This is a genomic window from Rhizobium sp. 01L419 (assembly GCF_056400025.1).
The window spans coordinates 1-112,906 of the sequence record NZ_JBFTSM010000019.1 but is presented as its reverse complement, the minus strand read 5'-3'; the positions used below and the strand labels follow the sequence as shown (position 1 = coordinate 112,906).

Genomic DNA, 112,906 nt, shown 5'->3' with positions numbered 1-112,906 from the left:
AGAATTCTCGTTCTTTATCAGTAATTTACCTGCGAATATGAGCCATGCAATTATGGCATTGCTGTGGTCATTTTTCTTCCCTATGGTACGCGCCACCTGAGAACCGATAAACCCATAGGGAGGGTTGAATGGCGTTGCGCAAAACCGCGACCGTTTCCAGCCGCAAAAACAGTGCGAAATCCGCAGGCAAGATATCGAACGGCGGTCCTATCGCCGATTTCGATCGGGACGAGGAGCTCAAGGCATATCGCGAGATGCTGCTTATCCGTCGTTTCGAGGAAAAGGCGGGCCAGCTTTACGGCATGGGCTTCATTGGTGGTTTCTGTCACCTTTACATCGGCCAGGAAGCTGTCGTCGTCGGCATGCAGATGGCCCAGAAGGAAGGTGATCAGGTTATCACCGCCTATCGCGACCACGGCCATATGCTGGCTACCGGCATGGAAGCGCGCGGCGTCATGGCTGAACTGACCGGGCGTCGCAACGGCTATTCCCACGGGAAGGGCGGCTCCATGCATATGTTCTCCAAGGAGAAGCATTTCTACGGCGGCCATGGCATCGTCGGTGCCCAGGTTTCGCTTGGAACAGGCCTTGCCTTTGCAAACCGCTACCGTGGCAATGACAGCGTATCCATCGCCTATTTCGGTGATGGCGCGGCCAACCAGGGCCAGGTTTACGAGAGCTTCAACATGGCTGCTCTCTGGAAGCTGCCGATCATCTATATCGTCGAAAACAACCGTTACGCCATGGGCACCTCGACGGCGCGCGCTACCGCGCAGTCGAACTATTCGCTGCGCGGTTCCGGCTTCGGCATCCCTGGCATCCAGGTCGACGGCATGGATGTTCGTGCCGTCAAGGCTGCTGCCGATGAGGCGCTCGAACATTGCCGCTCCGGCAAGGGGCCGATCATCCTGGAAATGCTGACATATCGCTATCGCGGCCACTCCATGTCGGACCCGGCGAAGTACCGCACCAAGGAAGAAGTGCAGAAGATGCGCTCCGAGCAGGACCCGATCGAGCAGGTCCGTCTGCGTGTCATGGAAAAGGGCTGGGCGACTGAAGACGATCTGAAAGCGATCGACAAGGAAGTCCGCGACATCGTCGCCGATAGTGCCGATTTCGCCCAGGCTGATCCGGAGCCGGATGCGTCCGAGCTCTACACCGACATTCTGCTCTAATCGGGGAGGGAACCCATGCCTATAGATATTCTCATGCCCGCCCTCTCTCCGACGATGGAAGAAGGCACGCTGTCCAAGTGGCTCAAGAACGAAGGTGACAAGGTCACTTCCGGTGACGTAATTGCCGAAATCGAAACCGACAAGGCGACGATGGAAGTAGAAGCCGTCGACGAAGGCGTCATCGGCAAGCTGCTGGTTCCGGCCGGCACCGAAAACGTCAAGGTAAACGCCAAGATCGCCATCCTTCTGCAGGACGGCGAATCGGCCGACGCGATTTCCGCTGCTCCCGCCGCCGTTCAGCAGGCTCCGGCCGCTGCTCCGCAGGTTGCACAGGAAGAGAAGCCGACGAACAGTGCTTCTGCTGCCGCTCCCGTCCCAGCCGAGCCCAAGGCTTTCGTGCCGAACGACCCGGAAATCCCGGCTGGCACCGAAATGGTGTCGATGACGGTGCGCGAAGCGCTCCGCGACGCCATGGCCGAAGAAATGCGCGCCGATGAAAACGTCTTCGTCATGGGCGAAGAAGTTGCCGAATACCAGGGCGCCTACAAGGTCACTCAGGGTCTTCTGCAGGAATTCGGCGCACGCCGCGTCATCGACACACCGATTACCGAACACGGCTTTGCCGGTGTCGGCGTCGGTGCCGCCATGTCAGGCCTGAAGCCTATCGTCGAGTTCATGACCTTCAACTTCGCCATGCAGGCGATCGACCAGATCATCAACTCCGCTGCCAAGACGCTTTATATGTCCGGCGGACAGATGGGCGCTCCGATCGTCTTCCGTGGCCCGAACGGCGCCGCCGCCCGCGTCGGCGCCCAGCACAGCCAGGATTATGCGGCCTGGTACAGCGCGATCCCGGGCCTCAAGGTCGTCATGCCTTACACTGCATCCGACGCCAAGGGTCTGCTGAAGGCCGCTATCCGCGATCCGAACCCGGTCGTCTTCCTCGAAAACGAAATTCTCTACGGCCAGCACTTCGAAGTGCCGAAGCTCGATAATTTCGTTCTGCCGATCGGCAAGGCTCGCATCCATCGTCCGGGCAAGGATGTAACCGTCGTCTCCTTCGGTATCGGCATGACCTATGCCACGAAGGCTGTCGCGGAACTTGAAAAGATCGGCATCGACGTCGAACTGATTGACCTGCGCACGCTTCGTCCGATGGATCTTCCGACGGTCATCGAATCCGTCAAGAAGACCGGCCGTCTGGTCACCGTCGAAGAGGGCTATCCGCAGAACTCCGTCGGCACGGAAATCGCCACCCGCGTCATGCAGCAGGCCTTCGATTACCTCGATGCGCCGATCCTGACGATTGCCGGCAAGGACGTTCCGATGCCTTACGCCGCCAACCTCGAGAAGCTCGCGCTTCCGAATGTCGGCGAAGTGGTCGATGCGGTGAAAGCCGTTTGCTACAAATAAGGGGAGGGCCTTTCGATGCCGATCAATATCACGATGCCCGCCCTCTCTCCGACCATGGAAGAAGGCAATCTTGCCAAGTGGCTGGTCAAGGAAGGCGATAAGGTCAAGTCCGGCGATGTGATCGCCGAGATCGAAACCGACAAGGCGACGATGGAAGTCGAAGCCGTCGACGAAGGCACGGTTGCCAAGATCGTCGTTGCGGCCGGTACCGAAGGCGTGAAGGTCAATGCCCTGATCGCCGTTCTGGCCGGCGAGGGCGAGGATGTCGCCGCTGCCGCAAGCGGCGCTGGCTCCGCCGCCCCGGCTCCGAAGACCGAAGCTGCCCCGGCACAAGCTGAGGCGCCGAAGGCTGCTCCCGCGCCCGCACAGGCGGCTCCCGCCTCGGCACCGGCTGCGGTCTCCTCTGGCGGCGCGCGTGCGTTCTCTTCGCCGCTTGCTCGTCGTCTGGCCAAGGAAGCCGGTATCGATATTTCCGCCGTTGCCGGCACTGGTCCGCATGGCCGCGTCGTCAAGAGCGATATCGAAGCTGCCGCTGCCGGCGGTGCTGCCAAGGCCGCTCCGGCCGCTGCTGCCCCGCAGGCTGCTGCACCGGCTCCGGCCGCTGCCGCCCCGAAGGGGGCTTCGGACGAGGCCGTGCTCAAGCTCTTCGAGCAGGGTTCCTACGAGCTTGTGCCGCATGACGGCATGCGCAAGACGATCGCCCGTCGCCTCGTCGAATCCAAGCAGACCGTTCCGCACTTCTACGTTTCGGTCGATTGCGAACTCGATGCGCTGATGGCGCTGCGTGCCCAGTTGAACGACGCCGCACCCCGCAAGGACAGCGCTCCGGCTTACAAGCTGTCGGTCAACGACATGGTCATCAAGGCCCTGGCTCTGGCGCTTCGCGATGTTCCGGATGCCAACGTCTCCTGGACCGAGAGTGCCATGGTCAAGCACAAACATGCCGATGTCGGCGTGGCTGTCTCGATCCCCGGCGGCCTGATCACGCCGATCGTCCGCAAGGCCGAGGAGAAGACGCTGTCGACCATCTCCAACGAGATGCGTGATCTCGGTAAGCGTGCGAAGGACCGCAAGCTGAAGCCCGAGGAATATCAGGGCGGCACGACCTCGGTTTCGAACATGGGCATGATGGGCGTGAAGAATTTCGCAGCCGTCATCAACCCACCGCATGCGACGATCCTCGCAGTCGGCGCGGGCGAGCAGCGTGTCATCGTCAAAAACGGTGAGATGGCGATTGCAACGGTCATGACCGTGACGCTCTCGACCGACCATCGCTGCGTCGATGGCGCTCTCGGCGCCGCGCTGCTGCAGGCTTTCAAGGGCTACATCGAAAATCCGATGGGCATGCTGGTCTGAGCAGACGCGGGAGGCGGACATGACGAAGACTGTTCTTTGCTATGGTGACTCGCTGACCTGGGGCTATGACGCCGACACGATCGGCCGTCATGCCTATGAGAACCGCTGGCCGAGCGTGCTTCAGGCAACGCTCGGAAGCGGAGCTCGCGTCATTGCGGAAGGCCTGAACGGCCGCACTACCGCCTTCGACGACCATCTTGCCGATTGCGATCGCAACGGCGCACGCATTCTGCCGACCGTCCTGCAGACACATGCGCCGCTCGATCTTGTCATCCTGCTGCTCGGCACCAACGACATGAAGCCGGTGGTTGCCGGCTCGGCCTTTGCAGCATGCCAGGGCATTGGTCGTCTGGTGCGGCTGATCCGCAGTCATGCCTGGCCCTTTGAATTCGACGGGCCAGAGATCCTGATCGTGGCGCCGCCGGCGATCTGCGCGACGGGTAATGTGCCCTTCGCCGCCTCGTTCCCTGGAGGCATCGAGGAATCGGCGAAGCTTCCGACGCTTTTCCGCGACCTTGCCGATGAACTCGGCTGCGGCTTCTTCGACGGCAATTCCGTCGCCAGGACCACGCCGATCGACGGCATTCACCTCGATGCGGAGAATACCCGCGCGCTCGGTCGAGGTCTGGAGTCTATCGTGCGGATGATGCTGGGTCTCTGACGATGGCCGCCTTTCTCGCCCTCCGGGAAGCCTCCCGCCGGGATGCTTCGGAGCTGGCGATCCTGGCGGATATCGCCTCGCATGGCTTCGCCTCCTGGCTCTGGTTTGCCGATGTCGCCAGCGGCATGAGCGATACGCCGCTGGAGCGGGGCCGGTTGAAGATGAGCGACGAGGCGCTCGGCGGCTGGAAGAACGCCGTCATCGGCGAGGCCTATGACGAGATCGCCGGAATGGCGATCGGCTATGAAGTGGATGAAGGCATACGCGATCTCGAAGCACGACATCCGGCCATAGAGCCGATGCTGGCGATGCAGAGATCGGTGATCGGACACTGGTTCATTGGCAGTCTCGCGGTCTATCGCCATATGCGCGGTATCGGCATCGGCAAGAGGCTGCTGGAAGATCAGCTCGCAAGGGCAGCTGGGCTACCGGCCAGCCTGATCACAGCTGATAATAACGAAGCGGCTCTGTCGCTTTACGGAAGAAATGGGTTTTCCGAAGCGGCGCGCATGAATGCCGTGCCGCTCTTCGACAACAGCAAGAAGCACGCATGGGTTCTCATGACCCGAGCGGGAGCGTAACAAAGGCAGGAAAGCAATGGCTCAATCCTACGACGTCATCGTCATCGGTTCCGGTCCCGGCGGTTATATCGCCGCCATCCGCGCCGCGCAGCTCGGCCTCAAGGTCGCTTGCGTCGAGCGCGAGCATCTCGCCGGCATCTGCTCCAATTGGGGCTGCATTCCGACCAAGGCGCTGCTGCGCTCGGCTGACGTCCTGCATACCGCCCAGCACGGCAAGGATTACGGCCTGGTGCTGGAAGGCACGATCAAGCCAGATATCAAGGCGATCGTCACCCGCTCGCGCGGCATCGCACACCGCATGAACAACGGCGTCGGCTTCCTGTTCAAGAAGAACAAGGTCGATGTCATCTGGGGTGAGGCAAAGATCACCAAGCCCGGCGAAATTCTCGTTTCCAAGACGACGAAGAAGCCGATGGAGCCGATGGGTCCGGTGCCGAAGAACGCGCTGGGCGAGGGCACCTACACCGCCAAACACATTATTGTCGCGACCGGTGCCCGTCCACGTGCGCTGCCGGGCATCGAGCCGGATGGCAAGCTCATCTGGACCTATTTCGAAGCGATGAAGGCTGACGAACTTCCGAAGTCTCTGCTCGTCATGGGCTCGGGCGCAATCGGCATCGAATTCGCAAGCTTCTACCGCACCATGGGCGTCGACGTCACCGTTGTCGAAATCATGAGCCAGGTCATGCCGGTCGAGGATGCGGAAATCTCTGCGCTCGCCAAGAAGCAGTTCGAGCGTCAGGGTATGAAGATCCACCTCGAGGCCAAGGTCGCCAAGGTGGAGAAGGGTGCCAACTCGATCACCGCCACCATCGAAAAGAAGGACGGCACGACCGAGACGATCACCGCGGACCGCATGATTTCGGCCGTCGGCGTGCAGGCCAATGTCGAAGGCATCGGCCTTGAGGCTGTCGGCGTCAAGATCGACCGCGGCTTCATCGTCATCGACGGCTACGGCAAGACCAACGTGCCTGGCATCTACGCAATCGGTGACGTCGCTGGTGCGCCGCTTCTGGCCCACAAGGCGGAGCATGAAGGCGTCGTCTGCGTCGAGAAGATTGCCGGCCTTCCGAACGTTCATCCGATGGACAGGCTGAAAATCCCTGGCTGCACCTATTGCAACCCGCAGGTCGCCTCCGTCGGTCTCACCGAAGCCAGGGCCAAGGAGCAGGGCCGCGATATCCGCGTCGGTCGCTTCCCCTTCAGCGCCAACGGCAAGGCCGTCGCACTCGGCGAAGACCAGGGCCTCGTCAAGACGATTTTCGACAAGAAGACCGGTGAACTGCTCGGTGCCCATATGGTTGGCGCCGAAGTCACCGAACTCATCCAGGGCTTCGTCGTCGCCATGAACCTGGAGACGACGGAAGAAGAACTGATGCATACGATCTTCCCGCATCCGACCATTTCGGAGACGATGAAGGAAAGCGTGCTCGATGCTTACGGCCGCGTTTTGAACGCTTGATAATTTCCTCGTGCGCCCTCTATCCCGGCGTGGCGTAACGCTATCGCCCGAGATGGAAAATCCATTCCCTCCCGGGGTGGAAAAAACGAAAGGAAATCATCATGTCTATGAGCACGCAGTCGCTTCTCATCTTTCTGCTGATCGGTCTGGTCGCGGGCTTCCTTGCGAGCCTGGTCGTCGGCGGGGGTGGGTTGATACGGTGCCTCCTGAGCGGCATCATCGGCGCGTTCGTGGGCGGGTTTCTGTTCAATGCTCTGGGGATTTCGCTGGGCATTGAAAATGCATTGGTGGTTCAGATCATCCACGCCACTGTCGGCGCCATCGTTGTGGTGCTGATCGCAAGGGCGATAGCGTAGGGCATTAAGAAATATGGAAGGCATCGGCTGGATTTCGGCAATCATCGTCGGCGGACTTGCGGGCTGGCTCGCAGGAAAGCTGATGGAAGCGCGCTACGGCATTTTGCTGAACATCGTGCTCGGCATTGTCGGCTCGGTCGTCGCCACCGCCATCCTGGCGCAGTTCCATATCGAGGTAGCCGGCGGAAGGTTCGGCTACTTCGTGACGGGCTTCATCGGCGCCTGCCTGCTGATATTCTTCGCGCGGCTGGTTCGAAGATAGGGCGCGAAGACAAGGCGCATCACCGGCGAGATCGAAAGATTTGAATTACGGCGTGATGCGCAATATGACAATCCGGGCCGCATGGAGCGGCGGAAAGTTGAACTGACATGGTCACCATTCTCGACACGATCAATCCTGACGTAAAGCGTGTGCGGCATCCGGAAAAGGCGCATCGCCCGGATACGGAAGTCCTGCGCAAGCCGGAATGGATCCGCGTGAAGGCGCCGACCTCGAAAGGTTACGCCGAAACCCGCTCGATCGTGAAGGAAAACAAGCTCGTCACCGTCTGCGAAGAAGCGGGCTGCCCGAATATCGGCGAATGCTGGGACAAGAAGCACGCCACCTTCATGATCATGGGCGAGATCTGTACGCGCGCCTGCGCCTTCTGCAACGTCGCGACCGGCAAGCCGAACGCACTCGACATGGCGGAGCCGGAAAACGTCGCCAAAGCCGTCAAGCAGATGGGCCTGAGCCACGTCGTCATCACCTCTGTCGATCGTGACGATCTGGAAGACGGCGGCGCCGAGCATTTCGAAAAGGTGATCTGGGCAATCCGCGCCGCTTCACCGCTGACGACGATCGAGATCCTGACACCCGACTTCCTGAAGAAGCCCGGTGCCCTGGAGCGCGTCGTCGCCGCCAAGCCAGACGTCTTCAACCACAACATGGAAACGGTGCCCGGCAACTACCTGACAGTCCGGCCCGGCGCCCGCTACTTCCACTCCATCCGCCTGCTGCAGCGCGTGAAGGAACTCGATCCGACGATGTTCACCAAGTCAGGCATCATGGTCGGGCTCGGTGAGGAGCGCAATGAAGTGCTCCAGCTCATGGACGACCTGCGCACTGCTGATGTCGACTTCCTGACGATCGGCCAGTATCTGCAGCCGACCCGCAAGCATCATGCGGTCATGAGCTTCGTCACGCCGGAGGAATTCAAGTCCTATGAGACCGTCGCCTATACCAAGGGCTTCCTGATGGTTGCCTCCAGCCCCCTGACCCGCTCTTCGCACCATGCTGGCGATGACTTCGCCCGGCTGAGGGCTGCCCGCGAGAAGAAGCTGCTGGTGGCAGTGGAGTAAGAGCCTACCCCTTGTTTTTGATGGGACCGCGGCGCTTTTCGCCGCGGTTTTTCTTTGTGCGATTGACTGTCATCACCAGTTCACGCGAAGCAGTTAGCAAGCACGCCGTTCTTCGCGGTCGAGCCTGCGTGCGAAGGCGATCCTGTCTAAAGCGAGTTTGCCATGCATCAAGTGACGACGTCGCCTGAACCCATTCGTGCGGTCTCTATTGCCGAGGCTACAGCCATCATTCCCCGTGCCGAACGCATCCTGATTTTTGGTTGCTCCGGCACTGGTAAGTCGACACTTGCCCAGGCGCTCGCAAGCCGTTTAAGGCTGACTTACGTGTCCATGGACCGCGACATCTTCTGGCTGCCCGGTTGGAAGTTGCGACCACGCGAAGAATCCGTTCAACGGATCCGCGACGCCGTGGCAGGTGAACGCTGGATCATGGACGGCAACAGCCCGAGCACATTGCCAATCCGACTGGCGCGCGCCGATATGGCTCTGGCGGCGGCCGCCGCGCAGCGTTGCCGTGCGCGGCGTGCTCGGTCGTTGGTGGAAATATCGCGGCCAGACCCGACCGGAAATGGCGCCAGGCTGCCCTGAGCAGATCGATCTGCAATTCCTGCAATACATCTGGACGTTCGAAAAGCGAGAGGCGCCGCAATTCGAGGCGATGCTGGCAAGCCACGGCCGTGGCATCCCGGTTCTGACGCTCGAGTCCTTCAGGGAGAGCGACGAACTGCTTTCCCTGCTGCCTGCTTAAACGGGTAAGAAGGTACTCGCAATGGAACGGCAAACCGACGATGCAATCCACTATGTGGACGATGCCTTTGGCGCCGGGCATATCCGCAATGCAAGGCGCATCATGGTCATCGGCTGTTCGGGTGGCGGCAAGTCGACGCTTGCACAGAAGCTGGCGCACAGTTTCGACCTGACTTATTTCTCGATCGACCGCGATATTCTCTGGCTGCCGGGTTGGGTGGAGCGCAGCAGGGAGGAGCAGCGTGAGCGGATCGTCGAAAGGATTGCCGGCGAGCGCTGGATCATGGATGGCACCAATCCCTCCACGTTCGATATCCGCCTGCCGCGCACCGATATCGTCATCTGGGTCCGGATGCCGCGCCTGCTGTGCGTCTGGGGAGTCGTGACCCGCTGGCTGAAGCACATCGGCCGCACACGCCCGGAAATGGCACCCGGCTGCATCGAGAAGGTCGATTGGCAGTTTCTGGAATTCATCTGGACTTTCGAGAAGAAGTTCTCGCCGCGCGTGACATCAGCGATTGCTGCCCACGGACCGCATGTGCCCGTTTTGCAGGTGAAATCCCGCCGCCAAATGCGGGCGCTTCTTGATCTTCTCGGTGTGCCGGCTTAACTGCGCTTCATGCCGCAATTCGAAACGCATCGCCCTGTGCCGCACACGCCCGACCAAATGTTCGACCTCGTCGCAGATGTCGAGCGCTATCCGCAATTCCTGCCGCTCTGCGAAGCCCTCTCGGTGAAGAACCGCAAGGAGCGTGACGGCAAGGAGCTGCTGATCGCCGACATGACGGTCGGCTACAAGGCGATCCGCGAAACGTTCACGACCCAGGTCCTGCTCAACAGGCCCGAGCGCGTCATCGACGTCAAATATATCGACGGTCCATTCCGCTACCTCGACAACCGCTGGCGGTTCGTCGAGGCCGATGGAGGCGGCTGTACGGTCGATTTCTTCATCGACTATGAGTTCAAGAGCCGCATTCTCGGCGCGCTCATGGGGTCAATGTTCGACAGGGCCTTCCGCATGTTCACGGACGCCTTCGAAAAACGGGCGGCGACGATCTACAGCTGACCAGGAAAGGCTTTAACTCAGCGATCGAAGAAATGGTCGAAAATCTGCGTCGCGGGATAGGCGTAGGAGCCACGGTCGGTGAAGCTGTAGCGATAGAGGCAGCCTCTGAGCGCCGCATTGTAAATCAGACTGGTGGTATCAGGCGATCCGCGATAGCCCAGCGCTTCCGGCTGGCAGCGGCGGAGCGCATGGTCGTATTTGCGCAGCAGAACGGGGTCGGAATCCACCCGCACGCCACCATAAACCTGATAGTTGGATGGTGCTTCAGCCGCCGAAACGCAGGCGAGGCTCAAGACGACACCGATGCATGCCAAGTATCTCATTTGACCGTTCCTTCAAAATCGGCTCTTGCCTACACGCGGCAGAAACCGAAATTCCTGCCTTTTGTTCCTTCACTCAATATCACGCAATTTCAATAACCATTTGAAGTGCAGTCCGGATTGTTGCCAGGCGGATTTCCGTGCGGCCAATGTCGCCGTAAAGCATCTTACGATGGACGAGCTTACCCGAACGTGATTTCGCCGCAAGATGTACCAACCCGACAGGCTTTTCCGGCGATCCGCCGCCGGGGCCGGCAATGCCTGTCACGGCTACCGCCAGCTCGGCGCGCGAGCGGAAGAGGGCGCCATGCACCATCTGCAGCGCCGTCTCCTCAGAAACCGCGCCGAAGTCGCTGAGCGTTTTGTCCTGCACACCGAGCATCTGCATCTTGGCAATGTTGGTATAGGTCACGAAACCACGGTCGATGACGGCCGACGATCCGGAGATTTCCGTGAGCGCACCGGCAATCAGGCCGCCGGTGCAGGATTCCGCCGTCGAGACCATCAGGCCGGCATGCGTGAAATCGCGGATGATGCTTTCCGCCATCGCAGTGATGTCAGCAGGAAACAGGCTCATCGCTTTCTGCCTCCATAGACGACGGTCGCGGTTGCGATCGCCGCGATACCTTCGCGGCGGCCGACGAAACCGATCGTCTCATTGGTGGTGGCTTTCACCGAGCAGCGCTCGATGTCGATGCCGAGGAATTCGGAGAGATTGGCGCGCATGACCTCGCGATGCGGCCCGACCTTCGGCGCTTCGGCAATCAGTGAGACATCCGCATTGGTAATGGTGCCGCCGTGATCGCGCACGATCTTTGCTGCATGTTCGATGAAGATGCGGGAGGCCGCACCCTTCCATTGCGGATCGGACGGCGGGAAATGATCGCCGATATCGCCGGCACCGCAAGTGGCCAGCAGCGCATCCGTCAGCGCATGCAACGCGACGTCGGCATCCGAATGGCCCTTGAGCTTCTGGTCATGCGGAATGAAAACGCCGCAGAGCGTCACGCCATCGCCGGGCTCGAGTTGATGCACGTCATAGCCGTTACCGGTGCGCACATCGGGAACACGCTCACCCGACAGCTTGTCGTCGGCCATGGCTATATCGCTCCGGACTGTCAGCTTGACGTTGGTAGGTGCGCCTTCGATGACGGTCACGGGGATATCGAGCCACTCGGCGATCGACGCATCGTCGGTGAAATCCGTCCTGCCGCTGGCGGCGGCCCTCTCATGCGCGTCGAGGATGGTGGCAAAGTCGAAGGATTGCGGCGTCTGAGCCGCATAGAGCTGGTCGCGCGGGATGGTCTTGACCACGATCCCATCGCTTCCTGCCTGCTTCAGCGTGTCGGCGACCGGCGTTGCCGGAAGGACTGCGGGCGCGCCCGCCGAAAGCGTATCGGCGATCCGGTCGAGAAGCTGGTGATCGAAGAAGGGGCGCACCGCATCATGGATCAGCACATGGCTGACGCCCTTGTCCTTGAGGTGCCGCAGGCCGGCCAGCACGGATTGCTGCCTTGTGGAACCGCCATGAACCGTCTCGATCGGCGTTGCGGAGATGATGTGCCGGAACGCTCTTGCAAAGAGTGCTTCGTCATCGGGGTGGATGACGACGACGATGTGCGTCGCTGATTCCCATGTCATAAAGTTTTCAAGCGTATGAACGATAACCGGCTTGCCGCCGACCATCCGGTACTGCTTGGGGCCTTCCTCTGACGATCCGGCGCGTTCGCCGCGGCCCGCCGCAACGACGACAATTCCAGCCGATATCGGTTGCTTAGTATGCATTTGCAGCATAAATCCCTGAAATACGCGGAATGGATGTCAGTTGCTCTATCGTCTTGCTCGGACCTTTTCCAGCATTTGCCCAAAAAATATCAATTCGGTCTCGACCCTCTTGGCAAGCCGCATAACTATGGCTAAAAATAATGCAGTTACATGGTGTGCCTGAAAGATAATCATTTGATTTCCAAGGATCTCGCAGCGCCTTTCCGAATCGGACCCGTGTCCGTGCGGAACCGCGTTGTGCTTGCGCCCATGTCGGGTGTCACGGACATGCCATTCCGCGAGCTGGCCTGGCGTTATGGCGCGGGCCTCGTCGTCACCGAAATGGTGGCAAGCCGGGAACTGGTGAACGATACCGCCGAATCCTGGTCGCGCCTGCGGGCTGCCGGCTTTCGTCCGCACGTGGTTCAGCTCGCCGGCCGCGAGGCACACTGGATGGCTGAAGCTGCCAAGATCGCGGCCGATCACGGCGCCGATATCATCGACATCAACATGGGCTGCCCGGCCAAGAAGGTCATTGGCGGCTATTCCGGTTCGGCGCTGATGCGTGATCCCGATCACGCGCTCGAGCTCATCGAGGCGACAGTCAAGGCAGTCGATATCCCCGTGACGCTGAAGATGCGCCTCGGCTGGGACGAGAACTCCATCAACGCCCCTCACATCGCCAGGCGCGCCGAAGAGGCGGGCATCCAGCTCATCACCATCCACGGCCGTACCCGCATGCAGTTCTATGAGGGCAGGGCGGATTGGGATGCGATCCGGCCCGTACGCGATGTCATTTCCGTGCCGTTGATTGCCAATGGTGATGTCGAGACGTCTGAAGATGCGCAGGAGATTCTGCGCCGCTCCGGCGCCGATGCCGTCATGATCGGCCGAGGCTCCCAGGGCAGGCCTTGGCACGCCGGCGTTCTTGCCGGCGCTTCGGAACCATCGCGCGAGGAGATCGCCGCAATTGCCGTCGAGCACTATCGCATGATGCTGGAATTCTATGGCGAGGCCGTTGCCGTCAGGCATGCCCGCAAACATCTCGGCTGGTATCTGCAGCGCTTTGTGCCGGATCTGTCCAGCGAACAAAAGGCTGCGATCATGACATCGCGCGATCCTGACGATGTCATCGCCCGCTTCGGCGATGCGATGGCCGCAGATGCATTTGAACGGCGGGAGGCGGCATGAGCACAGACGTCACACCTTCATCCGAGAATGCGGTCAATGCTGTCGCCATGGCAGTGCTGAACGCGATCCAGAATCCGGTCGTCATGGTGGATGAGGGCGGCTTCATGGTCTTTGCGAACTGGGAGGCCGAGGCCTTCTTCGGCGCCAGTGCTGCTCATCTTTCCCGCTATCGCATCTCGACTTTCATTCCCTTCGGCAGCCCGCTTCTGGCGCTCATCGATCAGGTGCGCGAACGCAAGGCGCCGGTCAACGAATACCGGGTGGACCTGAGCTCGCCCCGCCTCGGTCAGGACAAGCTGGTCGATCTCTATGTGGCCCCTGTCGTGACCGAGCCGGGTTCGGTGGTCATCGTCTTCCAGGAACGGTCGATGGCAGACAAGATCGACAGGCAGCTGACGCATCGTGCTGCTGCGCGTTCGGTCACGGGTCTCGCCTCCATGCTCGCGCATGAGATCAAGAACCCGCTCTCCGGCATTCGTGGCGCCGCCCAGCTTCTCGAACAGTCCGTCATCGATGACGACCGCGCGCTGACCCGACTGATCTGCGACGAGACGGACCGTATCGTCTCGCTTGTCGATCGCATGGAAGTGTTTTCCGACGAACGGCCGGTCGACCGCGTGCCCGTCAACATCCATTCCGTCCTCGACCATGTGAAGGCCGTTGCCAAGGCAGGCTTTGCTCGCAATATCCGCGTGACCGAGAACTACGACCCCTCGCTGCCGGCCGTTTACGCCAATCGCGATCAGCTCGTTCAGATCTTCCTCAATCTCGTGAAGAATGCCGCCGAGGCCGTCGGCGATCGCCAGGATGGCGAGATCATCCTGACGACGGCCTATCGTCCCGGCATCCGGCTGTCTGTCGCCGGCACGCGCGAGAAAATCTCGCTGCCGCTGGAATTCTGCGTCATCGACAATGGTCCCGGCGTGCCGACGGACCTGCTGCCGCATCTTTTCGACCCCTTCATCACCACCAAGACGAATGGCAGCGGTCTCGGCCTTGCCCTTGTCGCCAAGATCATCGGCGATCATGGCGGCATCATCGAATGCGACAGTCAGAACAACCGCACGATTTTTCGCGTCCTCATGCCGGCCTCCAAGGATGCCTCGCTTGATGATGCCGGTATTGCAAGCTCGACAGGACCCAATAGATGACAGCTACGATCCTCGTTGCAGATGACGATGCGGCCATCCGCACGGTGCTCAATCAGGCCTTGAGCCGCGCCGGTTATGATGTGCGCATTACCTCCAATGCCGCAACGCTGTGGCGCTGGGTGTCGGCCGGCGAGGGCGATCTCGTCGTGACCGACGTGGTCATGCCTGATGAAAACGCCTTCGATCTTCTGCCCCGCATCAAGAAGGCGCGGCCGGACCTTCCGGTTCTCGTCATGAGCGCGCAGAACACCTTTATGACGGCGATCAAGGCATCGGAAAAAGGCGCCTATGACTATCTGCCGAAGCCTTTCGACCTAACCGAACTGATCGGCATTATCAGCCGGGCGCTCGCCGAACCGAAGAGAAAACCCGCCAAGCTCGACGACGACACACAGGATGGCATGCCGCTCGTCGGCCGTTCGGCGGCGATGCAGGAAATCTACCGCGTTCTCGCTCGTCTCATGCTGACGGACCTGACGCTGATGATCACCGGCGAATCCGGCACCGGCAAGGAATTGGTCGCCCGCGCGCTGCATGACTACGGCAAGCGCCGCAACGGCCCTTTCGTCGCCATCAACATGGCGGCCATCCCGCGCGATCTTATCGAATCCGAGCTTTTCGGCCACGAGAAGGGCGCCTTCACCGGCGCGCAGACCCGCTCTACCGGCCGTTTCGAACAGGCGGAAGGCGGCACGCTGTTCCTCGATGAAATCGGCGACATGCCGATGGATGCTCAGACACGCCTTCTGCGCGTGCTGCAGCAGGGCGAATATACGACTGTCGGTGGCCGCACGCCGATCCGCACCGATGTGCGCATCGTCGCGGCGACCAACAAGGATCTGAAGCAGGCGATCAACCAGGGCCTCTTCCGTGAGGATCTCTATTATCGCCTCAACGTCGTGCCGCTCCGCCTGCCGCCGCTGCGCGACCGCGCGGAAGATATCCCCGACCTCGTCCGCCATTTCGTCCAGCAGGCTGAAAAGGAGGGTCTCGGCTCCAAGCGTTTCGATCAGGAGGCGCTGGAACTGATGAAGGCCTATGCCTGGCCGGGCAACGTGCGCGAGCTGGAAAACCTCATCCGCCGCCTGATGGCGCTTTATCCACAGGATGTCATCACCCGCGAAATCATCGATGCCGAGCTTCGCTCCGATGTTCCAGACAGCCCGATCGAGAAGGGGCCGATCCGCAGCGGCACGATGACGATCGCCCAGGCGGTCGAAGAAAACATGCGCACGTATTTCGCGAGCTTCGGCGAGAACCTGCCGCCGCCCGGCCTGTATGACCGCGTACTGACGGAAATGGAATATCCGTTAATACTTGCGGCATTGACGGCTACACGTGGCAACCAGATCAAGGCTGCCGATTTGCTGGGTCTGAACCGTAATACGCTGCGCAAAAAGATCCGCGAACTCGGCGTTTCCGTCTACAGAAGCTCGCGTACGGCTTGACCTTCGACCTTGACATTGTGGCAAAGTGCGTTGCATTTTCGCCACAATGCGTTGCTTAAAGGTCACGCATAGGGTTTGGACATTCGCCCACGATCGAGTCGTTTGAACGCCGGTTTTTCGCAAACCGGCGGCTTTCGGTTTCTATCGAATGCGGCAATCGAAGAGAGGCTGGATGAACGAGGAAGGGGTGTCGGCGGAAACGGCGAACGAGGCGGTGACAATGGTGACCGACCGTCGTGCCCTGTTTGCCGTGCCCGGCCTGGTGCTTGCCGGCGGCGCGCTTGTCTGCGCGACCGTAACGCTCTTCGTGCTGCTCGGCGTGACGCCGATCGCCCCGACCTCGCACGTCGTCATCGGCTCCGTCGTCATCAATTCTTTCTTCGTGCTCGGGCTTATCGCGCTAATCGGCCGCGAGTTTGCGCGGCTTTTCAAGGCCCGTACACGCGGCCGCGCCGCCGCACGCCTGCATATCCGTATCGTCGTGCTCTTCTCGATCGTCGCAATCACGCCGGCGATCCTTGTTGCGATCTTTGCCAGTATCACGCTGAACGCAGGCCTCGACCGCTGGTTTGCACTCCGAACCCAGGCGATCGTCAGTTCGTCCCGCAACATCGGCCAGGCCTACATGCTGGAAAACGCCAGCTATCTGCAGGGCCAGACGGTTTCGATGGCAAATGATCTCGAGCGTAACCGCGCACTCTACAGCCTGGACAAGACTGGCTTCGGCGAGTTGATGACCCGTCAGGCAAGGGGCCGCGGTCTTCTCGGCGCCTTCCTTGTCGAGCGTGACGGCTCGGTGATCGTCCAGGCCGATATCACCACAGAAAAGCCGCTGCCCGCCATCCCGCAGGATGCACTGGAGAAGGCGGCCGCCGGCCAGCCGACGCTCATTCCGCCTGGCGTAACGAACCTTGTTGGCGCGATCATCCGGCTTGAGACGATACCCGGAACCTTCCTCTATACGGTGCGCGCGGTCGACCCCAAGGTCATGAATGCCATGCGCATGATGGAGGAGAACGCCACCGAATACCGATCCATGGAGGCTGGCCGCGTTTCGCTGCAGATCGCCTTTGCGGTTCTCTATATCGGTTTTGCGCTGATCGTGCTGCTTGCGGCGATCTGGACCGCAATTGCCGTGGCCGATCGTATCGTGCGACCGATTCGCCTGCTGATTACCGCTGCCGACAGCGTCGCATCCGGCAATATGGATATCGTCGTACCCGTTCATGCGGTCGATGGCGACGTCGCCAGTCTTTCGCGCACCTTCAACAAGATGATCTCGGAAATCCGCACGCAGCGCGACGAGATCCTTGAGGCGAAGGACGAGGTAGATGACCGCCGCCGCTTCATCGAGGCCGTTCTGTCGGGTGTCACCGCGGCTGTCATCGGTGTCGAGCAGGACCGGCGCGTCACCATCGTCAACAGTTCGGCCGAAACGCTGATGGCACTGCACGCTGACGAGATGCTTGGAAGGCAGCTGTCGGAAGTCGCGCCTGAAGTGGATCAGGTGCTGACGGAGGCGGCCTCACGCCACCGTGGCGATTTCCGCAAGCAAATCGCGCTGGTGCGTAGCGGCACGGTGCGCACGCTGAGCGTCCAGGTGACCCGCGAGGAAGTGCGCGATTTGAGCGAATCCTATGTCATCACGCTGGATGACATCACCGATCTCGTCATTGCTCAGCGCTCCACCGCCTGGGGCGATGTCGCCCGCCGAATCGCTCACGAGATCAAGAATCCGCTGACGCCGATCCAACTGTCGGCCGAGCGTATCCAGCGTCGCTACGGCAAGCAGATCGACGAGAATGATCGCGCCGTCTTCGACCAGTGCACGGATACGATCATCCGCCAGGTAGGCGATATCGGTCGCATGGTCGACGAGTTCTCCGCATTTGCCCGCATGCCGAAGCCGACGAAGGAGCCGAGCGATCTGCGCTCCATCCTCCACGACGCGATTTTCCTGCGGGAGATGGGCAACAACCATATCGCCTTCCTGCAGGACCTCGGCGAGGAGCGGCTGGAGGGCATGTTCGACAGCCGCATGCTGGGGCAGGCCTTCGGCAATCTCATCAAGAACGCCGTGGAAGCGATCGAGGCCGTGCCGAGCGAGGAGCGTGAAGAGCGCAAGATACTCGTGCGCACCTCCCTGGACGAGGCGCGCGACCGCTTTACGGTCGATATCATCGACAATGGCCGCGGCCTGCCGGTCGAGAACCGCCACAGCATTCTGGAACCCTATATGACGATGCGCGAGAAGGGCACCGGCCTCGGCCTCGCCATCGTCAAGAAGATCATCGAGGAACATGGCGGGCAGCTCGAACTGCATGATGCGCCCGCAGATTTCGACCAGGGAAGAGGAGCCATGATCCGCGTGCATTTGCCACGCCGGGATGTGGCCACAGCCTTGGCAGCCAATGACAAGGAAAGCGTTTATGGCCTCTGATATTCTCGTCGTCGACGATGAGCATGACATTCGTGAGATCGTCGCCGGTATCCTGTCGGACGAGGGCCACGAAACCCGCATGGCCCATGACAGCGATAGCGCGCTCGCAGCGATTTCAGATCGCGTGCCGCGTCTCGTCTTCCTCGATATCTGGATGCAGGGCAGCAAGCTCGACGGCCTCTCGCTGCTGGACGAGATCAGGACGCGCCATCCCGAGCTTCCGGTGGTAATGATCTCCGGCCACGGCAATATCGAGACGGCTGTCTCTGCCATCAAGCGCGGGGCCTTCGACTTCATCGAAAAGCCGTTCAAGGCCGACCGCCTGATTCTGATTGCCGAGCGCGCGCTGGAAAATTCCAAGTTGAAGCGCGAGAACATCGAGCTGAAGCGCCGCGCCGGCGATGCGCTTGAGTTGATCGGCACGTCGGTCGCCGTTTCGCAGCTGCGCCAGACGATCGAAAAGGTCTCGCCCACCAACAGCCGCATCATGATCCTCGGCGCATCCGGTTCCGGCAAGGAGCTGGTGGCACGGATGATCCATAAGAAGTCGGCCCGCGCCAACGGTCCCTTCGTCGCCATCAACGCCGCCAACATCACGCCGGACCGCATGGAAGTGGCGCTGTTCGGCACAGAGGGCGCACCGGGGCAGGCGCGCAAGATCGGCGCGCTGGAAGAGGCCCATCGCGGCATCCTCTATCTCGACGAAGTTGGCGAAATGCCGCGCGAGACGCAGAACAAGATCCTGCGCGTGCTGGTCGACCAGCAGTTCGAGCGTGTCGGCGGCTCCAAGCGCGTGAAGGTCGATGTGCGTATCATCTCCTCGACCGCCTACAATCTGGAAAGCCGCATTGCCGAAGGCTGGTTCCGCGAGGATCTCTATCATCGCCTTGCCGTGGTGCCGGTGCGCGTCCCGCAGCTTGCCGAGCGCCGTGAGGACATTCCGTTCCTTGTCGACCAGCTCATGCGCCAGATTTCCGAACAGGCAGGCATCCGGCCGCGCCGCATCGGCGATGACGCCATGGCCGTGCTGCAGGCCCACGACTGGCCGGGCAATATCCGCCAGCTCCGCAACAATATCGAGCGGCTGATGATTCTTGCCCGTACCGACGGTCCGGATGCGCCGATCACGGCGGATATGCTGCCGACCGATCTCGGCGACATGCTGCCGAAGGTTTCGGCCAAGAACGATTATCACATCATGACGCTGCCGCTGCGCGAAGCCCGCGAGATGTTCGAGAAGGATTACCTGATCGCCCAGATCAACCGCTTCGGCGGCAACATCTCCCGCACGGCCGAATTCGTGGGCATGGAGCGCTCGGCGCTGCACCGCAAGCTGAAGTCGCTCGGCGTCTGACTTTTTTCCGGCGCGGCTCATGTGGCGCAGGCTCCTACCTTTTGCCCCCCAAGCAGGTTTTCAATGCCAAGAATCGCCTATGTGAATGGACGCTACGTGCCGCATTCCGACGCCGCGGTGCATATAGAGGACAGAGGCTATCAGTTCGCTGATGGCGTCTATGAAGTCTGCGAAGTCCGTCACGGCCTGATTGTCGACCTTACCCGGCATCTGAACCGGCTCGACCGTTCGCTGGGGGAACTGCGCATCGCCTGGCCGATGAGCCGTGCGGCGTTGACCCAGGTGATTCGCGAGACGCTGCGCCGCAACCATGTCCACAACGGCCTTTTCTACTTGCAGGTAACGCGCGGCGTTGCCCGCCGCGACCATGTCTTTCCCGCCGAAGGGACGCCGCCATCCATCGTCATCACTGCCAAGAGCACGGATCTGTCTGTTATCGCGAAAAAGAATACGACCGGCATCAAGGCGATTACCATTCCCGACAACCGATGGGACCGGGTCGACATCAAGACGGTCGGACTGCTGTCGAACGCTCTCGCGCGCCAGCAAGCGAAGGAAGCCGGCGCTCAGGAAGCAATCTATATCGACGCGGACGGCATGGTGAAAGAGGGGGCCGCGACCAACGTCTGGATCGTCGATGCCGACGGTACACTGGTAACGCGACCTGCCGAACATGGCATCCTGCGCGGCATCACCCGCACGACTCTGATCGACGTCGCAGCCAAATTGGGGGTTGATATCGTCGAGCGGAAATTCTCCGTTTCGGAGATGATGGCCGCCCGTGAGGTTTTCATCACCGCGGCTACAAGCATTTGTTTTCCAGTGGTTTCCATTGACGGACAGGCGATTGCGAATGGTCATCCGGGAAGCCTCTCGCAGAATATTCGGGAAGCCTTTTTCGACGTTGCGGAAAAGATTACGATTTGATACCAAGATTTGCTGGGCAGGTGGAATGAGGGTGCCACCTGCCTTGCTGGTGAGGTTGATTGATATTCTACCGGCTTGATCAGGCCGGCAATAAAGAAAGAAGCGGCGCGATGGCGGAACGTTCTCAGAATCTGCAGGACTTATTTCTCAATACTGTACGCAAGCAAAAGATTTCCCTGACAATCTTTCTGATTAACGGCGTGAAACTCACGGGTGTTGTCACCTCTTTTGACAATTTCTGTGTTCTTCTTCGCCGTGACGGCCATTCGCAGCTCGTGTATAAACACGCGATCTCGACCATCATGCCTGGTCAGCCAATGCAGATGTTCGAGAGCGAAGAAGCAGCGTCCTAACCAAGGCCAGCCGTCATTTCGACACGCGATACAAAGAACGATTCCATCATCCCTGAGGCAGCCAAGCACAGGGATGACATGCGCGCGACCGTCGTCGTGCCGGTGCTGAAGTCGCGTTCGCGCGGCGGTCAGACTGAGTCGGCTTCGACCCGCACCCCCGAAAGTCGGCTTGATGAGGCGACCGGTCTGGCCCAGGCGATTGATCTTGATGTCGTGAACGCCTCCGTTGTCTCGGTCAACGATCCGCGCCCGGCAACGCTGCTCGGCACGGGCAAGATCGAGGAAATCAAGAACAAGCTCGATGAGAGCGATTCCGGCCTCGTCATCGTCGACCATCCGCTGACCCCTGTGCAGCAGCGCAATCTCGAAAAGGAATGGAACGCCAAGGTCATCGACCGGACGGGCCTGATCCTGGAAATCTTCGGCCGCCGCGCCTCTACCAAGGAAGGCACGCTGCAGGTCGATCTCGCGCACTTGAACTACCAGAAGGGCAGGCTGGTTCGAAGCTGGACCCACCTTGAGCGTCAGCGCGGCGGCGGCGGCTTCATGGGTGGTCCGGGTGAAACCCAGATCGAAGCCGACCGGCGCATGCTGCAGGACCGTATCATCAAGCTCGAGCGCGAACTGGAGCAGGTGGTGCGTACCCGCCAGCTGCATCGCGCCAAGCGCCGAAAGGTGCCGCATCCGATCGTGGCGCTCGTCGGTTACACCAACGCCGGCAAATCGACACTGTTCAATCGCATCACCGGGGCAGGGGTTCTGGCCGAAGATATGCTCTTCGCGACGCTCGACCCGACGTTGCGCCGGATGAAGCTGCCGCATGGCCGCACCGTCATCCTCTCCGATACCGTCGGCTTCATCTCCGACCTGCCGACCCATCTGGTCGCGGCCTTCCGCGCGACGCTGGAAGAGGTGCTGGAAGCCGACCTCGTTTTGCATGTCCGCGACATGTCTGACGTGGACAATCAGGCCCAGAGCGCCGACGTGCTACGCATCCTCAACGATCTCGGTATCGACGAGGCAGAGGGCGAGCGTCGCATTCTCGAAGTCTGGAACAAGATCGACCGGCTCGAGCCCGAAGCCCATGACGCGATGGTGCAGAAGTCCTCTGGCATGAAGAACGTCATCGCTGTTTCCGCCATCAGCGGTGAGGGCGTGGACAGGCTGATGGATGAAATCAGCCGTCGTTTATCCGGCGTCATGACGGAAACGACTGTCACGCTGCCGGTCGACAAGCTGGCGCTGCTGCCCTGGCTTTACGACCATGCCATCGTCGATAGCCGCGAAGACAATGACGATGGCTCGGTGACACTGGAACTGCGTCTGTCTGAGACGGAAGCCGCCGAGCTTGAGCGCCGCGTCGGGCATGGCCCCAAGCCTGCAAAGGAAGACTGGGACCGGTAACGCACCGATTGTTCAGTGCTTCACTCCGCCCCAGCCACCACAGCCCGTTCGATCGCCTTGGCTGCCTGCCAGATCTCTTCCATGCGCTCCAGGCTGGCTGCCTCCAGCGTCTCGCCTTCTGCATCAAGAACATGTTCGATGTGATTGAATCGACGCCGGAACTTCGTATTCGTGCCGCGCAGCGCCTGTTCCGGATCGGCCTTCACATGCCGGCCGATATTGACGACGGCGAAGATCAAGTCGCCAAGTTCGTCGCTGACCTTTGATTTGTCACCCTCGCGCAACGCAACGCGCAGTTCGTCGACCTCTTCCGCGATCTTGTCGAGGATCGGCTCGGGTGCTGACCAGTCGAAACCGACCTTGGCCGCTCGTTCCTGAAGTTTCAGCGCTTCCGTCAGTGCGGGAAAGCTCCGTTGCACTGAACCCAGGAAACCGGCCTTGAAGTCCTCGGTCATGCCGTGCCGTGCGCGACGCTCGGCACGTTCGCGTTTTTCGGCCTGCTTGATGTCGTCCCACTGCCTCTTCACGGCGTCAGGCGTATCCGCGTCCGAGCGGGCAAAGACATGCGGGTGGCGACGGATCATCTTGCGGGTAATGGCTTCCACCACATCGCCGAAGGAAAACTCGCCTTCTTCTTCGGCCATGCGCGCATGAAAGACCACCTGCAGCAGCAGGTCGCCGAGTTCGTCGCAGAGATCGTCCATATCCTTGCGCTCGATCGCATCGGCAACCTCATAGGCCTCCTCGATCGTATAGGGCTTGATGCTCTCGAAATTCTGCTCGATGTCCCACGGGCAGCCCGTTTCGGGATCGCGAAGTGCCGCCATGATCTCGATCAGGCGCGAAATATCTTTCGAAGGTTCCATGGTCTCTCAGCTCAGCGGAATGTCGTTGGCGCTCTTGGTGGCCTGATAGGTGTCGGAGAGGGCGGCGTAGCGCGATCTGATCCGCGCTGTCTGCGCCCTGAGTTCAGCCTTCAGCGGAGCATCCTCGGTCTCGACGAGATCGGCGATTGAGAAGCTCTTCCAGAAGGCATTCTGCCGTCTGTAGCCGCCAGGCTCGAGCCCGAAGACTTCCTTCAGAATCTTCAGATCGTGCGGGATGGCAAAGCTGTCGCGCGAATCTTCGTGGCTGAAAAAATAATAGAAATTGTCGAAACCTGCCCAGGTGATCGCCGACATGCACATGGTGCAGGGTTCGTGCGTGGAGAGAAAGATCAGGTCTTTCGTCGCCGGCTTGTCGTTGAGCTCGTAAAAGCGTTTCAGCGTGTGCACTTCGCCGTGCCAGAGCGGGTTTTCGAGCTCGTTATTGGTTTCGGCAACGATAAGCGACAGATCGGATTTACGCAGGATCGCCGCGCCAAACACCTTGTTGCCGGAGGCGACGCCGAGCTCCGTCATCGGCAGGACATTGTCCTCCATGACCTGCAGAAGGCGGGAGGCGATTGTCTTTTCCGGCATGAAAATCTCCTGTTTCAGCTATCTTATCGCCCCGCGGAATGAAGCGGAATGCATAAGTCCAGCACTCGGGACTTTGCCACAGGCTTTATCGCTTCATCCGTTGGCATCGGGCAAAAAGCTGCAATAACGGCTCAAGATATGTGCTTTTTGCGCCGCACGGGTCAGTTTTCTCAAATCATTGATCAACCGGGTAAAAGAATACGCGACTGGCCGGCCTTTGGAATTCTGTTTCTTCAATCGGCTGTCCGAAGAATGCATATTCTGGCAACTTCGAAGTGGATTGAGAATGCCTCCCAGGACTGAACAGCTTTCGGTATTTCCCGCCTTCTTTCGCGTGGAAGGTCGGACTGCGACCGTTTTTGGCAATGGCGATGAAGCGTTCGCCAAGGTCCGCCTGCTCTTGAACACGCAGGCACGCATTATCGCGCATGCCGATCGCCCGGAAGCCGATTACCACGCTTTTCTGATTGCCAACCGCATCGAGACTGTCCGCGAAGCTTTTGCGCCCGAACAGGTCGAGGGTGCCGTACTGGTGTTTGCTGCAACCGGTGACGCGGAACGGGATCGCCGTATCGTTGACGCAGCCCGTGCCGCGAAGATCCCGGCCAATGCCGTCGACCAGCCCGACTATTGCGATTTCTACACGCCCGCTCTCGTCAATCGTGCGCCTGTTGCCGTTGCGATCGGTACCGAAGGGGCAGGGCCGGTGCTGGCGCAGATGATCCGCGCCCAGATCGATCAGCTCCTGTCGCCCTCGCTCGGCCGACTCGCCGCTCTGGCGACCAGCTATCGCAAGGCCGTCGAACACGTCGTTCCGCGTGGCGTTTCCCGCCGCATCTTCTGGCGCCGTTTCTTCTCCGGCCCGGTTGCCGATGCTGTCGCTAACGGTAACCTGCCACAGGCGCGCCGCGCCGCCAATGGCCTGTTGCGCTCGCTGGATCGCGTTGAAGGCCGCGTCTGGCTGGTCGGCGCCGGTCCCGGTGCCGAAGATCTCCTGACCTTGCGCGCCCAACGCGTGATGATGGAAGCCGATGTCATCGTCTATGACGCGCTCGTGCCGCAGGTAATCGTCGATATGGGCCGCCGCGATGCCGAGCGTCTCTCGGTCGGCAAGCGCAAGGGCTGCCATTCGAAGTCTCAGGAAGAGATCAACGACCTCTTGGTAGATCTCGGCCGCCAGGGAAAACGCGTCGTGCGCCTGAAGAGCGGCGATCCGCTGGTCTATGGCCGGGCAGGGGAAGAGATGGCAGCGCTGCGCGCCGCAGGCATCTCCTATGAGATCGTGCCCGGCATCACCTCCGCCTTTGCCGCGGCTGCCGATTTCGAGTTGCCGCTGACGCTGCGCGGTGTTGCCTCGTCGCTGGTCTTCACGACCGGACATGATCTGACGGGTGACGTTCTGCCAGACTGGGCGAGCCTTGCGGTCTCGGGTGCCACGATCGCCGTCTATATGGGCCGCACGGTCGCAGCCTCCGTCGCAGACCGCCTGATGCAGGCCGGTATTCCCTCGGAAACCACGGTCGCCGTGATCGAGAATGCCAGCAGGGCTGACCGCCGACTTTTGCATGGAATCCTACGCGATCTTCCTGATCTGCAGCATCGTGATGAGTTGACCGGGCCGGTTATGGTCATTATCGGCGATGCGGTCGCAGGCGCCAATTTCGAACTGTCCGAACCGCTGGTGCGCGAGCGTATCAGGTTCGGTGAACTTGTAAGGAGCTGACATGGTAGACAAGGTTCTGACCGCCAACCGCCTGACCGACGGCATTGCCGTCTGGCTGAACGCCAATGGCGAATGGGTGACCTCGTTGCAGGAGGCCCTCGTCGCCCGCCATGCCGAAGCCGTCGCCGCACTCGAGGAGATCGGCAAGAAATCCTATGCCGACAACAAGGTCGTTGACGTTGCTGTCGTCGACGTTCAGGAAACCAACGGTCAGCTCTGGCCGTTGCGCCTGCGCGAGCGCATCCGCGCTCAGGGCCCGACCATGGAATATGCGCCTGGCTACAAGCCGGCCGATCCCGAATTCATTGCAGTCTGAGGAAGACGATGTACCGTTACGACGAATTTGACCACGCCTTTGTCGCCGAGCGCGTCGAGCAGTTTCGCGACCAGGTCCAGCGCCGCCTTTCCGGCGAACTGGCCGAGGACGCATTCAAGCCGCTGCGCCTGATGAACGGCGTCTACCTGCAGCTTCACGCCTATATGCTGCGCATCGCCATTCCCTACGGCACGCTGAGCTCGCGCCAGGTACGCATGCTCGCCCATATCGCCCGTACCTATGACCGCGGCTACGGCCACTTCACCACACGCCAGAACCTGCAGTTCAACTGGCCGAAACTGTCAGATATTCCCGATGCGCTTGCCGACCTTGCGAGCGTTGAGATGCACGCGTTGCAGACCTCGGGCAACTGCATCCGAAACGTAACTGCCGATCACTTCGCCGGCGCCGCCGCCGACGAGGTTGCCGATCCACGCCCCTACGCCGAAATTCTGCGTCAATGGTCGTCGGTCCATCCGGAATTCTCCTTCCTGCCGCGCAAGTTCAAGATTGCCGTCACCGGTGCCGAGCGCGACCGCGCCGCAATCCAGGTCCACGATATCGGTCTGCATCTGAAAAAGAACGACAAGGGCGAGATCGGCTTTGCCGTCTATGTTGGTGGTGGTCAGGGCCGCACGCCGATGATCGCCAAGCTGATCCGAGATTTCCTGCCCGAGGAAGACCTGCTTTCTTACACCACCGCCATCGTGCGCGTGTACAATCTGCATGGCCGCCGTGATAACAAGTACAAGGCGCGTATCAAGATCCTCGTGCACGAGACCGGCGCCGAAGAGCTTGCCCGCCAGGTCGAGGCTGAATTTGCACAGCTGAAGGATTCCGAGCTGAAGCTGCCGGAACAGGACGTACAGGCGATTGCCGCCTACTTCGCGCCGCCAGCCCTGCCGGAACGTGCCGAGGGCTGGGAAAACCTCGCCCGCTGGAAGAAGGCAGATCCGGATTTTGCGCGCTGGGTCCAGCAGAACGTCCAGCCGCACAAGAACCCCGATTACGGCATGGTGACGATCTCGCTGAAGCCGATCGGCGGCATTCCGGGCGACGCCTCTGATTCCCAGATGGATGCCATCGCCGATATCGCCGAGGAATACGCCTTCGACGAAATCCGCGTCAGCCATGAACAGAACCTTATCCTGCCGCATGTCGCGCTTGCCGATCTCGAGGCCGTCTATCGCGGTCTCGTCGCGATCAATCTGGCCGAAGCCAATGCCGGCCTGATTACCGATATCATCGCCTGTCCGGGGCTGGACTATTGCGCGCTCGCCAATGCGCGCTCCATTCCGCTCGCCCAGGAAATCTCCCGCCGTTTCGGCGATGCGGCGCGTCAGGCTGAGATCGGCGAGCTGAAGATCAAGATCTCCGGCTGCATCAATGCCTGTGGCCATCACCATGTCGGCCATATCGGTCTTCTGGGTGTGGAAAAGAAGGGTGCAGAACTCTACCAGATCACGCTTGGCGGCTCCGGCGACGAACACACCTCGATTGGTGAAATCATCGGCCGCGGCTTCGAGCCGGATAAGGTGACGGATGCGATCGAGACGATCGTCGAGACCTATCTGCGCCTGCGCCTTGATGCGTCCGAAATCTTCCTCGCAGCCTATCGTCGCGTTGGTCCGCAGCCTTTCAAGGAAGCGCTCTACGGCTCGGCGGCGGAAGCGGCATAAGGAGAGGGTGATGACGAAGATTTGGAGAGAGACCGGTTTTGTCGAAAACGATCCCTGGGTGATCGAGACCGACGAGGTGAAGGCATCTGGCGATCAGAAGCCGCTTTTGACACTCGATGAACTGATCGCTAGAGCCGACGAAAGCAATGATGTCGGCTTCGGCGTGCTGATCAAGCCGGCGGACGATGTCCTGAAGCTGGAGCCATATCTCTATCGTCTGGAGATCGTGGCTGTGGCATTCCCGGCCTTCAACGATGGCCGTGCCTTCAGCCATGCTTCGCTGCTGCGCCAGCGTCTCGGCTTTACCAACGAACTGCGTGCAGTCGGCGACGTGCTGATCGACCAAGTGCCGCTGATGCTGCGCGTCGGCATCGACAGTTTCGCCGTCACCAACGAGACGGCGATCCGCCGCCTGTCGGAAAAGCGCTTGCCGTCCATTCCGCATCATTATCAGCCGGCGGTGCGTGACGCCGAAGCCGGCAAGGGCTATAGTTGGCGCCGTCAGGCAAAGCCGGCCGCTTGAGGCTGCTGGTTCTGCCGTCTTTTTGATGACGGAACGATAGCATGAGCAAATTCGAAGTGGCGGTGATCGGCGGCGGTCTCGCTGGCATGATCGCCGCAGTCGCCATGGCGCGCGGCGGTCGCAACGTGGCGCTGGTCGCCCCTCCATCCCCCAAGGAAGATCGCCGCACCACGGCCCTGATGGACCAGTCGATTCGCTTTCTGGATCGGCTGACACTTTGGGAAAAACTGCGCCCGGCAGCCGCACCGCTCACCAGCATGCGCATCATCGACGGCACCAACCGTCTGCTGCGTGCGCCGACCACGACCTTCCGCTCCGCCGAAGTCGGGCTGGGTGCCTTTGGCTACAATTTCCCGAACAAGGCGCTGATGAATGTGCTCGAGGCTGCCGTCGCCGCCGAAGGCAACATCACCCGTTTCACCGCCATGGCTGAAACGATCGGGATCATGCCGGAGGCCGTGTCGATCACGCTCGCCGGCGGCGAAGAGATCAGTGCCGATTTTGCTATCGGTGCCGACGGCCGCAAATCCAAGCTGCGGGAGACTGCCGGTATCGACGTGCGCACTTGGTCCTATCCGCAATCGGCCATGGTGCTGAATTTCGCGCACACGCTGCCGCACCAGAATATCTCCACAGAGTTCCACACGGAGCATGGCCCATTCACGCAGGTGCCGCTGCCGGGCAATCGCTCCAGCCTCGTCTGGGTGCAGAATCCTTCCGATGCAGCAGCCCGCATCGAGCTTTCGCTCACTGAGCTCGGCAATGTCGTGGAAGAGCGTATGCAGTCCCTGCTTGGCGAGGTCAGTGTGGAGGAGGGCGTCCAGATCTGGCCGCTGTCTGGCATGATGGCGCATCGCTTCGGCAAGGGCCGCATCGCGCTGATCGGCGAGGCCGCCCACGTCTTCCCGCCGATTGGTGCACAGGGCCTCAATCTCAGCCTCCGCGATATCATGGCGCTGACCGATCTTCTGTGCTCGCGGGCGGAATTACCTGTTGCCGCCGATGCCGGCACCAGCTTCGACCGCAAGCGCCGCGCCGATATCATGACGCGCACCGCAAGTGTCGATCTGCTGAACCGCTCGCTGTTGTCCGATTTTCTTCCCGTTCAGATGCTGCGCGCCGCAGGCCTGCATGTCTTGTCGGCGATTCCGCCGTTACGCAACATCGTCATGCGCGAAGGCATCGAGCCGGGCCGCGGCTTCCGCGATATTCCGGACGCGATCAAGGAACGCTTAAAGCGGAAGAAAGCCTGATCTATCGTAGCCAGCAGAGAGCGGGACCGTCGTATCTGGCCCCGTTCACACGGGGCTCGTGTTCGAACCCCGCGTGCGCGGAACGCGGAGATCGTTGCTGCCGGATTTGCCTATAGCCGTTAAACTGAAGTTCGGCCGCCGGATGTGGCATTGCTGGCGGAGGAGAGGAAATCATCCTCCGCGCTTGGAATCTTTCCATTGGGCGTGAGATCGTCGACGGCTTTGGGCAGGTCGTTGGCAAGACGGCCCAGGATTTCTTCACGGGACAACCCTGTTTTCGCCGCGAGCTCATTCAGCACATCCGGGCCCAAAGCCTCCTCTAGCTGGCCGCCATCGATGTTGGCGTTGGGGCCAGGCTTGACCCATGACTCGGCCTYGTCGCCGTGCCCGTTTTGCTGAAAAGTTTTGAGCAGATCGCCCAAGCCGCCACTGAGGATTCCGCCCGTCGTAAGGCCGCCCAAAAGATCGCCGAAACCACCCGAACCGCCGAACACGCCTCCGGCATTGCCAGCCTGCTCGCCTCCTGCACCAGTGCGCTGCGGATTCTGAATTCCTCGCAGCAGTTCGCCAATCTTGTCTCGGTTCTGATATCCCGCGATTGCAAGCACACCAAGAAGCGCCTTCAACGGTCCGCTCATCATGTCGGTTCTCCTCGTAGGGTCGTGGACACAGCAACCCTCAACTTTCGGAAAGCCTAATTGTTCCGCCGGGATCAGCCCTTACCGGGCGGCATCCGTTTTTTTACGGGAAATGGATCGAGAGCCCACCGCTTCAAAACGTTGGCCGTAATTATTGAGCATCCATCAAGCTTGAGATTGGCTCCAGGCGAACGATGACTAGCGGACGCTTCCGGTAACCGATTCGTTGTCCGGCGCGACGGCCAGATTATAGGCCGAAAAGCCGGCCTGTAGGACGACAACCCACATCGCCATGGAAACGCCAACTGCAAAAATAAGATTCTTCAAGCGGCGAGACATCGACAACTCCAATCCGTGTTGTCGAGTTAGTCGCATAGATCCCTTCAACCGTTCGGCAAGGAAATCTGTAAAGATTTAACCGTCTTGACGATTCCGATCGAACAAGCTCGAGGCATCGCAAGTGATGCTGCAGCGGGCGAAGCTTTCGTTTAGCCGATCTGCATCAGGACTGGAAAGGTCTGCTGGAACCAGATCGCGACATTGCTGACCCATCCAAGCAGGAAGGCGAGACCGGTCAGCACGAGGAAGACGCCCATGATCTTCTCGACCGTGCCGAGGTGGCGGCGGAAGCGCGACAGGAAGCGCATAAACGCACCGGAGAACCCGGCGGCTATCCAGAAGGGAACAGCAAGCCCCAGAGAGTAGACGGCAAGCAGGCCTGCGCCGGAGCCAACAGTTTCACGCGATGCGGCAACGCCGAGGATCGCCCCGAGCACCGGCCCGATGCAGGGCGTCCAGCCGAACGCGAAAGCCAGTCCCATGATATAGGCGCCCGTCAGCGTTGCCGGTTTTCCATTGCCCTGGAAACGGGCTTCCCGTGCCAGCAGGCCGATCCGGAAAAGCCCGAGAAAATTCAGCCCCATGATGATGATGATCAGGCCGCCGATCTTCGAGAGCAGATCGAGATGCTGACGCAGCACCATGCCGATCGTCGAGGCACCTGCGCCGAGAGCCACAAAGACGGTCGCAAAGCCGAGGGTGAAGAAAAGCGCCGAAAAGAGCACGCCGCGCCGTACATCCGGTGCTGCGGCGACCGTGCCGCCACCGCGGAACTGCTCGACCGAGACGCCCGCCATATAACAGAGATAGGGCGGAACGAGTGGAAGCACGCAAGGCGAGAGGAAGGAAAGCGCTCCGGCAAGCAGCGCGCTCCAAAGGGAAATATCGGCAATCGACACGCATTCTCTCCGGCAGCAGTCTGAGCGATGTTCCTAGCGCCGCAAAGGGGTGATTGCCAATCACCTTTTTGCGCTGATCGCAGCCGGCCGCATCTCCAAATTGCCGCAGGCCTCGAGGTGGCTCCGCTATCCCAACATGGGACAGCGCATGTGGATATTAACCGCGCGCAAACCATCTTTGGTTCTCTGAATGGATCGACTCGGGCGTGACCGGTGGTATTGCCCGGCATTTGCGGGCACCCCACTGCGAATGTCGGGAGGTCCGGCCGGTGGATATACGAGGCTGACGCCGGATCTCTCGCTACTTTACCGGCCTGCCGGCTACAGCGCCCGAGAGCAGGCTTGTACTGTCGTTCAGTTGCGATGACGGCTTGGTACTGGTATGCGCTAGCGTGAGAGATTGACGCGGAAACATCCACCGAGGAGAAACATCGATGAGCAGATTTCGGGCATTGGTAGCAGCCGGAGCGCTGATCGGCAGCTCGCTGCTCACGGCATGTGCAACTCCCCCGAATTCTTACGGCTCCGCCTCAGGTTACGTGCCGGGAGATTCGATGAATCGCGCCTGTGCGGATGGCTTCAGGCCTAGGGATGGTCGCTCCTGCAGCTACTGACGGCGAGCATTGTGATTCGCATTGATGAGCTTCCGGCACCAGTGCTGGAAGCTCATCAAGGTCTCTTCATGTGGCAGTGCGCGGATTGGCATGCCGCGACGAGACACTAGGGAACGGATTGATCCCCTCAATGCACCAGCGGCTCATCCTCATCGAGAAAGCTTCGCACGCCATCTCGTTCTGCGGTGGCCAGGAACTCTTCCCAAGCTTCCAGATCCGTGGCGAATGCATCTTCCCAGGTCGTCACGACTTCGGTTTGTGAAATGACCTCGAGAGTCCAATCGCCATTGGTGCCCGCCGGCCGATGTATGTCGACGAGCACGGTTACGCCGTCGTCTTCGAACTCGCCGGAGAAATCGGAATGCTCAAGCTTTGGTTCTTTGGGTGTTTTCGCCATTTTAACCTCCAGCACCAGGAGGTGCATCGTTCTCATAAAACTCGCGATACTGAATCGTCTCGCGTTCTTGCACATCGATCGACGCGCCGGTGGATTGCGTCAGGCGGACGCCTGGACCGCCGGAACCGGAATAGTTCCCATCCAGGAAGGTAATGCCGGCGGCTTCCAAAACCGCAACGACTGAAGCGACGTTGTTGCGAATACCCTCGACGGTGCCCTCACTGGCTTCCATACGGCGCAGGGTCGGAGCAGATACATTTGCTCTGCCGGCCAACTCAACCTGACCCATCCCCAGCAACGCACGGGCGGCCGCCAACTGTCGGCCAGTTATGTGATCAAAATCGTCCATCGGTGGAATATCGCCCGATGCTCTCCGTTGGCAAGATTTGTTATCATTTTGAGCGAAATTAATCGATGAATGGACTACATCGGCTCGCTGGATGCGTCGCAAAGCTCGGAAATGAAAAGCTTATGGTGAGAGCGTCGGGGTTCGAACCCGAGACCTACTGATTAAAAGTCAGTTGCTCTACCGGCTGAGCTACGCTCTCACTCTCCGCGGTGCGAAGCACCCCGGCCGGAAGTGCGCGGAACATATGCAGGCGACCTATCGCGGTCAACCGAAAAATCTCCTTATTGGGGCGCTGGGCACATTTCTTGCGCCGACGAAGTATTCGAGGCGATCCGCAACTGCAGCTTCGACCTGTCGATCATCGGCGTCTACGGCCTCGATGCCGAATACGGGCTGGTCGAGCGCACGAAGCACTAGATGCGGCTCAAGATCCGGCTCGCCGCGCTGAGTCGTTCCAATGTCTATGTGGCCGACCACACCCAGATCGGCGCGTTGGTTGCTATCCCGGCATTTCATTTTCCGAAATCGAGACCTTCGTGACCGACCAGCCGCTGGAAGAGCCTTTCGTGCCTCTGTTGACTGAGGTCGGCGCCAGCGTCCTCTCGGTGGCCGGCGATTCGATGCGCGGCAGCGTCGATCCGACCCTGCGCTAATTTTTCCGCCGCTCCAGAAAGGCGACCGCCTGCAGCGTTCCGATAATGACGACGATGCCGATGAGTGTGCGAAGATCGGGCACTTCGTCGAAGAAGAAATAACCGCTCGCTGTCGCAAAGACGATCGACAGATAACCGAACGGAGCGAGCAGGCTGGCGCTGGCGATCTGGTAGGCCCGCAGGAAGCAGAATTGCCCGAGTTGTGCCAGAAGGCCAATGCCGAGCAGCGCAGGCCAGTCTTCGCTGCGTACCGGCTGCCAGACGAAAAGCGCAGGGATGAAAGTAATGACCGTCAGGCCGGCCGTATAGAAGACCATCATGACGGTCGTGTTTTCGTAATGCAGCATCCGGGTCTGGATCGTCGCTAGTGCCCCGAAGATGATGGAGAGCAGCACAGCTACCAGCCCGAGGTTCCAGGCAAACGTATCCGGTGCCAGCATGATCAGCACGCCGACAAAGGCGAATAYCGCGCCGATCCACCGCCACCGGCTGATCCTTTCGCCGAGCATGACGACGGCCATCAGCATCGAAACGAGTGGCCGCGTGAAGCCGAGCGCGTTGACCAGGACAAGCGGCAGCATGGCGAGCGCGATGAAATTGCTGGTCAGCGCAATAGCATTGCAGCTGATGCGCATGATGTTGCGCAACGGATCCCTGGAATTGGCAAGCTGCCTCCGATGCCGCCAGATCAATGGCAGGATAAGGACGAGCCCGATCAGCGCTCGGATGAAGACGAGCTGTATCGCCGGATAGGATGCACCCTGCATCTTCACCAGCACCGTCATGCCGGTCACCAGCGTTGTGTCGGAAAGCAGCCAGAGAATGCCGAAACGGCTGTCTCTGACCGCGGCAGCGCCATCCATGCCGATCGCCTCAGGCAGGCTGGACGAGATTGGCGATCAGCCGAAACGCGCCTGATGTCAGCTTGTCGAGCTGATGATGCAGCACGAGGCTCGTATGCGTATGGCGGCCCTTGCCAATCGCAGCCGAAATCAATGCACCCGTGAGCGGCTGCTCTTCGGGGTCGTGCATCGCAAGAAGCGGCACATAGGCATCGTCCCAGCGGGCGGCGAAATAGAGGCCGCGTTCCTTGTCCCACCCATCCCAATCGGCGGGTGTGATCCTGTTCGGTCCCTGCAGCAGCGGATGCGCCGGCTCCAACATCGTCACCTCTGATTTGGGGTCTGTCACCCGCCAGCGGACCGAGGGCGAACCGATATCGATCCGCTTCGGCGGGGTGGCGTCCGGCTGCCAGCCATCGACAGGGCGATGATAGAGCGTCAGAAGATGACCGCCCTCTTCGACGAAGCGATGCAGGCGCGAGGTTGCAGCTGCCAGATCCTTGCGGATGCCGAAAGCGAAGATGCCGACGACGATAGTGGTGAAGCGGGAGAGATCGCCGGAAAGCGCCTGCGCATCGAGTTCGGTGACATCGAGCCCCATGCGGCCAAGCCAGAGCCCGACGCGATCCGCACCGCCGCCGACATAGCCAATCTTGGCGCCATCAGGCAGTTTGAGATCGAGCGCCAGGACGCGCAGCAGTTCCGGCTCGCGGAAGCTCGTGCGGCCGATGTGCGGATAGGTGATCGGCGAGACGCGCATCGCCGGCTGTCCGTCCACAAGTGGCGAAATGGTGACGAGGCCGGGCGTTATCGAGGCGGGAGGCGAAAGCGTAAGCGCACCGTCAGCCTCCCTGACCGCCCAGCCGGCCGGCGCGGAAAAGCCGACGCTTCCTTCGGATGCGGCCTTGATTGTCAACTCCGACCTCTCGCCATCCAAGGGGATGATGATGGCATTGTGATGAAGGTTCAGCGAGTGCTGCGGCGCGACTGTAAGCGGCTCCTCAAGATCCACAGTCACTCTTACCGAACGGCTGCCGATCTGCGCCTTGACGTCGACTGATGCGTTGCCATTGCCGCCAAGGCTCGACCATCCCGGCTGATACTGCCGCGTCAGCGGCGCATCCGCTGCCGACGTCAGCGCGTAGACGATCCGCTGCGGCGAGGTTTCCTTCAGGTTTGCCGAAAGGCCTTCCGGCAGTCTTATGTCTGCGTCCGCAACGGCAGTTCCCGCATTCCCGCCGAGATGAAGGATGAGCGTTCCGGACGCACCAGGCGAAAGCGCGGCGGGTTCGGCCACGGGCCGGACGAAAATCTGTTCGGCCTCGCAAAGCGCTGCATCGATTTCCACCAGCTTGCGCCGCAGGCGGTGCCCATGCGTTTCGAGGAATGTTTCAGGTGCTTTCTCGAGCGCCTTTTCAATCTGATGCGCCGCCTGCAGCAACGCTTCAACGATGGCCGATCGTTCCGGAAAACGCTCGATCGCCTTGCCGATTGCACCATCCGCCCGCATCAATGCATCGACAACGGCCTGCGGCAGCTCCGTTTCGCGTGCCAGACCGGCAAGCGACGAGGGAAGGGAATCGAGAATGGAGGTTTCCCTAACCGAGCCTTCGGCGCTGAGCTTCAGATGCAGCGGCCAGTCATTGTCGCCGATATCGTGCCAGCGGCCCATGCCCTGAGAGGCATGGTAATAGCGCGACCACTCGCCGACATGGGCATAGCTGACGCCGCTGACAGGTTCGAGACCCGTGGCTTCGAGCGGCAGGGTCGTGGCCGGTGGCGGCACTTCGTCATCATAGGTATCGCCGCCGCCCGACCATGCGGGCAGATAGAATTTCGCGACCTGCCACGGCGTCAGACCCTCATCGAAATGTTCGGGAAAAGCGGTGGGATCGGCAGCAAGTCCAACCGCCGTTTCCGCCGCCCGTGTCATCGCACGGTGGTGCCCATGCTGGCCTGGCACATCAAGGAAGGTCGGCAGCACGATATCGGGACGCTCGGCGCGATAGGCCCGCACCAGCCGCTCCACGATGCGCTCCTCGCCCCATCGGTCGAAGGTCCGGTCACCATTCTTCGAGAAGCCGAAATCGTGGATCGGATCATCAGGGCCGTGGCCGAGCCAGTGGACGTCGCCGTCGAGTTCGCGGGCAGCTTCTTCCATCTCCCGGCTGCGCAGGATGCCGAGTGCGCCGAGCCGCTCCGGTCCAAGCGCATTTTGGCCGCCTTCGCCGCGCGTCGAGCAGGCGACGATGACGCGCATGCCGAGGCCGAGACGCAGATAGGCGAGCAGGCCGTTATGCTCGTCGTCAGGGTGAGCGCCGGTATTCATTATGGTGACGGTCGAGGTCAAGCGCGACAGCGCCCGGTGCAGCCGCGTGAGCGAAAGGCTCCGCTTCTGTTTCTCAATACGGTCTCGATCGGTCAGCATGGTTCCTCCATTGGGGCAGACCGGCGGCGCGCATCTTAAGCTGCGTTATCGGCGACGGCGGTCGGTGAAATGTCGAGCTTGGGGGTCACGGCTTCGAAAAGCGGCAGTGCGGCTGCGCCAAGCGCGGCGGTGAGCTGGCCCGTCTGACCGCGGATGACGCGTGGCAGGGCGCGGGTGCGCCGGCTGGCAACGGAGACCGGGAGCGTCTGCATGGCCGCGACGATCTCGTCGATGACGGCATCGGGCAGGGCGCCGCCGAGGATGACTGTTTCCGGATCGAGGATGTTCTCCAGCATTGCCACCATCGGTGAAAGATAGTCCGCGGTCTCTGCGATCCACTCCTTCACAACGGGGTTACCATTGCGGTGCAGCACCTCGACCGCCGCGAAATCGGCATTCGCATAGCCGGCCTCGGCGAGCTTTTCCTTCAGTGCATGCAGCGAGGCATAGCGCTCCAGGCAGCCGCGCTGACCGCAGGGGCAGGGTTTGCCGCGCGGGGCGACGACCACATGGCCGATTTCGCCGGCATTGCCAAAAGCGCCGCGGAAGGGCGCACCGTCATGGATGAGGCCGAGACCGACGCCGACTCCGAAATAGATCATGCCGAAATTGGAAATGGCGCGACCCGCACCGAACAGTCGCTCACCGACAGCCGCCGCGTTCGCGTCGTTTTCGACAATGACGGTCTCGCCGCTGGCTTCGCTGAGGACGGCCGCCGGATTGATGCTGCTCCAGCCGGGCAGGGTGGTCGGGCCGACCGAGCTCATGCCCTCGATTTCGAAGGGGCCGGGCATGACCACGCCGATGCCGAGAAGCTTGGAGGGGAAGCGCTTGCGAACCTTCTTCACCTCGCCGGCGAAGAGCGGAACGATGTGCTCGGGGCTGGTATTCTCCACCGGCATGATGGTTTCGGAGCGTAACTTGCCGGAGAGGTCGAGCACGGTCGTCACCATATGGTCGGCGGCAATTTCGACGCCGATCGTGACGGCACCATCAGGGTTGACGGCAAACTGAATCGGCGGTTGGCCCCGGCCGGAGCGCAGGCGGCCGATTTCCATCAGCAGATCTTCGCTGACGAGTTCATCGACGATATTGGCGACGGCCTGCGCGGTCAGATGCGTGAGTTTGGCGATATGCATGCGGCCGAGCGAGCCATGCATGCGCACGAGATCCAGTACGACACGGCGATTGTGGTCGCGGCTGCGCTCAGGGTTCTTGCCCATAGCGATCTGCTGCTTGCCGGATTGCCGTCTCATCTCTCCGCCCCCCCGTCTCTGTCGCTATGGATAACGCCCATATCATGAAAGGGGCAATAGAATAATTAAACTAAATTATCTTATTGACAAAGCCCTCCATCCCAACGAGCCTGAATGGGTCGCATTTGCGATGCCGAGGAAGGAGGAGCCTCAGTTCCATCTTCCCGAGCGAATCAAATCGGGGCGCCGGCAAAATCGCGGAAGGCCCTGGGGAACCAGATGAGCGCGAGCGGCATAAAGGCCGGCTCGGCATGGAGGGATAATATGCGTCGCGGAGTTTTGTTTGCCGGCCTGTTCGCGGGCATCAGCATGGTTGCGGTCAATAGCGCCCAAGCGGTCGAAATCGAATATTGGCAGTATGTCTACGACACCCGCGTCAAGGCGATGGACCAGCTGATCGCCAATTTCGAGAAGGCCAATCCCGACATCACCGTCAAGCAGACGACTTTCCCTTATGCCGACTACCAGACGCGCGTCGTTGCCGCCAATCTCGCCGGCAATGGTCCCGATGTGATGCAGCTCTTCTACGGTTGGCTCGACCAGTTCATCGCCGGCGGACTGCTCCAGCCGCTGCCGACGGATGCCTTCCCGCATGACCAGATCGAGAAGGATTTCTTCCCGATCGTATCAGCCATGAAGCGCGGTGACGATTATTACGGCCTGCCGACCGCTGTGCGTTCGCTGGCGCTTTTCTACAACAAGAAGCTCTTCCAGGAAGCCGGCCTCGACCCGAACAAGCCGCCGCAGACCGTCGATGAATTCGTGGCTGCTGCCGAAAAGACCGTAAAGCGCGATGCCGCCGGCAATATTGCCGTCGAAGGCACGACGCTCGACATGGGCGGCCAGGATCACCAGTGGTGGCGTGAAGTGCTGATCCGCCAGTATGGCGGCGAGCCTTACACGGCAGACTATTCCAAGGTGACCTACAACAGCGACGCGGGCGTCAAGGCGCTGAAATTCTACACCAGCCTGCAGACTGAAAAGAAGGTCGGCCAGACCGGTTTCATGGATGAAGGCCAGGCCGCATTCCGTGGCGGCAAGGCGGCGATGACGATCGACGGCACTTTCCGCCTTGGCTCCTTCGGAAGCATCAAGGATTTCGAATGGGGTGTAACCGAGCTGCCGGCCAATGCCGACGGCCTGCGCTCCAACTATGCAAGCTATTTTGCCAACGGTATCGGCGCCAAGGTGTCAGGCGAAAAGCTGGAGGCCTCCAAGAAGTTTCTCGCTTACGTGACCTCGCCGGAAGCCATGAAGGTCTGGCTCGGCACGGTTGGCGAACTGCCGGCTCGCCGCGAAGCCGCGCTGACCGACGAGAACCTCAAGAACCCGATCTATGCGCCGTTCCTCAAGGCGCTCGCTTACTCCCACACCTCGCTTTTCGTCGATGAAGCTGGCCAGCGCCAGAATGCTATCGACATGGTCAACCGCGTGCTGCTCGAGGGACAGTCGCCCGAGGATTCCATTGCCCAGGCCGCAACGGCCGAGCAGGAAATCATCGACAATGCCAAGAGCAAATAAGGGACGGCCATGAGCTCCGCACCCGCGAATACGGAAGGGGCGGCTGTCAGCCGTCCCGCCGGATCGTTCTGGGATCGGCTGACGATGCGCCAGAAGCGCCTCGTCTGGGTCTGGACATTCCTGGCCCTGCCGATCCTGTTTTACTGCGTGATCCGCTTTTACCCGACGCTGCAGGCCTTCTACCTGTCCTTCACCAATTGGAACCTGATGAGGCCGCCGAAATTCATCGGCGTCGCCAATTATGTGAAGCTCTATAACGACCCGCAGTTCTGGAAGGTTTTCCGCAACACCTTCACCTATCTCATTATCGGCACGCCGCTGAGCCTCTTCATCTCTTTCGTCGTCGCCTTCTTCCTGGATCGCGTGCGCTTCCTGCATGGGCTGATCCGCGCGCTCTATTTCTTGCCGTTCCTGACGACGGCAGCCGCCATGGCCTGGGTTTGGCGCTGGTTCTACCAGCCGGCTCCGATCGGCGTCATCAACGATGTGCTCGGCATGATCGGCCTGCCGCAGCAGCAGTTCATTCGCTCGGTCGACCAGGCGCTGCCGTCGATCATGGTCACCTCCATCTGGGCCGGCCTCGGCTTCCAGATCATCATCTTCATGGCCGGCCTTCGTGCAATCCCGAGCACCTTCTACGAGGCTGCGAAGATCGATGGTCTCGGCGAATGGCCGATCCTCTGGAAGATTACGCTGCCGCTGCTCAAACCGACGACCGTCTTCCTCGTCGTCTTCTCCTCCATCGGCTTCCTGCGCATCTTCGACCAGGTCTATAACATGACGACCAACGATCCCGGCGGCCCGCTCGGATCGACCAAGCCTCTGGTTCTCATGATCTATCAGACGGCCTTTTCATCCTACAACATGGGCTATGCAGCCGCGCAGACCGTCGTGCTCTTCGCCATCCTGCTCTGCGTTTCCCTGCTGCAGCTCTGGATCCTGAGGGAGCGTAAATGAGTGCCGTAACGATCAATACGGCGGCACCGCTGCCGAAAGCCAATATCCGCCCCGGCGCGATCATCATCTGGACGCTGCTCTTCATCGGCGGCCTCATCATGGTCTCGCCGTTGCTCTTCATGTTCTCGACCTCACTGAAGACGGCAGGCCAGGTCTATGACCTGCGCCTCATCCCGGCCGAGCCGACGCTGCAGAACTACATCACCGTCCTCTCCGACGGCCGCTTCATGCGCTGGTTCCTGAACTCGACGATCGTTGCCTGCACGGTCACGCTTTCGAACGTCTTCTTCGACAGTCTCGTCGGCTATACGCTCGCCAAGTTCGAATTCCGTGGCCGCTACCTTATCTTCCTGGCGATCCTCTCGACCCTGATGATCCCGACGGAAATGCTCGTCATTCCATGGTACCTGATGTCGGCGCAGCTCGGCTGGCTGGATAGCTACTGGGGCATCATGTTTCCGGGCATGATGACGGCCTTTGGGACCTTCCTGATGAAGCAGTTCTTCGAAACGGTCCCGAACGACTTTCTCGAAGCCGCCCGCATTGATGGCCTGAACGAGTTCCAGATCTGGTGGAAAGTGGCGATGCCGCTGGTCACACCCGCACTCTCGGCGCTGGCCATCTTCACCTTCCTCGGCAACTGGACGGCCTTCTTCTGGCCGCTGATCGTCACCACCAGCCGCGAACTCTACACGCTGCCGGTCGGGCTATCGAGCTTTGCCGTCGAGCAATCCATCCAATGGGAAATGATCATGACCGGTGCGGCACTCGCGACATTGCCCACGCTGCTCGTCTTCCTGGTGCTGCAACGCTACATCGTGCGCGGCGTCATGCTGGCCGGTCTGAAGGGGTAGAACATGACCGAAACCAATCCGCGCCTTGCCGACAGGAGCGTCTTTCCTGATCCGGTCTATAAGGAAACGGTGCTGAAGCCGCTCTTCGACGGTGCCAAGACGCATCACGTCGACGGCTTCCGCCGCATCGACCGAGCCCACCTCGTGATGTTGGTCGAAACCGGCATTCTCGATCGCGAACAGGCGGGCAAGATCGCCGGTGCACTTGAGGCGATCGACCGCGACATCGACCCGGAAAAGCTCGTTTATACCGGAGAGGTGGAAGACTTCTTCTTCCTGATCGAGAAGGAGTTGAAAGCCCGCATCGGTGTTGATATCGCCGGCCGCCTGCATACGGCGCGCTCGCGCAACGATATCGACCATACGCTTTTCAAACTCGGTCTGAAGGAGCGTATCGATGCGCTGATGGTCAAGGCGCGCAAGCTGCTCGACGCGATGATCGCCACGGCTGATTGGGAGAAGGACACTCTGATTGTCGCCTATACACATGGCCAGCCGGCGCAGCCGACCACGTTCGGCCATTATCTCTCGGCCGCAATCGAAGTGCTGATCCGCGATATCGAGCGTTTTGCGGAAGCACGTGAGATCGTCGACCTGAGCCCCATGGGAGCGGCAGCGATCACCACGTCGGGTTTCCCGATCAACCGCGCCCGCGTCGCCGAATTGCTGGGCTTTGCCGCGCCGCTGCGCAATTCCTACAGCTGTATCGCAGCGGTCGATTACACCACGTCGACCTATAGCGCGATCGAGCTGATGTTCCTCCATCTCGGCCGCCTGATCCAGGACTTCCAGTTCTGGACGAGCTTCGAGGTCGGCCAGATTTATGTGCCGAATGCGCTGGTGCAGATCTCTTCGATCATGCCGCAGAAGCGCAATCCGGTGCCGATCGAGCATATGCGCCATCTGGCGAGCCAGACCTTTGGCCGCGCCCGCACCGTGCTCGACGTCATGCACAACACGCCCTTCACCGATATGAACGATAGCGAGGGCGAAACGCAGGGCATGGGCTATGAGGCCTTCCACTCGGCCGGGCGTGTGCTCGACCTGCTGGCCGCCTTCATCTCCCAGATCAGCATCGACCCCGAGCGCGTGGCAAACAATATCCGCCGTTCCTGCATCACCATCACGGAATTGGCGGATTCGCTGGTCCGCCTCGAAGGGCTTTCCTTCCGCCAAGCGCACGAGATTGCCGCAACCGTCGCACGTGCCGTGGTCGCCAAGGGCGGCGGTCTTTCGGATGATGGCTACGAGCCCTTCCTCACAGCTTTCGAGGAACTGGCGGGCCGCAAACCCGACATCGACAAGGTGCAGTTTGCAGAGATTGTCTCGCCGGAACATTTCGTTGCCGTCCGTGCCCGCTTCGGCGGTCCCGCACCGGCACCGATGGCGGATGCGCTCGCAGCCTACCAGGAAAAGGCTGCCGCATTCGCCGCAGATGCGCAGGAAAACGCAGCGCGCGAAGCCGCCGCTGCTGAGGAACTTCAAACCAGATTCACGGCATTGATGGGGACCGCCTGATGGCAAATATCGAACTGCAGGGGCTCGTCAAACGTTACGGCAAGCTGGATGTCGTGCACGGCATCGATCTCGCGATCGCCGATGGCGAATTCGTGGTCTTCGTCGGTCCGTCCGGCTGCGGCAAGTCCACGACGCTGCGCATGATCGCCGGCCTTGAAGACATTTCCGGCGGCACGCTGAAGATCGGCGGCGAGGTGGTGAACGAGCGGGAGCCGAAACAACGCAACATCGCGATGGTGTTCCAGAATTACGCCATCTATCCGCATATGAGCGTGCGCCAGAATATCGGCTTCGGCCTCTACACTTCCAAGCTTTCGCAGGCGGATAAGGACAAGCGCATCGATGAGACGGCGCAGATCCTCGGATTGACGGACTATCTCGCCCGCCGTCCGGCAGCACTCTCCGGCGGCCAGCGCCAGCGCGTCGCGATCGGCCGCGCCATGGTGCGCAACCCCTCCGCTTTCCTCTTCGATGAGCCGCTGTCGAACCTCGATGCCCAGTTGCGCACGCAGATGCGCATCGAGATCAAGCGGTTGCACCAGCGCCTCGGTACGACGATCGTTTATGTCACCCACGATCAGGTCGAGGCCATGACCATGGCCGACCGGATCGTCGTGATGAAGGATGGCCATATCCTGCAGGCAGGAACGCCGATGGACATCTATGAAAACCCCGCCGACATCTTCACCGCACGCTTCATCGGCAGCCCATCGATGAACCTTCTGCCGGGCACCGCCGCGGCCGATGGTTTGCGCATCGGGCAGGGCGGCCCGCATCTGATCGGCGTGCGTCCGCACGATCTTGTTATCGGCGAGGGTACGGGCATCCTGTCGCTCTCAGGCACGGTGACGGCGGTCGAGCCGCTCGGCGCCGAAACGCTGGTGCATTTCGATCTCGCAGGCACCTCGGTGATTGCAACCGCACCCGGTAAGGTGATACCGGCCGTCGGCAGCGCCGTGACCGCCCATGCAGCCTCTGGTGCCCTCTATGTTTTCGATGCAAAAACGGAAAAGGCCCTCGGGCGCCAATGACATCTGATAATGACAAGCGATCCGCGGTGCTCAGCATCGGCCGGATCTATTGCGACCTGATCTTCACAGGACTGGAGACCATGCCTGTTCTCGGGCGTGAACTCTTTGCCGACGACATGCGGATTGCAGCAGGCGGTGGTGCTTTCATCATGGCTGCCTATTCCGCTCATATCGGCCGCAAGACGGCTTTGCTCTCCCGCCTCGGCACCGATGGGCTATCGAGCGGCCTGACGGCAGAGCTGCAGGCAAGTGGCGTCGACCTTCGCTTTCTCGACCGGGCGGCCGATGCCGGCCCTCAGGTCACCGTCGCTATCAACAATGGCGAGGAGCGGGCGTTCCTGTCCCGGCGCGCCGGCGGCGCGGAGCCGGCGACCCTCACCGAAGCTCTTGCCTGGAACGAGGCGCGTCATCTGCACGTCGCCGAATTCGCGACGCTTGCGGAAATCCCCGGCCTGGTCGAAAAGGCGAGGGAGAACGGCCTTACCGTATCCCTCGATCCGAGCTGGGACGAGACTCTCATCTACCAGCAGGATTTTCTCGATCGCTGCGAAGGCGTCGATCTCTTCCTGCCGAATGTCGAGGAAGCCGTTGCCATCACTGGATGCTCCGATCCGGCCGAAGCGCTGGACAGGCTCGCCGCGCGCTTCCCGGCGGTGGCGTTGAAAGCCGGTGCCGGCGGCGCTTATTTCGCGTCCGGCGATGTGCGGCTTCATCAGAATGCCCCCACCGTCAAGGTCGTGGATACGACCGGGGCGGGCGATGCCTTCAACGCCGGTCTCATCCATGCCTGGCTTGGCGGCGCGAGTGCCGATGTTTTCCTGCGTGAGGGCATTGCCACGGGCAGCCTCGCAGTTCAGGCGGCCGGCGGCGCCGCGATCCTGCCCGCGCGTTAGATCTGGGGTACGATGCTGGGGGCCCTCAGGCCGCGGCCCTCTCAGTGAATTGGTGTTGCAACCATAAGTGTTAGGCTTGAATCTGCCCATTCCTAGCACGCTGCTTGCACTGTGAGCGCCATCCGGCTGTTTCCTTACGAATATTTCATGTCTTTCGGCCGCATTTCCGTACCATCATCAGCGCAACGGTAATGTTGGGTTCATCTTCGTTGTGATTATTCTGGCGCGAACTGGCCCGACGCGGCGAAGCATATATCGAGGATGACATGGACAATCTGGAGCCTGGCAAAGAGACCGGTTCTGTAACCGGCGCAAATGCCGATCTGGCTGCCGTGCTGGCCGCTGGCCGACAGAACAGGGGGCGCCGCTGGCGTGGACGCCTGGCCGTTCTGGTGCTCGTTATCCTTGCTGCTGCCGCTGTTGCCTATTTCTACATGGGCCGCGGCAGCGCCGAGGTCAGCTATACGACGCAGCCGGTCAAGCGCGGCGATCTCACCGTCCTCGTCACCGCAACAGGCTCTGTCCAGCCGACCGAACAGGTCGATATATCGAGCGAACTGTCTGGCACGATGCGCGACGTCAATGTCGATTATAACAGCACCGTCAAGGCAGGCGACGTTCTGGCCGTTCTCGACACCAACAAGCTGGAAGCCGACTTGAAGAGTTCGCGCGCGAAGCTCAATTCGGCCAAGGCCAATGTCGTCAAGGCAAATGCCGATCTGCAATCGGCCGCGACCTCGCTCGACCGTCTGAAGAGCCTCGTCAAAAGCAACGTCTCCACGCAGCAGAGCCTCGACGACGCGACCTACAAATATGACTCGGCCGTCGCCGCCAAGGATATAAACGAGGCCGAAGTGCTGGCCTCCGAGGCGGACCTTCAGCTTGCCGAGGTCAACCTTGCCAAGGCGAAGATTGTCTCGCCGATCGACGGCGTGATTCTGACCCGCTCCGTCGACCCGGGCGCGACTGTTGCTGCCTCGCTCTCGGCGCCGGTGCTTTTCACCCTTGCCGGCGATCTCAAGAAGATGGAGCTGCAGGTGGATGTCGATGAAGCCGATGTCGGCCAGATCGCCGTTGGCCAGAAGGCGAGCTTCACGGTCGATGCCTATCCGGATCGCACCTTTCCGGCCGTCATCGAGCAGATCCGTTTCGCCTCCGAAGTCGTCAACAATGTCGTCACCTACAAGGCGGTCCTTTCGGTCGACAATGCCGACCTTCTGCTGCGCCCCGGCATGACGGCAACGTCCGACATCACCGTTGAGGCCGTCAAGGATACGCTGATGGTTCCGAATGCCGCCCTTCGTTACGCCCCGCCGCAGATGGAAACGCGTGGCGGCCGTGGGATTTTCAGCTTGCTCCGTCCGCCGCGTCTGCCTCGCAGCGGTGGGGGCGGTGATTCCAAGCTGACGGGGACGCAACGCCGCATCTGGGTGCTTCGCAACGGTCATCCGGCACCGGTCGTGATCCAGGTCGGTTCTTCCGATGGCCAGTTCACGCAGGTTACCTCGGGCGAGCTTGCCGAAAAGGATGCGATCATCACCGATACCGCTGCACGGACAAACTGACGGGAGCCGATGATGGAACGCCCGCCGCTTCTCGAATTCAGCCAAGTCTCGAAAATCTATGGCGAGGGCGCTGCGGCCATCCGCGCGCTCGACCGCGTGGATCTTTCGATCCGAGCGCATGAATTCGTCGCGATCATGGGGCCGTCCGGCTCCGGAAAGTCGACGGCGATGAATATCCTCGGCTGCCTCGATGTACCGACATCGGGCGACTATGTCTTCCAGGGCATTTCGACGGGTGGCTTCGATCGCGGCCAGTTGACGCTTCTGCGCCGCCATATGCTGGGCTTCGTCTTCCAGGGCTTCAATCTCCTGTCGCGTACCTCCGCCGTCGAGAACGTCGAACTGCCGCTGATCTATCGCGGCATGGCAGTTGGCGAGCGGCGCAAGCGGGCCAATGAGGCACTTGGCCTCGTTGGTCTGTCGGGCAGGGAGCATCACAAGACGCAGGAACTCTCCGGTGGTCAGCAGCAGCGCGTGGCGATCGCCCGCGCTATCGTCACGGAGCCGGCTTTGCTGCTCGCCGACGAGCCGACCGGCAATCTCGATACCAGGACCAGCATCGAGATCATGGATCTGATGACGCGGCTGAACCGTGAACAGGGTATCACCATCGTTATGGTCACGCATGAGCCCGACATCGCCGCCTATGCGGGACGCCTGCTGCGCTTCGTCGATGGCAAGCTGGAAACCGAGGTGGAGCATCGGCGGAGGGCAGAGCATGTTCTTTGAAACGCTGAAGCTGGCGCTGCGGGCCATCAGCCGCAATCTGCTGCGCTCCTTCCTCACAGTGCTTGGCGTCGTCATCGGCGTCGCCGCCGTCATCGCGCTCGTCACCATCGGCAATGGCACGACGGCGCAGGTCTCGACGGAGCTTTCGCGCCTTGGCACCAACATGCTCTTCGTGCGTCCCGGCCAGTTCGGCCCCGGCCGTGCCAGTTCCGAGGCGCGACGCTTCTCGTTGAAGGATGTCGAAGCGATCCGCGATCAGGTTCCTGGGTTGCGGGCGGTGGCGCCGTCCAACCAGTCGACGGCGACCGTTATTTTCGGTGGCCAGAACCATTCGACCACTGTCTACGGTACGACCAACGACTATTTCATCGCGCAGGACTGGGATCTGGCGCTCGGTCGTGAATTCACGCCGGCGGAGGAGCGTGGCCAGTCGCGCTGTATCATCGGTGAGACTGTGCGTGAGCAACTGTTTGGCGCCGCCGATCCGACCGGCCAGCTGATCCGTGTCGGCAAGGTTTCCTGCCCTGTTATCGGCGTCCTGGCAAAGCGCGGTCAGTCCGGCATGGGCAACGACCAGGACGATGCCGTCATCATGCCGGTCAAGGTGTTCCAGCGCCGCATCAGCGGCAGCTCCAATGTGCCGACGATTCTCATTTCAGCGCGCGACGGCGTCTCGACGTCGAAGGTGCAGGCGGATGTCGAGAACCTGCTGCGTGAGCGCCGCAAGATCATCCCCGGCCGCCAGGATGATTTCAACGTCAATGACATGACGCAGATCGCCGAAGCCATGACAGGCACGACAACGCTGCTGACGGGCCTGCTTGGCGCAGTCGCTGCCGTCAGTCTGCTCGTCGGCGGCATCGGCATCATGAATATCATGCTGGTGTCGGTAACGGAGCGCACCCGCGAGATCGGCATTCGCCTTGCCATCGGCGCGCTTGAAAATCAGGTGCTGACGCAATTCCTTGTCGAAGCCGTCGCCCTGTCGCTGTTTGGCGGTATCGCCGGCATCATGCTCGGCCTGACGCTTGCATACGGTACGGTCAGCTTCCTCAATGTGCCCTTCGTGGTCAGCCCGCTCATCATCTTCATCGCCTTCGTCTTCTCGGCGGCAATCGGCATGATCTTCGGCTTCTTCCCGGCGAGGCGAGCGGCACAGCTCAATCCGATCGAGGCATTGCGCCACGAATAACTGGCACGATTGGGAGTGTTCTTCTCGCACACCGCATGGCTTTGATATATCAGGAAAACTTGTCTTTAGCGGCTAAGCGTGCCAGTATTGATATATCAGACTCGGATTCGCCCGTATGCAGGAATCTCTAAGCCATCTCGCCTACCTAGCCCTGGAGCACGCCATCGTGACGCTGGCTTTGGCACCTGGCGCGTTGGTGACGGAAAAGCAGCTTATCGATCTTGCAGGCCATGGCCGCACGCCGGTACGCGAAGCGATCCAGAAACTTGCCTGGCAAGGTCTGATTGTGGTGAAGCCGCGCGTCGGCCTGCAGGTTGCCGAAATTCACGCTGAAGACCACGCCAATGTCATGCAGGTGCGCCGCAAGCTGGAGCCGGTTGCGGCGGCTCTTGTCGCCGATGCTGCCAATGAGGAGCAGAGAGGACGGCTTGTTACCTGCGCCCGTGCGATGGAAGAATGCGCTGTCCGTGGCGATCTGGCGGGTTTTTTCGCCGCCGACAAAGCCTTTGACGAGATCCTCGAGGCTGCCTGCCCGAACAGCTTCATGATCGCCGCGCTGGGGCCGGTCCAGACCCACTCCCGTCGCCTCTGGTATTCGACCGCCAATCCGGATCGCATGGATCGATCCATCTTTCTCCACGTCGCGGTCATCAGGTCCATTCATCAGGGCGAGGTCGAGCAGGCGCGCGAGGCAATGGCCGATTTGATCGATTATCTGAGCCAGAAATAGAAACGGCCCCGTTTCCGGAGCCGTTGCAGTGAAATCTATACCGTGGCCTCAGCCGACGAAGGCCCGTTCGATGACGAATTCTGCGGGCTTGCTGTTGGCGCCTTCGTCAAGACCGGCCTTCTCCAGAAGCTCCTTCGTGTCCTTCAGCATGGCCGACGAACCGCAGATCATGCCGCGGTCAACAGCCGGATCGATCGGCGGCACGCCGAGATCGGTGAAGAGCTTGCCCGAGGAAATCAGGTCGGTGATGCGGCCGCGATATTCGAAGTCTTCGCGGGTGACGGTCGCATAGTGGCGCAGCTTGTCGCCGACCACTTCCTTGAGGAGCTCGTCGTTCTGGATCTCGTGCACGAGGTCGAAGCCGTATTTCAGCTCGGAAATCTCGCGCGTCGTATGAGTAAGGATGACCTCGTCGAACTTCTCATAGGTTTCCGGATCGCGGATGAGGCTCGCAAAAGGTGCGATGCCGGTGCCGGTGGAGAACATGTAAAGGCGCTTGCCCGGGGTCAGCGCATCGAGAACCAGCGTACCCGTCGGCTTTTTGCGCATCAGCACCTGGTCGCCCGGCTTGATGAGCTGCAGATGCGAAGTCAGCGGACCGTCCGGCACCTTGATGGAGAAGAATTCCAGCTCTTCGGCCCAGGCGGGGCTCGCGATCGAGTAGGCGCGGAAGACCGGTTTGCCGTCGACCATGAGGCCGATCATAGCGAACTCGCCCGAACGGAAACGGAAGCCATCCGGCCGGGTCATCGTGAAGCGGAAAAGCCGGTCGGTGTAATGCGTCACGCTCAGCACCGTCTCGGCATAGACGCCGGCAGGGATAGCGGAAGCGAATTCTTCGGTCTTTGCAGGAGCGTTCATTTCGATATCGGGCTCGTCGTTCGCAGGATAATCATCGGCATGCGAGGCAGATATTACAAAACCCCGCTAAATTAAAGGCAATCCATTCCATCGCATCGCTGGGGAGCGAAATATGCATGTCTCGGTCAGGATTCACCGCCTGTGGCGAACTGTCGCTTTTGCGCTGGCTAAGCTATTCAAAGGATGCATATTAGGCAAAAAACGACGCCCGCCGCAGCGCGGGCGCGACAGGTGGTACGGGGGAACATGAAGATTTTCAATTACAAGCGCGTTCCTTACGCGGAAATGCGCGCATTTTCCGTCCATATCCTGACGGCCTCCGGTTCTTTTCTGGCATTTCTCGGTGTAGTCGCCGCCGCCGAGCACCGTTTCGTCGACATGTTCTGGTGGCTGGGGCTTGCGCTCCTGGTCGATGGTATCGACGGGCCGATCGCCCGCAAGGTGCGTGTCAAGGAAGTCCTGCCCAACTGGTCGGGCGATACGCTCGACAATATCATCGACTACGTGACCTATGTGCTGCTGCCGGCCTTCGCGCTCTATCAGAGCGGCATGATCGGCGAGCCCTGGTCTTTTGCCGCCGCCGGCATGATCGTCGTGTCGAGCGCCATCTATTACGCCGATATGGGCATGAAGACAGAGGAGTATTTCTTCTCCGGTTTCCCCGTCGTCTGGAACATGGTGGTCTTCACACTCTTCGTGATGCATGCGAGCGAGACGACGGCCTTTATCGTCGTCACCGTTTCCGTGATCCTGACCTTTTTGCCGATCAATTTCCTGCATCCCGTGCGCGTCCAGCGCCTGCGCCCACTGAACCTCGGCATCTTTCTGCTGTGGTCGGCGCTTGGCGCCTATTCGCTGCTGAGGCATTTCGACATGCCGCAATGGGCGGTCGTTCTCTTCATCGTGAGCGGCATCTACCTTTACGTCATCGGTGGGGTGCTCCAATTCTTCCCGGCGCTTGGACGCAAGTGAGGTAAGCAGCATGGCAAAGACGAAGGCGGTTTCTTTTTCCAGAAACGGTGGCCCCGAGGTTTTCGACTATGTCGATATCGATCTGCCGCCGCCTTCTGAGGGTCAGGTGCAGATCCGCCAGGATGCCGTCGGCCTGAATTTCATCGACGTCTATTTTCGCGACGGCACCTACAAGGCACCACATCTGCCCTTCGTGACCGGCAAGGAGGGCGCCGGCGTTGTCACCGCCACTGGCCCTGGCGTCAGCGATTTCGCCGTCGGCGACCGCGTCGCCTACGCCAGCGCCGATGGCGCCTATAGCGCCGAACGCAATATTGAGACGAAACATCTGGTAAAGGTGCCCGACGGCATCAGCCTGGAAACGGCGGCTGCCATGATGCTGAAGGGTATGACGGCCGAGTATCTCCTGAACCGCACCTTCAAGGTCGGCCCCCAGACCGTTCTGCTGTTTCATGCCGCAGCCGGAGGCGTCGGCTTGATTGCCGGCCAGTGGGCAAAAGCGCTCGGGGCAACTGTCATCGGCACGGCTGGCTCCGCCGACAAAGTCCAGCTGGCACTCGACCACGGCTATGACCATGTCATCAACTACAAGACCGAGAACTTCGCCGAGCGCGTGCGGGAAATCACCGGCGGCAAGGGTGTCGACGTGGTCTATGACTCGATCGGCCGCGATACTTTCCCGCAATCGCTGGATTGTCTGAAGCCGCGAGGTCTCTTTGCATCCTTCGGCCAATCCTCTGGCGCGATTGAGAACTTTACGATGGCGCATCTCGCCCAAAGGGGCTCGCTCTATGCCACGCGCCCGACGCTCTTCACCTATATCGCCACGCGTCGGGAACTCACCGATTGTGCAAACAATCTATTTGATGTTGTGCAGGGCAACAAAGTGCGTATCAATATCAACCAAACCTATCCGCTGCGTGAGGTTGGGCGGGCCCACACGGATCTGGAAACAAGAAAAACAACCGGAACGACACTGCTGATTCCATGAGATCCAAACGGACCGATCGGCAGAAGAAATGAGGGGAACGTGTCGCCATTGAATGTGCCGGCTTCCGGTGCGTTGTTATCGGTCCAGAAGCTCACGAAATTATTCGGTAGCTTTGCCGCATGCAATGAAATCGATCTCGATATAGCGCCGGGCGAAATTCATGCGCTTCTCGGCGAAAATGGCGCAGGCAAATCCACACTCGTCAAGATGCTCTTCGGCGTTCTGGAGCCGACGGACGGGCAGATCCTCTGGGAGGGCAGGCCGGTCACGATCACCTCGCCGGGTGAGGCCCGCAAGCTTGGCATCGGCATGGTCTTCCAGCATTTCTCGCTGTTCGAGGCGCTGACCGTTGCCGAAAACATCGCGCTTTCTCTCGACGACAGCATTCCGATCGGCAGGATCGCCGAGGAGGCGAGGGCGCTGTCTGAGGCATATGGCCTGCCGCTCGACCCGCATGCGCATGTCGCCGATCTCTCGGTCGGTGAGCGCCAGCGCATTGAAATCGTCCGCGCGCTGCTGCAGAACCCGAAGCTTATCATCTTGGACGAGCCGACATCGGTGCTGACGCCGCAGGAGGCCGACAAGCTCTTCGAAACCCTCTTCAAGCTGCGCGCCGAGGGTCGCTCCGTTCTCTATATCAGTCATCGCCTGGAAGAGGTGCAGCGCATCTGCGATCGCGCCACCGTGCTCCGCCACGGCCGCGTAACCGGTGCTTGCGATCCCAAGCAGGAGACGCCCGCTTCTCTCGCCCGCATGATGGTCGGCAGCGAGGTGGCTGCCGTTACCCATCCTGAGCGTAACGACAAGGGCGAGGTGCAGCTTGCCGTCTCGAACCTCTCAGTCTCCGCGCGGACACCCTTTGCCATGCCGCTACGCAATGTCTCTCTGGCCGTTTGCTCGGGAGAAATCCTCGCAATCGCCGGTGTGGCCGGCAATGGACAAAGCGAGCTTTTCGATGCGCTGTCAGGCGAATATCCAGTCTCGTCTGCCGAAGCGATCATTATTAGAAAGAAACCCGTCGGTACTCAGGGCATCACCGCCCGCCGGCTGCTCGGCGCCGGCTTCGTGCCCGAGGAGCGGCACGGACATGCGGCCGTCTCCGCCATGAAACTCTCCGACAACCTGGTGCTGGCCCGCAGCCAGTCGGACCGCAAAGCCTTCCTCGGTCTCCTTGGCATCATCCGCCACGGCGCGGTGAAATCCGCCGCCCGGCGCATTTCGGAGGTCATGGATGTCCGCAAGAGTGGCGATGATCCCGCCGCAGGTTCGCTCTCCGGCGGCAATCTGCAGAAATTCATCGTCGGCCGCGAGCTTGATCGCCAACCGGCTGTCCTCGTCGTCAACCAGCCGACATGGGGCGTGGACGCAGGTGCTGCAAGCCGTATTCGCCAGGCTCTCGTCGATCTTGCAAAAGCCGGTTCTGCCGTCGTCGTCATCAGCCAGGATCTCGACGAGATCTTCGAGGTGGCGACCGACATCGCCGTCATTTCCGAGGGACGTCTTTCCAAGCCCTATCCGGCCGGTGACCTGACGCGCGAAAAGATCGGTCTGCTGATGGGCGGCCTGCATGAAAACACGCATGCCGCGGAGGCTGCTCATGCGCATTGAGCTTGAAAAGCGCCCGCAGGTCTCGAACCTCTATGCCTTCGTTTCACCGCTTCTCGCTCTCGTACTGACGCTGATATTTGGCGCCATCATGTTCGCCATGCTCGGCAAGGATCCGGTCGAGGCGCTTGACGCCTTCTTTCTCGAGCCGCTTCTGGAAGTCTGGTCGCTGCACGAACTGGCGATCAAGGCCGCACCGCTGATCCTGATCGCCGTCGGCCTTGCCGTCTGTTATCGCTCCAACAATTGGAACATCGGCGCCGAAGGCCAATTCACCATCGGCGCGATCACCGGCTCCTATATCCCGATCGTCTTCTACGATTGGCATTCGCCGCTTGTGCTGCCGCTGATGCTGATCCTGGGCGCGCTCGGCGGCGCCCTGTTTGCCGCCATTCCGGCGCTGTTGAAGGCCCATTTCAATACCAACGAGATCCTGACGTCGCTGATGCTGGTCTACATTGCCCAGCTCTATCTCGATTGGCTGATACGCGGCGCATGGCGTGATCCGAAGGGGTTCAATTTCCCTGTTTCACGCGACTTTGCGCCGGAAGCGATCGTGCCGGCGATATGGGAGGAATCGGGACGCGCCCATTGGGGTTTCATCTTCGCCATCGTCGCGGCCGTCCTCGTCTGGTTCATGATGCGCTTCACGCTGAAGGGTTTCGAAGTCGTCGTGCTTGGCCAGTCGGAACGGGCAGGGCGCTTTGCAGGCTTCTCGTCGAAGAGGATGATCTGGTTCAGCTTCCTCTTCTCCGGCGCGTTGGCCGGCCTTGCCGGCATTTGCGAAGTCTCGGGCTCGATCGGTCACCTGCAGCCTGCGATCTCGCCGGGCTACGGTTTCACCGCCATCATCGTCGCCTTTCTCGGCCGCCTCAATCCGCTTGGGGTCGTCGCTTCGGGGTTGGTGCTGGCATTGACCTATCTCGGTGGCGAGGCCGCACAGCTTTCGATCGGCGTCTCGGACAAGGTCACCCGCGTTTTCCAGGGACTGATCCTCTTCTTCGTGCTCTCCTGCGATACGCTGATCTATTACAAAATTCGCATCATCTGGTCGCGGGTGAGGGGTAGCGCGGCATGAGCATCTTCGAAGCCATTCTTCTGACCGTCATCACGGCCTCGACACCGCTCGTCATCGCAGCACTCGGCGAACTGGTGACGGAGCGCTCCGGCGTCCTCAACCTCGGCGTCGAGGGCATGATGATCATGGGCGCGGTCGCCGCTTTCGCCGGCGCGCAGATGTCGGGATCGCCTTATGTCGGAATCATCTGCGGGATTGTCGCCGGCGCGCTTTTCTCGCTGCTCTTTGCCTTCCTGACACTGACGCTGGTGGCAAACCAGGTGGCAACCGGTCTCGCACTGACCCTTCTCGGTCTCGGTCTATCCGGTCAGTTGGGCGAGGCCTATGTCAGCGTGCAGGGCATCCGGCTGGAGGAGATCGTGGTTCCTATCCTGTCCGATATTCCGGTCATCGGCCCGGTTCTCTTCAAGCAGGATTTCATCTTCTACCTGTCGATCGCGCTGGTTTTCGGCGTGAGCTGGTTCCTGTTCCGTAGCCGTGCCGGCCTCAAGCTTCGGGCGATCGGCGACAGTCATGGTTCCGCCCATGCGCTTGGCATTCACGTCATTCGCACGCGCTATCTGGCAGTCATGTTCGGCGGCGCCTGCGCTGGTCTTGCCGGCGCGCAGCTCTCGCTGGTCTATACGCCGCAATGGGCGGAGAACATGTCGGCCGGCCGCGGGTGGATTACGCTTGCGCTCGTCGTTTTCGCCTCCTGGCGCCCGTGGCGGGTCTTTGCCGGCGGCTACCTGTTCGGAGCGGTCACGATCCTGCAGCTTCATGCGCAGGCCTTTGGTCTCGGCATTCCCTCGCAGTTTCTCTCGATGCTGCCCTATGCCGCGACTATTGTGGTTCTGATCATCATTTCTCATAATCGGCGCACGACGTTGATCAACACGCCCGCTTCGCTTGGAAAAGCCTTCGTACCGGAGCGATAGAACAAGAACATAGAGACGGGTTTCCGAAAAATCTTCAAACCAACAGGGGTCATCATGAAGAAGTTCGCACTTACACTTGCCGCATCGGCTGCCGCTGTCATCGGCATATCCTCCGCCGCCGAAGCAGCGGACAAGACGAAGGTCTGCTTCGTCTATGTCGGTTCGCACACCGACGGCGGTTACTCGCAGGCACACGATCTCGGCCGCCAGCAGGTTCAGGCCGAATTCGGCGACAAGATCGATACGCCTTACCTCGAAAACGTTCCGGAAGGCCCGGATGCCGAGCGCGCCATCGAGCGCCTTGCCCGCTCCGGCTGCAAGCTGATCTTCACGACGTCCTTCGGCTTCATGGACGCGACGGTCAAGGTTGCTGCCAAGTTCCCGGACGTCAAGTTCGAGCACGGCACCGGTTACAAGGCCGGCCCGAATCTCGCGACCTACAACTCGCGCTTCTATGAAGGCCGCTACATCCTCGGCCAGATCGCCGCCAAGACCTCGAAGAACCACGGCGCTGCCTACATCGCTTCCTTCCCGATTCCCGAAGTCGTGATGGGCATCAACTCCTTCGAACAGGGCGCCAAGTCGATCGATCCGAGCTTCAAGCTTAAGGTCATCTGGGTCAACACCTGGTTCGATCCAGGTAAGGAAGCCGACGCTGCCAAGGCCATGATCGACCAGGGCGTCGACGTGCTGACGCAGCATACCGACACGACCGCGCCAATGCAGGTTGCCGAAGAGCGTGGCATCCACGCTTTTGGTCAGGCATCCGACATGATCGCAGCCGGCCCGAAGGCGCAGCTGACGGCAATCGTCGACACCTGGGGCAACTACTACTCCAAGCGCATCCATGCGCTTCTGGACGGCACCTGGAAGTCCGAGCAGAGCTGGGACGGCCTGAAGGACGGCATCCTCAAGATGGCGCCCTACACGAACATGCCTGACGACGTGAAGAAGATGGCTGAGGAAACCGAAGCCAAGATCAAATCCGGCGAACTGCACCCCTTCACCGGCCCGATCAACAAGCAGGACGGTACGCCCTGGCTGAAGGCCGGCGAAAAGGCGGATGACGGCACGCTGCTCGGCATGAACTTCTACATCGAGGGCGTCGACGACAAGCTGCCGGCGCAATAACAAAACTGCAATTCGCAGTTGCGAAGGCGCTCCTCCCGGGGGCGCCTTTTTTGCTGCGGTGCATACCAAAATGCTCATTTACAAAAGTAATACTATATGATTTTTTGACCCTGCGCCGCGAGATGCGGCATTGGGAGGAAATCATGAAATTGAAGACTGCACTTTTGAGTGCCACGATTCTGGCTGCCTGCATGTTCGGTTCGGCTTCGGCTGCCGGCCTGACCGTTGGCTTCTCGCAGATCGGCTCGGAATCGGGCTGGCGTGCGGCTGAAACGACCGTGACCAAGGAGCAGGCCAAGAAGCGCGGCATCGATCTGAAGTTTGCCGATGCGCAGCAGAAGCAGGAAAATCAGATCAAGGCACTGCGCTCCTTCATCGCTCAGGGCGTCGATGCCATTCTCGTTGCTCCGGTCGTCGAAACCGGCTGGGACGACGTTCTGAAGGAAGCCAAGGAAGCCAAGATTCCGGTCATCCTGCTCGACCGCACCATCAAGGCTCCTGACGATCTCTACCTGACGGCTGTTACCTCCGACCTGGTCCACGAAGGCAAGGTCGCCGGCGATTTCTTGGTCAAAACGGTCGGCGACAAGAAGTGCAATGTCGTCGAATTGCAGGGCACGACCGGTTCGTCGCCGGCCATCGCACGCAAGAAGGGCTTCGAAGAGGCCCTTGCCGGCCACGACAACCTGAAGATCGTTCGCAGCCAGACCGGTGACTTCACCCGCACCAAGGGCAAGGAAGTCATGGAAAGCTTCCTGAAGGCCGAGAATGGCGGCAAGGATATCTGCGCTCTCTACGCCCATAACGACGACATGGCCGTCGGCGCCATCCAGGCGATCAAGGAAGCCGGCCTGAAGCCCGGCAAGGATATCCTCGTCGTCTCCATCGACGCCGTGCCCGATATCTTCAAGGCCATGTCCGAGGGTGAGGCCAATGCCACGGTCGAGCTGACGCCGAACATGGCCGGCCCGGCCTTCGATGCGCTCGATGCCTACCTGAAGGACAAGAAGGCTCCGCCGAAGTGGATCCAGACCGAGTCCAAGCTCTACACGCCTGCCGACGACCCGATGAAGGTCTACGAAGAGAAGAAGGGTCAGGGTTACTGATTGAAGCTTGAACCGCACCGGTCCATCATGGACCGGTGTGGAACTGCCGGTACCAGCAGGGCGTCATGCCCGTTTTTCGTACAGGCGTAAGGCGCAATATCAGGAAACAGCAACCCTCATGGTTCACAATTTCGAGAATATTCTCGCAGCCGCCGGCATATCGAAATTCTTCCCCGGCGCCGTCGCCCTGGATAAGGTGGATTTCACGCTGCGTCGGGGTGAGGTGCATGCGCTTCTCGGCGAAAACGGCGCCGGCAAATCGACGCTCATCAAGTGCATTACGGGTGCCTATCGCCGCGACGGCGGAAGCCTGACGCTGGAAGGTCACGAGATCGATCCGGCCGACACGCTGGCCGCCCAGAAGCTCGGCATCGGCACCGTCTACCAGGAGGTCAACCTCCTTTCCAATCTCAGCGTTGCGGAGAACCTCTTCCTCGGCCGCCAGCCGAAGCGCTTCGGTATGATCGATGCCCGCACCATGAACAGAAATGCCCGTGAGCTTCTGGCAGGCTATGGCCTCGATATCGATGTAACCGCGCAGCTCGACCGCTTCTCGGTCGCCGTCCAGCAGATCGTGGCGATCGCCCGGGCCGTCGATCTCTCGGGCAAGGTGCTCATCCTCGACGAGCCAACGGCAAGTCTCGATACGCATGAAGTCGAAATGCTCTTTGGCGTCATAAATGACTTGAAAAAGCGCGGATTAGGCATTGTCTTCATTACTCATTTTCTTGAACAGGTTTATGCAGTCAGCGACCGCATCACCGTGCTGCGCAATGGCCGGCTTGTCGGTACACATGAGGCAGCGGAACTGCCGCGGCAGAACCTGATCGCCATGATGCTCGGGCGCGAACTCGCCCAGACGGAACATGCTGCCAAAGAACGCACCATTGCCGCCGGCGAGGTCAAATATACGTTCGAGGGCTTTGGAAAACGCGGCAAGGTAAAGCCCTTCGATCTCGAGGTCCGTGTTGGCGAAGTCGTCGGCATTGCCGGGCTTCTGGGCTCCGGGCGCACAGAGACCGCCGAACTCATGTTCGGCATCGAGAGCGCCGACAGCGGCGTCGCCAGGATCGATGGAGCGCCGGTAACGCTGTCGAGTCCGCGTGCCGCGATCGGCAAGGGCTTCGGCTTCTGCCCGGAAGATCGCAAGACGGATGGCATCATCGGCGACCTGTCGATCCGCGAGAATATCGCCCTTGCCCTGCAGGCCCGCCGAGGCTGGGCGCGACCGCTCTCTCGTACCGAACAGAACGCGATCGCTGACGAATACATCAGAGCGCTCGACATCCGCACGACCGACCGCGAGAAGCCGATCCGGCTGCTCTCAGGCGGCAATCAGCAGAAGGCGATCCTCGCCCGCTGGCTCGCAACCAATCCGGATTTCCTGATCCTCGACGAGCCGACCCGCGGCATCGATGTCGGCGCCCATGCCGAAATCATCAAGCTCATCGAGCAACTGTGCGCCAGGGGCATGTCGCTGATCGTCATCTCCTCCGAACTTGAGGAACTGGTGGCCTACAGCTCGCGCGTCATCGTGCTGCGCGATCGCGAGCATATCGCTGAATTGACCGGCGAGCGCATTACCGCTGCCGGCATCGTCGACGCCATTGCGGCAGCCGACAAACGAACGGAGGACGCATGACTGCCTCGCTGAAGGTGCTGGGCTCTCGTCTTGCGCCGCAATTGATTGCGCTTCTGGTTGTTCTTCTTTTGAATTTCAGCTTCTTCCCGCAATTTCTTGATGTGATTGTTCAAAATGGGCGCCTCTATGGCAGCATCATCGACGTCCTCAATCGCGGGGCGCCCGTGGCGCTGTTGGCGATCGGCATGACGCTCGTGATCGCCACCAAAGGCATCGATCTCTCGGTTGGCGCTGTTATCGCAATCTGCGGTGCAGTTGCGGCCTCGTCGATCGTCGAAGGCCATTCGCTTGCTTATACGCTTGTACTGACCGTAGTTATCGGCCTTCTTTGTGGCGCCTGGAACGGCTTTCTCGTCTCCATCCTCAATATCCAGCCGATTATCGCGACACTTGTGCTCATGGTCGCCGGCCGCGGTATCGCTCAGCTCATTACGGAAGGCGTGATCATGACCTTCAACGATGACGGGCTGATCTTTCTCGGCAGCGGTTCCTTCGCCTTCCTGCCCATGCCTGTCGTCATCTGGCTGATCGCTGGCCTGCTGGTCATTCTGCTGGTTCGCCGGACTGCGCTCGGCATGCTGATCGAGGCTGTCGGCATCAACAGACGCGCGAGCACGCTCTCGGGCGTACAGACGCCGGTGTTGCTGATGGCTGTCTATATGTTGAGTGGCCTCTGCGCTTCGATCGCCGGAATTATCGTCGCCGCCGACATCAAGGGGGCGGACGCCAACAATGCCGGCCTCTGGCTGGAGCTCGACGCTATCCTCGCGGTGGTCGTCGGCGGCAATTCGCTGCTTGGCGGCCGCTTCAGCATCATCGGTTCGCTGATCGGCGCCATGATCATCCAGGCGGTCAATACCGGCATTCTGCTTTCCGGTTTCCCGCCGGAGTTCAACCTCATCATCAAGGCGGTCATCATCATCGTCATTCTGGTCATCCAGTCGCCGGCGATGCAATCGCTCGCCAGTTTCTTCACTCGCCGGACGGACGCAGGGGGGCGCAAATGAATTCCAAATACCTGCCGCTCTTTGCGACTATTGTCATCTTCGTGCTCGCCTATGCGCTCTGCACTCTGCAATATCCGAACATCCTGTCGACGCGGGTCATCGGCAACCTGCTGACTGACAATGCGTTTCTCGGCATTGCCGCCGTGGGCATGACCTTCGTCATCATCTCCGGCGGCATCGATCTATCCATCGGCTCAGTCATCGCCTTCACCGGCGTCTTCCTGGCCGTCATCCTGCAGAACACCAGCATCCACCCGCTGGCAGCCTTCGCGATCGTGCTCATCATCACCACGGCCTTCGGTGCGGTCATGGGCATGATCATCCATTTCCTGCAGATGCCGCCCTTCATCGTCACGCTCGCCGGCATGTTCCTGGCCCGCGGCATGGCCTATGTCCTGTCGATCGACAGCATTCCGATCAATCACGAATACTATTCCACGCTGACCAGCCTCTACTATCGGCTGCCAGGCGGCGGACGGCTGACGCTGATCGGCGGCATCATGCTCGTCGTCTTCGCAGCCGGCATCTTCATCGCCCACCGCACCCGCTTCGGAACCAATGTCTATGCGCTGGGCGGCGGTGTGCAGACGGCGCAGCTCATGGGTGTTCCGGTGGCACGCACGACGATTCAGATCTACGCCCTGTCGGGTTTCCTGGCGGGCCTATCCGGAATCGTTTTTTCCCTATACACGTCTGCCGGATATTCTCTTGCGGCGGTGGGCGTTGAACTGGATGCCATCGCAGCAGTCGTCATTGGAGGGACGCTGCTGACAGGAGGAGCGGGATTCGTGGCAGGGACCTTCATCGGTCTGCTGATCCAGGGGCTCATTCAGACTTACATCACCTTCGACGGTACGCTGTCGAGCTGGTGGACGAAGATCCTGATTGGCCTGCTGCTTTTTGCATTCATGGTGATGCAGAAAGCCATCCTTTTCCTTTCCAGTCTGAACAGGAGATATGGCTAGGGGGAGTGACGGATTGCGCAACAGACCGCTTGAAACCCGGAAGGCAGGGCGAAGAACCCGAACAAGCCACGCGCATGTCGTCGATGAACTCGGCCGGGCAATCGTTGCCGGCACCTATCCGGTCGGCACGATCCTGCCCGGCGACGGCGAGCTGGCACAGCGCTTCAAGGTCTCGCGCACGGTGCTGCGGGAAACAATGAAGACGCTCGCCGCCAAGGGCTTGGTCGTTGCAAAGGCGCGCGTCGGCACGCGTGTGACGGAAAAGAACTTCTGGAACATGTTCGACACCGAAATCATCTCCTGGCATTTCGCCAACGGTGTCAACGAAGAATTCCTCCTGCAGCTCTACGACATCCGCCTTGCTTTCGAGCCCTTCGCAGCCGGTCTTGTGGCCGAGCGTGCGAATCCGGCCGAGATCGAATTATTGCGCGGCCTGGCGCTCGACATGGCCGCAAGCGATCACACGGCCGACAGTCTCGCGCTTGCCGACCTGCGCTTCCATCTCGCCGTTTCCGAAGTATCTCACAATCCCTTCATGCGAACGCTCGGTGGGCTGATCGAGGCAGCGCTCGTCGGCATGTTCCGCATGAGCACGCCGCCCTCGCAGAGTGGTTTCGCCAACATCGCCGAAACCCACATGCGTATCGTCGATGCCATCGCGGCAGGCAATACCGCAGCAGCGCGCAAGGCGATGGAGGATGTCATCGTCGAGGGCAGGGAGCACGTCCACGAAGCCTTCTCCGCGCTCGCCGAGCCAATCGTTTCCCTGCCGATTTCGTCTTTTTGAAGCCTCGCCTTGCTGCTATGAGCGGCAGAACAGCCGCCTAGCAATGGATTCTCGGAGTCTGCCATGGAACGCACCTGCCTTGCCGTCATTCTCGCCGCCGGCGACAGCACGCGAATGAAATCCGCAAAGTCGAAGGTGCTGCATGAGGTCGCCGGCCGGCCGATGATCGCCCATGTCGTCGATGCGGTGGCCGCGACCGGAATTTCCTCCGTCGCCCTGGTCGTCGGCCGCGATGCCGAAAAGGTGGCGAAGGCTGCCGATATCGGTGGCGTGAAGATCGAATCCTACCTGCAGGAACAGCGCCTCGGCACCGGTCACGCTGTTCTCGCCGCCCGCGAGGCGATTGCTGGAGGTTATGACGATATCCTCGTCACCTATGGCGATGTGCCGCTGCAGACGGCCGGCCCGTTGCTCGAAGCCCGCAAGGCGCTGGCCGAGGGCAGTGACATCGTCGTTATCGGTTTCCACACGGATCGCCCGACGGGCTATGGCCGCCTGCTCGTCAAGGACGGCGAGCTGATTGCCATCCGCGAGGAAAAGGATGCAACGGATGCCGAACGCGCAGTCACCTGGTGCAACAGCGGCCTGATGGCGATCAACGGCCGCAAGGCGCTCGATCTCCTGTCGCGCATCGGCAACGGCAATGCCAAGGGCGAATATTATCTGACCGACCTCGTCGAGATCGCCCGTTCGCTCGGCGGCCGCGTCACGGCCGTCGACGCGCCGGAAGTCGAGATGACCGGCTGCAACACCCGCGCCGAACTGGCTGACATCGAGCGTTTCTGGCAGCAGCGCCGTCGCCATGAATTGATGTTGTCAGGCGTGACGATGATCGCCCCGGAAACGGTCTTTCTGTCCTACGACACGGTCATCGGCCAGGATGCGCTGATCGAGCCGAACGTCGTCTTCGGCCCGGGCTCCGTCATCGATAGCGGAGCGGTCATTCATGCCTTCTCGCATATCGAAGGCGCCCATGTCAGCGAAGGTGCGACCGTCGGTCCATTTGCGCGTCTGCGTCCGGGTGCCGATCTCTCGGCTGGTTCCAAGGTCGGTAATTTCTGCGAAGTCAAGAACGGCAAGATTGGCGAGGGCGCCAAGGTCAACCACCTGACCTATATCGGCGACGCCGTCATCGGATCCGGCACCAATATCGGCGCGGGCGCAATCACCTGCAATTATGACGGGGTGAACAAGTTCGAGACTGTTATCGGCAAGGATGCCTTCATCGGCTCTAACTCCTCGCTGGTTGCCCCCGTTACGGTCGGCGACAACGCCTATATCGCCTCCGGCAGTGTGATCACCGCAGACGTACCAGCCGAGGCGCTCGCTTTCGGCCGTGCCCGGCAGGAGATCAAGCCTGAGCGGGCCAAGCTGCTGCGCGAACGCGCGCTTGCCATCAAGGCGGCCAAGAAGGCCAAATCCTGAGCCTTCTTCCGTAACGAGCGGAAACCGAAAGTGACCGCCGTACCAATTGAGAAATAAGCGAGAATCGCTAGGAGTGGCCTCAAGATTGAAGCCCGAGGGGAAGTTTGCATGTGCGGAATTGTTGGGATCGTCGGAAATGCGCCGGTTTCGGGCCGTCTTGTCGATGCGCTGAAGCGGCTGGAATACCGCGGTTACGATTCCGCTGGCGTCGCCACCATCCATGAAGGCGTCATGGATCGCCGTCGCGCCGAGGGCAAGCTCTTCAATCTGGAAAAGCGCCTCGACAGCGAGCCGCTGCCGGGAACGACCGGCATTGCCCACACACGCTGGGCAACCCACGGCGTGCCGAACGAGACCAACGCTCATCCGCATTTCGTCGAAGGCGTCGCCGTCGTCCATAACGGCATCATCGAGAATTTCTCAGAGCTGCGCGACGAGCTGAGCCATGACGGCGCAGTCTTCCAGAGCCAGACCGATACGGAAGTCGTCGCCCACCTGATGGCCAAGTATCTGCGTGAGGGCCTGTCGCCACGCGAAGCCATGCTGAAGATGCTGAACCGCGTCACCGGCGCCTATGCGCTGGCCGTGATGCTGAAGAGCGACGCCGACACGATCATGGCAGCCCGCTCCGGCCCGCCGCTTGCAATTGGTTACGGCAAGGGCGAAATGTTCCTGGGCTCGGATGCCATCGCGCTGTCGCCCTTCACCAACGAGATCACCTATCTCGTTGACGGCGACTGGGCGATCATCACCCGCGACAGCGCGACCGTGCTCGATTTCTCCGGCAAGGTGGTCAAGCGCCCGCGGCAGATTTCCCAGGCGACCGCCTATGTGGTCGACAAGGGCAATCACCGCCATTTCATGGAAAAGGAAATCTACGAGCAGCCGGAGGTCATCTCCCACGCGCTCAGCCATTACGTGGATTTCGCTGCCAATACGATCAGCCCGAACGCATCCGCCATCGATTTCAAGGCGGCGACCGGCCTTGCGATCTCCGCCTGCGGCACAGCCTATCTCGCCGGCCTGATCGGCAAATACTGGTTCGAGCGTTACGCCCGCTTGCCGGTCGAAATCGACGTCGCCTCGGAGTTCCGCTATCGCGAAATGCCGCTGCAGCCCTCGCAGGCAGCCCTCTTCATTTCCCAGTCGGGCGAAACAGCCGATACGCTGGCATCGCTCCGTTACTGCAAGGAAAACGGCCTGAAGATCGGCGCCGTCGTGAACGTGCGGGAATCGACCATCGCCCGCGAATCCGATGCCGTCTTCCCGATCATGGCCGGGCCCGAAATCGGCGTCGCCTCCACCAAGGCCTTCACCTGCCAGCTCGCCGTGCTTGCATCGCTGGCGATCGGCGCCGGCCGCGCCCGGGGCACGATCAGCGCCGAAGACGAAAAGGCGATGGTGCGCCACCTGGCCGAAATGCCGCGCATCATGAGCCGCGTCGTCAATCTCATCCAGCCGCAGATGGAGGCTTTGTCGCGTGAACTCTCCAAATGCAAGGACGTGCTCTATCTCGGCCGCGGCACCAGCTTCCCGCTTGCCATGGAAGGCGCGCTGAAGCTCAAGGAAATCTCCTACATCCATGCGGAAGGTTATGCCGCCGGCGAGCTGAAGCATGGGCCGATTGCGCTCATCGATGAGAACATGCCCGTTATCGTCATCGCGCCCTATGACCGCTTCTTCGAGAAGACCGTCTCCAACATGCAGGAGGTCGCAGCCCGCGGCGGCCGCATCATCTTCATCACCGATGAGGCCGGTGCCGCCGCTTCGAAGCTGCCGACCATGGCGACGATCACGCTCCCCAATGTCGATGAGATCATCGCACCGATGATCTTCTCCCTGCCGATCCAGTTGCTGGCCTACCATACGGCAGTCTTCATGGGCACGGACGTCGACCAGCCGCGCAACCTCGCAAAATCGGTGACTGTGGAGTAAGTCCCGAGGGGCTGAAACCTGTTGTGCGAAAAGGCGAATTCTGGCAGTTTTGTGCCTGCGGACACAGGGGGAAGGCCGGTGACCCGGCCTGTCTGAAGACTGAAACGGAGTTCATCAAAAAGGATGACCGAGAAGGCTCCCCGAGTGCCGGTCGCAATGCGGCTGAGGAATAATTTTCTCGCCGGCCTGATCATCTGCGCACCGATCGCAATCACCATCTGGTTGACCTGGACCTTCATCCATTGGTCGGACAGCTGGGTGCGGCCCTATATTCCAGCGCGCTGGAATCCCGAGAGCTATCTGAACTTCGCCATTCCCGGTTTCGGCCTGCTGACTGCGGTGATCCTGATCACCATCGTCGGCTTCCTCGGCAAAAACCTCATCGGCCAGAGCATCGTTCGTTTCGGCGAATCCGTCGTCCAACGCATGCCGCTGGTCCGCACTATCTACAGAAGCGTGAAGCAAATCTTCGAGACGGTGCTGAAGGAGCAGTCGAATTCCTTCAAGAAGGTCGGCCTCATCGAATATCCGGGGCCAGGTCTCTGGGCGCTTATCTTTATCGCTACCGATGCCAAGGGCGAAATCGCTTCGAAATTCAATGCGATGGGGCATGATATGGTCACCGTCTTTTTGCCGCCTACACCCGTGCCGACGGCAGGTTTCCTCATCTTCGTGCCGCGCGAGAAGATCGTCATGCTCGACATGAGCCCGGAGGATGCGGCCAAGTTCCTGATATCAGGCGGCCTCGTCGCCCCGGAACATCTTCCGGTCGTGCGACCCAAGCCGATGGTGCTTTCCAAGGTTGACTAACCGGCCCTGAGGAACCGTATCGCTTCGTCGCGGCGGAAGAGGTAGAGCAACGTACGCACGGCCTCGCCACGCTCGCTCGTCAGGTCCGGATCGCGCTCGATCAGATAGGCCGCATCCTTACGGGCGATTTCCAGCAAATCAGCATGTGCCTCGATACTGGCGATACGGAACCCAGGCGTGCCTGACTGTCGCGTCCCGAGAATTTCGCCTTCGCCGCGCAGTTTCAAATCTTCTTCGGCAATCCGGAAACCGTCTTCCGTATCGCGCATGATGGAAAGCCGCGCGTGACCCGTCTCGCCGAGCGGCCCTTTGTAGAGCAGGATGCAGGTGGACGCCTCGTCACCACGCCCGACACGGCCGCGAAGCTGGTGCAGCTGCGCCAGCCCGAAGCGCTCGGCATGTTCGATCACCATGATCGTTGCATCCGGCACGTCGACGCCGACTTCGACGACGGTCGTGGCCACCAGCAGCCGCAATTCGCCACTCTTGAAGGCGAGCATGATGGCATCCTTCTCAGGTCCGCTCATGCGTCCGTGAATGAGGCCGATGCCCGGGCCGAGCGCCGAGACGAGCGTCGCGTGCCGCTCCTCCACCGACATCAGATCGACTTCTTCGGATTCCTCGACCAGCGGGCAGATCCAATAGGCCTTCTTGCCCTCCGACAATGCGCTCTTCAGCCTGCCGACAATCTCTCCGGTCCGCTCGGTCGGCACGGTGATAGTGGTGATAGGCTTTCGCCCGGCTGGCTTCTCGGTGAGCTTCGAAACGTCCATGTCGCCAAAGGCTGCCAGCACCAATGTGCGCGGGATCGGCGTTGCCGTCATAACCAGCATATGCGGTGAGATGCCCTTTGCCGTCAGCCTCAGCCGCTGGTGCACGCCGAAACGGTGCTGCTCGTCTACGACAGCCAGCATCAGGTTCTTGTAGTTGACGCTGTCCTGGAAGAGCGCATGCGTGCCGATAATGATCTGCGCTTCGCCGGACGCAATGCGATCGAGAATATCCTCGCGCTCGCGGCCCTTTGTACGACCGGTCAGCACTTCGACGCCGAGACCGGCTGCGGCCGCGAATTTCGAAATCGTCGCATGATGCTGGCGAGCAAGAATTTCGGTTGGCGCCATCAGCACGGCCTGTCCGCCACTTTCGATCACCGCCGCCATCGACATCAGCGCCACCAGCGTCTTGCCGGAGCCGACATCGCCCTGCAGCAGCCGCAGCATGCGCTCTTCGCCGGCCATATCCTTCAGGACGTCGGCAACGGCTTCGGTCTGGCTGCGCGTCGGCGAAAAGGGCAAGCTCTGCAGTATCTTGCTGCTGATGTCTCCGGTTGCATGGACCGGCTGCCCGGCGACCTTGCGCAGCCTCTGGCGCACAAGCGCCAATGACAGCTGGCCGGCGAGGAACTCGTCATAGGCAAGCCTGCGGCGGGCAGGGGTCTGCGGATCTATATCAGACGTATCCCGCGGCTCGTGCAGCATATGGAAGCTGTCGCGGATGGATGGCAGGCCCTGCTTTTGGGCTAACGCAAGATCGATCCATTCCGGCAGCTCCGGCATGCGCGGCAATGCCGCCTCGATGATCTTGCGCAGGGTCTTCGGAGAAAGCCCCGCCGTCAGCGGATAGATCGGCTCGACCAGTGGCAGGTTCTCGCCTTCGCTTGCCTTGACGATATAGTCCGGATGCACCATCGAAGCGCGGCCGTTGAACCAGTCGACCTTGCCGCTGACGGTCACTTCCTCGTCGATCGGCAACTGCTTTTCCAGCCACGCCGCCTGACCACGGAAGAAGACGAGCGTCAGCTCGCCGGTCTCATCATGCAGGAAGACCCGGTAGGGAACGTTGCGATTGCCGCGCGGCGGCGCCTGATGCCGGTCGACACGCGCCGTGATCGTCACGATCGCTCCTTGTGGCGCACGCGCGATCCCCGGCTGGTTGCGCCGGTCGATCAGTGAATGGGGCGCGTGGAACAGCAGGTCGATGACCCGGCAATCGTCCGGTGTCTCGCGTCCGAGCAGCTTGACGAAAAGCTCCGAGATCTTCGGGCCGACGCCCGGAAGGCCCGAAACGGGAGAAAACAGCGGGTCGAGAATGGCGGGGCGCATGGGCGTCAAAATGCGATGAACAATAGGGCCTTGGCAAGGCTGACAAGCCGCTTTCGAGGGTCTATAGAGGCGCATCAACAAGGAAGGTGATGCCATGACAGGAGTAACGCTCACGAGCGCCGGTCTCGATCCCCGACGCCGCCGGATTCTGTTCCGCTGCTGGCATCGCGGCATCAGAGAGATGGACCTTGTCTTCGGCCAATTCGCCGAAAATGAACTTCCCACCATGAGCGAAGCCGAGCTCGACGAGTTCGAGACGATCATGGCCGAAGAAGACAACGACCTCGTGCGCTGGATCATGGGAACCTGGCCGACGCCAGAGCATTTACAGACGCCCATGTTTGCCCGCATTGCAGCCTACAAACCCGATTTCGAGACCCCCAGGAAGCCGGAATGATCCCAGGTTTTGATGCCAGGAAGCTCGCAGCCGCCGCCGAGCCGCTGACGATCGGCAACGTGCCTGCGGGCATGGAGCCGCTACTGCTTGCCGAGCTCGCCCGCAGCGGCGAACCGGTCGCCTATGTGCTGTCGGACGGTCACCGCATGGCCGATCTGGAACAGATGCTGGGCTTCGTCGCTCCCGATATCCCGGTTCTGACGCTGCCGGCTTGGGACTGTCTTCCCTATGACCGCGTCTCGCCGAGCGCCGATACCTCGGCACGGCGCCTCGCGGCACTTTCCGGCCTGATCGCACACCGCAAGAAGCCGCATGCGGCAATCGTGCTGGTGACGGCCAATGCCATGCTGCAGAAGGTGGCGCCGCAGGATATCATCGAAAGCCTGACCTTCTCGGCGCGCCCCGGCAATCAGGTGCGCATGGAGGATATCGCCGGCCGGCTGGAGCGCAACGGCTTCGAACGCGTAGCAACGGTGCGCGAGGTCGGCGAATATGCCGTGCGCGGCGGCATTCTCGATGTCTTCGTGCCAGGCTCGGAAGAACCGGTCCGCTTGGATTTCTTCGGCGATACGCTGGAATCGATCCGCAGTTTCGATCCGGCAAGCCAGCGCACGATCGGCCAGGTCCGCTCCCTCGATCTCAATCCGATGAGCGAAGTGACGCTGACGCCGGATACGATCAGCCGTTTCCGCAAGAACTACCTCTCCACCTTTGGCGCCGCCACCCGCGACGATGCGCTCTACCTCGCCGTTTCCGAAGGTCGCCGCTATCCAGGCATGGAACACTGGCTGCCGCTTTTCTACGAGAAGCTGGATACGGTGTTTGATTACCTCTCCGGCTTCCGCATCGTCACCGATCACACGGTGCGTGAAGCGGCCGAAGAGCGCTCCAAACTCGTCTACGATTATTATGATGCACGCCTGAATTCCGGCCAGCCGGCCAAGGGCCCGATGGCGCAGGGCACGCCCTATAAGCCGGTCTCCCCCGGCCAGCTCTATCTCGACAGCAAGATCTTCGCGCACACGCTTGATGCGATCAACGCTATCAGGGTGTCGCCTTTCAACGAGCATGAGGGCGAGGCACGCCGCGTCGTCAATCTCGATGCGCGTCAGGGGCCGCGCTGGGCTCGCTCCAATGCCGAAGGCGGCGGCGATGCCGAACGCGTCAACGTCTTCGACGTCGTTGTCAAACATATTGCCGACAAGCGCGCCGGCGGCGCAAAGGTCGTCATTACCGCTTGGACCGAGGGTTCGCTCGAGCGCCTGCTACAGGTGCTGAACGAACACGGTCTTGAACGGGTCAAGCCGATCACCGCGCTGAAGGATCTCGGCGGCCTGGCAAAGGGTGAGGCGGCAGCGGCTGTATTCAGCCTCGAATCCGGTTTCGAGTCTGGCGATCTCATCGTCATCGGCGAACAGGATATTCTCGGCGACCGCATGGTGCGCCGCTCCCGCCGCCGGAAACGCGCGGCAGATTTCATCTCCGAAGTCGCCGGCCTCGACGAAGGTTCGATTGTCGTCCACGCCGAACACGGCATTGGCCGTTTCGTCGGCCTTCGCACCATCGAGGCGGCCGGTGCGCCGCATGCCTGCCTCGAGCTGCAATATGCCGACGACGCAAAACTCTTCCTGCCGGTCGAAAACATCGATCTGCTCTCACGGTTCGGCGGCGAGGGCACGGAAGTACAGCTCGACAAGCTGGGCGGCGGCGCATGGCAGATGCGCAAGGCCAAGCTCAAGAAACGGCTGCTGGATATGGCCGATGCGCTGATCCGCATCGCCGCCGAGCGCCTGACGCGCCAGGCGCCCGTGCTGACGACACCGGAAGGACTCTACGACGAATTTGCCGCCCGTTTCCCCTATGACGAAACCGAAGATCAGGAAAACGCCATCGAGGCTGTGCGGGGCGACCTCGGCGCCGGCCGGCCGATGGACCGCCTCATCTGCGGCGACGTGGGCTTCGGCAAAACCGAGGTTGCACTGCGTGCCGCCTTCGTCGCTGCCATGAACGGCGTTCAGGTCGCCGTCGTCGTGCCGACCACACTGCTCTCCCGCCAGCATTTCAAGACCTTTTCAGAGCGCTTCCGTGGCCTGCCGATCCGCATCCAGCAGGCCTCGCGCCTCGTCGGCTCCAAGGATCTGGCGCTCACGAAAAAGGAAGTGGCCGACGGCAAGACGGACATCGTCGTCGGCACCCACGCGCTGCTCGGCGCTGGCATCAACTTCGCCAATCTCGGCCTGCTGATCATAGACGAAGAGCAGCATTTCGGCGTCAAGCACAAGGAGCGCCTGAAGGAGCTGAAGAGCGACGTGCATGTGCTGACGCTCTCTGCAACGCCGATCCCGCGCACGCTGCAGCTTGCCATGACCGGGGTGCGCGAACTCTCGCTCATCACCACGCCGCCGGTCGACCGCATGGCGGTGCGCACCTTCATTTCGCCCTTCGATAGCCTCGTCATCCGCGAGACGCTGATGCGCGAGCACTATCGCGGCGGCCAGAGCTTCTATGTCTGCCCGCGCCTTGCCGATCTCGAAGATATCCACGCCTTCCTGCAGTCCGACGTGCCGGAACTGAAGGTCGCTGTCGCCCATGGCCAGATGCCGGCCGGCGAACTGGAAGACATCATGAATGCCTTCTACGAGGGCCGTTACGATGTGCTGCTCTCGACCACCATCGTCGAATCCGGTCTCGATGTGCCGACCGCCAACACGCTGATCGTCCATCGCGCCGATATGTTCGGCCTCGCCCAGCTCTACCAGCTACGCGGTCGTGTCGGCCGTTCGAAGGTACGCGCCTTCGCGCTCTTCACGCTGCCGGTCAACAAGGTGCTGACGGCAACCGCCGAACGCCGCCTCAAGGTGCTCCAGTCGCTGGACACGCTCGGCGCCGGCTTCCAGCTGGCAAGCCATGACCTCGATATCCGCGGTGCCGGCAACCTGCTCGGCGAGGAGCAGTCCGGCCACATCAAGGAAGTCGGCTTCGAGCTGTATCAGCAGATGCTGGAAGAGGCGGTCGCAGAGGTGAAGGGTGTCGACGAGATCCAGGATACCGGCTGGTCGCCGCAGATATCCGTCGGAACGACCGTCATGATCCCGGAAGGTTATGTGCCAGACCTGCACCTGCGCATGGCGCTCTACCGCCGCCTCGGGGAAGTGACCGAGCTCAAGGAAATCGATGGCTTCGGTGCCGAGATGATCGACCGCTTCGGCCCAATGCCGGTGGAGGTCCAGCACCTGCTGAAGATCGTCTACATCAAGTCGCTCTGCCGTACCGCCAATGTCGAGAAGCTCGATGCCGGCCCAAAGGGCGTCGTCGTGCAGTTCCGCAACAAGGAATTCCCGAACCCGGCCAATCTCGTCGGTTATATCGGCAAGCAGGGTGCGATGGCGAAGATCCGCCCCGACCACAGCCTGTTCCTGACACGCGACCTGCCGACCCCGGAAAAGCGCCTGCAAGGTGCAGCCGTCATCATGACGCAGCTTGCGGAACTCGCGAAAAACTAAGGGCAGCCCGGCGAAAACCGGACTGCCCGACTGAAGGCGTGGTTCTGATTGCAGGCGGCGTTAGTTCATCCCAGCGCGTGCTTCGGCCTTTGCTGCGGCAATTTCCCTGAGGGCGCCTGCCAGCACATCCGGCGTCTGAGCACCGCTGACGGCGTACTGCTGGTCGAAGATGAAGAACGGCACGCCGTTGACGCCCATGCGCTGCGCTGCGTCGATTTCCGAGAGGATGACGCTGCCGTCGGCGTCCGAAGCGAACAGGGCGGCAATGACGGAGCGCTGCAGGCCTGCCTTCTCGGCAATATCGAGCAGCACTTCATGATCGCCGACATTGCGGCCTTCCTCGAAATTGGCCTTGAAGAGCGCCGAGACGACTGCCTCCTGTTTCTGCCGGTCCTCGACACCAGCCCAGTGGATCAGCCGGTGCGCGTCGAGCGTGTTCGGTCCGATCTTGATGGCCTCGAAATTGAACTTGATGCCGACGTCGCGGCCATAGCCGGTCAGCATCTTGTGCGCCTCAGCCACGCGTTCGGCGCCACCGAGTTTCTGCTCCAGCATCTTTTTCTGGTCGACGCCTTCGGGCGGATAATCCGGGTTGAGGCGGTAGGGGCGCCAGTTGATGTCAACGCCGATTTCATCCTGCACCTCGGCGATCGCCAGCTCCAACCGCGCCTTGCCGAGATAGCACCAGGGGCAGACGACATCGGAGACAACGTCGATGGTGATGCGTTCCATTGTGATTCCTTGTTCTGCCATCCCTCAATGACGGTTGGCTCGATCGCATAGAAGATGTTTTCGACGATCTTTAGAGGAAGGCCGAGGCAAGAGAAAGGAAATAGAACGATGCGCCTGATGATGTGATTACTGCGCGCTCGTATCCCACCAGGTCTGCAGCTGATAGCCGTAGAGCGGGACGGCGTCGGGATGGCCGATGCGCTTGTTGCGCGCCACCCACTGCTGGTCGACGTGGTATAGGGGCAGCACATAATGGTTGGAGAGCAGCAGCCGGTCGTAGGAGCGCACGGATGCGGTGAAATCCTCGGCAGAGCGTGCCCGCAAGAGATGGTCGATCAGCGTATCGAGATTGGGATCGTTGGCCCCGGCGAAGCTGTCCGTGCCTTCACGCGTACGTGCAGCCGAAGACCAGCGGCCGAGCTGCTCGTTGCCGGGCGACAGTGACGAGGTATAGCTCTTCATGATCACGTCGTAGTCGAACGTGTTCGTCCGGCTCTGATACTGCGAATCGTCAACGGTCCGGATCGAGGCTGCAACGCCGATCGTCTGCAGCGAGCGCTGATAGGCGACAGCAAGTTTTTCCTGGTCGGGATTCTGCGTCATGATCTCGAAGGCAAGCGGCTTGCCGCTTGCATCGACCATCTTGCCATTCTTGATCGTATATCCCGCTTCCTTGAGGATATCGACCGCCTGTTTCAGCACCTTGCGGTCGCGTCCTGAGCCGTCGGTCACAGGCAGCTTGTAACTGCCGTCGAGAATGGCGGGATCGATATGGTCCTTGATCGGTCCAAGCAGCGCCAGTTCACGGGCATCCGCCGGCACGCCGAAACTTGAGAGGTCAGAGTTTTGCCAGAAGCTCTGCGTGCGTTTGTAGGCATCGGAATAGAGATTCTTGTTGGCCCATTCGAAGTCGAAGACCAGCGACAGGCCCTCGCGCACCTTGATGTCAGCAAATATTGGCCGACGCGTATTGAAGACGAAGCCCAGCATGCCGCTTGGCAGTTTTGGCTCGAACACATCCTTCAGGACGGAGCCTGACGTAGCGGCCGGGAAATCGTAGGCATTGGCCCAGTGCCCGGGATTGCCGTCAAGGTAAAGGTCGATGTCGCCTTTCTTGAAGGACTCGAACAGTGTCGTATCCTGCAGGAAATACTGCACGCTGATCTGATCATAATTGTCCATGCCGACCTTGGCTGGAATATCCTTGCCCCAATAGTTCGGATCACGCTCGTATGTGATGCTCTCGCCGGGCTTGAGGCTTTTCACTTTATAGGGGCCGGATCCAACAGGCGGCGTCAGGGTCGTGCGATCGAATGTTTCCGCATTGATCACATGCTTCGGCAGGACCGGAAACAGGCCGAAGATCAGCGGTGTTTCGCGATCGGCCTTGTCATTGAAGGTGAAACGCACGCTGTGTTCGCCGACCTTTTCCATCTTGGAAACAACATCGAGGCGTCTGGAAAATGGCGGACGACCTTTGTCGCGCAGCAGCTCGAAGGAGAAGATGACATCCTCCGGCGTCACAGGCTGTCCATCCGACCATTTGGCCCTTGGATTAAGATTGAACTGAAGAAAGGTGCGATCCTCGTCCCATTCCACAGTTTCCGCCAGCAGGCCGTAAAGCGTGAAAGGCTCGTCACTGGAGCGTTGCAGCAGCGCCTCATAGACAAGATTGCCGAACTGCGGGTCCCACATGCCACGCGCCGTTGTCCGGTTGCTCTTGATGATGAAGGGATTCAGGTTGTCGAATGTGCCGACAACGCCATAGGTGATTTTCCCGCCCTTCTTCACGTCGGGATTGACGTAAGGGAAGTTCTTGTAATCGGCAGGCAACGCCGGCGCACCGTGCATGGCGATACCATGCACTGGCTCCGCGGCGACGGCACCGGCGACAAGGATGAAAGCGGCGAGAAGGGCGATCCGGAGCATTGCTGAAATTCCTTGATGCGCGGCAATGGGCACGATTCGCCGGAAGGGTAACATGAGAGCACGCAATTCCAACCGCAACCGCCGCTTTCTTTACCTATGTGCCAAAATGCCCGCGAAATTGCCAAAGAAATGCTGGATATCTTCGACGCTGCGATGTAACACGTGACCCGAAGTTTTGGGGTCATGCATTTGCCTTATTTTTTTAAGAGGTGGAGTGCCGAACGACCCGGTGGTTGGGGCGGCCGAACGTAGCCCCGCAACGGATATCAGGAGACGGAATTCGTTATGATGTTCAAGTCTGAAAAGAAAATGCGGGCAGCACTGTCCGTTATGGCAGTGGTTTTCGGCGCTTCGGCTCCGGTCTCGTCCTTCGCACAGGATGCGGCGGCCCAGGCGCCGGCAGCGTCGGCTGACGCTCCCGCACAGGCCGTCGGTGCACCGCGCCTCGGCTGGTACAAGACCTGCAGCAAGCAGGAAGACAACGACATCTGCGTTGTTCAGAACCTGGTTCTCGCAAACGGCGGCCAGCTCGTCACGGCGGTTGGCCTGATTTCGGTTTCCGGCAAGATCAATCGCAAGATCCTTCAGGTCTCGGTTCCGGCCGCACGCCTGATCCCCCCGGGCATCGCGATGCAGATCGACGGCGGCAAGGGCCAGAAGCTCGACTACGCCGTCTGCCTGCCGGACAAGTGCACGGCTGAAATCCCGCTGACGGACGCCATGATCGCAAGCCTCAAGAAGGGCAGCGACGTGGTCTTCACCTCGATCAACTTCCGCCGCGCTCCGAACCCGATCAAGGTTTCGCTCGAAGGCTTCACCGGCGCTTATGACGGCGAACCGGTGTCCGAATCGAAGCTTGCCGAAAGCCAGCGCAGCCTGCAGGACAGCATGCAGAAGAAGGCTGAAGAAGCCCGCAAGAAGCTGGAAGACGCCCAGAAGGCAGCAAAGGCCCAGTAATCGGGGACTTTCAGGAATTCACGGAAAACCCGGCTTCAGGCCGGGTTTTTTGTTGCCAAAGAAAAGGCCCCGCGATGCGGGGCCTTGTTATTGAGGTTATGTCATCCGACTTAGTGGGCGAAGCTCATCTTGGGTTTGAACTGGCCTGTCGGGCCGCGGTCGAAGATTTGCTCGACCTGCGGATTGCGAAGCGGCGTATCGCTTTCATCGCTCATCAGGTTCTGCTCGGACACATAGGCGACATACTCACTGTCGTCGTTCTCCGCAAGCAGGTGATAGAACGGCTGGTCCTTGCTGGGGCGGACTTCCGCGGGAATGGAATTCCACCATTCTTCCGTATTCGCGAACTCCGGATCAACGTCGAAGATGACGCCGCGAAATGGAAAAACCTTGTGCCGAACCACTTCGCCTATACTGAACTTTGCTATTCTTTCTTTCATGGTACGACTTCCTTTCTCACCTGATCTGGTGATCGGTCCCCCACAAATCAAGATTTTTGCGGGATTTCGTCACATGACTGTCATGTCTGTCCATCGGTCCTCATGGCCTCCGGTTCGGAAAAAGCCCCGGCGAACCGGGGCTTCCATGTCTCGTCTTATGCCGAGTAGTACATGTCGTATTCGACGGGATGCGGTGTCATTTCGAAGCGCATCACCTCGGCCATTTTCAGTTCGATGAAGGCGTCGATCTGGTCGTCGTCGAAGACGCCACCGGCCGTCAGGAACTTGCGGTCCTTGTCGAGGCTTTCGAGTGCTTCACGCAAGCTACCGCATACGGTCGGGATCTTCTTCAGTTCTTTCGGCGGCAGGTCATAGAGATCCTTGTCCATAGCCTTGCCGGGATGGATCTTGTTCTTGATGCCGTCGAGACCTGCCATCAGCATGGCAGCGAAGGCGAGGTAGGGGTTGGCGGTCGGATCCGGGAAGCGAACTTCGACGCGCTTTGCCTTCGGGTTGGTGCCGAACGGAATGCGGCACGAAGCCGAGCGGTTGCGGGCGGAATAGGCCAGCAGAACCGGTGCTTCATAACCCGGAACGAGACGCTTGTAGGAGTTCGTCGACGGGTTGGTGAAGGCGTTGATTGCCTTAGCATGCTTGATGATGCCGCCGATGTAGTAGAGGCAGGATTCGGAAAGACCCGCGTATTCGTCGCCGGCGAAAGTTGGCTTGCCGCCCTTCCAGATCGACTGATGGACGTGCATGCCCGAGCCGTTGTCGCCGAAGATTGGCTTCGGCATGAAGGTTGCCGTCTTGCCGTAGGCATTGGCGACCTGATGGACGACATACTTGTAGATCTGCATCTTGTCGGCGTTGCGAACGAGCGTATCGAACTTGATGCCGAGCTCGTGCTGGGCAGCAGCCACTTCGTGGTGATGCTTTTCGACGACGACGCCCATCTCGGAGAGAACCGTCAGCATTTCCGAACGCATGTCCTGGGCGCTGTCGACAGGCGGAACCGGGAAATAGCCACCCTTGACGCGCGGACGGTGGCCGAGGTTGCCGGTCTCGTAGTCGGTGTCGTCGTTCGACGGCAATTCGGTGGAGTCCAGCTTGAAGCCGGTATTGTAGGGATCGGCCTTGTACTTGACGTCGTCGAAGACGAAGAATTCAGCTTCCGGGCCGACGAAGATCGTGTCACCGATGCCGGACGCCTTCAGATAGGCTTCGGCCTTCTTGGCGGTGCCGCGCGGATCGCGGTTATAGGCTTCGCCGGAAACCGGGTCGAGGATGTCGCAGACGATGACCATGGTCGACTGGGCAAAGAACGGGTCCATATGCACCGTTTCGGTGTCTGGCATCAGCACCATGTCGGACTCGTTGATGGCCTTCCAGCCGCCGATCGAGGAACCGTCGAACATGACGCCATCGGCGAACATGTCTTCATCGACGCAGACGACGTCCATCGTTACGTGCTGCAGCTTGCCCTTGGGGTCGGTAAAGCGCAGGTCGACGAACTTTACGTCGTTTTCCTTGATCTGCTTCAGGATTTCGCTAGCGGTCGCCATTAGATGCTTCCTCTGTTTTGTGATGACGTTACGTTATGTGCGATGAGGATGGGTGAGCTTCGCCGACAGGCAAAGCTGATCAGATGGCATCGATACCGGTTTCACCGGTACGGATGCGGATGACCTCTTCGACGTTGGAAACGAAAATCTTTCCGTCGCCGATGCGCCCCGTCTGCGCGGCCTTGCGGATCGCGTCGATGACGGCTTCCGCGTTTTCATCTGCGAGCACGACCTCAACCTTCACCTTCGGCAGGAAATCGACGACATATTCTGCGCCGCGGTAGAGTTCGGTATGGCCCTTCTGGCGACCGAAGCCCTTCGCTTCCGTGACGGTGATACCCTGCAGTCCGACTTCCTGAAGGGCTTCCTTCACCTCGTCCAACTTGAAAGGCTTAATGATCGCTTCGATCTTTTTCATGAGAAAATGTCTCTCCGCTTCTCCCGTTAAAGCAGGAACTGTCCCGCTCGCGGGATATGATGCAGATATCGTGCCAGTTTGAAATCCGTCTTGCGCAAAAAATCGCGGAATTTTATGCGTGCAGCCCTGTTTGCCTGAGTTTCCGTGTCGTTTTAATGAAAAACCAAGTGAACAAGACCGCATTTATGATAAAAATCCCGCGAAATTCAAAAAAATCCTGCTGTCCTCGATTTTGTAAGATGCAATTCGAGTCGATTAAAAAACAGGCAAATGCTTAAAATTCGTTCTTTTGTTTTGGCAATAATGCGGTTGTTTTTTAGGCGCTTTTTCAATTGAATGGGGGCATGAGCAAACATCTTTCCGATCTCCTCCTGGCGCCTGTCGAAATGGCTGCGGCCGATAAGGCCGCCGCCGAATCCGGAATCGATTCCTATGGCCTGATGGAGAAAGCGGGGGCCGCGGTGGCGGCTGCGGCTTTGCGCCTTTATCCAGGCGCCTCGCGCTTTGCCGTCCTCTGCGGTCCCGGCAACAATGGCGGCGACGGCTATGTCGTCGCCCGGCTCATGGTGGAGAGCGGTGCGCGGACGGAGATCTTCCATCTCGGCGATCCGGCCAGGCTGAAGGGTGACGCAGCTCGGGCGAGGGCTGCCTCTACGCTGAAGGGACAGGATATCGGCGACTATGATCCGCAACTAGGCGATATTGTTATCGATGGTCTCTTCGGGGCCGGCCTCGCGCGCGATGTTCCGGCCGATGTGGCTCATCTGATTGGCAAGATCGACGCTGCCAATATTCCCGTGATCGCCATTGACCTGCCATCCGGTCTCGACGGGCGCACCGGCAGCGTGCTCGGCGCTGCCTTCCGCGCGACACATACCGTGACTTTCATGACCCGCAAACCCGGCCATCTGCTGATGCCGGGCAGGGAGCTCTGCGGAGAGCTGGAAGTCTTCGATATCGGTATTCCGGGACGTATCATCAGGGCGCAGACGAGCGGCCTCGTAGCCGAGAACACGCCCGCTGCCTGGCGCGCCACCATGCCTGCCGAGCGGGTAGAGACTCACAAATACAAGCGCGGCCATCTCGTCGTGTTTTCAGGAGAGGCGAGCAAGACAGGGGCAGCCCGCATGTCGGCCATGGCGGGCCTGAAGGCTGGGGCAGGGCTGGTGACCATAGCGGCGCCGACTGAAGCTCTTGCCGCCAACGGCGCTCATCTGACTGCCATCATGCTGCACGCCATCGACGATGCGGCTGCATTGGAGGATTGGCTCGGGGATGCGCGCCTCCAGACCTTCGTTCTCGGGCCCGGTTTCGGTATCGGAAAGAAGGCCCGCGATTTTGTGTCCCTGCTGTGCGACCGCCATCTCATTCTCGATGCCGACGGCATCAGTTCCTTCAAGGATGATCCGAAGGTGCTTTTCGAGCTGTTCGCAGGAGAACCGCGCCTCGTACTGACGCCGCATGACGGCGAGTTCGCCCGCCTCTTTCCCGATATCGCCGCCGACAAGAAGGCAGGCAAGGTGGACAAGGCGCTTGCCGCTGCTCGTCGCGCCAACGCAGCGGTCATTTACAAGGGCGCCGATACCGTCATCGCCTCGCCGGACGGCCGGGCGCTGATCAATACCAATGCACCGGCCTGGCTCGCGACCGCCGGTTCGGGCGATGTACTTGCGGGCATCATCGGCGGCCTGCTCGCCCAGGGCCTGCCGGCCTTCGAGGCAGCGGCGGCTGGCGTCTGGCTGCATGGAGAAGCGGGGCAGCGCGCCGGCAAGGGGCTGACCGCCGAAGATCTCGCCGCGCACGTGCTGCCTTTTTGAGCGATCAGCCGTCAGTTTGTTTCTGCAGGGCGATTGCCCCATGCGGCGCATTGACCTTGCCCTCATGGATCATGAAGGCAAAGACGTCGCGCGGCTCGACCTTGACCTTCCTGTCCTTGTCGATCAGCGGCAGATCGTCGGGAACCTTGCCCTCGGCCCATATCTGAAGCCGCTGGGTCCAGTCCTTCAGCTCTTTTTCCGGATAGCAGGTCGGAATATCGTCCGATCCCTTCTGCAGCCGCGTATAGACGAAATCCGCCGTCACGTCGGCAATCATCGGATAGTCGAAATGCTCGGCGCAGACGGGCGCCACGCCGTATTTCTCAAGAAGTGCCACGAATTCCGGCACCTTGAAGGAGTCGTGGCGGACCTCCACGACATGGCGCAGCTTCAGCCCGTCCTGCTTTTCCGGCAGTAGCTTCAGGAAGGCTTCGAAATCATCGGGCTCGAATTTCTTCGTCGGTGCGAACTGCCAGAGCAGAGGGCCGAGATGATTGCCGAGTTCGCTGATACCCGACGACAGGAATTTCTCCATCGACTCCCAGGCTTCGGCAAGCACCCTCCGGTTTGTGGTGTAACGCGTTGCCTTCAGCGAAAAGATGAAACCGTCAGGCACGTCGGCGGCCCATTTAGCGAAGACTGCCGGCTTCTGCGTGCTGTAATAGGTGCCGTTGACCTCGATAACCTTAAGCTGGCGGCTGGCATAGTTCAGCTCGTCCTTCTGCTTGAGGTCGGCCGGAAAGAAATGGCCGCGCCACGGCTCGAAAGTCCAGCCGCCGATGCCCACGCGGATCGTGCCCGATTTGCTCATCTGTTCCTCCTCGCTTGCGATCCCCTAGATCGCGCCAACCTTCTTTGACCCGTCGACCGTCTTTGCCATGTCGACGATGGTCCATCCTGGCCGATAGGGATTGGGCCGGCGACCCGTTTCCTGAAAACCGAAGGCGCAATAGAGCGCAATGTTCCGCTCCATGCGCGCATTTGTATAAAGCCGGATCTCCGGCACGGCCCATTCCCGCGACTTGTCTTCCAGCCAGCGCAGCATGGCCACGCCATGTCCCGCCTTCTGAGCGTCAGGCGATACCGCGATACTGAAAAGCATCACGTGGTCGGCGTGGCGCTCGATAACGGAAAGTCCCACCACCGCGCGGTCCGCCTCCCGCAGCCAGACCTCGCCTCGCTCGATGCGCGGCACATAATCTTCCGTCACCGGGACCGGCGGATAGCCGAAAAGATCGGTATAGGGCTGATAGGCAGCCGATGTCAGCGCCACGACCGCAGGAAGTTCCGCAATCGTGGCGAGCCGCATCGTCATTCCGCTGCTGCGACCGTCTTCTTGACCGGCCGCCGCTCCAGCAACTCCTTGAGGAAATGGCCGGTATAGGAGCGCTTCTCCTTGACGATCGCCTCGGGTGTGCCGACGGCCACGATCTCGCCACCACCGTCGCCGCCCTCAGGACCGAAATCGAGGATCCAGTCGGCCGTCTTGATGACCTCGAGATTGTGCTCGATGACCACGACAGAATTGCCCTGATTGACCAATTCGTGCAGCATCTCCAGAAGCTTGGCGACGTCATGGAAGTGCAGGCCGGTGGTCGGCTCGTCGAGAATATAAAGTGTGCGGCCCGTCGAACGCTTCGACAATTCCTTGGCGAGCTTGACGCGCTGCGCCTCGCCGCCCGACAGCGTATTGGCCTGCTGGCCGACCTTGATGTAACCGAGGCCGACATCGAAAAGTGACTGCAGCTTGTCACGTACCGCCGGGACCGCGGTGAAGAATTCGACGCCTTCTTCCACCGTCATGTCCAGCACGTCGGAAATCGACTTGCCTTTGAAGGTGACATCGAGCGTTTCGCGGTTGTAGCGCTTGCCGTGGCAGACATCGCAGGTGACATAGACATCAGGCAGGAAATGCATCTCGATCTTGATGACGCCGTCGCCCTGGCATGCCTCGCAGCGGCCGCCCTTGACGTTGAAGGAGAAGCGGCCCGGCTGATAACCGCGCGCTTTCGCCTCCGGCAGACCGGCAAACCAGTCGCGGATCGGTGTGAAGGCGCCGGTATAGGTCGCCGGGTTCGAACGGGGTGTGCGACCGATCGGCGACTGATCGATGTCGATCACCTTGTCGATATGCTCGAAGCCATCGATGCGATCGTGATCGGCAGGGATTTCACGCGCACCCATGACGCGACGCGCCGCCGACTTGTAAAGCGTCTCGATCAGGAAGGTGGACTTGCCGCCGCCCGAAACACCCGTCACCGCCGTAAAGACGCCGAGCGGAATTGCCGCCGTGACATTCTTCAGATTGTTGCCGCGGGCGCCGACGACCTTGATCTCCTTGCCCTTCTTCGGCTTGCGGCGTTCGTCGGGCAGGGTCACGCCAAGTTCGCCGGAGAGATACTTCCCGGTCAGCGACTTCGGATTGGCCATGATTTCCTGCGGCGTGCCATGCGCCACTACCTGGCCGCCATGCACGCCGGCTGCCGGGCCGATATCGACCACATCGTCGGCCGTCAGGATCGCGTCCTCGTCATGCTCTACGACGATGACCGTGTTGCCGATGTCGCGCAGGTGCTTCAGCGTGTCGAGAAGCCGCGCATTGTCGCGCTGGTGCAGGCCGATCGACGGCTCGTCGAGTACATAGAGAACGCCGGTCAAGCCGGAGCCGATCTGCGAGGCAAGCCGGATACGCTGGCTTTCACCGCCTGACAGCGTACCGGAATTACGTGACAGGCTGAGATATTCGAGGCCGACATCGTTCAGGAACCGCAAGCGGTCGCGGATTTCCTTGAGAATGCGCACGGCAATCTCGTTCTGCTTGGCGTTGAAGGTTGCCGGCAGCGTCTCGAACCAGTCGCGAGCGATGCGGATCGACATCTGAGTGACTTCGCCGATATGCAGCTTGTTGATTTTCACGGCGAGCGCCTCCGGCTTCAGGCGATAGCCGTTGCAGGACGGGCAGGGGGCTGCCGACATGAAGCGCTCGATATCCTCGCGCGCCCAGGCGGAATCCGTTTCCTTCCAGCGCCGTTCGAGATTGGGCACGATGCCCTCGAAATTCTTCGAGGTCGTGTAAGTGCGTGCGCCGTCGGCATAGTGGAATTCGATCTTCTCCTCGGTGCCGTTCAGGATGACATCCCGGGCCTTTTCGGGGAGATCGTTCCAGCGGCTGCCGAGCTTGAAGCCGAAATGCTTGCCGAGCGCTTCGAGCGTCTGGTTGTAGTAGGGCGAGGTCGACTTGGCCCAGGGCGCGATGGCGCCGTCGCGCAGCGTGCGCTCAGGCTCAGGCACGATCAGATCAGGGTCGATCTTCTGCTGTGAGCCGAGACCGTCGCAGGTCGGGCAGGCGCCGAAGGGATTGTTGAACGAAAAGAGCCGTGGCTCGATCTCCGGAATGGTGAAGCCGGAAACCGGGCAGGCAAACTTTTCCGAAAACAGCACACGCTCATGCGTCTCGTTGAGCGACTTGTTGGCCGAGCCGCCGGCCGAGGTTTCTTCGGGCGGAAGCGGCTTGTCGGCGAATTCGGCAACGGCAAGGCCGTCGGCGAGCTTCAGCGCCGTCTCGAAACTGTCGGCAAGGCGCGATGCCATATCCGGTCGTACGACAATACGGTCGATGACAATATCGATATCGTGCTTGTACTTCTTGTCGAGAACAGGCGCATCGGCGATCTCGTAGAACTGGCCGTCCACCTTGACGCGCTGGAAGCCCTTTTTCATGAGCTCCGCCAGCTCTTTCTTGTACTCGCCCTTACGTCCGCGGATCATCGGCGCCAATATATAAAGACGCGTGCCTTCCTCGAAAGCCAGTACCCGATCGACCATCTGGCTGACCGTCTGGCTTTCGATCGGCAGGCCCGTCGCAGGCGAGTAGGGAACGCCGACGCGCGCAAACAAGAGGCGCATATAGTCGTAGATTTCCGTAACCGTGCCGACCGTCGAGCGTGGATTGCGCGAGGTCGTCTTCTGCTCGATCGAGATCGCCGGCGACAGCCCGTCGATCTGGTCGACATCGGGCTTCTGCATCATTTCCAGGAACTGGCGCGCATAGGCCGAAAGGCTTTCGACATAGCGGCGCTGTCCCTCGGCATAGATCGTGTCGAAGGCAAGCGAGGACTTGCCGGATCCGGAGAGGCCGGTCATGACGATGAGCTTGTTGCGCGGCAGATCGAGGTCGATGCCCTTCAGATTATGCTCACGCGCGCCACGGATGGAGATCGTCTTCAGTTCGCTCATCGTCTCTGCTTCAAGTCGTTTGGGGGGATAACAGCCCTTATGTAGTGATGCCGGTGGGCGAGTCGAGGCTGAATGTCCGGAACAACAAAGGTTTTCGATTCTGTTGACAGGATCATAGCGAATAAATAGAACAAATAAAGAACAAAATTCCTTGTGGATTAAGCGGGGCTGGATGCGCACCGCTTGTCCTCTATGGTTTAGAGTATGTCGATGGTTTTGAACGCCGCCGGTCAGGGCGGCAGTAAGGTGAAATGATATGGCTGGCAGTGTGAACAAGGTAATTCTGATCGGAAACGTGGGCGCCGACCCCGAAATCCGCCGTACGCAGGATGGCCGGCCGATCGCCAACCTCCGCATCGCGACGTCTGAAACATGGCGCGACCGCAATTCCGGCGAGCGCCGCGAAAAGACAGAATGGCACACCGTAGTGGTCTTCAACGAAGGCCTCTGCAAGGTCGTCGAGCAATATGTGAAGAAGGGCGCCAAGCTTTATATCGAAGGCGCGCTGCAGACCCGCAAGTGGCAGGACCAGACTGGCGCCGACCGCTACTCGACGGAAGTCGTGCTGCAGGGCTTCAATTCGACGCTGACGATGCTCGACGGGCGCGGAGGTGAGGGCGGCGGTGCTGGCTCCGGCTTCGGCGGCGGCCGTGGCGGCGACGATTTCGGTGGCGGCGGTTATGGCGACGATTACGGTGCGCCGGCGCAGTCATCCGGCGGTGGCCGTAGCGGTAGCGGTGGTGGACGTAGTGGCGGAAGCAGCGGCGGCGGTAGTAGTGCCGGCGGCGGCAACTTCTCGCGTGATCTCGACGACGACATTCCGTTTTGATCGGTCTTGTTCAGTAGTCTTGCAAACGGCGCCCGAGGGCGCCGTTTTCATGTCGGTGTGGCGCTGATCAGGTTGAGCGCCGATTTTGCCCCATCGATAACGAACTGGGCGGCAAGCGCTGCCAGGATGACTCCGAGAAGACGGGTCAGGATTGCCCGGCCCGTGACGCCGAGGAAGCGGTCTAGCCGGTCGGCGAGGAAAAGCACCACCAACGTGATCAGCAAGCAGGCCGCGATAACGCCGATCAGTTGCGCCCGCTCGACGGTGGAGGGAAGGGTGCCTCCCAGCAGGATCGTCGCGGAAATGGCGCCCGGCCCGGCAATCAACGGCAGTGCCAGCGGGAAGACGGCAATATTCTCGATATGATCCTTGGTAATCGCCACTTCTGTGGTCTTTTCCTTACGGTCCTGGCGCTTCTCGAACACCATTTCGAAAGCGATCCAGAACAGCAGCAGGCCGCCCGCCAGCCGGAAGGCACCGATGGAAATGCCGAGCACGCCGAGCACGCTGGAGCCGAACAGTGCGAAGACGGCCAGGATGATGAAGGCGATGGTCGAGCCGCGCAACGCCACCTGCTTGCGCTCCTGGCGGGTCATGCCGACAGTGAGACCGAGAAAGAGCGGGGCGAGCCCCGGCGGATCGATGGTGACGAGCAGCGTCGTAAACGCGTTGATCAGTTGGTCGGCGCTTGCCATCGCTTCTCCAAAACCCCATATAGATGCTTGTTTTTGATGATTGTGATGTGCGGCTTCCGATTTGGCAAATGCATGGTCGCTGATTGTCTCCTACCCACGGGCAAATGGCGCGATTTGCCCTCTTTCGACCGCAAAAGCCTGTTCAAAACCCCTGGCTAAATTGGCGCGGGAACAGGCTTTCCGCTATAAATCTTCAAGTGATTCTAGAAGAGAACGTGAACCGTTTTGACTGAGCAAACACCCCCCGGCGGCGGGAAGCTCCCGCCAGGCATCGAGCCCATCTCCATTATAGAGGAAATGCAGAGGTCGTACCTCGATTACGCGATGAGCGTAATCGTGTCCCGCGCGCTTCCCGACGTGCGTGACGGCCTCAAGCCCGTGCACCGGCGCATTCTCTACGGCATGTCCGAACTCGGCATCGACTGGAACAAGAAATACGTCAAATGCGCCCGCGTCACCGGTGACGTGATGGGTAAATACCATCCGCACGGCAACGCTGCGATCTATGACGCGCTCGCCCGCATGGCGCAGCATTGGTCGCTGCGCCTGCCGCTGATCGATGGCCAGGGTAATTTCGGCTCCGTCGACGGTGACCCGCCGGCGGCCGAACGTTACACCGAATGCCGCCTGCAGAAGGCCGCCCATTCGTTGCTCGACGACCTCGACAAGGAAACGGTCGATTTCCGCGACAACTATGACGGCACGCTCTCCGAGCCGATGGTCGTGCCCGCGAAGTTCCCGAACTTGCTGGTCAACGGCGCTGGCGGCATCGCCGTCGGCATGGCGACCAATATTCCGCCGCACAACCTGTCTGAGGTCATCGACGGCTGCATTGCGCTGATCAACGATCCGGCGATCGAGCTGCCGGACCTGATGCAGATCATTCCAGGTCCGGATTTCCCGACCGGCGCCAAGATCCTCGGCCGCGCCGGCATCCGTTCGGCCTATGAAACCGGCCGCGGTTCCGTCATCATGCGCGGCGTTGCCGCCATCGAGCCGATGCGCGGCGATCGCGAACAGATCATCATCACCGAAATTCCCTATCAGGTGAACAAGGCGACGATGATCGAGAAGATGGCCGAGCTGGTGCGCGAGAAGCGCATCGAAGGCATTTCCGATCTGCGCGACGAGTCCGACCGTCAGGGCTACCGCGTTGTCGTCGAGCTGAAGCGCGATGCCAATGCCGACGTCATCCTGAATCAGCTTTACCGCTACACGCCCCTGCAGACCTCCTTCGGTTGCAACATGGTGGCGCTGAACGGCGGCAAGCCGGAACAGCTGACGTTGCTCGACATGCTCCGCGCCTTCGTCTCCTTCCGGGAGGAAGTCGTTAGCCGGAGAACCAAATTCCTGCTTCGCAAGGCGCGTGAACGCGCGCACGTCTTGGTCGGTCTGGCAATTGCCGTCGCCAATATCGATGAGGTCATCCGCGTCATCCGTCAGGCGCCCGACCCGCAGTCGGCCCGCGAAGAACTGATGACCCGCCGCTGGCCGGCGGAAGATGTCGAAAGTCTGATCCGCCTGATCGATGACCCGCGTCATCGCATCAACGAGGACCTGACCTACAATCTCTCGGAAGAGCAGGCCCGCGCGATCCTCGAGCTCCGCCTTGCCCGCCTGACGGCCCTCGGCCGCGACGAAATCGGTGATGAACTCAATAAGATAGGCGAGGAAATCAAAGACTATCTCGATATCCTGTCGTCGCGCGTCCGCATCCAGACGATCGTCAAGGACGAGCTGACCGCGGTCCGCGACGAGTTCGGCACGCCGCGTCGCACCGAGATCATCGATGGTGGTCTCGAGATGGATGATGAGGACCTCATCGCCCGCGAAGACATGGTCGTGACCGTCTCGCACCTCGGTTACATCAAGCGCGTGCCGCTCGCGACCTACCGCGCACAGCGCCGCGGCGGCAAGGGCCGCTCGGGCATGACCACCCGTGACGAGGATTTCGTTAGCCGGCTATTCGTGGTCAATACCCATACGCCGGTTCTGTTCTTCTCCTCGCGTGGTATCGTCTACAAGGAAAAGGTCTGGCGTCTGCCGATCGGCACGCCGACTTCTCGCGGCAAGGCGTTGATCAATATGCTGCCGCTGGCGTCAGGCGAGCGCATCACCACCATCCTGCCGTTGCCTGAGGACGAAGACAGCTGGGACAACCTCGACGTCATGTTCTCGACGACGCGTGGTACGGTCCGCCGCAACAAGCTGTCGGACTTCGTCCAGGTGAACCGCAACGGCAAGATCGCCATGAAGCTGGACGAGGAGGGCGACGAAATCCTCTCCGTCGAGACCTGCACCGATCAGGACGACGTCCTGCTGACGACCGCGCTCGGCCAGTGCATCCGCTTCTCCGTCGATGATGTCCGCGTCTTTGCCGGCCGCAACTCCATCGGTGTGCGCGGTATCAATCTCGGGGATGGCGACCGCATCATCTCGATGACGATCGTCGGCCATGTCGACGCCGAGCCGTGGGAGCGCGCTGCCTATCTGAAGCGCTCTGCCGTCGAACGTCGTGCAACGGGTGTGGATGAAGAAGATATTGCCCTGGTCGGTGAAGAAGTCACCGAAGAGGGACAGCTTTCCGACGAGCGTTATGAAGAGCTGAAGGCACGCGAGCAATTCGTGCTGACGGTTTCGGAAAAGGGCTTCGGCAAGCGGTCGTCTTCTTATGACTTCCGTATCTCCGGCCGCGGCGGCAAGGGCATTCGCGCTACCGATACGTCGAAGACAGGTGAAATCGGCGAACTCGTCGCCGCATTCCCGATCGACGACGGCGATCAGATCATGCTCGTCTCCGATGGCGGCCAGTTGATCCGCGTGCCTGTTGGCGGCATCCGCATCGCCAGCCGCGCGACCAAGGGCGTCACGATCTTCTCGACCGCCAAGGATGAGAAGGTCGTTTCCGTCGAGCGTATCAGCGAGCCGGAAGAGGAAGAGACGGCGGAAAACGGTGACGAAGCTGCCGTTTCCGAAGGCGAAGCTCCTGCTGCGGGCGAAGCCGACGAAACCCCATCGGCTGAATAATTCAGCACTTTCTCATTGCAGACCGGGCGGCCTCTGCCGCCCGGTTTTTTATTGCGCTATGAAGGACTTGCCGATTCGTCCGGAGGGGGAATGTTATGGGCAAGTGGACAAGGCGCGGGGTGCTCGCCGGTATTTCGGCCGCAGCCGGTGTTGCGGCGGGGCGTTTCCTGCTTCAGCCGCAAAGCGATCCGGGACCGGCCTTTCCAGCGGAACCTCCCCTCGAAGACCCAACGACCATTCTTAATGATGCGGGAGAGCTGACGCCGACGCGGGTCGCCGCACATCTGACGGTGAAGGAGCCGCCGCAGGAGGCGATGATCGGCCAGGTGCGCACGGCACTTGCCGAGGCGGTCAAGGCCAACAGGCCCTTCATCGCCAGCGCCGCACGCCATTCGATGGGCGGCCAGAGCCTCGCCGAAAACGGTACGGCTCTGACGCTGGATCAGGATTGGCTGGAGGCGGATACGGCCGCCAAGACTTATCGTGTCGCCGCCGGCACGCGCTGGTCGACGATCATCTCCAAGCTCGATGCGATAGGCTTTTCGCCCGCCGTCATGCAGTCCAACAATGACTTCGGCGTTGCCAGCACCTTTTCGGTCAACGCCCATGGCTGGCCGGTTCCCTTCAGCGCGTGCGGCAGCACAGTCCGCTCCATCAGTATGATGACGGCGGACGGCAATCTGCTGACCTGCTCGCGGAGTGAGAATGCCGAACTCTTCAATCACGCCATGGGCGGGTATGGCCTTTTCGGAGTCATTACCGAACTCGAGCTCGATATGGTGCCAAACGTGCTGTTGCAGCCGACCTTTGAACATCTGGCAGGAGAGGATCTCGGACGGCGTTTTGCCGAGCTGTTGGCGAGCGACGGCTCGATCAATATGGCTTACGGCCGTATGGATATTTCGCTCGACCGCTTTTTTGAAGATGCGCTGCTGATCACCTATCGCGCCGCTGCTGACCAGGCGAATATTCCTCCGGCCTCCGGCTCCGGTTTCATCAGCCACGTTTCGCGTGAAATCTTCCGAGCACAGCTCGGTTGGGATACGGCCAAACATCTTCGCTGGTGGACCGAGGCTGTCGTCAATCCGTCGATATCAGCGCAGTCGACACGCAACAGCTTGATGAACGAACCCGTCATCACGCTCGATGATCGCACTCCCTTCCGCACCGACATCCTGCACGAATATTTCGTTTCGCCATCGCGCTTTGCCGATTTCGTTGCGGCCTGCCGGGATGTCATTCCGGCGTCCTACCAGCAGCTCCTCAACATTACGCTGCGCTACGTGAATACAGACCGCGACAGCGTACTGGCTTACGCTACGGAGCCTCGCATTGCCGCCGTCATGCTCTTCTCTCAGGAAAAGACCGTCAGAGGCGAGGCCGATATGCAGAGGATGACCGAAGCGCTGATCGAGCGCGTGCTTGATATTGGCGGCAGTTACTATCTGCCGTACCGGCCGCATGCCCGGCAGGATCAGTTTATCCGTGCTTATCCGCGCGCCCCGGAGTTTGCAGTGGCCAAGCGCCGGCTGGATCCCGGTCTAATTTTCCGCAATCATTTCTGGAATCGTTATCTCGGAAGCCTCTAGGAGGATTTGCATGTCCAGGCTTCGGCTTATTGCTGTGCTTTACACCGTGGCTCTGCTCTTTGCGGCGGCGTTGAATTACATCCCGGGACTGACGGATGCGGAAGGTCGAGCCTTCGGTATCTTCGCACTGGATATCTACGACGACAGCCTGCACCTTGCCTCTGCCGCCTGGGCGGGCACAGCGGCGTTCCTGTCGGCCCGTGCGTCCCGAAACTTCCTTTTCTATTTCGGCCTGCTCTATTTCGGCGATGGTCTGCTTGGGCTGATCACCGGGTCGGGCTATCTCGACCTCGGTATCGTCAACTACGGCATTCAGAACCTACCCATCACGTTCAAGATTCTCGCCAACCTGCCGCATCTTTTTCTTGGCGGTGTCGCGATCGGGTCCAGCTATATCTTCCGCCGCGAGGCGCCATGATGCGGCGGTTTCTGAAAATCATCGGCTGGATGCTCGCGGTTCTCGTTGTCGCCATCCTTCTGCTGCTGAGCCCCGCTGCCTATGTCGAAACCTTCTGCCATGCCGATCCTGAAGCGGATAATTACCTGCCGCTGATATCGGATCCCGAATTCCGGCGGCAGGAGGCGAATACCTATCTAACCTATCCGGAATGGCATATCGTCTACGCTTATGACGGCCTGGCCGAGACCCTGAAGACGGGTGATGAACATGGCTTCGGCTATCTTTCCAGCGTGAAGGATTTCTGGGTGGCCGACTGTGCGCTGATGCGGATAGCCGACCGCCACGGTGGTGCCGATACAGAAACCCGAATGATGATCGCCACCATCGGCGTCAGCTTCACGCTCGAAATGGGCATGAAGGCCGCCTACGAGGAAACGATCGGTCAAATTTTCGCGCTCTGGCGCGGCAGCGGAAAGACGCCGCAGGATCTTGTCGCCCGCGATATGGCGATCGACTACGCTGCCTTTCTGCGCCAGACCCCGTGGTACAAATATCCTTTCCAACCCTGGATCGACCGGCTTTGGGCCGCACCCGTGGAAGCGCCGCTGCGAGGCTGGGAACGCCGGTTGGCGATTGGCGGCGAATGGCATGCCAAAATCGCTTATGCCGGCATGATCGCCAATGCCGTGGCCGCGACCGGTGAGGCTAAGCTGACGATCCGCTCCGTCGTATCGGGGCTGCCGACATCAGCGTTTGCTGCAATACCGGACGTATCGATCGTTTCGGAAAGCGCAGATGGTGTCGTGATCGAGACGCCCCGATATGACCGCTTCACTCATATCCTTTCGAAGATCGCCAGGGCGGGCGGTTCAATCCGCGAGATTGCCGGCAATGACGACATCATGGTGTCTCTGACGGTACCCTCAGGTTCGCAACAGAACAATCTGCCCGGTGAGGTGATCACGCGCCTACCACGCACCGGGTTTGACAGTGACCGCCTGCTTCTGTCGGTCAAAATGGCAGATCTCGCGCCTTTGCTGCGGGAACGGCAGATTGCTGATCCCGGCCTTGAGCATATATTTGACTTCTAAGGCATGGGGCAGGCGATGGTATGATGGCACGTTTGGCACGCAGGACGGGCGTTGCGATAGCGGTCGTTGCCGCAGTCTTCGCGCTGTTTGCGCTCGTCTTTGCGGCAACGGGCGAGGCGCCGGCCGCCATGGTCTTCAGTGCCCGCGGTATCAGGCCCGGCGCGTTGCCGGAAGGTGTCTCCATCCTTCGATGGGGCAGGGGTTACGTCGTGGTGACGAGCGAGCGCTCCGACTACGTGCGCGCGCTCTACGGCAGAGGCGCCATTCTTGTGTTGCCGCTACGGAAGAGCGGCTGTCTGGCACTTCGCCCTACAGCTTCGACTTGACGAAAAAGCCGGACGCAGAACATCCGGCTTTGTATTCGCTGTTATTGCTCCGGGAGGAGAACCTAGAAAGTGCTGTGCTTCTCGTTCAGCGACTTCACTTCCTCGCTCTCACGGCGCAGCGCGGAAATCGTCGAAGTCACGGACACTATGAACATGATGCTGATGAGTGCTGTAAGAACTGTCAGGATCGTGAACATGGTGGCGTTCCTTTCTGTGGGGAGTTGCGTTCACGCCCCTCAGTACTGGCCGAAAACGCTTGCGGCGCGAGCCGAAGCGAACGGACCATATACCTTGGAGGCATCGACCTTTTGATTGTCATAGAGAGCGATTGTGGCAGTCAGCATGCCCGTAATCATTACCATCCAGAGCATGTTAATCATGGTGATCTTGCCAGGCATCTTAATCCCCTTCCTGCCGCGCTTCCGCATCTCATATGTGTCGATCATTGAACGCATCCGTCTTAAATTGGTTCCCGCCGGATGTTGGCGGGGTGTTTAACAACCGTGATCTGAAGCGACCTTGAATACCGTGTTCATCTGCCGTTCAGAATTCAAACCGGTTGGCGCATATGGCCAAGCTGACGCATGATGGCCGCATGTTCGTTGACTTCCGGGCGCACCCAGCCGAGCTGATGCCGATCTGCGAGATAACCGTAGAAAAGCTCCGTAAGCAGCGAAAAAATAACGGCTATTGCAATAAGAACGATCAGCATGATCTCAGTCTTTCCGGGAGGACCGCCACCGGGACCGGCAGCGGCTGTGTTGATGGCCCGAGTAAAGCAGATCGTATCTGAAACGGTCTTGAACGTGCCGTTCATTCATCGTTCAGCAGCGCTGGCAGCTAGGCTAAATAACTTGCGGGAAGACGGCTTCCATGACAAAAGGCGTCAAACGAACGGCCGGGCCATATGACGACAGCTTTCTATCCGGGGTCCTTCGACCCGATCACCAATGGACACGTCGACGTGCTGGTGCAGGCGCTGAACGTCGCTGAGAAAGTGATCGTCGCAATCGGCATCCACCCTGGCAAGGCGCCGCTCTTCTCTTTTGAGGAAAAGGCAGAGCTGATCCGCGCCTCGCTGGGCGAAGTACTGCCGGAAAAGAGCGGGCATATTGCCGTCGTCTCTTTTGATAACCTTGTGGTCGACGCCGCGCGCGAGCATGGCGCAAGCCTTCTGATCCGCGGCCTGCGCGATGGCACTGATCTCGACTACGAAATGCAGATGGCCGGCATGAATCGGCAGATGGCGCCCGATATCCAGACCATCTTTCTGCCGGCAGGCACGGCCTCGCGGCCTATTACCGCCACATTGGTGCGACAGATCGCAGCCATGGGTGGAGATGTCAGCGCCTTCGTGCCGGCCGCCGTCTTGCAAGCCCTGAAATCCAAGCGCAAAGCCTAAGGCGGCATCGCCTCAACGGAGCTCACATGAAACTCTTTTATCTTGCATTTGCCGGCGTGCTCTATCTCGCCTCCTTCGCAGGCGACGCTCTTGCGCAGGCTGCCGATCACTACGTGACCATCCAGTTGAAGAGCGGCCCGGTCGTTATTCAACTGATGCCTGATGTCGCACCGAAACACGTGGCGCAGATCGAGGCGCTGGTGAAGAAGGGCGAGTACGACAATGTCGCCTTCCACCGCGTTATCCCCGGCTTCATGGCCCAGACCGGCGACGTGAAATACGGCAACATGGAAAAGAACTTTGATGCGAGCCAGGCCGGCACCGGCGGTTCCGATCTACCCGACCTCCCGGCTGAATTTTCCAAGACGCCCTTCGTCCGCGGTACGGTCGGCATGGCACGCTCGCAGGATCCGAATTCCGCCAACTCGCAGTTCTTCATCATGTTTGCAGACGGTTCCTTCCTGAACGGTCAGTACACGGTCGTCGGCAAGGTTGTCTCCGGTATGGAAAACGTCGACAAGATCAAGAAGGGCGAAGGCCAGAACGGCGAAGTCAGCAATCCTGACCGCATGATCAAGGTCACGCTGGGCAAGAAGTAAGTTCAAGACGAGAAGGAGAACGACAATGGCCGAGATCAAGGATCCGGAAAACACCATCATTCTGGAAACCACCAAGGGCAAGGTTGTCATCCAGCTTCTGCCGCAGGTCGCGCCCGAGCATGTCAAGCGCATCAAGGAACTCGCGCGCGAGAAGGCCTATGACGGAGTGGTCTTCCACCGCGTCATCGCCGACTTCATGGCGCAGACGGGCGATGTGGAGTTCGGAAAGAAGGGCGGCGAGAATTTCAACCCGGGCCGCGCCGGCATGGGTGGTTCTTCGAAGGACGATCTCAAGGCTGAATTCTCCGCAACGCCGCATGTTCGCGGCACCTGCTCGATGGCCCGTTCGCAGAGCCCGAACTCGGCAAATTCCCAGTTCTTCATCTGCTTTACCGACGCTCCGTGGCTGAACAAGCAGTATTCCGTCTGGGGTCAGGTCATCGAAGGCATGGACAACATCGACAAGATCAAGAAGGGCGAACCCGTTTCCGATCCGGATTCGATCGTCTCCTTGCGGGTTGCCGCCGACGTCTGATTGTGATTTCTGCTGAAACCCGCCCAGGCGCGAGAGCGCGGGGCGGGTTTCGCTTTGCCTGAAAGTGCCTGGATGCGCGTAGACCTCTTCGATTTCGACCTGCCGGATGAACGCATTGCGCTGCGGCCCGCCGAGCCGCGCGATAGCGCGCGCCTGCTCGTCGTCGATCCGAATGCGCAGACAGTGCTTTCCGATCACCAGGTCTCCGATCTGCCGTCCTTCCTGCGGGCGGGCGATGCGCTGGTCTTCAACGATACCAAAGTCATTCCAGCCCAGCTTGAAGGCATTCGCCATCGCGAGGGCGCTGGCGGCCAGCAGGTTTCGGCTACACTCCACATGCGTATCGGCGCCAACAAATGGAAGGCCTTCGCCAAGCCCGGAAAACGCATCAAGGAAGGCGACCGTATCGCCTTCGGCCATAACGGCGAAAGCTGCATGCTCGGCTCGCTCGATGCTACCGTCGAGGAAAAGGGCGAAGCGGGTGAGGTGACGCTCTCCTTCGATCTCTCCGGCCCGGCGCTCGATGAGGCGATTGCCAGCGTCGGCCATATTCCGCTGCCACCCTATATCGCCGCCAAGCGTCCGGAGGACGAACGCGACCGCGCCGACTACCAGACCATTTATGCGCGGGAGGAGGGCGCTGTCGCTGCACCCACCGCCGGCCTGCATTTCACGCCTGACCTGTTCGAGGCACTCGACGAGGCCGGTATCGAACGGCATTTCGTGACGCTGCATGTCGGTGCCGGCACCTTTCTGCCGGTCAAGGCCGACGATACCGACGATCACAAGATGCATCTCGAAAGCGGCTATGTCAGCGCCGAGATCGCTGCGAGGCTGAATGCCGTACGGGAGAGGGGCGGACGCATCATCTGCGTCGGCACGACATCGCTGCGGCTGATCGAGAGCGCTGCCGAAGAGGGCGGTGAGATCAAGCCTTGGGCTGGCGCGACCGGCATCTTCATCACGCCCGGCTACCGCTTCAAGGCGGTCGATATCCTCATGACGAACTTCCACCTGCCGCGCTCGACGCTCTTCATGCTGGTCTCGGCCTTCGCCGGTTTCGACACCATGCACGCGGCCTATGAACATGCCATTTCGACAGGCTACCGCTTCTATTCCTACGGCGACGCCAGCCTTCTTTTCCGGAAAGACAAATGACCGAGAACTTCCAGTTCACCCTCAAGAAGACCGATGGCGGTGCGCGCCTCGGTGAAGTTTCCATGCCGCGCGGTACGATCCGCACGCCGGCCTTCATGCCGGTCGGCACCGTTGGCACGGTCAAGGCAATGTATCTCGATCAGGTCCGCGAGACGGGTGCCGACATCATCCTCGGCAATACCTATCACCTGATGCTGCGCCCGACGGCCGAACGCGTCGCCCGCCTCGGCGGCCTGCACAAGCTCATCCGCTGGGAACACCCGATCCTGACGGATTCCGGCGGTTTCCAGGTCATGTCTTTGTCAGGCCTGCGCAAGCTCGACGAGCAGGGCGTGACCTTCAAGTCGCATGTCGACGGCAGCCTGCATCACATGTCGCCGGAACGCTCCATAGAAATCCAGGGCTTGCTCGGCTCCGATATCCAGATGCAGCTCGATGAGTGCGTCGCGCTGCCGGCTGAACCGAAGGAAATCGAGCGCGCCATGGAAATGTCGCTGCGCTGGGCCGAGCGCTGCAAGGTCGCTTTCGGCAACCAGCCGGGCAAGGCGATGTTCGGCATCGTGCAAGGCGGCGATATACCGGCCCTGCGTGTCCGCTCGGCTGAAAAGCTCGCCGAGCTCGACCTGAAGGGCTATGCCGTCGGTGGTCTTGCCGTCGGTGAGCCGCAGGATGTCATGTTGAGAATGCTGGAAACGACACTTCCCGTCCTGCCAAGTGAAAAGCCACGTTACCTGATGGGCGTCGGTACGCCTGACGATATGCTGAAATCAGTGGCACGCGGTATCGACATGTTCGATTGCGTAATGCCGACCCGTTCGGGCCGCCACGGGCTCGCCTTCACCCGCCGCGGCAAGGTCAATATCCGCAATGCCCGGCATGCGGAAGACATGCGCCCACTCGACGATCAGTCGAACTGCCCGGCAACGCGTGACTATTCCCGCGCCTATCTCCACCACCTGGTCCGCGCCAACGAGGCGCTGGGTGGCATGCTGCTCTCCTGGCACAATCTGAACTATTATCAGGAACTGATGCAGGGCATCCGGAAGGCGATCGCCGAAGGCCGCTTCGCTGATTTCATGGCCGAGACAACAGAGGAATGGGCGAGGGGCGACCTCGAACCCGTCTGATCAGATGCCCTTGCTGTCGGCATTTGGGACGATCTGCACGCCGTTGATCTTGTAGCTTCCATCCGGCTGGCGGGCGACCTGATAGATCGCCGTCCAATCCTTGCCATCGCGGCCTGAGATCAACACTTCCTGATAGACCATCGCGCCGTCGTCGATCGATCTGTTGCGGCCGAAGGCATAGTTGCCGGGATGATAGACCGGTTCGTAGCTCTTCTTCACCATGGCGAAGAAGACGTTCTTGTCCGGATACATTGCCTTGATGCCAGGTGCCGCGAAGGAATAGGCCGTGTCGGCATCATCCTTCAGGAACGCCCTGATCTGTTCCTCGATCATCGACTGCGTCGTCTGCACCGGATCTTCGGCATGGGCAGCCATGCCTGACATCGCGGATACGGCACACAGAACGAGCACTGCAAGGAAAGCGCGCATGGGACATCTCCGGCTATGTCAGCCGAAGTGTAGGCTATTTTGCGCGCAAGGAAAGAGGCCGATAAAACCCAGGGGCTCAGGACCAGCGGCGGAAGAGGGCGCTGGCATTGACGCCTCCGAAACCGAAGCCGTTGGTGATCGCATATTCCATCGCCACCTTACGGGCCACCTTGCCGACGAGATCGATGCCTTCGGCAGCCGGGTCTGCGGTATCCAGATTGCGCGTCGGCGGGGCGATCTGGTTGCGCAGCGCAAGGATGGTGAAGATCGCCTCGAGACCGCCGGCTGCACCCAGAAGATGACCGGTCGCCGATTTGGTGGCACTGACAGCAATGCCGCCATCGCGGCCGAAAATCGTGCCGATCGCGGCAATCTCGCCCCTGTCGCCGACCGGTGTCGAGGTCGCATGGGCGTTGAGATGTTTGACCTCGGAAGCCGGAATTCTCGCTTGCCGCAATGCTGCCTCCATCGCCCGGCGGGCGCCATCGCCATCCTCCGGTCCGGCTGTCATATGATAGGCATCGGCAGCTGTGCCGTAGCCGACGAGCTCGGCAAGCGGTGTCGCGCCACGTGCCAGCGCATGCTCCAGAGTTTCGATGACCAGAATGCCGGCGCCTTCGCCCATCACGAAACCATCCCGCGCCGTATCGAACGGACGGGAGGCCAGTTCAGGTCTGTCGTTGAAACCGCTCGAGAGTGCGCGTGCCGCGGCAAAGCCGCCAAGGCTCACCTTGTCGATGCAGGCTTCCGAGCCACCGCAGATCGCGACATCAGCTTCGCCGGATCGGATCAGGCGGGCTGCATCGCCGATGGCCTGAACGCTTGCCGCGCAGGCCGTCACCGGTGCGCCGAGCGGCCCTTTGAAGCCGTAGCGGATGCTGACCTGACCGGCCGCCAGATTGACGAGGAAGGAAGGCACGGTGAAGGGCGAGAGTCGCCGCACACCGCGCGTTTCAGCTGTGCGCACGGCATCCGCGATGGCCGGAAAGCCGCCGACGCCGGAGCCGATGATCGTTGCCGTCCGCTCGCGCTCATCCACGCCCTCGGGCATCCAGCCGGCCTGGCGCACCGCTTCGTCTGTCGCCATCATCGCGAACTGGATGAAGCGGTCCATCTTCTTCTGGTCCTTGGGCGGAACGGCGCGGTCGGGATCGAAACCGGCTTCGGTGTCCTCCTCGATGGAGGGCACGACTCCGCCGACCTTGGCAGCGAGATCGCCGACCACCTCTTCAGGCAGCACGCGCAGGCCGGAACCACCAGCGATGAGCCGATTCCAAGCCGTCTCGACGCCAACGCCGAGCGGCGAAACAAGTCCCATACCGGTGACAACAATGCGTTCCATGGATTTGTCCTTTCTAAAGCAATTCCAGCAAAAATGCGCAGCAGTTTTGCGTTCGGAATTGCGTAAAAACAAAGAGATAGGGCATTCCCGTTGCTCGAAGAAAAACGGAACTGCTCTAGGCGTCGAGGCCGAGGTAGTAAGCGCGCATGCGGGCGATCCGTTCGCGGTCGCCATCGTCAGCGGCCGGTCCCGGCAGCAGGCAGGTGTTTTCGGGTTTCAGTTCTTCGCCGCTCCTTGCATCCACCAGGATGGGCCGGCGTTCCTCGCCGGAGGCGGCATTGCCGAGCAGGAAGGCGAGATCGTCTTCGGGTGCATGTCGGCGCCCCCAGGAAAACAGGGCCATCAGAACGGGAAAGAAATCGCGTCCCTTGTCGGTCAGCACATATTCATAGCGGGCAGGGCGCTCACTATAGAGGCGCTTCTCGAACAGTCCTTCATCGATCAGATGCGCGAGCCGTCGCGTCAGGATGTTCGGCGCAATGCCGAGACTCTTTTGGAATTCGTCGAAACGCATCAGCCCATGAAAGGCGTCGCGAAGGATCATCACGCTCCACCAGTCGCCGACACTGTCAAGCGCGCGAGCTGCCGGGCATTTGAAGTTGGCGAAACTTGTTCGTTGCATGATGCAAGTCACTACAGAAGTCACTTGCATCATGCAAGTAGCTTGTCGGGCGTTGTCTCGTTTGAAGATCCGCGTCAGCAGAAACACCGGATGTAAGAACGCCCGCTGCAACAAAGATCGTATCGCCGGGCGTGCCGCTATAAAGCAGCCCGATATTGGCTAAGAGCACGGGAGGGCGACGAGCAAATTGAACCGGCCCGGACGACATTGGTCGCCGGCGAACAGAGCTTCGCTCGCTGTAGCCAGACGAAAATATCCTGATGAACGGGAGCCGCTGACGCCCTGACGAAATGCGCACGCCGTTGGTCAGGAAGGCGGCCGCGATGATAGACGGTCCAGGGCAGTGGTCTCTCCGCCTGGCCGGTGGGGCGCATCGACAATGTGTCCATGCCCGGTATGCGACAAGCAGAAAAAGGGGCTCCGGAAAGGAGCCCCATGCAGGTCCGCCGCTTGAGGTAGTTTGACTTTAGAGGAACAGGAAATCGTCGTGATGAAGCGTCGCCAGATTGGAGAGCGTTGCGACCTGCACGGCAGCGCCGCGCCCGCTTCCGTCCGCGTCGTAGAAAAGCTTTCCGGCCGTTTGGTCATAGATCAGTCGATCATTCGTGTCCAAAGCCTTGGTGCCGAGCACGAAGTTTCCGGCGGAAAAATTCGCCGTATCGATCGCCGTGAAGATGTTGTGGTCAAGCACGATCTTGTCGCCGGCGCTTTCCGAAAAGTCCTCGATCCTGTCAATGTTACCGTAGGCGTTGGGCTTGACATTAAAAACGAAGTGGTCGGCTCCAGCTCCGCCATTCAGGATATCGTTGCCGTTGCCGCCGATGAGTTGGTCGCTTCCGGCGCCGCCTGAAAGCACGTTATCTCCGGTATTTCCAGTCAGAATGTTGTTTCCGGCATTGCCTGTGGCATTGATTGCCGACGAGCCCGTGAGCTTCAGATTTTCGACCGTGCCGAGCGTATTTGCCAGATTGAAGGATATGGACGCGTTGACGGTGTCAGTGCCGTTGCCACCTGTTTCGTCGACGATGTCGCCTGTCGAATCCACTTTGTAGGTGTCGTTGCCAAGACCACCGAGCATCCGGTCGTCACCCTTGCCGCCGTCGATGTCGTTGTTCCCGGCATTGCCGGTGAGGATATTGTTCGAAGCGTTGCCGGTCGCATCGACATTCGCCGACCCGATCAAGGTCAGGTTCTCGACGGTTCCGGTCACATCGTCCTTGTTCGCGAGGTTGAGGGAAACGTAGGATTTGATGATATCCTTGCCGGACCCGCCAGCTTCGATCACCACATCATAGGCGTTGTCGACGATATAGGTGTCGTCGCCAGCCCCGCCTTGCATGCGGTCCGCGCCTGCGCCGCCATCCAGCACGTTGGCTGCAGAATTGCCGACGAGAATATTGTCGAGCTCATTGCCCGTGGCGTTGATACTGGAATTTCCGGTCAGCGTCAGGTTCTCGATGGCCCCGATCGCATGCGCCTTGTCCGCCAGGCTGAAGGTGATCGACGACATGACGGTATCGGTCCCGCCGCCGCGGCTTTCGTCGGCAATATCGGTCGGGGCGGTGATAGTGAAGACGTCGTCTCCTGTGCCGCCATAGATGTGGCCGGGCTCCTGCGGCGCACCGGATCCGGCTGCTATGTTGATAATGATCGGATGGTCGACCACATCCACATTCAGGGAGGATATGTTGCTGAAGCTCTTGATCGGTGTGTTGCCCGTCAGCGGATCGTAGACCTGTACCGCCCCGAAAGCCCCGCCGAGGTTGACGTTGACGCTGTTCGTCGCCGCCTGGATTGCGGTGTCGGTCGTTTGGTTCCAGATATCGGGCTCGTTCCAGATGATGATCTGGTAGCTGCCATCAGATTTTTCCGTCAGGTAGCTGCGCGCCGTCGATGGCAGCCCGCTGATTGAATAATTGAGCGCCCCCGGATTGAAGCTTGCCTGGGTTGCGCCGTTATCATCAAGAATTTCCGTTAGATTGTGGATCGCGATTGCGGCCGGTTTGGGGGAGTAATCCAGGCGAAACAGCCCGAAATGTTTTTCCTGGTCGGAGCCCTGCGGATCTGAATAGGCGTCGAGAAGCTGGTAGATGAAGGTCCCCTTCGATCCGAGAAAGGCGCCGTCCATCAGCGTGTTGAGAAGCAGCTTTGCCTGCGTCGCCTCGTCGACGCCTTCCCATCCGCCATTGGTATCGGCCGAAAGCGACGTGTGATAGCCGATCTCGGTGACGGTGAGCGGTTTGCCGGAATCGGCTTGCATCTGGTCGCCCGATTCGCGCTGGAGCCAGGAGAAGGGCTGGTCGCCCTCCTTCGCATAGGTGTGGATCGTCGTGTAATCGTTGGATGAGGCCACCGTGTAACCGGTAAAGCCGAGCACCGGAATGTCCTTCAACAGCGGATCGGCGTTCACAGCGTTGAACAGGTCCTTTTGATAGGCAAGCGCCGCTGCCTCTCCCGACAATCCCTTATAGGAGACCGGCCAGTTATTGACCTCGTTCGGGCCTTCGATGCCGACGATCGAACCGGGATGCGCCTCCACGAAGGCATGCAGCCGCTGGACGACGGTGGCGGGAGTGTCATCGCGCCCCGAGACGAAAACGAATTTCACGCCGGCGTCCGCCGCATCCCCGAGATGGCCTTGACCATAGGGATCGGAGGCAGGGGTGGGAGCATGATCGCGAACCGTGTCGAGGCCGAGGTACCCCAAGGCTTTAACAACTTCTGCGATATTAGAGTATTTCCCATCCGTATAATCGATGTGTGTATCAATTCCGAAAGAGTCGATAACATCATTAATTCTAATAGCTTGGGCCATTATTGTAATCCTCGCCTGAAAGTAGAATTTATTGCTTTGATGGTATAGTGATTCCCTTCAAAAGCAATTTGACTTTATACAGTGGAATCCGCCAAAGTTATGATGTATTAACCATTCATTAACCATATTGTATTGCTCACAATATGTTTGTGAAGCCATGGCTGATTTGCCTGTACAATCAGTCCAAGCGTTCCACGGAGATCTGATATTGAACGGACTTAGCATCTCGCCAGCTCAGAAAGGCGGGAAGGACCTCGCTGCAGAAGCGATGCGACGCAGCCGCGGCGGCTTGATCGCCGTCGGCGTCGCAAGCGCACTGGTCAATCTGCTCTATCTCACCAGCTCTTTCTTCATGCTGCAGGTCTATGACCGCGTCATACCGAGCCGCAGCATCCCGTCGCTGATTGCGCTCGCCCTTCTGGCGCTGCTGCTGTATGCCTTTCACGGTGCCTTCGATCTCGTGCGCGGACGCATTCTCGTCCGGATATCGGGTGTCTTCGATGAGGTGATGAGCCGCCGTGTTTTCAAGACGACGCTCAAAGCGCCGCTCAAGGGCAGGGTGGCCGGTGACGGCCTTTCCCCGCTGCGCGACTTCGATCAGGTTCGCAGCTTCCTGTCCAGTTCAGGCCCGGCAGCCTTTTTCGATTTGCCCTGGGTGCCGCTCTATGTCGGCATCTGTTTCCTGTTCCATCCGATTATCGGCATCATCGCCATCTGCGGTGCGCTGGTTCTGTTGGTACTGACCTATCTGACGAACCGCAGCTCGCAGGCTTCAGCCAAGAAAGTCTATGAACTCGCGACCGAGAGGAATGCGCTCGCAAGTGCTGCGCAGCGCAATGCAGAAGTGGTCCAGGCCATGGGCATGGCCGACGAGCTCGCCGATAGTTGGTCGGCGCGCAATGATGCTTACCGTGATGTTCAATGCAGCAATTCCGATACGGTCAACGGCTACGCGATCGTCTCGAAGATCTTCCGCATGACGCTGCAGTCGGCGGTGCTTGCCGCCGGCGCCGTGCTCGTCATCGAAAACATGGCCTCGGGCGGCATCATCATCGCCGCTTCGATCCTGACATCGCGGGCGTTGGCACCCGTCGAGCAGGCGATTGCCAACTGGAAGGGCTTTGTTGCGGCCCAGCAGTCCTGGGACCGGCTGCGCCAGATGCTGGCACTGCTGCCCGAGACGGTTTCGCCGCTTGCCCTGCCGACGCCTTCCAGTGAGGTTGCCGTCGAGGCAGTTTCGAGCGGCCCGCCCGGCAGGCAAGAACTCGTCGTCCAGGGTGTCAGTTTCACGCTGCGCGCAGGGAGCGCACTCGGCATCATTGGCCCGAGCGCTTCGGGCAAATCTTCGCTGGTGCGCGCACTCGTGGGCCTCTGGCCCGTGCATCGCGGGTCGGTGCGCCTCGATGGCGCAGCACTCGACCAGTGGGATGACGCCTCGCTCGGACGTCATGTCGGCTACCTGCCGCAGGATGTGGAACTCTTTGCCGGCACCATCGCTCAGAACATTGCGCGCTTTCGCAAGGATGCACAGGCGCAGGAGATTATCGCAGCAGCGCGCAACGCCGGCGTTCACGAACTGATCCTGCGGCTGTCGAAGGGCTACGAAACGGAAATAGGGCCGGGCGGCTCCATGCTCTCGGCTGGCCAGCGTCAGCGCATTGCGCTCGCCCGTGCACTCTACCGCGATCCTTTCCTCGTCGTGCTCGACGAACCGAATTCCAATCTGGACATTGACGGCGAGATAGCACTGGCCGGCGCGATATCAGGCGTTCGCCGGCGCGGCGGCATCGTCATCGTCGTCGCCCACCGGCCGAGCACGCTCTCGAGCGTCGATCTGGTTCTGGCCATGCGCGACGGCCAGGCGCTGGCCTTCGGGCCGAAGGATCTGGTGCTCGCCAAGGTGATCAGCACCGAAAATCAGACCGAGCAGCCAAGACAGGCGTCTCTGAAGGTCGTTGGAGACAGTCCGGAGCGAAGCCGATGAGGATGAAATCGCAACACTCACTGAACCGCCATATCCTGTCCGTGTGGGCCTTGTCCGTCGCCCTTGTCGGTGGCATGGGCGGCTGGGCTGCATCGACGGCGCTTTCGAATGCCGTGGTCGGGCAGGGCACTGTCATTATCGACCAGAACGTGAAGAAGGTTCAGCATCTGACCGGCGGCATCGTCTCGGAGCTGATGGCTAAGGAAGGGGCTCATGTCGAGGCTGGGGATGTTCTCCTGCGTCTCGACAGCGCCTCGGTGAAGGCCAATCTTGCTATCATCGACAGCAATCTTGCCCAGCTCTATGTCCGCCGCGCCCGCTTGCAGGCTGAAGGCGTCGGCGCAACGGAATTCTCCGCGGATGATATTGTCGCAAAGGACATCGATATCGCGGCCAACAGGAACCTCGTAGACGGCGAAGTCCAGCTCTTCAATGCCCGCCGGTCGTCGCTCGTCGGCATGCGCAAGCAGCTGGAAGAGCGCAAGGCGCAGCTCGCCGAGGAGATAAAGGGTGATACGGTGCAGCTCGCGTCGATCGACGAGGCCACCCGGCTCATCGACCAGGAATATGATGCCGCCGCCAAGCTCTACGATCAGAAGATCGTCACCATGCAGAAGATCAACGGCCTCAAGCGCCAGCGTGTCGAACTCGACGGCAATCGCGGCGAGCGCCTGTCGTCGCGGGCGCAGGCCGAAGGCAAGATCGCCGAGATCAATCTGCAGATCCTGCAGCTCGACGAGGATCGCCGGACGGAGAATTCCAAGGACCTGACGGATGTCGAGGGCAAGATTTCAGAAACGCAGGAGCGCCGCATCGCCGCCGTCGATCAGTTGAACCGGCTGGAACTGCGCGCGCCGATGAATGGCCGCATCTATCAGCTCACGGTTCATACCGTCGGCGGCGTCATCAATCCCGGTGAAGTGCTGATGTTGCTGGCACCCGATCAGCGTGATCTGACCATTGAGGCGAAGATCGCCACGCGCGATATCGATCAGCTCACGCTCGGCCAGAAAGTCGATATCCGCTTCAGCGCCTTCGACCAGCGGACGACGCCGGAAGTGAAGGGCGATGTCATATCGATTTCTCCCGATGTCGTTACCGAGCAGCGCAGCGGCGCCGACTATTATCCCGTGCGCATCAAGCCGGAGCCAGCGAGCCTCGGGAAGCTCACCAACATGAAGCTCTATCCCGGCATGCCGGCGGAAGTCTTCATCAAGGTCGCGGATCGCTCCGTCATCTCATACATGACGAAGCCGCTGATGGATCAGATCAGCCATACATTCCGCGAGCAGTGAGTGCCGCGCGCCAATGCAGGGAAGGCACGGCTGGTCATCTTTGCAGGTGGGAGCGCCGGGACTTTGCCGCCCCGGCACACCGTGTCGATCAGGCGGCCTTGGCTATTGCACCATGCGGGTCGAGAACGAACTTTGTCGCAGCACCCTGGTCAAAGCTTTCATAGCCTTGGGCGGCATCTTCAAGTGAAATCACCTTCGCATTGACGATGTCGGCGATCGGAAGACGGTCATGCAGGATCGCCTGCATGAGCTGACGATTATATTTGAGCACCGGCGTCTGACCGGTGTGGAACGACTGCGCCTTCGCCCAGCCAAGGCCGAAGCGTAACGACAGGCTTCCCTCCTTGGCCGCCTTGTCCACCGCGCCCGGATCTTCCGTGACATAGAGGCCGGGAATGCCGATCGAGCCGGCGGCGCGGGTGATTTCCATCATCTGGTTCAGCACGATCGCCGGCTGCTCTCCGCCGGAATGTCCACGCGCTTCGAAGCCGACGGCATCGATCGCGCTGTCCACTTCATTGGTGCCGACCACCTGGGCAATCATGTCTCCCAGCCGGTCGCTCTGCGAGAGGTCGATAGCCTCGAAGCCGACACGGCTGGCATGGGCGAGGCGATCCTTGTTGAAATCACCGATCATGACGACAGCCGCGCCAAGGATGCGGGCCGATGCAGCGGCGGCAAGGCCGACCGGGCCGGCGCCCGCGACATAGACGGTCGATCCGACGCCGACTCCGGCTCTGACGGCGCCATGGAAGCCGGTCGGCAAGATATCGGACAGCATGGTGAGATCGCGGATCTTGGCCATCGCCTTGTCGCGGTCGGGGAATTTCAGGAGATTGAAATCCGCATAGGGGATCGTGACATAACGAGCCTGGCCGCCGATCCAGCCGCCCATGTCGACATAGCCATAGGCGCCGCCGGCACGCGATGGATTGACCGTCAGGCAGACACCGGTGTCCTGAGATTTGCAGCAGCGGCAGCGTCCGCAGGCAACATTGAAGGGCACGGACACGATGTCGCCGACATCGAGCATTTCCACGTCGATGCCTTTTTCGATGATCTCGCCGGTGATTTCGTGTCCGAGCACAAGGCCCGGCATTGCTGTGGTGCGGCCACGGACCATGTGCTGGTCCGAACCGCAAATATTGGTGGAGATGACTTTCAGGATGACGCCATGTTCGATACGGCGGCCATCCGGCGCCTCGAGTTTCGGATCGTCGATGTCGCGGACTTCCACTTTTCCGGGCCGCAAATAGACGACGCCACGGTTCTTGCTCATTTCCGTCTCCTCCGTTGAAATCAGGGCAGCGCGCCAGCAGCTCCTCCCGCAGCCGTTGCCTATGACAGAGTAGACCAGAAAGATCCGAGTGCCGTCCCGAAAGCGACGCCTCGCGGGCGAAAATCGCAAAACCGAGCCAAAGGGTAGGGCGCATCGATGCGGTCCGGCCACCCGCCTTGGCGGACCCGGAGGCAGGTGGCCTTTCCCCGGCAGGTGGGGTGTCTCCTGCCGAGGCGCCGCGTTAGCATCGCCCCGACGTATGCGATATCAAAACAGCCTCTCCCTTTTGACGCGGCTTCCGCTATAGTTGCAGGAACAGAGCCTGGGGGCGATCATGATGCAACGCGGCCGTGCCTTCGCAGACATCGTCTACACGATCCTCATTGTAGAGAGAGCCTACCCGGTGGATATTGTCGCCGCCGCGCTGGGGATGAACTACGCGGCCTTTCACTCGCGCTTGATCAGCCGAACCTGTTTTTCCGCTGACGAAATCCAGAATCTGCTGGAAGTCGTGCCCGATCCACGCCTCGCATCCTATCTCCTCGAGGGAAGCATCTTTGTTGCTGCGGAGCGCTCTTCCGGTGTGGAACACGCAGAGCCTGTCGCGTCGTTGCAGAGAGGTGCGACGCGCGTGGTCGTCGAAGCGACTGATGTGCTTGAACTGGTGGATGCCGCACTCGCTGGTGGCGGAATGGATCATCGCAAGCAGCGCCTGGTGCTTAAGGAGATCGAGGAGGCGGAGAGGGCGCTCGCATCCCTTCGCCTCGGCCTGAAGGGAACCTACGCCGAGCCGTCCTTGCGCATCAGCAAGAGATAGCCGTCGCCCTCTTCCTCAAGCGCAAGCATCGCTTCGATGATCGACAGGCGTGTCTCCTCCAGATAGGATTTCCAGGCGCCGCCGGCCGTGGCAAGCTGCCGGTCGACCGAAAGAAGACGAAGCTTCAAAAGATTTTTCTCGCGCACGACGCGCGCATATTCCTGGATGGGATGAGAATGATCGGATGCCATGCGAAGACCGGTAAAATTCGTTTGGGCATCTAGCCAGCTGAGCGCAGCTTCGCCATCAAAACGATCTCGACGTTTTTACACAGACAATCCCGCTCGTCATTGTCAGGCATCAACCGGTATGATGAAGCAAATTGGAAAGGATCCCGAAGCACGTGTCCGGGATCCTGCTCTGAAGCACGCTGTGCCTATCGTACCGCTGCCGGCAGCACCTCGAATTTCCAGAATTTATCCGGCTGGAAGTAGGTCGTGGCAAATTGGCGGATACTTTCGGCAGTCACTTTGTCGTAGCCGATGAGATTGTCTCGTATTCGCTCCAGACGCCGAGGGTCCGTTTGAGCGCCGTTCAGGTATTGCACCCAATATTCGTTACTCTGCTGCTGGTGCTTCAATGTCTCGATAATCGGCGCTCGGGCGCGGACAAGTTCGTCTGGCGAGACATCGTTTGATCGCAGATCGGCAGCGATCTTGTCCACGAGCGCATAGAAATTTTCGACCTTGGCCGGCGTCGTCTCGACATAGAGATAGGCGTAGCCATAGCCGGGAATGTCCCATGACAGGTCCATGGCGCCTCGCGGACTGTAGGTCGCGCCTTCGGCAATACGGAACTGGTCGATCAGCCTGTTTTCGAAGATCTGGCCAGCGACGTTGGCCACAAAACCCCGCTGCATATCCGAAAGCATGTCGCCGACAGGAGCAGCGACGATGGCCGCGGCATTATCGGCTCTGCCGCTATGGGTCCGCATGACCGGTTTTCCAGTGGGCGCGGGGAAATTCACCTCGTTTGCCGCATTGTCCAGTGTCGTGTCTGCACGGGCCGGCAGGGTGCCGAAGGTTTCTGCGGTCCGACGGATTGCCTCGTCCGCCGTTATATCGCCGACGATAGTGATATCGATCGGTCCAGTGGAGATATGGGGCCGAAACAGCGCTTCGAAATCTTCCAGCTTCGTGGCCGACAATTGCGCCCGATCAGGAAAACTCCAGCGCGGATCGCCGGAATGCACGAGGCCGGCAAAATCGCGACTGATGACGGCGCCAGGCGTTGCCTCATACTGATCGAGGTTGTTCAAATAGGCTTGCTGGACGCGCTTGAAAACTTCCGGCCGGTAAGCCGGGTCGGACGTGTAGGCGGTCATGATCTGCAATTGCGTCGCAAGATCCTCCGTCTGCGTCTGACCGGTGAACTGGAAGGTGCTGTCGCCCACGGAAAAGTCGATACCCGCGATCTTCGCTGCCAGTGCTTTCTGCAGATCCGGATAATCCATGGCCTTGGTGCCAGAGAGCACGACGGCCGGCGATGTCCAGATGGGCAGGGGATGGTCTTTCGGCAGGTCCAGCCGGCCGTGGCCGATATCCTCGCGGACAAGCACTTCGTTGGCGCGCAGCTTGGTCGGTTTGACGGTGAGCCGCACGCCGTTGGCAAAGCGCACCATAGTCAGACCGAGATCTTCGACGACGCGTCGTTCGACGACCGTGCCGGGATCGCCAAAATGCGCGTAGGGCCAGACGACGGCTGCCGCACTTGACGGCGCCGTAACCGGAACGGCGAGGGAGGTGTCATAGACCTGGCGGATGTCGCCGGCACCACCCTGCGGCGCTTGCGCCGTCTGCAGCACGAGCTGCGGACCGTTGCCGGAGAAGACCTGCGCGAGGGTCTGGTTGACCTCGGCCGCTGTGAGGTCTTTCGTCATGGTCTCGAACATCGACAGATCTTCCGCGGGTGAGGTGAAGACCTGCTTGTCATCGACGCTACTCGCCAGCATGGAAGCGATGTCGGGACTCGTGCGTGTCGCAGCACCGGCCGCAGCGGCCTGCAGAAGCGAGCGGTATTCGATGATTTCGCGATCGAGCTCTGACTGCTCGGCGCCGAATTGCTGGAAACGGCGCTGCTCCTGGTCGATGGCCGCAAGTGCCGGCTGCCATTTGTCCGTCTCGGAATTCGCCATGATGACGACGATGCGGGCGGAGTCGAAAAGATCCTGGGAACCGACGGCGGCGCTGATGAAGGGCGCGTTGGCCCTGTTGGCCATGGCGCTCAGCCGGCGTTTGAGCACGAGAAGACCGAGATCCTCGACCAATTCTGCCCGGCGTTTGGCGAACGTGTCGGGTGAGGCGTCATAGGGACGCGTCCAGGCGATTTGCACATTCGTTGTGCCGCCGGGGACCGGAATGACCTCGGCGCTTTCGCCTTTCGCTTTCAGCATGCCGAGATCGGGCTTCTGCGGGGCCGGAGCGGCGACCTTCCAGTCGCCAAAACGCTGCCTGATCTGGGTCTCGATTGCGGCTGGGTCGACATCGCCGACCACGATCAGCGTTGCGCGCTCTGGCCGGTAGTTGGTGTGGTAGTAATCGCGAAGCAGATCGACGGGCGCATTGCTGATGATGTCGACTTTGCCGATCGGTGAGCGCATCGTAACGCGCTGGCCGGCGAGCAGGGAGTTCGTGACGCCGATTGCGGCACGATATTGCGGCGTGTCGCGCAGCCGCTCTTCCGACAGGATGACGCCGCGCTCCCGGTCGAAGGCGCCGGCATCCAGCGTCAGCTCGCTCGCCGTCTCGCGCATCAGCATCAGGCCGGTTGAAAGCGTGTCCGCGTCGACTTCTGGAAGATCGAGCGCATAGACGGTCTCGTCATAGGAGGTGTTGGCATTGGTATCCGGCCCGAAGGCCAGGCCCTTACGCTGCAGGATCCGGATCATCTCGTCCTGGGCGACATGCGTCGAGCCCTTGAATGCCATATGTTCGAGGAAATGCGCCAGACCTTGTTGATCTTCGTTCTCGTCCAGCGAGCCGGATCCGATACGGAAGCGGATCGCGGCCTGTCCAGGCGGCGTGGCGTTGCGCATGATCGCAAACCGCATGCCGTTTTCGAGCGTGCCGAATCGGATGCCGGATTCCGCCGGCAGGTCGCTCAGCGTCTGTGGCCAGGGTGCGGACGGGTTTTCCGCATAGGCTGGCTGCCCTAACGTGAAGGTTGCAACAAGCGTTATCGCTGCCAGGAACCGCGAAAAAATAGGGAATTTCATATGTTTAAAGCATTCCGCTCAGATGATGGCATGGAGAGGTGTGTGATGTTGATCGAACTATCAGACAAGTTGCATCTCACATCAATGTCTATTTTCCGTGATTGACGCTTCGCCACAAATCATCGCCATGCCGTGCGTCGATCACTTTCAGCGCTCGATCCGCTGTAGGTCGCACTCACTCATCGCCATCAATTCCATCCACGATCGCTTAGCCGTTCAAACATGGGAGTGGGGAGATTTTAAAAGTTCAGAGCAAGCCGTTGATATCATTGGCATGTCGCGCTTAAAAATAGAATGTGCCCTGGCTGCATGATGTCAAAGCTGATTATGGCTGCGACGCCGCCAGCCATTTAGAGATGCGACACTGGCATTGCCGGTCAGCCCCCGATCCGACCGGCTGGGCCGGGTTGCAACGGAGGAGCGGGGGCGGGTGAGGGGCGCCCCCCTTCGGCTTTAGCTTTGAGACTATGTCCACACCCGTTCATTCCGCCGCTTCCATCCGAGCCAGTGCCTTCTGCCTTTTGGCAATGACTTCCGGATCGTTCATGTAATCCGTCCGCCGACCAGGCTTGCGACCGCGCTTCTGATAGCCATTGCTCGTGCTGCCATCCGGTATCCCAAACATATGATCCGTCTGGCCAGTGCGGCGAGGGCCGCTCTTGCTACGTTGCTGTTGGCGCCCAGCCTGCAGCTCAGCGACGATCGACAGCACGTCGTCCAAACGCTTGTTCTCAACGACTTCGGACCGATGCACCGATCGCAACTTGTCGAAGGTTCTGTAGGGCATGGCGAAGCTCTCGTGCATGATCTCCAGACGGCCATCCGGATAGTCGCAGACGACGACCTTCTTACCCGCCAGGGACCTGGAAAGGTCAGTCGGATCGAGAATGAACAAGACCTTGTCGTAGCGCAATGTCAGGGCCTGCGACAGCGTGCGGACTTCCTTGCGGCACATGGCGCCGTCAAGGTTCTCATGATCGGCCAGTGGCCGATGCATATCTTTCGGATTGCGTGGCGGTTTACCAAAACGGGAATTGAAATCCGCAATAAATTCTGACGCATAGACATTGGCTGCCTCAATCGTATCGATACCGCGAAGCCGTAATTCCTTCACAAGGCGATCCTGCAGCGTCTGATTGGCGCGCTCCACACGGCCTTTGGCCTGCGGGGTGTTGGCGCAGATAATGTCGATGTTCAGCTCATAAAGCGCCCGACCGAACTGTGTCAGGCCGCTCGTCCGGTCTTTCTCCGACGCATGCGTACTGCGGAAAACGCCATGCTTGTCGCTGTAGAACGCCAGCGGCTTGCCCCATTGCTGCAGATAGGCCTTGGTCGCGTGCAGATAGTCGAATGTGTTCTCCGATCCGGCAAACCGTAGATGCAAGAGCTTGCCGGTGGCGTCATCGATATAAACGAGTAGGGCGCATTTGGGACCACGGTTCTCGAACCACCAGTGATGCGAACCATCGATCTGCACCAGTTCGCCAAAGCAGTCGCGCCGGCCGCGTGGCTGGAAAACCCGCTTCTTGCGCTCGCGACGCGAGATCCAGATGCCGGCCTCGGTCATCCATTGCCGCAGCGTTTCCTTGGCCACCGAGATCCGGTGCAGCTCGATCAGCTTCTCGCGTGCCAACGTCGGACCGAAATCCACGTAACGTTCGCGGATGAGGTCCAGCGCCGCATTGCGAAACTCCTCGCTGTGGCGTCGATTGCTGGGCCGCGCTCGCTTCTTCGAAACCAGGCCGGCCGCACCTGAATGGTCATAGGCCTGCAGCAGCCTGTGCACCTGACTTCGGCTGAGCCCAAGCAGTTCGGCAGCCTGGACGACACCCAGGCGCTGATCACGGATCTTCTGAATGACTTCGAGGCGATGCAATTCTTTCTGCGACATGGTGATCAAACAGGACATGACGACTCCGACCGCTCCTGATCTCAACCAGGCTGAAGATCGTCATCCTTGCTCCCGACGTTGGCATTGACCAGCGGTCGAGAGGCGAGACTGTCGCATCTCTAACTGGCCCAACTGTCGCATTACTAAATAGCCCTGGAGAACCTAACCCAAGTGCATCATGCCCGTTTTGCAGGGTAGGGGATCACCTTGCTTCTTGCAAATGTGCGATAAAAACCTCGGCAG

At 60.4% G+C, this 112,906-nt stretch carries 104 protein-coding genes, 1 tRNA gene and 2 pseudogenes; 70 read left to right on the top strand and 37 right to left on the bottom strand.

From position 1 onward, the window contains the following. Window positions 1–128 precede the first annotated feature (128 nt). The 12 genes and pseudogenes from pdhA (at window position 129) to AC1DUP_RS29780 (ending at window position 10,158) form a co-directional block, all read left to right on the top strand. Window positions 129–1,175, top strand: coding sequence for a pyruvate dehydrogenase (acetyl-transferring) E1 component subunit alpha (gene pdhA, locus AC1DUP_RS29835; RefSeq protein WP_113310145.1), 1,047 nt, complete (start codon window positions 129–131; stop codon window positions 1,173–1,175). Window positions 1,176–1,190: 15 nt separating this feature from the next. Then, entirely contained in the window at window positions 1,191–2,588 is a 1,398-nt protein-coding gene (locus AC1DUP_RS29830; protein WP_113310144.1) for a pyruvate dehydrogenase complex E1 component subunit beta, read from the top strand. 15 nt (window positions 2,589–2,603) lie between these two features. Then, window positions 2,604–3,944: a pyruvate dehydrogenase complex dihydrolipoamide acetyltransferase gene (locus AC1DUP_RS29825; protein ID WP_477836315.1), complete on the top strand. Its 1,341-nt coding sequence runs from the start codon at window positions 2,604–2,606 to the stop codon at window positions 3,942–3,944. A gap of 19 nt (window positions 3,945–3,963) precedes the next feature. Next, a complete protein-coding gene (locus AC1DUP_RS29820; protein ID WP_477836313.1) occupies window positions 3,964–4,605 on the top strand; it encodes an SGNH/GDSL hydrolase family protein in 642 nt (213 codons plus the stop codon). A gap of 2 nt (window positions 4,606–4,607) precedes the next feature. Beyond that, window positions 4,608–5,186, top strand: a complete 579-nt coding sequence (locus AC1DUP_RS29815; protein ID WP_113295618.1) for a GNAT family N-acetyltransferase — start codon at window positions 4,608–4,610, stop codon at window positions 5,184–5,186. A gap of 16 nt (window positions 5,187–5,202) precedes the next feature. After that, complete coding sequence (lpdA, locus tag AC1DUP_RS29810) at window positions 5,203–6,648, top strand: dihydrolipoyl dehydrogenase (protein ID WP_113295617.1); 1,446 nt, start codon at window positions 5,203–5,205, stop codon at window positions 6,646–6,648. A gap of 101 nt (window positions 6,649–6,749) precedes the next feature. Then, window positions 6,750–7,004, top strand: coding sequence for a GlsB/YeaQ/YmgE family stress response membrane protein (locus AC1DUP_RS29805; RefSeq protein ID WP_113295616.1), 255 nt, complete (start codon window positions 6,750–6,752; stop codon window positions 7,002–7,004). Window positions 7,005–7,017: 13 nt separating this feature from the next. Beyond that, the gene (locus AC1DUP_RS29800) at window positions 7,018–7,266 is read left to right on the top strand and encodes a GlsB/YeaQ/YmgE family stress response membrane protein (RefSeq protein WP_113295615.1); all 249 of its coding nucleotides are present in this window, start codon (window positions 7,018–7,020) and stop codon (window positions 7,264–7,266) included. A gap of 107 nt (window positions 7,267–7,373) precedes the next feature. Beyond that, window positions 7,374–8,345, top strand: coding sequence for a lipoyl synthase (lipA, locus tag AC1DUP_RS29795; RefSeq protein WP_477836310.1), 972 nt, complete (start codon window positions 7,374–7,376; stop codon window positions 8,343–8,345). Window positions 8,346–8,507: 162 nt separating this feature from the next. Then, window positions 8,508–9,093: pseudogene (locus AC1DUP_RS29790) on the top strand (P-loop NTPase family protein). Window positions 9,094–9,114: 21 nt separating this feature from the next. Continuing rightward, window positions 9,115–9,702, top strand: coding sequence for a GTPase domain-containing protein (locus AC1DUP_RS29785; RefSeq protein WP_115035122.1), 588 nt, complete (start codon window positions 9,115–9,117; stop codon window positions 9,700–9,702). A gap of 9 nt (window positions 9,703–9,711) precedes the next feature. Beyond that, on the top strand, window positions 9,712–10,158 hold the full coding sequence (locus tag AC1DUP_RS29780) for a type II toxin-antitoxin system RatA family toxin (protein WP_113310139.1): 447 nt from the start codon (window positions 9,712–9,714) through the stop codon (window positions 10,156–10,158). 17 nt (window positions 10,159–10,175) lie between these two features. On the opposite strand, the gene AC1DUP_RS29775 is transcribed toward AC1DUP_RS29780, so the two are convergent. From AC1DUP_RS29775 to AC1DUP_RS29765, 3 genes are all read right to left on the bottom strand, one after another. Beyond that, complete coding sequence (locus AC1DUP_RS29775; protein WP_113295610.1) at window positions 10,176–10,481, bottom strand: hypothetical protein; 306 nt, start codon at window positions 10,479–10,481, stop codon at window positions 10,176–10,178. Between the two features lie 79 nt (window positions 10,482–10,560). Further along, the gene (locus AC1DUP_RS29770; protein ID WP_115035121.1) at window positions 10,561–11,055 is read right to left on the bottom strand and encodes a CinA family protein; all 495 of its coding nucleotides are present in this window, start codon (window positions 11,053–11,055) and stop codon (window positions 10,561–10,563) included. Continuing rightward, window positions 11,052–12,272 (bottom strand): bifunctional 2-C-methyl-D-erythritol 4-phosphate cytidylyltransferase/2-C-methyl-D-erythritol 2,4-cyclodiphosphate synthase, encoded by a 1,221-nt coding sequence (locus AC1DUP_RS29765; protein WP_477836306.1) that lies wholly within the window; start codon window positions 12,270–12,272, stop codon window positions 11,052–11,054. Before AC1DUP_RS29765 ends, AC1DUP_RS29770 begins: the two co-directional genes overlap by 4 nt. Before the next feature lie 141 nt (window positions 12,273–12,413). Between AC1DUP_RS29765 and dusB the strand changes: the two genes are divergently transcribed. From dusB to hflX, 8 genes are all read left to right on the top strand, one after another. Beyond that, window positions 12,414–13,433: a tRNA dihydrouridine synthase DusB gene (dusB, locus tag AC1DUP_RS29760; protein ID WP_477836304.1), complete on the top strand. Its 1,020-nt coding sequence runs from the start codon at window positions 12,414–12,416 to the stop codon at window positions 13,431–13,433. Beyond that, complete coding sequence (locus AC1DUP_RS29755; RefSeq protein WP_113310135.1) at window positions 13,430–14,584, top strand: two-component system sensor histidine kinase NtrB; 1,155 nt, start codon at window positions 13,430–13,432, stop codon at window positions 14,582–14,584. The genes dusB and AC1DUP_RS29755 overlap by 4 nt, the downstream gene beginning before the upstream one ends. Beyond that, window positions 14,581–16,032, top strand: coding sequence for a nitrogen regulation protein NR(I) (gene ntrC, locus AC1DUP_RS29750; RefSeq protein ID WP_113295605.1), 1,452 nt, complete (start codon window positions 14,581–14,583; stop codon window positions 16,030–16,032). Before AC1DUP_RS29755 ends, ntrC begins: the two co-directional genes overlap by 4 nt. 172 nt (window positions 16,033–16,204) lie before the next feature. Next, window positions 16,205–18,472, top strand: coding sequence for a sensor histidine kinase (locus AC1DUP_RS29745; protein WP_113295604.1), 2,268 nt, complete (start codon window positions 16,205–16,207; stop codon window positions 18,470–18,472). Beyond that, the gene (gene ntrX, locus AC1DUP_RS29740; RefSeq protein WP_113295603.1) at window positions 18,462–19,826 is read left to right on the top strand and encodes a nitrogen assimilation response regulator NtrX; all 1,365 of its coding nucleotides are present in this window, start codon (window positions 18,462–18,464) and stop codon (window positions 19,824–19,826) included. Before AC1DUP_RS29745 ends, ntrX begins: the two co-directional genes overlap by 11 nt. Window positions 19,827–19,889: 63 nt before the next feature. Next, window positions 19,890–20,753 (top strand): D-amino-acid transaminase, encoded by an 864-nt coding sequence (locus tag AC1DUP_RS29735; protein ID WP_477836301.1) that lies wholly within the window; start codon window positions 19,890–19,892, stop codon window positions 20,751–20,753. Window positions 20,754–20,863: 110 nt separating this feature from the next. Next, a complete protein-coding gene (hfq, locus tag AC1DUP_RS29730; RefSeq protein ID WP_003539403.1) occupies window positions 20,864–21,106 on the top strand; it encodes an RNA chaperone Hfq in 243 nt (80 codons plus the stop codon). Window positions 21,107–21,184: 78 nt separating this feature from the next. After that, complete coding sequence (gene hflX, locus AC1DUP_RS29725) at window positions 21,185–22,510, top strand: GTPase HflX (protein ID WP_113295601.1); 1,326 nt, start codon at window positions 21,185–21,187, stop codon at window positions 22,508–22,510. A gap of 20 nt (window positions 22,511–22,530) precedes the next feature. Here the strand turns inward: hflX and mazG are convergent, their stop codons facing one another. Both mazG and AC1DUP_RS29715 read right to left on the bottom strand, forming a co-directional pair. Further along, a complete protein-coding gene (mazG, locus tag AC1DUP_RS29720; RefSeq protein ID WP_115035117.1) occupies window positions 22,531–23,376 on the bottom strand; it encodes a nucleoside triphosphate pyrophosphohydrolase in 846 nt (281 codons plus the stop codon). A gap of 6 nt (window positions 23,377–23,382) precedes the next feature. Next, window positions 23,383–23,970 carry a nucleoside deaminase gene (locus AC1DUP_RS29715; protein WP_477836298.1) on the bottom strand — a complete coding sequence of 196 codons (588 nt, stop codon included), beginning with the start codon at window positions 23,968–23,970 and terminating at the stop codon, window positions 23,383–23,385. A gap of 48 nt (window positions 23,971–24,018) precedes the next feature. Here AC1DUP_RS29715 and AC1DUP_RS29710 point away from each other — a divergent pair, with 48 nt between their 5' ends. From AC1DUP_RS29710 to AC1DUP_RS29685, 6 genes are read left to right on the top strand one after another with little or no spacing between them, the layout of a single operon-like run. Next, window positions 24,019–24,273 (top strand): hypothetical protein, encoded by a 255-nt coding sequence (locus AC1DUP_RS29710; protein WP_477836296.1) that lies wholly within the window; start codon window positions 24,019–24,021, stop codon window positions 24,271–24,273. Beyond that, window positions 24,257–25,693, top strand: a complete 1,437-nt coding sequence (gene cysG, locus AC1DUP_RS29705) for a siroheme synthase CysG (RefSeq protein ID WP_477836294.1) — start codon at window positions 24,257–24,259, stop codon at window positions 25,691–25,693. Before AC1DUP_RS29710 ends, cysG begins: the two co-directional genes overlap by 17 nt. A 1-nt stretch (window position 25,694) precedes the next feature. Next, window positions 25,695–26,009 (top strand): DUF2849 domain-containing protein, encoded by a 315-nt coding sequence (locus tag AC1DUP_RS29700; RefSeq protein ID WP_113295596.1) that lies wholly within the window; start codon window positions 25,695–25,697, stop codon window positions 26,007–26,009. Between the two features lie 8 nt (window positions 26,010–26,017). Beyond that, a complete protein-coding gene (locus AC1DUP_RS29695) occupies window positions 26,018–27,688 on the top strand; it encodes a nitrite/sulfite reductase (RefSeq protein ID WP_477836291.1) in 1,671 nt (556 codons plus the stop codon). Between the two features lie 10 nt (window positions 27,689–27,698). After that, window positions 27,699–28,211: a DUF934 domain-containing protein gene (locus AC1DUP_RS29690; RefSeq protein ID WP_115035113.1), complete on the top strand. Its 513-nt coding sequence runs from the start codon at window positions 27,699–27,701 to the stop codon at window positions 28,209–28,211. A 41-nt stretch (window positions 28,212–28,252) separates the two neighbouring features. Next, window positions 28,253–29,464: a UbiH/UbiF family hydroxylase gene (locus AC1DUP_RS29685; RefSeq protein ID WP_477836289.1), complete on the top strand. Its 1,212-nt coding sequence runs from the start codon at window positions 28,253–28,255 to the stop codon at window positions 29,462–29,464. 119 nt (window positions 29,465–29,583) lie between these two features. Here AC1DUP_RS29685 and AC1DUP_RS29680 read toward each other — a convergent pair whose 3' ends face one another. The 3 genes from AC1DUP_RS29680 to AC1DUP_RS29670 all read right to left on the bottom strand — a co-directional run bounded on the left by AC1DUP_RS29680 (window position 29,584) and on the right by AC1DUP_RS29670 (window position 31,340). After that, entirely contained in the window at window positions 29,584–30,105 is a 522-nt protein-coding gene (locus tag AC1DUP_RS29680; RefSeq protein WP_477836287.1) for a YidB family protein, read from the bottom strand. A 195-nt stretch (window positions 30,106–30,300) separates the two neighbouring features. Continuing rightward, window positions 30,301–30,441 carry a hypothetical protein gene (locus AC1DUP_RS29675; RefSeq protein ID WP_162765422.1) on the bottom strand — a complete coding sequence of 47 codons (141 nt, stop codon included), beginning with the start codon at window positions 30,439–30,441 and terminating at the stop codon, window positions 30,301–30,303. 149 nt (window positions 30,442–30,590) lie between these two features. After that, the gene (locus tag AC1DUP_RS29670) at window positions 30,591–31,340 is read right to left on the bottom strand and encodes a cytochrome c biogenesis CcdA family protein (RefSeq protein ID WP_113310126.1); all 750 of its coding nucleotides are present in this window, start codon (window positions 31,338–31,340) and stop codon (window positions 30,591–30,593) included. Between the two features lie 434 nt (window positions 31,341–31,774). Between AC1DUP_RS29670 and AC1DUP_RS29665 the strand changes: the two genes are divergently transcribed. Then, the gene (locus AC1DUP_RS29665; protein ID WP_113295590.1) at window positions 31,775–31,954 is read left to right on the top strand and encodes a hypothetical protein; all 180 of its coding nucleotides are present in this window, start codon (window positions 31,775–31,777) and stop codon (window positions 31,952–31,954) included. Window positions 31,955–32,081: 127 nt separating this feature from the next. Here AC1DUP_RS29665 and AC1DUP_RS29660 read toward each other — a convergent pair whose 3' ends face one another. The 3 genes from AC1DUP_RS29660 to AC1DUP_RS29650 all read right to left on the bottom strand — a co-directional run bounded on the left by AC1DUP_RS29660 (window position 32,082) and on the right by AC1DUP_RS29650 (window position 32,899). Next, window positions 32,082–32,351 (bottom strand): hypothetical protein, encoded by a 270-nt coding sequence (locus tag AC1DUP_RS29660; protein WP_007826745.1) that lies wholly within the window; start codon window positions 32,349–32,351, stop codon window positions 32,082–32,084. 1 nt (window position 32,352) lies between these two features. Then, window positions 32,353–32,700 (bottom strand): helix-turn-helix domain-containing protein, encoded by a 348-nt coding sequence (locus AC1DUP_RS29655; protein ID WP_113295589.1) that lies wholly within the window; start codon window positions 32,698–32,700, stop codon window positions 32,353–32,355. A gap of 123 nt (window positions 32,701–32,823) precedes the next feature. Continuing rightward, window positions 32,824–32,899, bottom strand: a tRNA-Lys gene (locus AC1DUP_RS29650). A gap of 218 nt (window positions 32,900–33,117) precedes the next feature. Between AC1DUP_RS29650 and AC1DUP_RS29645 the strand changes: the two genes are divergently transcribed. Continuing rightward, window positions 33,118–33,240, top strand: a complete 123-nt coding sequence (locus tag AC1DUP_RS29645) for a hypothetical protein (RefSeq protein ID WP_477836283.1) — start codon at window positions 33,118–33,120, stop codon at window positions 33,238–33,240. Window positions 33,241–33,349: 109 nt separating this feature from the next. Here AC1DUP_RS29645 and AC1DUP_RS29640 read toward each other — a convergent pair whose 3' ends face one another. The 3 genes from AC1DUP_RS29640 to AC1DUP_RS29630 are packed head-to-tail and all read right to left on the bottom strand — an operon-like array spanning window position 33,350 to window position 37,879. Beyond that, window positions 33,350–34,216: a DMT family transporter gene (locus AC1DUP_RS29640; RefSeq protein WP_477836281.1), complete on the bottom strand. Its 867-nt coding sequence runs from the start codon at window positions 34,214–34,216 to the stop codon at window positions 33,350–33,352. Window positions 34,217–34,226: 10 nt separating this feature from the next. After that, window positions 34,227–36,623 (bottom strand): PIG-L family deacetylase, encoded by a 2,397-nt coding sequence (locus AC1DUP_RS29635; RefSeq protein ID WP_477836279.1) that lies wholly within the window; start codon window positions 36,621–36,623, stop codon window positions 34,227–34,229. 35 nt (window positions 36,624–36,658) lie between these two features. After that, complete coding sequence (locus AC1DUP_RS29630; RefSeq protein WP_477836277.1) at window positions 36,659–37,879, bottom strand: ROK family protein; 1,221 nt, start codon at window positions 37,877–37,879, stop codon at window positions 36,659–36,661. Between the two features lie 264 nt (window positions 37,880–38,143). On the opposite strand from AC1DUP_RS29630, the gene AC1DUP_RS29625 reads away from it, so the two are divergent. From AC1DUP_RS29625 to AC1DUP_RS29580, 10 genes are all read left to right on the top strand, one after another. Continuing rightward, entirely contained in the window at window positions 38,144–39,400 is a 1,257-nt protein-coding gene (locus tag AC1DUP_RS29625) for an extracellular solute-binding protein (RefSeq protein ID WP_113295585.1), read from the top strand. Window positions 39,401–39,484: 84 nt separating this feature from the next. Then, window positions 39,485–40,357 carry a carbohydrate ABC transporter permease gene (locus AC1DUP_RS29620; RefSeq protein ID WP_477836359.1) on the top strand — a complete coding sequence of 291 codons (873 nt, stop codon included), beginning with the start codon at window positions 39,485–39,487 and terminating at the stop codon, window positions 40,355–40,357. Between the two features lie 11 nt (window positions 40,358–40,368). Further along, complete coding sequence (locus tag AC1DUP_RS29615) at window positions 40,369–41,211, top strand: carbohydrate ABC transporter permease (protein WP_477836357.1); 843 nt, start codon at window positions 40,369–40,371, stop codon at window positions 41,209–41,211. Window positions 41,212–41,214: 3 nt separating this feature from the next. Then, window positions 41,215–42,729, top strand: coding sequence for an argininosuccinate lyase (gene argH, locus AC1DUP_RS29610; RefSeq protein WP_477836275.1), 1,515 nt, complete (start codon window positions 41,215–41,217; stop codon window positions 42,727–42,729). Further along, window positions 42,729–43,760 carry an ABC transporter ATP-binding protein gene (locus tag AC1DUP_RS29605; protein WP_477836273.1) on the top strand — a complete coding sequence of 344 codons (1,032 nt, stop codon included), beginning with the start codon at window positions 42,729–42,731 and terminating at the stop codon, window positions 43,758–43,760. The genes argH and AC1DUP_RS29605 overlap by 1 nt, the downstream gene beginning before the upstream one ends. Beyond that, on the top strand, window positions 43,757–44,653 hold the full coding sequence (locus AC1DUP_RS29600; RefSeq protein ID WP_113510255.1) for a sugar kinase: 897 nt from the start codon (window positions 43,757–43,759) through the stop codon (window positions 44,651–44,653). The genes AC1DUP_RS29605 and AC1DUP_RS29600 overlap by 4 nt, the downstream gene beginning before the upstream one ends. Before the next feature lie 266 nt (window positions 44,654–44,919). Beyond that, on the top strand, window positions 44,920–46,218 hold the full coding sequence (locus AC1DUP_RS29595) for an efflux RND transporter periplasmic adaptor subunit (protein WP_477836271.1): 1,299 nt from the start codon (window positions 44,920–44,922) through the stop codon (window positions 46,216–46,218). Window positions 46,219–46,230: 12 nt separating this feature from the next. After that, entirely contained in the window at window positions 46,231–46,947 is a 717-nt protein-coding gene (locus AC1DUP_RS29590) for an ABC transporter ATP-binding protein (protein ID WP_477836269.1), read from the top strand. Further along, on the top strand, window positions 46,937–48,139 hold the full coding sequence (locus AC1DUP_RS29585; RefSeq protein ID WP_113510258.1) for an ABC transporter permease: 1,203 nt from the start codon (window positions 46,937–46,939) through the stop codon (window positions 48,137–48,139). Before AC1DUP_RS29590 ends, AC1DUP_RS29585 begins: the two co-directional genes overlap by 11 nt. Before the next feature lie 115 nt (window positions 48,140–48,254). Next, on the top strand, window positions 48,255–48,869 hold the full coding sequence (locus AC1DUP_RS29580) for a GntR family transcriptional regulator (RefSeq protein WP_477836267.1): 615 nt from the start codon (window positions 48,255–48,257) through the stop codon (window positions 48,867–48,869). Window positions 48,870–48,917: 48 nt separating this feature from the next. Here AC1DUP_RS29580 and AC1DUP_RS29575 read toward each other — a convergent pair whose 3' ends face one another. After that, window positions 48,918–49,730 carry a ferredoxin--NADP reductase gene (locus AC1DUP_RS29575; RefSeq protein WP_113295575.1) on the bottom strand — a complete coding sequence of 271 codons (813 nt, stop codon included), beginning with the start codon at window positions 49,728–49,730 and terminating at the stop codon, window positions 48,918–48,920. Window positions 49,731–49,976: 246 nt separating this feature from the next. Between AC1DUP_RS29575 and pcsA the strand changes: the two genes are divergently transcribed. From pcsA to AC1DUP_RS29505, 14 genes are all read left to right on the top strand, one after another. Continuing rightward, window positions 49,977–50,702 carry a phosphatidylcholine synthase gene (gene pcsA / locus AC1DUP_RS29570; RefSeq protein ID WP_113295574.1) on the top strand — a complete coding sequence of 242 codons (726 nt, stop codon included), beginning with the start codon at window positions 49,977–49,979 and terminating at the stop codon, window positions 50,700–50,702. Between the two features lie 10 nt (window positions 50,703–50,712). Beyond that, window positions 50,713–51,693 (top strand): quinone oxidoreductase family protein, encoded by a 981-nt coding sequence (locus AC1DUP_RS29565; RefSeq protein WP_477836264.1) that lies wholly within the window; start codon window positions 50,713–50,715, stop codon window positions 51,691–51,693. Between the two features lie 39 nt (window positions 51,694–51,732). Further along, window positions 51,733–53,301, top strand: a complete 1,569-nt coding sequence (locus AC1DUP_RS29560) for an ABC transporter ATP-binding protein (RefSeq protein WP_477836262.1) — start codon at window positions 51,733–51,735, stop codon at window positions 53,299–53,301. After that, window positions 53,291–54,376 (top strand): ABC transporter permease, encoded by a 1,086-nt coding sequence (locus tag AC1DUP_RS29555; protein WP_477836260.1) that lies wholly within the window; start codon window positions 53,291–53,293, stop codon window positions 54,374–54,376. Before AC1DUP_RS29560 ends, AC1DUP_RS29555 begins: the two co-directional genes overlap by 11 nt. After that, window positions 54,373–55,293, top strand: a complete 921-nt coding sequence (locus AC1DUP_RS29550) for an ABC transporter permease (protein WP_113310112.1) — start codon at window positions 54,373–54,375, stop codon at window positions 55,291–55,293. The genes AC1DUP_RS29555 and AC1DUP_RS29550 overlap by 4 nt, the downstream gene beginning before the upstream one ends. Before the next feature lie 54 nt (window positions 55,294–55,347). Further along, window positions 55,348–56,424, top strand: a complete 1,077-nt coding sequence (locus tag AC1DUP_RS29545) for a BMP family ABC transporter substrate-binding protein (RefSeq protein WP_113295570.1) — start codon at window positions 55,348–55,350, stop codon at window positions 56,422–56,424. Window positions 56,425–56,567: 143 nt separating this feature from the next. Further along, window positions 56,568–57,530, top strand: coding sequence for a galactofuranose ABC transporter, galactofuranose-binding protein YtfQ (gene ytfQ, locus AC1DUP_RS29540; RefSeq protein WP_007826690.1), 963 nt, complete (start codon window positions 56,568–56,570; stop codon window positions 57,528–57,530). Between the two features lie 118 nt (window positions 57,531–57,648). Next, the gene (gene ytfR, locus AC1DUP_RS29535; protein WP_113310110.1) at window positions 57,649–59,172 is read left to right on the top strand and encodes a galactofuranose ABC transporter, ATP-binding protein YtfR; all 1,524 of its coding nucleotides are present in this window, start codon (window positions 57,649–57,651) and stop codon (window positions 59,170–59,172) included. Continuing rightward, complete coding sequence (locus AC1DUP_RS29530) at window positions 59,169–60,179, top strand: ABC transporter permease (protein WP_113295568.1); 1,011 nt, start codon at window positions 59,169–59,171, stop codon at window positions 60,177–60,179. Before ytfR ends, AC1DUP_RS29530 begins: the two co-directional genes overlap by 4 nt. Beyond that, window positions 60,176–61,144, top strand: a complete 969-nt coding sequence (yjfF, locus tag AC1DUP_RS29525; RefSeq protein WP_113295567.1) for a galactofuranose ABC transporter, permease protein YjfF — start codon at window positions 60,176–60,178, stop codon at window positions 61,142–61,144. Before AC1DUP_RS29530 ends, yjfF begins: the two co-directional genes overlap by 4 nt. Before the next feature lie 13 nt (window positions 61,145–61,157). Further along, window positions 61,158–61,931, top strand: a complete 774-nt coding sequence (locus tag AC1DUP_RS29520) for a FadR/GntR family transcriptional regulator (protein ID WP_113510263.1) — start codon at window positions 61,158–61,160, stop codon at window positions 61,929–61,931. 63 nt (window positions 61,932–61,994) lie between these two features. Continuing rightward, window positions 61,995–63,356 (top strand): bifunctional UDP-N-acetylglucosamine diphosphorylase/glucosamine-1-phosphate N-acetyltransferase GlmU, encoded by a 1,362-nt coding sequence (gene glmU / locus AC1DUP_RS29515; RefSeq protein WP_477836256.1) that lies wholly within the window; start codon window positions 61,995–61,997, stop codon window positions 63,354–63,356. Between the two features lie 108 nt (window positions 63,357–63,464). Beyond that, a complete protein-coding gene (glmS, locus tag AC1DUP_RS29510) occupies window positions 63,465–65,291 on the top strand; it encodes a glutamine--fructose-6-phosphate transaminase (isomerizing) (protein ID WP_113295564.1) in 1,827 nt (608 codons plus the stop codon). A 123-nt stretch (window positions 65,292–65,414) separates the two neighbouring features. Next, complete coding sequence (locus tag AC1DUP_RS29505; protein WP_477836254.1) at window positions 65,415–66,101, top strand: DUF502 domain-containing protein; 687 nt, start codon at window positions 65,415–65,417, stop codon at window positions 66,099–66,101. Here AC1DUP_RS29505 and recG read toward each other — a convergent pair. Continuing rightward, window positions 66,098–68,203 carry an ATP-dependent DNA helicase RecG gene (gene recG / locus AC1DUP_RS29500; RefSeq protein ID WP_477836252.1) on the bottom strand — a complete coding sequence of 702 codons (2,106 nt, stop codon included), beginning with the start codon at window positions 68,201–68,203 and terminating at the stop codon, window positions 66,098–66,100. The two genes, AC1DUP_RS29505 and recG, sit on opposite strands and share 4 nt — an antisense overlap. Before the next feature lie 94 nt (window positions 68,204–68,297). Between recG and AC1DUP_RS29495 the strand changes: the two genes are divergently transcribed. Together AC1DUP_RS29495 and mfd are read left to right on the top strand one after the other, a co-directional pair. Next, window positions 68,298–68,600 carry an FAD assembly factor SdhE gene (locus AC1DUP_RS29495; RefSeq protein ID WP_113295561.1) on the top strand — a complete coding sequence of 101 codons (303 nt, stop codon included), beginning with the start codon at window positions 68,298–68,300 and terminating at the stop codon, window positions 68,598–68,600. Then, a complete protein-coding gene (gene mfd, locus AC1DUP_RS29490; protein WP_477836250.1) occupies window positions 68,597–72,103 on the top strand; it encodes a transcription-repair coupling factor in 3,507 nt (1,168 codons plus the stop codon). Before AC1DUP_RS29495 ends, mfd begins: the two co-directional genes overlap by 4 nt. A 60-nt stretch (window positions 72,104–72,163) precedes the next feature. On the opposite strand, the gene AC1DUP_RS29485 is transcribed toward mfd, so the two are convergent. Both AC1DUP_RS29485 and AC1DUP_RS29480 read right to left on the bottom strand, forming a co-directional pair. Continuing rightward, window positions 72,164–72,835 (bottom strand): DsbA family oxidoreductase, encoded by a 672-nt coding sequence (locus AC1DUP_RS29485; protein WP_477836248.1) that lies wholly within the window; start codon window positions 72,833–72,835, stop codon window positions 72,164–72,166. Window positions 72,836–72,961: 126 nt separating this feature from the next. After that, entirely contained in the window at window positions 72,962–74,764 is a 1,803-nt protein-coding gene (locus AC1DUP_RS29480) for an extracellular solute-binding protein (RefSeq protein WP_113510268.1), read from the bottom strand. A gap of 285 nt (window positions 74,765–75,049) precedes the next feature. Between AC1DUP_RS29480 and AC1DUP_RS29475 the strand changes: the two genes are divergently transcribed. Then, window positions 75,050–75,721, top strand: a complete 672-nt coding sequence (locus AC1DUP_RS29475) for an invasion associated locus B family protein (protein WP_113295557.1) — start codon at window positions 75,050–75,052, stop codon at window positions 75,719–75,721. A 110-nt stretch (window positions 75,722–75,831) separates the two neighbouring features. Here the strand turns inward: AC1DUP_RS29475 and hspQ are convergent, their stop codons facing one another. From hspQ to AC1DUP_RS29460, 3 genes are all read right to left on the bottom strand, one after another. Continuing rightward, on the bottom strand, window positions 75,832–76,161 hold the full coding sequence (hspQ, locus tag AC1DUP_RS29470) for a heat shock protein HspQ (protein WP_477836246.1): 330 nt from the start codon (window positions 76,159–76,161) through the stop codon (window positions 75,832–75,834). A 155-nt stretch (window positions 76,162–76,316) separates the two neighbouring features. Beyond that, on the bottom strand, window positions 76,317–77,726 hold the full coding sequence (gene glnA, locus AC1DUP_RS29465; RefSeq protein ID WP_003559365.1) for a type I glutamate--ammonia ligase: 1,410 nt from the start codon (window positions 77,724–77,726) through the stop codon (window positions 76,317–76,319). A 79-nt stretch (window positions 77,727–77,805) separates the two neighbouring features. Then, window positions 77,806–78,144 carry a P-II family nitrogen regulator gene (locus tag AC1DUP_RS29460; protein ID WP_003539626.1) on the bottom strand — a complete coding sequence of 113 codons (339 nt, stop codon included), beginning with the start codon at window positions 78,142–78,144 and terminating at the stop codon, window positions 77,806–77,808. A gap of 344 nt (window positions 78,145–78,488) precedes the next feature. Here AC1DUP_RS29460 and AC1DUP_RS29455 point away from each other — a divergent pair, with 344 nt between their 5' ends. After that, window positions 78,489–79,961 (top strand): NAD(P)H-hydrate dehydratase, encoded by a 1,473-nt coding sequence (locus AC1DUP_RS29455; RefSeq protein WP_477836242.1) that lies wholly within the window; start codon window positions 78,489–78,491, stop codon window positions 79,959–79,961. Between the two features lie 4 nt (window positions 79,962–79,965). Here the strand turns inward: AC1DUP_RS29455 and AC1DUP_RS29450 are convergent, their stop codons facing one another. The 3 genes from AC1DUP_RS29450 to uvrA are packed head-to-tail and all read right to left on the bottom strand — an operon-like array spanning window position 79,966 to window position 84,197. Further along, window positions 79,966–80,772: a DUF72 domain-containing protein gene (locus AC1DUP_RS29450; protein ID WP_477836241.1), complete on the bottom strand. Its 807-nt coding sequence runs from the start codon at window positions 80,770–80,772 to the stop codon at window positions 79,966–79,968. 24 nt (window positions 80,773–80,796) lie between these two features. Then, a complete protein-coding gene (locus AC1DUP_RS29445; RefSeq protein WP_477836239.1) occupies window positions 80,797–81,276 on the bottom strand; it encodes a GNAT family N-acetyltransferase in 480 nt (159 codons plus the stop codon). Further along, window positions 81,273–84,197 (bottom strand): excinuclease ABC subunit UvrA, encoded by a 2,925-nt coding sequence (uvrA, locus tag AC1DUP_RS29440; protein ID WP_115035090.1) that lies wholly within the window; start codon window positions 84,195–84,197, stop codon window positions 81,273–81,275. Before uvrA ends, AC1DUP_RS29445 begins: the two co-directional genes overlap by 4 nt. Window positions 84,198–84,453: 256 nt before the next feature. On the opposite strand from uvrA, the gene AC1DUP_RS29435 reads away from it, so the two are divergent. After that, window positions 84,454–85,026 (top strand): single-stranded DNA-binding protein, encoded by a 573-nt coding sequence (locus AC1DUP_RS29435; RefSeq protein ID WP_113295551.1) that lies wholly within the window; start codon window positions 84,454–84,456, stop codon window positions 85,024–85,026. 47 nt (window positions 85,027–85,073) lie between these two features. Here the strand turns inward: AC1DUP_RS29435 and AC1DUP_RS29430 are convergent, their stop codons facing one another. After that, window positions 85,074–85,721 carry a MarC family protein gene (locus AC1DUP_RS29430; protein ID WP_113295550.1) on the bottom strand — a complete coding sequence of 216 codons (648 nt, stop codon included), beginning with the start codon at window positions 85,719–85,721 and terminating at the stop codon, window positions 85,074–85,076. A gap of 225 nt (window positions 85,722–85,946) precedes the next feature. On the opposite strand from AC1DUP_RS29430, the gene gyrA reads away from it, so the two are divergent. From gyrA to AC1DUP_RS29405, 5 genes are all read left to right on the top strand, one after another. Further along, a complete protein-coding gene (gene gyrA / locus AC1DUP_RS29425; protein ID WP_477836236.1) occupies window positions 85,947–88,748 on the top strand; it encodes a DNA gyrase subunit A in 2,802 nt (933 codons plus the stop codon). Between the two features lie 95 nt (window positions 88,749–88,843). Then, window positions 88,844–90,337: an FAD-binding oxidoreductase gene (locus AC1DUP_RS29420; RefSeq protein WP_477836234.1), complete on the top strand. Its 1,494-nt coding sequence runs from the start codon at window positions 88,844–88,846 to the stop codon at window positions 90,335–90,337. Between the two features lie 10 nt (window positions 90,338–90,347). Then, entirely contained in the window at window positions 90,348–90,755 is a 408-nt protein-coding gene (locus AC1DUP_RS29415; protein WP_477836232.1) for a hypothetical protein, read from the top strand. After that, window positions 90,752–91,828, top strand: coding sequence for a hypothetical protein (locus AC1DUP_RS29410; RefSeq protein ID WP_477836230.1), 1,077 nt, complete (start codon window positions 90,752–90,754; stop codon window positions 91,826–91,828). Before AC1DUP_RS29415 ends, AC1DUP_RS29410 begins: the two co-directional genes overlap by 4 nt. Window positions 91,829–91,851: 23 nt before the next feature. After that, window positions 91,852–92,154 carry a hypothetical protein gene (locus tag AC1DUP_RS29405; protein ID WP_477836228.1) on the top strand — a complete coding sequence of 101 codons (303 nt, stop codon included), beginning with the start codon at window positions 91,852–91,854 and terminating at the stop codon, window positions 92,152–92,154. 62 nt (window positions 92,155–92,216) lie between these two features. Here the strand turns inward: AC1DUP_RS29405 and AC1DUP_RS29400 are convergent, their stop codons facing one another. The 3 genes from AC1DUP_RS29400 to AC1DUP_RS29390 all read right to left on the bottom strand — a co-directional run bounded on the left by AC1DUP_RS29400 (window position 92,217) and on the right by AC1DUP_RS29390 (window position 92,971). Further along, entirely contained in the window at window positions 92,217–92,351 is a 135-nt protein-coding gene (locus AC1DUP_RS29400) for a hypothetical protein (protein ID WP_477836226.1), read from the bottom strand. A gap of 39 nt (window positions 92,352–92,390) precedes the next feature. Then, the gene (locus AC1DUP_RS29395; RefSeq protein WP_477836364.1) at window positions 92,391–92,600 is read right to left on the bottom strand and encodes a hypothetical protein; all 210 of its coding nucleotides are present in this window, start codon (window positions 92,598–92,600) and stop codon (window positions 92,391–92,393) included. A 104-nt stretch (window positions 92,601–92,704) separates the two neighbouring features. Further along, complete coding sequence (locus tag AC1DUP_RS29390; RefSeq protein WP_113310094.1) at window positions 92,705–92,971, bottom strand: hypothetical protein; 267 nt, start codon at window positions 92,969–92,971, stop codon at window positions 92,705–92,707. Window positions 92,972–93,061: 90 nt separating this feature from the next. On the opposite strand from AC1DUP_RS29390, the gene coaD reads away from it, so the two are divergent. From coaD to tgt, 5 genes are all read left to right on the top strand, one after another. Further along, window positions 93,062–93,556, top strand: coding sequence for a pantetheine-phosphate adenylyltransferase (coaD, locus tag AC1DUP_RS29385; protein WP_113295543.1), 495 nt, complete (start codon window positions 93,062–93,064; stop codon window positions 93,554–93,556). 26 nt (window positions 93,557–93,582) lie between these two features. Beyond that, the gene (locus AC1DUP_RS29380) at window positions 93,583–94,155 is read left to right on the top strand and encodes a peptidylprolyl isomerase (RefSeq protein WP_113510278.1); all 573 of its coding nucleotides are present in this window, start codon (window positions 93,583–93,585) and stop codon (window positions 94,153–94,155) included. Window positions 94,156–94,180: 25 nt separating this feature from the next. After that, on the top strand, window positions 94,181–94,690 hold the full coding sequence (locus AC1DUP_RS29375) for a peptidylprolyl isomerase (RefSeq protein WP_113295541.1): 510 nt from the start codon (window positions 94,181–94,183) through the stop codon (window positions 94,688–94,690). Window positions 94,691–94,762: 72 nt separating this feature from the next. Continuing rightward, window positions 94,763–95,848, top strand: coding sequence for a tRNA preQ1(34) S-adenosylmethionine ribosyltransferase-isomerase QueA (gene queA / locus AC1DUP_RS29370; RefSeq protein WP_477836223.1), 1,086 nt, complete (start codon window positions 94,763–94,765; stop codon window positions 95,846–95,848). Beyond that, window positions 95,845–96,975 carry a tRNA guanosine(34) transglycosylase Tgt gene (gene tgt, locus AC1DUP_RS29365; protein ID WP_113310091.1) on the top strand — a complete coding sequence of 377 codons (1,131 nt, stop codon included), beginning with the start codon at window positions 95,845–95,847 and terminating at the stop codon, window positions 96,973–96,975. Before queA ends, tgt begins: the two co-directional genes overlap by 4 nt. Here the strand turns inward: tgt and AC1DUP_RS29360 are convergent, their stop codons facing one another. The 5 genes and pseudogenes from AC1DUP_RS29360 to AC1DUP_RS29340 all read right to left on the bottom strand — a co-directional run bounded on the left by AC1DUP_RS29360 (window position 96,976) and on the right by AC1DUP_RS29340 (window position 102,183). Continuing rightward, the gene (locus AC1DUP_RS29360; RefSeq protein WP_113295538.1) at window positions 96,976–97,404 is read right to left on the bottom strand and encodes a DUF4864 domain-containing protein; all 429 of its coding nucleotides are present in this window, start codon (window positions 97,402–97,404) and stop codon (window positions 96,976–96,978) included. Window positions 97,405–97,480: 76 nt separating this feature from the next. Continuing rightward, window positions 97,481–98,746, bottom strand: a complete 1,266-nt coding sequence (fabF, locus tag AC1DUP_RS29355) for a beta-ketoacyl-ACP synthase II (protein ID WP_115035081.1) — start codon at window positions 98,744–98,746, stop codon at window positions 97,481–97,483. A gap of 115 nt (window positions 98,747–98,861) precedes the next feature. Continuing rightward, the gene (locus AC1DUP_RS29350) at window positions 98,862–99,368 is read right to left on the bottom strand and encodes a winged helix-turn-helix transcriptional regulator (RefSeq protein WP_115036488.1); all 507 of its coding nucleotides are present in this window, start codon (window positions 99,366–99,368) and stop codon (window positions 98,862–98,864) included. 54 nt (window positions 99,369–99,422) lie between these two features. After that, a pseudogene (locus tag AC1DUP_RS29345) lies at window positions 99,423–99,696 on the bottom strand (hypothetical protein); the annotation flags it as partial. A gap of 138 nt (window positions 99,697–99,834) precedes the next feature. Then, window positions 99,835–102,183 (bottom strand): calcium-binding protein, encoded by a 2,349-nt coding sequence (locus AC1DUP_RS29340; protein WP_113295534.1) that lies wholly within the window; start codon window positions 102,181–102,183, stop codon window positions 99,835–99,837. Between the two features lie 268 nt (window positions 102,184–102,451). On the opposite strand from AC1DUP_RS29340, the gene AC1DUP_RS29335 reads away from it, so the two are divergent. Next, window positions 102,452–104,167: a type I secretion system permease/ATPase gene (locus tag AC1DUP_RS29335; protein ID WP_477836355.1), complete on the top strand. Its 1,716-nt coding sequence runs from the start codon at window positions 102,452–102,454 to the stop codon at window positions 104,165–104,167. Continuing rightward, window positions 104,164–105,462: an HlyD family type I secretion periplasmic adaptor subunit gene (locus AC1DUP_RS29330; RefSeq protein WP_113295533.1), complete on the top strand. Its 1,299-nt coding sequence runs from the start codon at window positions 104,164–104,166 to the stop codon at window positions 105,460–105,462. The genes AC1DUP_RS29335 and AC1DUP_RS29330 overlap by 4 nt, the downstream gene beginning before the upstream one ends. Before the next feature lie 88 nt (window positions 105,463–105,550). Here the strand turns inward: AC1DUP_RS29330 and fdhA are convergent, their stop codons facing one another. Further along, window positions 105,551–106,741, bottom strand: a complete 1,191-nt coding sequence (fdhA, locus tag AC1DUP_RS29325; RefSeq protein ID WP_477836219.1) for a formaldehyde dehydrogenase, glutathione-independent — start codon at window positions 106,739–106,741, stop codon at window positions 105,551–105,553. Between the two features lie 307 nt (window positions 106,742–107,048). Between fdhA and AC1DUP_RS29320 the strand changes: the two genes are divergently transcribed. After that, on the top strand, window positions 107,049–107,558 hold the full coding sequence (locus AC1DUP_RS29320) for a phage regulatory CII family protein (protein ID WP_477836217.1): 510 nt from the start codon (window positions 107,049–107,051) through the stop codon (window positions 107,556–107,558). On the opposite strand, the gene AC1DUP_RS29315 is transcribed toward AC1DUP_RS29320, so the two are convergent. The 3 genes from AC1DUP_RS29315 to AC1DUP_RS29305 all read right to left on the bottom strand — a co-directional run bounded on the left by AC1DUP_RS29315 (window position 107,522) and on the right by AC1DUP_RS29305 (window position 112,681). Further along, on the bottom strand, window positions 107,522–107,749 hold the full coding sequence (locus AC1DUP_RS29315; RefSeq protein WP_113310088.1) for a hypothetical protein: 228 nt from the start codon (window positions 107,747–107,749) through the stop codon (window positions 107,522–107,524). The two genes, AC1DUP_RS29320 and AC1DUP_RS29315, sit on opposite strands and share 37 nt — an antisense overlap. A gap of 185 nt (window positions 107,750–107,934) precedes the next feature. Continuing rightward, the gene (locus AC1DUP_RS29310; RefSeq protein WP_477836215.1) at window positions 107,935–110,772 is read right to left on the bottom strand and encodes a M16 family metallopeptidase; all 2,838 of its coding nucleotides are present in this window, start codon (window positions 110,770–110,772) and stop codon (window positions 107,935–107,937) included. A gap of 481 nt (window positions 110,773–111,253) precedes the next feature. After that, window positions 111,254–112,681 carry an ISNCY family transposase gene (locus AC1DUP_RS29305; protein WP_477836213.1) on the bottom strand — a complete coding sequence of 476 codons (1,428 nt, stop codon included), beginning with the start codon at window positions 112,679–112,681 and terminating at the stop codon, window positions 111,254–111,256. Window positions 112,682–112,906: the final 225 nt, after the last annotated feature.

Bases quoted from the DNA above. Each gene is read 5' to 3' on its own strand.
- pdhA (WP_113310145.1), top strand. From the start codon at position 129: ATGGCGTTGCGCAAAACCGCGACCGTTTCCAGCCGCAAAAACAGTGCG.
- AC1DUP_RS29830 (WP_113310144.1), top strand. From the start codon at position 1,191: ATGCCTATAGATATTCTCATGCCCGCCCTCTCTCCGACGATGGAAGAA.
- AC1DUP_RS29825 (WP_477836315.1), top strand. From the start codon at position 2,604: ATGCCGATCAATATCACGATGCCCGCCCTCTCTCCGACCATGGAAGAA.
- AC1DUP_RS29820 (WP_477836313.1), top strand. From the start codon at position 3,964: ATGACGAAGACTGTTCTTTGCTATGGTGACTCGCTGACCTGGGGCTAT.
- AC1DUP_RS29815 (WP_113295618.1), top strand. From the start codon at position 4,608: ATGGCCGCCTTTCTCGCCCTCCGGGAAGCCTCCCGCCGGGATGCTTCG.
- lpdA (WP_113295617.1), top strand. From the start codon at position 5,203: ATGGCTCAATCCTACGACGTCATCGTCATCGGTTCCGGTCCCGGCGGT.
- AC1DUP_RS29805 (WP_113295616.1), top strand. From the start codon at position 6,750: ATGTCTATGAGCACGCAGTCGCTTCTCATCTTTCTGCTGATCGGTCTG.
- AC1DUP_RS29800 (WP_113295615.1), top strand. From the start codon at position 7,018: ATGGAAGGCATCGGCTGGATTTCGGCAATCATCGTCGGCGGACTTGCG.
- lipA (WP_477836310.1), top strand. From the start codon at position 7,374: ATGGTCACCATTCTCGACACGATCAATCCTGACGTAAAGCGTGTGCGG.
- AC1DUP_RS29785 (WP_115035122.1), top strand. From the start codon at position 9,115: ATGGAACGGCAAACCGACGATGCAATCCACTATGTGGACGATGCCTTT.
- AC1DUP_RS29780 (WP_113310139.1), top strand. From the start codon at position 9,712: ATGCCGCAATTCGAAACGCATCGCCCTGTGCCGCACACGCCCGACCAA.
- AC1DUP_RS29775 (WP_113295610.1), bottom strand. From the start codon at position 10,481: ATGAGATACTTGGCATGCATCGGTGTCGTCTTGAGCCTCGCCTGCGTT.
- AC1DUP_RS29770 (WP_115035121.1), bottom strand. From the start codon at position 11,055: ATGAGCCTGTTTCCTGCTGACATCACTGCGATGGCGGAAAGCATCATC.
- AC1DUP_RS29765 (WP_477836306.1), bottom strand. From the start codon at position 12,272: ATGCTGCAAATGCATACTAAGCAACCGATATCGGCTGGAATTGTCGTC.
- dusB (WP_477836304.1), top strand. From the start codon at position 12,414: ATGGTGTGCCTGAAAGATAATCATTTGATTTCCAAGGATCTCGCAGCG.
- AC1DUP_RS29755 (WP_113310135.1), top strand. From the start codon at position 13,430: ATGAGCACAGACGTCACACCTTCATCCGAGAATGCGGTCAATGCTGTC.
- ntrC (WP_113295605.1), top strand. From the start codon at position 14,581: ATGACAGCTACGATCCTCGTTGCAGATGACGATGCGGCCATCCGCACG.
- AC1DUP_RS29745 (WP_113295604.1), top strand. From the start codon at position 16,205: ATGAACGAGGAAGGGGTGTCGGCGGAAACGGCGAACGAGGCGGTGACA.
- ntrX (WP_113295603.1), top strand. From the start codon at position 18,462: ATGGCCTCTGATATTCTCGTCGTCGACGATGAGCATGACATTCGTGAG.
- AC1DUP_RS29735 (WP_477836301.1), top strand. From the start codon at position 19,890: ATGCCAAGAATCGCCTATGTGAATGGACGCTACGTGCCGCATTCCGAC.
- hfq (WP_003539403.1), top strand. From the start codon at position 20,864: ATGGCGGAACGTTCTCAGAATCTGCAGGACTTATTTCTCAATACTGTA.
- hflX (WP_113295601.1), top strand. From the start codon at position 21,185: ATGCGCGCGACCGTCGTCGTGCCGGTGCTGAAGTCGCGTTCGCGCGGC.
- mazG (WP_115035117.1), bottom strand. From the start codon at position 23,376: ATGGAACCTTCGAAAGATATTTCGCGCCTGATCGAGATCATGGCGGCA.
- AC1DUP_RS29715 (WP_477836298.1), bottom strand. From the start codon at position 23,970: ATGCCGGAAAAGACAATCGCCTCCCGCCTTCTGCAGGTCATGGAGGAC.
- AC1DUP_RS29710 (WP_477836296.1), top strand. From the start codon at position 24,019: ATGCATAAGTCCAGCACTCGGGACTTTGCCACAGGCTTTATCGCTTCA.
- cysG (WP_477836294.1), top strand. From the start codon at position 24,257: ATGCCTCCCAGGACTGAACAGCTTTCGGTATTTCCCGCCTTCTTTCGC.
- AC1DUP_RS29700 (WP_113295596.1), top strand. From the start codon at position 25,695: ATGGTAGACAAGGTTCTGACCGCCAACCGCCTGACCGACGGCATTGCC.
- AC1DUP_RS29695 (WP_477836291.1), top strand. From the start codon at position 26,018: ATGTACCGTTACGACGAATTTGACCACGCCTTTGTCGCCGAGCGCGTC.
- AC1DUP_RS29690 (WP_115035113.1), top strand. From the start codon at position 27,699: ATGACGAAGATTTGGAGAGAGACCGGTTTTGTCGAAAACGATCCCTGG.
- AC1DUP_RS29685 (WP_477836289.1), top strand. From the start codon at position 28,253: ATGAGCAAATTCGAAGTGGCGGTGATCGGCGGCGGTCTCGCTGGCATG.
- AC1DUP_RS29675 (WP_162765422.1), bottom strand. From the start codon at position 30,441: ATGTCTCGCCGCTTGAAGAATCTTATTTTTGCAGTTGGCGTTTCCATG.
- AC1DUP_RS29665 (WP_113295590.1), top strand. From the start codon at position 31,775: ATGAGCAGATTTCGGGCATTGGTAGCAGCCGGAGCGCTGATCGGCAGC.
- AC1DUP_RS29660 (WP_007826745.1), bottom strand. From the start codon at position 32,351: ATGGCGAAAACACCCAAAGAACCAAAGCTTGAGCATTCCGATTTCTCC.
- AC1DUP_RS29655 (WP_113295589.1), bottom strand. From the start codon at position 32,700: ATGGACGATTTTGATCACATAACTGGCCGACAGTTGGCGGCCGCCCGT.
- AC1DUP_RS29645 (WP_477836283.1), top strand. From the start codon at position 33,118: ATGCGGCTCAAGATCCGGCTCGCCGCGCTGAGTCGTTCCAATGTCTAT.
- AC1DUP_RS29635 (WP_477836279.1), bottom strand. From the start codon at position 36,623: ATGCTGACCGATCGAGACCGTATTGAGAAACAGAAGCGGAGCCTTTCG.
- AC1DUP_RS29630 (WP_477836277.1), bottom strand. From the start codon at position 37,879: ATGAGACGGCAATCCGGCAAGCAGCAGATCGCTATGGGCAAGAACCCT.
- AC1DUP_RS29625 (WP_113295585.1), top strand. From the start codon at position 38,144: ATGCGTCGCGGAGTTTTGTTTGCCGGCCTGTTCGCGGGCATCAGCATG.
- AC1DUP_RS29620 (WP_477836359.1), top strand. From the start codon at position 39,485: ATGCGCCAGAAGCGCCTCGTCTGGGTCTGGACATTCCTGGCCCTGCCG.
- argH (WP_477836275.1), top strand. From the start codon at position 41,215: ATGACCGAAACCAATCCGCGCCTTGCCGACAGGAGCGTCTTTCCTGAT.
- AC1DUP_RS29605 (WP_477836273.1), top strand. From the start codon at position 42,729: ATGGCAAATATCGAACTGCAGGGGCTCGTCAAACGTTACGGCAAGCTG.
- AC1DUP_RS29600 (WP_113510255.1), top strand. From the start codon at position 43,757: ATGACATCTGATAATGACAAGCGATCCGCGGTGCTCAGCATCGGCCGG.
- AC1DUP_RS29595 (WP_477836271.1), top strand. From the start codon at position 44,920: ATGGACAATCTGGAGCCTGGCAAAGAGACCGGTTCTGTAACCGGCGCA.
- AC1DUP_RS29590 (WP_477836269.1), top strand. From the start codon at position 46,231: ATGGAACGCCCGCCGCTTCTCGAATTCAGCCAAGTCTCGAAAATCTAT.
- AC1DUP_RS29585 (WP_113510258.1), top strand. From the start codon at position 46,937: ATGTTCTTTGAAACGCTGAAGCTGGCGCTGCGGGCCATCAGCCGCAAT.
- AC1DUP_RS29580 (WP_477836267.1), top strand. From the start codon at position 48,255: ATGCAGGAATCTCTAAGCCATCTCGCCTACCTAGCCCTGGAGCACGCC.
- AC1DUP_RS29575 (WP_113295575.1), bottom strand. From the start codon at position 49,730: ATGAACGCTCCTGCAAAGACCGAAGAATTCGCTTCCGCTATCCCTGCC.
- pcsA (WP_113295574.1), top strand. From the start codon at position 49,977: ATGAAGATTTTCAATTACAAGCGCGTTCCTTACGCGGAAATGCGCGCA.
- AC1DUP_RS29565 (WP_477836264.1), top strand. From the start codon at position 50,713: ATGGCAAAGACGAAGGCGGTTTCTTTTTCCAGAAACGGTGGCCCCGAG.
- AC1DUP_RS29555 (WP_477836260.1), top strand. From the start codon at position 53,291: ATGCGCATTGAGCTTGAAAAGCGCCCGCAGGTCTCGAACCTCTATGCC.
- AC1DUP_RS29550 (WP_113310112.1), top strand. From the start codon at position 54,373: ATGAGCATCTTCGAAGCCATTCTTCTGACCGTCATCACGGCCTCGACA.
- AC1DUP_RS29545 (WP_113295570.1), top strand. From the start codon at position 55,348: ATGAAGAAGTTCGCACTTACACTTGCCGCATCGGCTGCCGCTGTCATC.
- ytfQ (WP_007826690.1), top strand. From the start codon at position 56,568: ATGAAATTGAAGACTGCACTTTTGAGTGCCACGATTCTGGCTGCCTGC.
- ytfR (WP_113310110.1), top strand. From the start codon at position 57,649: ATGGTTCACAATTTCGAGAATATTCTCGCAGCCGCCGGCATATCGAAA.
- AC1DUP_RS29530 (WP_113295568.1), top strand. From the start codon at position 59,169: ATGACTGCCTCGCTGAAGGTGCTGGGCTCTCGTCTTGCGCCGCAATTG.
- yjfF (WP_113295567.1), top strand. From the start codon at position 60,176: ATGAATTCCAAATACCTGCCGCTCTTTGCGACTATTGTCATCTTCGTG.
- glmU (WP_477836256.1), top strand. From the start codon at position 61,995: ATGGAACGCACCTGCCTTGCCGTCATTCTCGCCGCCGGCGACAGCACG.
- glmS (WP_113295564.1), top strand. From the start codon at position 63,465: ATGTGCGGAATTGTTGGGATCGTCGGAAATGCGCCGGTTTCGGGCCGT.
- AC1DUP_RS29505 (WP_477836254.1), top strand. From the start codon at position 65,415: ATGACCGAGAAGGCTCCCCGAGTGCCGGTCGCAATGCGGCTGAGGAAT.
- recG (WP_477836252.1), bottom strand. From the start codon at position 68,203: ATGCGCCCCGCCATTCTCGACCCGCTGTTTTCTCCCGTTTCGGGCCTT.
- AC1DUP_RS29495 (WP_113295561.1), top strand. From the start codon at position 68,298: ATGACAGGAGTAACGCTCACGAGCGCCGGTCTCGATCCCCGACGCCGC.
- mfd (WP_477836250.1), top strand. From the start codon at position 68,597: ATGATCCCAGGTTTTGATGCCAGGAAGCTCGCAGCCGCCGCCGAGCCG.
- AC1DUP_RS29485 (WP_477836248.1), bottom strand. From the start codon at position 72,835: ATGGAACGCATCACCATCGACGTTGTCTCCGATGTCGTCTGCCCCTGG.
- AC1DUP_RS29480 (WP_113510268.1), bottom strand. From the start codon at position 74,764: ATGCTCCGGATCGCCCTTCTCGCCGCTTTCATCCTTGTCGCCGGTGCC.
- AC1DUP_RS29475 (WP_113295557.1), top strand. From the start codon at position 75,050: ATGATGTTCAAGTCTGAAAAGAAAATGCGGGCAGCACTGTCCGTTATG.
- hspQ (WP_477836246.1), bottom strand. From the start codon at position 76,161: ATGAAAGAAAGAATAGCAAAGTTCAGTATAGGCGAAGTGGTTCGGCAC.
- glnA (WP_003559365.1), bottom strand. From the start codon at position 77,726: ATGGCGACCGCTAGCGAAATCCTGAAGCAGATCAAGGAAAACGACGTA.
- AC1DUP_RS29460 (WP_003539626.1), bottom strand. From the start codon at position 78,144: ATGAAAAAGATCGAAGCGATCATTAAGCCTTTCAAGTTGGACGAGGTG.
- AC1DUP_RS29455 (WP_477836242.1), top strand. From the start codon at position 78,489: ATGAGCAAACATCTTTCCGATCTCCTCCTGGCGCCTGTCGAAATGGCT.
- AC1DUP_RS29450 (WP_477836241.1), bottom strand. From the start codon at position 80,772: ATGAGCAAATCGGGCACGATCCGCGTGGGCATCGGCGGCTGGACTTTC.
- AC1DUP_RS29445 (WP_477836239.1), bottom strand. From the start codon at position 81,276: ATGACGATGCGGCTCGCCACGATTGCGGAACTTCCTGCGGTCGTGGCG.
- uvrA (WP_115035090.1), bottom strand. From the start codon at position 84,197: ATGAGCGAACTGAAGACGATCTCCATCCGTGGCGCGCGTGAGCATAAT.
- AC1DUP_RS29435 (WP_113295551.1), top strand. From the start codon at position 84,454: ATGGCTGGCAGTGTGAACAAGGTAATTCTGATCGGAAACGTGGGCGCC.
- AC1DUP_RS29430 (WP_113295550.1), bottom strand. From the start codon at position 85,721: ATGGCAAGCGCCGACCAACTGATCAACGCGTTTACGACGCTGCTCGTC.
- AC1DUP_RS29420 (WP_477836234.1), top strand. From the start codon at position 88,844: ATGGGCAAGTGGACAAGGCGCGGGGTGCTCGCCGGTATTTCGGCCGCA.
- AC1DUP_RS29415 (WP_477836232.1), top strand. From the start codon at position 90,348: ATGTCCAGGCTTCGGCTTATTGCTGTGCTTTACACCGTGGCTCTGCTC.
- AC1DUP_RS29410 (WP_477836230.1), top strand. From the start codon at position 90,752: ATGATGCGGCGGTTTCTGAAAATCATCGGCTGGATGCTCGCGGTTCTC.
- AC1DUP_RS29405 (WP_477836228.1), top strand. From the start codon at position 91,852: ATGGCACGTTTGGCACGCAGGACGGGCGTTGCGATAGCGGTCGTTGCC.
- AC1DUP_RS29400 (WP_477836226.1), bottom strand. From the start codon at position 92,351: ATGTTCACGATCCTGACAGTTCTTACAGCACTCATCAGCATCATGTTC.
- AC1DUP_RS29395 (WP_477836364.1), bottom strand. From the start codon at position 92,600: ATGATCGACACATATGAGATGCGGAAGCGCGGCAGGAAGGGGATTAAG.
- AC1DUP_RS29390 (WP_113310094.1), bottom strand. From the start codon at position 92,971: ATGAACGGCACGTTCAAGACCGTTTCAGATACGATCTGCTTTACTCGG.
- coaD (WP_113295543.1), top strand. From the start codon at position 93,062: ATGACGACAGCTTTCTATCCGGGGTCCTTCGACCCGATCACCAATGGA.
- AC1DUP_RS29380 (WP_113510278.1), top strand. From the start codon at position 93,583: ATGAAACTCTTTTATCTTGCATTTGCCGGCGTGCTCTATCTCGCCTCC.
- AC1DUP_RS29375 (WP_113295541.1), top strand. From the start codon at position 94,181: ATGGCCGAGATCAAGGATCCGGAAAACACCATCATTCTGGAAACCACC.
- queA (WP_477836223.1), top strand. From the start codon at position 94,763: ATGCGCGTAGACCTCTTCGATTTCGACCTGCCGGATGAACGCATTGCG.
- tgt (WP_113310091.1), top strand. From the start codon at position 95,845: ATGACCGAGAACTTCCAGTTCACCCTCAAGAAGACCGATGGCGGTGCG.
- AC1DUP_RS29360 (WP_113295538.1), bottom strand. From the start codon at position 97,404: ATGCGCGCTTTCCTTGCAGTGCTCGTTCTGTGTGCCGTATCCGCGATG.
- fabF (WP_115035081.1), bottom strand. From the start codon at position 98,746: ATGGAACGCATTGTTGTCACCGGTATGGGACTTGTTTCGCCGCTCGGC.
- AC1DUP_RS29350 (WP_115036488.1), bottom strand. From the start codon at position 99,368: ATGCAACGAACAAGTTTCGCCAACTTCAAATGCCCGGCAGCTCGCGCG.
- AC1DUP_RS29340 (WP_113295534.1), bottom strand. From the start codon at position 102,183: ATGGCCCAAGCTATTAGAATTAATGATGTTATCGACTCTTTCGGAATT.
- AC1DUP_RS29335 (WP_477836355.1), top strand. From the start codon at position 102,452: ATGCGACGCAGCCGCGGCGGCTTGATCGCCGTCGGCGTCGCAAGCGCA.
- AC1DUP_RS29330 (WP_113295533.1), top strand. From the start codon at position 104,164: ATGAGGATGAAATCGCAACACTCACTGAACCGCCATATCCTGTCCGTG.
- fdhA (WP_477836219.1), bottom strand. From the start codon at position 106,741: ATGAGCAAGAACCGTGGCGTCGTCTATTTGCGGCCCGGAAAAGTGGAA.
- AC1DUP_RS29315 (WP_113310088.1), bottom strand. From the start codon at position 107,749: ATGGCATCCGATCATTCTCATCCCATCCAGGAATATGCGCGCGTCGTG.
- AC1DUP_RS29310 (WP_477836215.1), bottom strand. From the start codon at position 110,772: ATGAAATTCCCTATTTTTTCGCGGTTCCTGGCAGCGATAACGCTTGTT.
- AC1DUP_RS29305 (WP_477836213.1), bottom strand. From the start codon at position 112,681: ATGTCCTGTTTGATCACCATGTCGCAGAAAGAATTGCATCGCCTCGAA.